Source organism: Mycobacterium sp. ACS1612 (assembly GCF_001667505.1).
Lineage (GTDB): Bacteria > Actinomycetota > Actinomycetes > Mycobacteriales > Mycobacteriaceae > Mycobacterium.
This window is the reverse complement of the sequence record NZ_LZHZ01000051.1, coordinates 57,672-171,753: the sequence shown is the minus strand read 5'-3', so window position 1 is coordinate 171,753 and position 114,082 is coordinate 57,672. Positions and strand designations below refer to the sequence as shown.

Annotated in this window: 109 protein-coding genes and 3 pseudogenes (2 of these 112 only partly in view); 53 read left to right on the top strand and 59 right to left on the bottom strand. The window is 66.4% G+C overall.

Translation table 11 applies throughout. The features are described 5' to 3' along the window. The 4 genes from bphC to A5724_RS20800 all read left to right on the top strand — a co-directional run. Positions 1 to 563, top strand: partial view of a biphenyl-2,3-diol 1,2-dioxygenase gene (gene bphC / locus A5724_RS20815; RefSeq protein ID WP_067806389.1) — the 3' portion only. The gene continues 346 nt to the left of window position 1, outside the view; only the last 563 of its 909 coding nucleotides appear in the window; its start codon lies beyond the left edge, outside the window; its stop codon occupies positions 561 to 563. Continuing rightward, positions 560 to 2,029, top strand: coding sequence for an FAD-dependent oxidoreductase (locus A5724_RS20810; protein WP_067806380.1), 1,470 nt, complete (start codon positions 560 to 562; stop codon positions 2,027 to 2,029). Before bphC ends, A5724_RS20810 begins: the two co-directional genes overlap by 4 nt. A 153-nt stretch (positions 2,030 to 2,182) precedes the next feature. Further along, a complete protein-coding gene (locus A5724_RS20805; protein ID WP_067806548.1) occupies positions 2,183 to 3,022 on the top strand; it encodes an IclR family transcriptional regulator in 840 nt (279 codons plus the stop codon). A gap of 8 nt (positions 3,023 to 3,030) precedes the next feature. Beyond that, positions 3,031 to 3,957, top strand: coding sequence for an alpha/beta hydrolase (locus A5724_RS20800; RefSeq protein ID WP_067806546.1), 927 nt, complete (start codon positions 3,031 to 3,033; stop codon positions 3,955 to 3,957). On the opposite strand, the gene A5724_RS20795 is transcribed toward A5724_RS20800, so the two are convergent. Beyond that, positions 3,934 to 5,172 carry an NADH:flavin oxidoreductase gene (locus tag A5724_RS20795; protein ID WP_067806377.1) on the bottom strand — a complete coding sequence of 413 codons (1,239 nt, stop codon included), beginning with the start codon at positions 5,170 to 5,172 and terminating at the stop codon, positions 3,934 to 3,936. The two genes, A5724_RS20800 and A5724_RS20795, sit on opposite strands and share 24 nt — an antisense overlap. A 99-nt stretch (positions 5,173 to 5,271) precedes the next feature. On the opposite strand from A5724_RS20795, the gene A5724_RS34695 reads away from it, so the two are divergent. Together A5724_RS34695 and A5724_RS34690 are read left to right on the top strand one after the other, a co-directional pair. Next, complete coding sequence (locus tag A5724_RS34695) at positions 5,272 to 5,619, top strand: hypothetical protein (protein ID WP_067806374.1); 348 nt, start codon at positions 5,272 to 5,274, stop codon at positions 5,617 to 5,619. Then, on the top strand, positions 5,612 to 6,238 hold the full coding sequence (locus A5724_RS34690; RefSeq protein WP_067806371.1) for a Dabb family protein: 627 nt from the start codon (positions 5,612 to 5,614) through the stop codon (positions 6,236 to 6,238). The genes A5724_RS34695 and A5724_RS34690 overlap by 8 nt, the downstream gene beginning before the upstream one ends. On the opposite strand, the gene A5724_RS20780 is transcribed toward A5724_RS34690, so the two are convergent. Next, entirely contained in the window at positions 6,235 to 7,122 is an 888-nt protein-coding gene (locus A5724_RS20780) for an SDR family NAD(P)-dependent oxidoreductase (RefSeq protein WP_067806369.1), read from the bottom strand. The genes A5724_RS34690 and A5724_RS20780 overlap by 4 nt on opposite strands. After that, a complete protein-coding gene (locus tag A5724_RS20775) occupies positions 7,119 to 9,002 on the bottom strand; it encodes an NAD(P)/FAD-dependent oxidoreductase (RefSeq protein WP_067806362.1) in 1,884 nt (627 codons plus the stop codon). Before A5724_RS20775 ends, A5724_RS20780 begins: the two co-directional genes overlap by 4 nt. Before the next feature lie 101 nt (positions 9,003 to 9,103). Here A5724_RS20775 and A5724_RS20770 point away from each other — a divergent pair, with 101 nt between their 5' ends. The 6 genes from A5724_RS20770 (at position 9,104) to A5724_RS20745 (ending at position 15,333) form a co-directional block, all read left to right on the top strand. Further along, complete coding sequence (locus A5724_RS20770; protein WP_067806360.1) at positions 9,104 to 10,261, top strand: acyl-CoA dehydrogenase family protein; 1,158 nt, start codon at positions 9,104 to 9,106, stop codon at positions 10,259 to 10,261. Between the two features lie 11 nt (positions 10,262 to 10,272). After that, positions 10,273 to 11,832, top strand: a complete 1,560-nt coding sequence (locus A5724_RS20765) for an acyl-CoA synthetase (protein ID WP_067806545.1) — start codon at positions 10,273 to 10,275, stop codon at positions 11,830 to 11,832. A gap of 48 nt (positions 11,833 to 11,880) precedes the next feature. Further along, a complete protein-coding gene (locus A5724_RS20760) occupies positions 11,881 to 12,378 on the top strand; it encodes a polyketide cyclase (RefSeq protein WP_067806355.1) in 498 nt (165 codons plus the stop codon). Then, entirely contained in the window at positions 12,375 to 13,235 is an 861-nt protein-coding gene (locus A5724_RS20755) for an SDR family oxidoreductase (RefSeq protein WP_067806353.1), read from the top strand. The genes A5724_RS20760 and A5724_RS20755 overlap by 4 nt, the downstream gene beginning before the upstream one ends. Continuing rightward, the gene (locus A5724_RS20750) at positions 13,232 to 14,167 is read left to right on the top strand and encodes an alpha/beta hydrolase (protein WP_067806350.1); all 936 of its coding nucleotides are present in this window, start codon (positions 13,232 to 13,234) and stop codon (positions 14,165 to 14,167) included. The genes A5724_RS20755 and A5724_RS20750 overlap by 4 nt, the downstream gene beginning before the upstream one ends. A gap of 89 nt (positions 14,168 to 14,256) precedes the next feature. Next, entirely contained in the window at positions 14,257 to 15,333 is a 1,077-nt protein-coding gene (locus tag A5724_RS20745; RefSeq protein ID WP_067806347.1) for a hypothetical protein, read from the top strand. 3 nt (positions 15,334 to 15,336) lie between these two features. On the opposite strand, the gene A5724_RS20740 is transcribed toward A5724_RS20745, so the two are convergent. From A5724_RS20740 to A5724_RS20730, 3 genes are read right to left on the bottom strand one after another with little or no spacing between them, the layout of a single operon-like run. Beyond that, entirely contained in the window at positions 15,337 to 16,134 is a 798-nt protein-coding gene (locus A5724_RS20740; protein WP_067806344.1) for an SDR family NAD(P)-dependent oxidoreductase, read from the bottom strand. A 10-nt stretch (positions 16,135 to 16,144) separates the two neighbouring features. Continuing rightward, positions 16,145 to 16,435 carry a ferredoxin gene (locus A5724_RS20735; RefSeq protein ID WP_067806341.1) on the bottom strand — a complete coding sequence of 97 codons (291 nt, stop codon included), beginning with the start codon at positions 16,433 to 16,435 and terminating at the stop codon, positions 16,145 to 16,147. Next, positions 16,435 to 17,574 carry a Rieske 2Fe-2S domain-containing protein gene (locus A5724_RS20730; RefSeq protein WP_067806340.1) on the bottom strand — a complete coding sequence of 380 codons (1,140 nt, stop codon included), beginning with the start codon at positions 17,572 to 17,574 and terminating at the stop codon, positions 16,435 to 16,437. The genes A5724_RS20735 and A5724_RS20730 overlap by 1 nt, the downstream gene beginning before the upstream one ends. A gap of 102 nt (positions 17,575 to 17,676) precedes the next feature. On the opposite strand from A5724_RS20730, the gene A5724_RS20725 reads away from it, so the two are divergent. Next, entirely contained in the window at positions 17,677 to 19,380 is a 1,704-nt protein-coding gene (locus tag A5724_RS20725; RefSeq protein ID WP_067806336.1) for a 3-ketosteroid-delta-1-dehydrogenase, read from the top strand. On the opposite strand, the gene A5724_RS20720 is transcribed toward A5724_RS20725, so the two are convergent. Continuing rightward, positions 19,381 to 20,055, bottom strand: coding sequence for a PadR family transcriptional regulator (locus A5724_RS20720; RefSeq protein WP_067806333.1), 675 nt, complete (start codon positions 20,053 to 20,055; stop codon positions 19,381 to 19,383). Between the two features lie 99 nt (positions 20,056 to 20,154). Between A5724_RS20720 and A5724_RS20715 the strand changes: the two genes are divergently transcribed. The 5 genes from A5724_RS20715 to A5724_RS20695 are packed head-to-tail and all read left to right on the top strand — an operon-like array spanning position 20,155 to position 24,623. Beyond that, a complete protein-coding gene (locus A5724_RS20715) occupies positions 20,155 to 20,646 on the top strand; it encodes a flavin reductase family protein (protein WP_067806330.1) in 492 nt (163 codons plus the stop codon). Next, positions 20,643 to 21,215, top strand: a complete 573-nt coding sequence (locus tag A5724_RS20710; RefSeq protein ID WP_067806327.1) for a PaaI family thioesterase — start codon at positions 20,643 to 20,645, stop codon at positions 21,213 to 21,215. The genes A5724_RS20715 and A5724_RS20710 overlap by 4 nt, the downstream gene beginning before the upstream one ends. Continuing rightward, positions 21,212 to 22,750: an FAD-binding protein gene (locus A5724_RS20705; protein WP_067806324.1), complete on the top strand. Its 1,539-nt coding sequence runs from the start codon at positions 21,212 to 21,214 to the stop codon at positions 22,748 to 22,750. Before A5724_RS20710 ends, A5724_RS20705 begins: the two co-directional genes overlap by 4 nt. Positions 22,751 to 22,762: 12 nt before the next feature. Then, entirely contained in the window at positions 22,763 to 23,569 is an 807-nt protein-coding gene (locus tag A5724_RS20700) for an SDR family NAD(P)-dependent oxidoreductase (RefSeq protein WP_067806321.1), read from the top strand. 10 nt (positions 23,570 to 23,579) lie between these two features. Next, a complete protein-coding gene (locus A5724_RS20695) occupies positions 23,580 to 24,623 on the top strand; it encodes a dihydrodipicolinate reductase (protein ID WP_067806318.1) in 1,044 nt (347 codons plus the stop codon). On the opposite strand, the gene A5724_RS20690 is transcribed toward A5724_RS20695, so the two are convergent. The 11 genes from A5724_RS20690 to A5724_RS20640 all read right to left on the bottom strand — a co-directional run bounded on the left by A5724_RS20690 (position 24,624) and on the right by A5724_RS20640 (position 33,090). Next, positions 24,624 to 25,247 carry a maleylpyruvate isomerase family mycothiol-dependent enzyme gene (locus A5724_RS20690; protein ID WP_067806315.1) on the bottom strand — a complete coding sequence of 208 codons (624 nt, stop codon included), beginning with the start codon at positions 25,245 to 25,247 and terminating at the stop codon, positions 24,624 to 24,626. After that, the gene (locus A5724_RS20685) at positions 25,244 to 25,720 is read right to left on the bottom strand and encodes an SRPBCC family protein (RefSeq protein WP_067806311.1); all 477 of its coding nucleotides are present in this window, start codon (positions 25,718 to 25,720) and stop codon (positions 25,244 to 25,246) included. The genes A5724_RS20690 and A5724_RS20685 overlap by 4 nt, the downstream gene beginning before the upstream one ends. Next, the gene (locus A5724_RS20680; protein ID WP_067806308.1) at positions 25,717 to 26,040 is read right to left on the bottom strand and encodes a helix-turn-helix transcriptional regulator; all 324 of its coding nucleotides are present in this window, start codon (positions 26,038 to 26,040) and stop codon (positions 25,717 to 25,719) included. Before A5724_RS20680 ends, A5724_RS20685 begins: the two co-directional genes overlap by 4 nt. Positions 26,041 to 26,080: 40 nt before the next feature. After that, positions 26,081 to 26,392, bottom strand: coding sequence for an STAS domain-containing protein (locus A5724_RS20675; RefSeq protein ID WP_067806305.1), 312 nt, complete (start codon positions 26,390 to 26,392; stop codon positions 26,081 to 26,083). Then, on the bottom strand, positions 26,392 to 28,899 hold the full coding sequence (locus tag A5724_RS20670; protein WP_067806303.1) for a SpoIIE family protein phosphatase: 2,508 nt from the start codon (positions 28,897 to 28,899) through the stop codon (positions 26,392 to 26,394). Before A5724_RS20670 ends, A5724_RS20675 begins: the two co-directional genes overlap by 1 nt. Before the next feature lie 119 nt (positions 28,900 to 29,018). Then, on the bottom strand, positions 29,019 to 29,855 hold the full coding sequence (locus A5724_RS20665) for a DegV family protein (RefSeq protein ID WP_067806290.1): 837 nt from the start codon (positions 29,853 to 29,855) through the stop codon (positions 29,019 to 29,021). Next, a complete protein-coding gene (gene octT / locus A5724_RS20660; protein ID WP_067806287.1) occupies positions 29,846 to 30,574 on the bottom strand; it encodes a diglucosylglycerate octanoyltransferase in 729 nt (242 codons plus the stop codon). Before octT ends, A5724_RS20665 begins: the two co-directional genes overlap by 10 nt. Beyond that, entirely contained in the window at positions 30,564 to 31,232 is a 669-nt protein-coding gene (gene gpgP / locus A5724_RS20655; protein WP_067806281.1) for a glucosyl-3-phosphoglycerate phosphatase, read from the bottom strand. The genes octT and gpgP overlap by 11 nt, the downstream gene beginning before the upstream one ends. Continuing rightward, positions 31,229 to 31,597, bottom strand: a complete 369-nt coding sequence (rsfS, locus tag A5724_RS20650) for a ribosome silencing factor (RefSeq protein ID WP_067806278.1) — start codon at positions 31,595 to 31,597, stop codon at positions 31,229 to 31,231. The genes gpgP and rsfS overlap by 4 nt, the downstream gene beginning before the upstream one ends. Further along, positions 31,594 to 32,232, bottom strand: a complete 639-nt coding sequence (nadD, locus tag A5724_RS20645) for a nicotinate-nucleotide adenylyltransferase (protein WP_082965163.1) — start codon at positions 32,230 to 32,232, stop codon at positions 31,594 to 31,596. Before nadD ends, rsfS begins: the two co-directional genes overlap by 4 nt. Before the next feature lie 108 nt (positions 32,233 to 32,340). Further along, complete coding sequence (locus A5724_RS20640) at positions 32,341 to 33,090, bottom strand: GntR family transcriptional regulator (RefSeq protein WP_067806270.1); 750 nt, start codon at positions 33,088 to 33,090, stop codon at positions 32,341 to 32,343. A 141-nt stretch (positions 33,091 to 33,231) separates the two neighbouring features. Here A5724_RS20640 and A5724_RS20635 point away from each other — a divergent pair, with 141 nt between their 5' ends. Genes A5724_RS20635 through A5724_RS20620 form a run of 4 tightly spaced genes read left to right on the top strand, consistent with a single transcriptional unit; the run spans position 33,232 to position 38,793 of the window. Beyond that, complete coding sequence (locus tag A5724_RS20635; protein WP_067806268.1) at positions 33,232 to 34,734, top strand: amino acid permease; 1,503 nt, start codon at positions 33,232 to 33,234, stop codon at positions 34,732 to 34,734. Positions 34,735 to 34,736: 2 nt separating this feature from the next. After that, positions 34,737 to 36,176, top strand: coding sequence for an FGGY family carbohydrate kinase (locus tag A5724_RS20630; RefSeq protein WP_067806266.1), 1,440 nt, complete (start codon positions 34,737 to 34,739; stop codon positions 36,174 to 36,176). Then, the gene (locus tag A5724_RS20625) at positions 36,173 to 37,561 is read left to right on the top strand and encodes an NAD(P)/FAD-dependent oxidoreductase (RefSeq protein WP_067806264.1); all 1,389 of its coding nucleotides are present in this window, start codon (positions 36,173 to 36,175) and stop codon (positions 37,559 to 37,561) included. The genes A5724_RS20630 and A5724_RS20625 overlap by 4 nt, the downstream gene beginning before the upstream one ends. Continuing rightward, positions 37,558 to 38,793 carry an NAD(P)/FAD-dependent oxidoreductase gene (locus A5724_RS20620; protein ID WP_067806261.1) on the top strand — a complete coding sequence of 412 codons (1,236 nt, stop codon included), beginning with the start codon at positions 37,558 to 37,560 and terminating at the stop codon, positions 38,791 to 38,793. Before A5724_RS20625 ends, A5724_RS20620 begins: the two co-directional genes overlap by 4 nt. Here the strand turns inward: A5724_RS20620 and A5724_RS20615 are convergent. The 3 genes from A5724_RS20615 to A5724_RS20605 are packed head-to-tail and all read right to left on the bottom strand — an operon-like array spanning position 38,790 to position 42,391. After that, positions 38,790 to 40,235 carry a VWA domain-containing protein gene (locus tag A5724_RS20615; protein ID WP_067806259.1) on the bottom strand — a complete coding sequence of 482 codons (1,446 nt, stop codon included), beginning with the start codon at positions 40,233 to 40,235 and terminating at the stop codon, positions 38,790 to 38,792. The genes A5724_RS20620 and A5724_RS20615 overlap by 4 nt on opposite strands. Next, on the bottom strand, positions 40,235 to 41,134 hold the full coding sequence (locus A5724_RS20610; RefSeq protein ID WP_067806256.1) for a MoxR family ATPase: 900 nt from the start codon (positions 41,132 to 41,134) through the stop codon (positions 40,235 to 40,237). Before A5724_RS20610 ends, A5724_RS20615 begins: the two co-directional genes overlap by 1 nt. A gap of 9 nt (positions 41,135 to 41,143) precedes the next feature. Next, positions 41,144 to 42,391 carry a glutamate-5-semialdehyde dehydrogenase gene (locus A5724_RS20605; protein ID WP_067806254.1) on the bottom strand — a complete coding sequence of 416 codons (1,248 nt, stop codon included), beginning with the start codon at positions 42,389 to 42,391 and terminating at the stop codon, positions 41,144 to 41,146. A 75-nt stretch (positions 42,392 to 42,466) separates the two neighbouring features. Here A5724_RS20605 and A5724_RS20600 point away from each other — a divergent pair, with 75 nt between their 5' ends. The 6 genes and pseudogenes from A5724_RS20600 (at position 42,467) to A5724_RS20575 (ending at position 46,223) form a co-directional block, all read left to right on the top strand. Next, positions 42,467 to 43,339 carry a ribokinase gene (locus tag A5724_RS20600; RefSeq protein ID WP_067806250.1) on the top strand — a complete coding sequence of 291 codons (873 nt, stop codon included), beginning with the start codon at positions 42,467 to 42,469 and terminating at the stop codon, positions 43,337 to 43,339. Next, on the top strand, positions 43,336 to 44,157 hold the full coding sequence (locus tag A5724_RS20595; protein WP_067806247.1) for an enoyl-CoA hydratase/isomerase family protein: 822 nt from the start codon (positions 43,336 to 43,338) through the stop codon (positions 44,155 to 44,157). The genes A5724_RS20600 and A5724_RS20595 overlap by 4 nt, the downstream gene beginning before the upstream one ends. Before the next feature lie 91 nt (positions 44,158 to 44,248). Beyond that, positions 44,249 to 44,554 carry a helix-turn-helix transcriptional regulator gene (locus A5724_RS20590; protein WP_067806244.1) on the top strand — a complete coding sequence of 102 codons (306 nt, stop codon included), beginning with the start codon at positions 44,249 to 44,251 and terminating at the stop codon, positions 44,552 to 44,554. Further along, positions 44,551 to 45,156 (top strand): cation transporter, encoded by a 606-nt coding sequence (locus A5724_RS20585; protein WP_156752379.1) that lies wholly within the window; start codon positions 44,551 to 44,553, stop codon positions 45,154 to 45,156. Before A5724_RS20590 ends, A5724_RS20585 begins: the two co-directional genes overlap by 4 nt. Beyond that, positions 45,144 to 45,673 (top strand): annotated as a pseudogene (locus A5724_RS20580) (isoprenylcysteine carboxylmethyltransferase family protein). Before A5724_RS20585 ends, A5724_RS20580 begins: the two are co-directional and overlap by 13 nt. A 10-nt stretch (positions 45,674 to 45,683) precedes the next feature. Beyond that, positions 45,684 to 46,223, top strand: coding sequence for a YbhB/YbcL family Raf kinase inhibitor-like protein (locus A5724_RS20575; protein WP_067806238.1), 540 nt, complete (start codon positions 45,684 to 45,686; stop codon positions 46,221 to 46,223). A 142-nt stretch (positions 46,224 to 46,365) separates the two neighbouring features. Here the strand turns inward: A5724_RS20575 and A5724_RS20570 are convergent, their stop codons facing one another. Continuing rightward, the gene (locus A5724_RS20570; protein WP_067806235.1) at positions 46,366 to 48,408 is read right to left on the bottom strand and encodes an NAD(+) synthase; all 2,043 of its coding nucleotides are present in this window, start codon (positions 48,406 to 48,408) and stop codon (positions 46,366 to 46,368) included. Positions 48,409 to 48,451: 43 nt separating this feature from the next. Between A5724_RS20570 and A5724_RS20565 the strand changes: the two genes are divergently transcribed. The 6 genes from A5724_RS20565 (at position 48,452) to A5724_RS20540 (ending at position 54,055) form a co-directional block, all read left to right on the top strand. After that, a complete protein-coding gene (locus A5724_RS20565; protein WP_067806232.1) occupies positions 48,452 to 48,991 on the top strand; it encodes a cysteine hydrolase family protein in 540 nt (179 codons plus the stop codon). A gap of 34 nt (positions 48,992 to 49,025) precedes the next feature. Beyond that, positions 49,026 to 51,446: a molybdopterin oxidoreductase family protein gene (locus A5724_RS20560; protein ID WP_067806229.1), complete on the top strand. Its 2,421-nt coding sequence runs from the start codon at positions 49,026 to 49,028 to the stop codon at positions 51,444 to 51,446. A gap of 1 nt (position 51,447) precedes the next feature. Further along, a complete protein-coding gene (locus A5724_RS20555) occupies positions 51,448 to 51,927 on the top strand; it encodes a hypothetical protein (protein WP_067806226.1) in 480 nt (159 codons plus the stop codon). Between the two features lie 100 nt (positions 51,928 to 52,027). After that, the gene (locus A5724_RS20550) at positions 52,028 to 52,534 is read left to right on the top strand and encodes an Hsp20/alpha crystallin family protein (protein ID WP_067806541.1); all 507 of its coding nucleotides are present in this window, start codon (positions 52,028 to 52,030) and stop codon (positions 52,532 to 52,534) included. 24 nt (positions 52,535 to 52,558) lie between these two features. After that, positions 52,559 to 53,395, top strand: coding sequence for an NAD-dependent protein deacetylase (locus A5724_RS20545; protein ID WP_067806223.1), 837 nt, complete (start codon positions 52,559 to 52,561; stop codon positions 53,393 to 53,395). Continuing rightward, complete coding sequence (locus tag A5724_RS20540; RefSeq protein ID WP_067806220.1) at positions 53,396 to 54,055, top strand: hypothetical protein; 660 nt, start codon at positions 53,396 to 53,398, stop codon at positions 54,053 to 54,055. Here the strand turns inward: A5724_RS20540 and proB are convergent. The 12 genes from proB to A5724_RS20480 form a co-directional block, all read right to left on the bottom strand. After that, on the bottom strand, positions 54,052 to 55,152 hold the full coding sequence (proB, locus tag A5724_RS20535; protein WP_067806216.1) for a glutamate 5-kinase: 1,101 nt from the start codon (positions 55,150 to 55,152) through the stop codon (positions 54,052 to 54,054). The genes A5724_RS20540 and proB overlap by 4 nt on opposite strands. Then, on the bottom strand, positions 55,149 to 56,621 hold the full coding sequence (obgE, locus tag A5724_RS20530; RefSeq protein WP_067806213.1) for a GTPase ObgE: 1,473 nt from the start codon (positions 56,619 to 56,621) through the stop codon (positions 55,149 to 55,151). Before obgE ends, proB begins: the two co-directional genes overlap by 4 nt. Before the next feature lie 83 nt (positions 56,622 to 56,704). Continuing rightward, the gene (rpmA, locus tag A5724_RS20525; protein ID WP_067806211.1) at positions 56,705 to 56,971 is read right to left on the bottom strand and encodes a 50S ribosomal protein L27; all 267 of its coding nucleotides are present in this window, start codon (positions 56,969 to 56,971) and stop codon (positions 56,705 to 56,707) included. A gap of 46 nt (positions 56,972 to 57,017) precedes the next feature. After that, positions 57,018 to 57,329 carry a 50S ribosomal protein L21 gene (gene rplU, locus A5724_RS20520; RefSeq protein WP_067806208.1) on the bottom strand — a complete coding sequence of 104 codons (312 nt, stop codon included), beginning with the start codon at positions 57,327 to 57,329 and terminating at the stop codon, positions 57,018 to 57,020. A gap of 151 nt (positions 57,330 to 57,480) precedes the next feature. Further along, entirely contained in the window at positions 57,481 to 60,120 is a 2,640-nt protein-coding gene (locus A5724_RS20515; RefSeq protein WP_369830651.1) for an Rne/Rng family ribonuclease, read from the bottom strand. Between the two features lie 345 nt (positions 60,121 to 60,465). Further along, positions 60,466 to 60,876, bottom strand: a complete 411-nt coding sequence (ndk, locus tag A5724_RS20510) for a nucleoside-diphosphate kinase (protein WP_067806196.1) — start codon at positions 60,874 to 60,876, stop codon at positions 60,466 to 60,468. A gap of 10 nt (positions 60,877 to 60,886) precedes the next feature. Then, complete coding sequence (locus A5724_RS20505) at positions 60,887 to 61,270, bottom strand: DUF4233 domain-containing protein (RefSeq protein WP_067806193.1); 384 nt, start codon at positions 61,268 to 61,270, stop codon at positions 60,887 to 60,889. After that, positions 61,267 to 62,673 (bottom strand): folylpolyglutamate synthase/dihydrofolate synthase family protein, encoded by a 1,407-nt coding sequence (locus A5724_RS20500; protein WP_067806190.1) that lies wholly within the window; start codon positions 62,671 to 62,673, stop codon positions 61,267 to 61,269. Before A5724_RS20500 ends, A5724_RS20505 begins: the two co-directional genes overlap by 4 nt. 25 nt (positions 62,674 to 62,698) lie before the next feature. Then, positions 62,699 to 65,359, bottom strand: a complete 2,661-nt coding sequence (locus A5724_RS20495; protein WP_067806187.1) for a valine--tRNA ligase — start codon at positions 65,357 to 65,359, stop codon at positions 62,699 to 62,701. Positions 65,360 to 65,451: 92 nt separating this feature from the next. Continuing rightward, positions 65,452 to 66,054 (bottom strand): DUF937 domain-containing protein, encoded by a 603-nt coding sequence (locus A5724_RS20490; RefSeq protein WP_067806184.1) that lies wholly within the window; start codon positions 66,052 to 66,054, stop codon positions 65,452 to 65,454. Between the two features lie 84 nt (positions 66,055 to 66,138). Further along, a complete protein-coding gene (locus A5724_RS20485) occupies positions 66,139 to 67,395 on the bottom strand; it encodes a trans-acting enoyl reductase family protein (protein ID WP_067806181.1) in 1,257 nt (418 codons plus the stop codon). Between the two features lie 11 nt (positions 67,396 to 67,406). Further along, positions 67,407 to 69,374 (bottom strand): alpha/beta fold hydrolase, encoded by a 1,968-nt coding sequence (locus A5724_RS20480; RefSeq protein ID WP_197518731.1) that lies wholly within the window; start codon positions 69,372 to 69,374, stop codon positions 67,407 to 67,409. A gap of 65 nt (positions 69,375 to 69,439) precedes the next feature. Here A5724_RS20480 and A5724_RS20475 point away from each other — a divergent pair, with 65 nt between their 5' ends. Genes A5724_RS20475 through A5724_RS20460 form a run of 4 tightly spaced genes read left to right on the top strand, consistent with a single transcriptional unit; the run spans position 69,440 to position 72,110 of the window. Further along, positions 69,440 to 69,829, top strand: coding sequence for a helix-turn-helix domain-containing protein (locus A5724_RS20475; RefSeq protein ID WP_067806175.1), 390 nt, complete (start codon positions 69,440 to 69,442; stop codon positions 69,827 to 69,829). Then, a complete protein-coding gene (locus A5724_RS20470; protein ID WP_067806172.1) occupies positions 69,826 to 70,356 on the top strand; it encodes a PaaI family thioesterase in 531 nt (176 codons plus the stop codon). The genes A5724_RS20475 and A5724_RS20470 overlap by 4 nt, the downstream gene beginning before the upstream one ends. An 18-nt stretch (positions 70,357 to 70,374) precedes the next feature. Next, positions 70,375 to 71,547: an FAD-dependent oxidoreductase gene (locus tag A5724_RS20465; RefSeq protein WP_067806169.1), complete on the top strand. Its 1,173-nt coding sequence runs from the start codon at positions 70,375 to 70,377 to the stop codon at positions 71,545 to 71,547. Beyond that, entirely contained in the window at positions 71,544 to 72,110 is a 567-nt protein-coding gene (locus A5724_RS20460) for a VOC family protein (RefSeq protein WP_067806166.1), read from the top strand. The genes A5724_RS20465 and A5724_RS20460 overlap by 4 nt, the downstream gene beginning before the upstream one ends. Here the strand turns inward: A5724_RS20460 and A5724_RS20455 are convergent. From A5724_RS20455 to A5724_RS20440, 4 genes are read right to left on the bottom strand one after another with little or no spacing between them, the layout of a single operon-like run. Further along, positions 72,103 to 72,555, bottom strand: a complete 453-nt coding sequence (locus tag A5724_RS20455) for a cupin domain-containing protein (protein ID WP_067806164.1) — start codon at positions 72,553 to 72,555, stop codon at positions 72,103 to 72,105. The two genes, A5724_RS20460 and A5724_RS20455, sit on opposite strands and share 8 nt — an antisense overlap. Further along, positions 72,552 to 73,451: an alpha/beta hydrolase gene (locus A5724_RS20450; RefSeq protein WP_067806161.1), complete on the bottom strand. Its 900-nt coding sequence runs from the start codon at positions 73,449 to 73,451 to the stop codon at positions 72,552 to 72,554. Before A5724_RS20450 ends, A5724_RS20455 begins: the two co-directional genes overlap by 4 nt. Before the next feature lie 18 nt (positions 73,452 to 73,469). Beyond that, the gene (locus A5724_RS20445; RefSeq protein ID WP_067806158.1) at positions 73,470 to 74,978 is read right to left on the bottom strand and encodes a GMC family oxidoreductase; all 1,509 of its coding nucleotides are present in this window, start codon (positions 74,976 to 74,978) and stop codon (positions 73,470 to 73,472) included. Further along, entirely contained in the window at positions 74,975 to 75,580 is a 606-nt protein-coding gene (locus A5724_RS20440) for an isochorismatase family protein (RefSeq protein ID WP_067806539.1), read from the bottom strand. The genes A5724_RS20445 and A5724_RS20440 overlap by 4 nt, the downstream gene beginning before the upstream one ends. Before the next feature lie 128 nt (positions 75,581 to 75,708). On the opposite strand from A5724_RS20440, the gene A5724_RS20435 reads away from it, so the two are divergent. Continuing rightward, positions 75,709 to 76,848, top strand: coding sequence for a GAF domain-containing sensor histidine kinase (locus A5724_RS20435; protein ID WP_067806155.1), 1,140 nt, complete (start codon positions 75,709 to 75,711; stop codon positions 76,846 to 76,848). 12 nt (positions 76,849 to 76,860) lie between these two features. Here A5724_RS20435 and A5724_RS20430 read toward each other — a convergent pair whose 3' ends face one another. Together A5724_RS20430 and A5724_RS20425 are read right to left on the bottom strand one after the other, a co-directional pair. Beyond that, complete coding sequence (locus A5724_RS20430) at positions 76,861 to 77,328, bottom strand: MarR family winged helix-turn-helix transcriptional regulator (RefSeq protein ID WP_197518730.1); 468 nt, start codon at positions 77,326 to 77,328, stop codon at positions 76,861 to 76,863. A gap of 141 nt (positions 77,329 to 77,469) precedes the next feature. After that, positions 77,470 to 78,873 (bottom strand): FAD-binding oxidoreductase, encoded by a 1,404-nt coding sequence (locus tag A5724_RS20425; RefSeq protein WP_067806152.1) that lies wholly within the window; start codon positions 78,871 to 78,873, stop codon positions 77,470 to 77,472. A gap of 246 nt (positions 78,874 to 79,119) precedes the next feature. Between A5724_RS20425 and A5724_RS20420 the strand changes: the two genes are divergently transcribed. Next, entirely contained in the window at positions 79,120 to 80,082 is a 963-nt protein-coding gene (locus A5724_RS20420; RefSeq protein ID WP_067806149.1) for an alpha/beta hydrolase, read from the top strand. A 179-nt stretch (positions 80,083 to 80,261) separates the two neighbouring features. Here the strand turns inward: A5724_RS20420 and A5724_RS35185 are convergent. From A5724_RS35185 to A5724_RS20390, 6 genes and pseudogenes are all read right to left on the bottom strand, one after another. Beyond that, positions 80,262 to 80,483: pseudogene (locus A5724_RS35185) on the bottom strand (transglycosylase family protein); the annotation flags it as partial. A gap of 304 nt (positions 80,484 to 80,787) precedes the next feature. Then, a pseudogene (locus A5724_RS20410) lies at positions 80,788 to 81,012 on the bottom strand (transglycosylase family protein); the annotation flags it as partial. Positions 81,013 to 82,098: 1,086 nt separating this feature from the next. Then, positions 82,099 to 82,689, bottom strand: a complete 591-nt coding sequence (gene mobA, locus A5724_RS20405; RefSeq protein WP_197518729.1) for a molybdenum cofactor guanylyltransferase — start codon at positions 82,687 to 82,689, stop codon at positions 82,099 to 82,101. Positions 82,690 to 82,699: 10 nt separating this feature from the next. Beyond that, positions 82,700 to 83,809, bottom strand: coding sequence for a 2-oxoacid:ferredoxin oxidoreductase subunit beta (locus tag A5724_RS20400; RefSeq protein WP_067806140.1), 1,110 nt, complete (start codon positions 83,807 to 83,809; stop codon positions 82,700 to 82,702). Then, positions 83,806 to 85,743 (bottom strand): 2-oxoacid:acceptor oxidoreductase subunit alpha, encoded by a 1,938-nt coding sequence (locus A5724_RS20395; protein ID WP_067806139.1) that lies wholly within the window; start codon positions 85,741 to 85,743, stop codon positions 83,806 to 83,808. Before A5724_RS20395 ends, A5724_RS20400 begins: the two co-directional genes overlap by 4 nt. Positions 85,744 to 86,023: 280 nt before the next feature. Further along, positions 86,024 to 87,028: a LacI family DNA-binding transcriptional regulator gene (locus A5724_RS20390; RefSeq protein WP_067806136.1), complete on the bottom strand. Its 1,005-nt coding sequence runs from the start codon at positions 87,026 to 87,028 to the stop codon at positions 86,024 to 86,026. Between the two features lie 94 nt (positions 87,029 to 87,122). On the opposite strand from A5724_RS20390, the gene A5724_RS20385 reads away from it, so the two are divergent. From A5724_RS20385 to A5724_RS20370, 4 genes are read left to right on the top strand one after another with little or no spacing between them, the layout of a single operon-like run. After that, positions 87,123 to 88,286 (top strand): phytanoyl-CoA dioxygenase family protein, encoded by a 1,164-nt coding sequence (locus A5724_RS20385; protein ID WP_067806133.1) that lies wholly within the window; start codon positions 87,123 to 87,125, stop codon positions 88,284 to 88,286. Then, entirely contained in the window at positions 88,283 to 89,290 is a 1,008-nt protein-coding gene (locus tag A5724_RS20380; protein WP_067806130.1) for a Gfo/Idh/MocA family oxidoreductase, read from the top strand. The genes A5724_RS20385 and A5724_RS20380 overlap by 4 nt, the downstream gene beginning before the upstream one ends. After that, positions 89,287 to 90,168 carry a sugar phosphate isomerase/epimerase gene (locus A5724_RS20375; protein ID WP_067806128.1) on the top strand — a complete coding sequence of 294 codons (882 nt, stop codon included), beginning with the start codon at positions 89,287 to 89,289 and terminating at the stop codon, positions 90,166 to 90,168. Before A5724_RS20380 ends, A5724_RS20375 begins: the two co-directional genes overlap by 4 nt. Continuing rightward, positions 90,165 to 91,127, top strand: a complete 963-nt coding sequence (locus tag A5724_RS20370; protein WP_067806125.1) for a Gfo/Idh/MocA family protein — start codon at positions 90,165 to 90,167, stop codon at positions 91,125 to 91,127. Before A5724_RS20375 ends, A5724_RS20370 begins: the two co-directional genes overlap by 4 nt. On the opposite strand, the gene A5724_RS20365 is transcribed toward A5724_RS20370, so the two are convergent. Both A5724_RS20365 and A5724_RS20360 read right to left on the bottom strand, forming a co-directional pair. After that, on the bottom strand, positions 91,124 to 91,315 hold the full coding sequence (locus A5724_RS20365) for a hypothetical protein (protein WP_156752378.1): 192 nt from the start codon (positions 91,313 to 91,315) through the stop codon (positions 91,124 to 91,126). The two genes, A5724_RS20370 and A5724_RS20365, sit on opposite strands and share 4 nt — an antisense overlap. Positions 91,316 to 91,463: 148 nt before the next feature. After that, positions 91,464 to 92,210: a FadR/GntR family transcriptional regulator gene (locus A5724_RS20360; protein ID WP_197518728.1), complete on the bottom strand. Its 747-nt coding sequence runs from the start codon at positions 92,208 to 92,210 to the stop codon at positions 91,464 to 91,466. 58 nt (positions 92,211 to 92,268) lie between these two features. On the opposite strand from A5724_RS20360, the gene A5724_RS34950 reads away from it, so the two are divergent. From A5724_RS34950 to A5724_RS20340, 4 genes are read left to right on the top strand one after another with little or no spacing between them, the layout of a single operon-like run. After that, positions 92,269 to 92,769 carry a CoA transferase gene (locus tag A5724_RS34950; protein ID WP_082965166.1) on the top strand — a complete coding sequence of 167 codons (501 nt, stop codon included), beginning with the start codon at positions 92,269 to 92,271 and terminating at the stop codon, positions 92,767 to 92,769. Next, the gene (locus tag A5724_RS20350) at positions 92,766 to 94,244 is read left to right on the top strand and encodes an FAD-binding oxidoreductase (protein ID WP_082965161.1); all 1,479 of its coding nucleotides are present in this window, start codon (positions 92,766 to 92,768) and stop codon (positions 94,242 to 94,244) included. The genes A5724_RS34950 and A5724_RS20350 overlap by 4 nt, the downstream gene beginning before the upstream one ends. Further along, positions 94,225 to 95,427, top strand: coding sequence for an FAD-binding oxidoreductase (locus tag A5724_RS20345; RefSeq protein ID WP_067806116.1), 1,203 nt, complete (start codon positions 94,225 to 94,227; stop codon positions 95,425 to 95,427). Before A5724_RS20350 ends, A5724_RS20345 begins: the two co-directional genes overlap by 20 nt. 27 nt (positions 95,428 to 95,454) lie before the next feature. Beyond that, positions 95,455 to 96,789: a (Fe-S)-binding protein gene (locus A5724_RS20340; protein WP_067806113.1), complete on the top strand. Its 1,335-nt coding sequence runs from the start codon at positions 95,455 to 95,457 to the stop codon at positions 96,787 to 96,789. Here A5724_RS20340 and A5724_RS20335 read toward each other — a convergent pair. The 7 genes from A5724_RS20335 to A5724_RS20305 form a co-directional block, all read right to left on the bottom strand. Next, positions 96,767 to 97,741, bottom strand: coding sequence for an NmrA family NAD(P)-binding protein (locus A5724_RS20335; RefSeq protein WP_067806522.1), 975 nt, complete (start codon positions 97,739 to 97,741; stop codon positions 96,767 to 96,769). The two genes, A5724_RS20340 and A5724_RS20335, sit on opposite strands and share 23 nt — an antisense overlap. A 56-nt stretch (positions 97,742 to 97,797) precedes the next feature. Continuing rightward, entirely contained in the window at positions 97,798 to 98,742 is a 945-nt protein-coding gene (locus tag A5724_RS20330) for an NADP-dependent oxidoreductase (protein WP_067806111.1), read from the bottom strand. A 253-nt stretch (positions 98,743 to 98,995) separates the two neighbouring features. Continuing rightward, entirely contained in the window at positions 98,996 to 99,490 is a 495-nt protein-coding gene (locus A5724_RS20325) for a MarR family winged helix-turn-helix transcriptional regulator (protein WP_067806519.1), read from the bottom strand. A 47-nt stretch (positions 99,491 to 99,537) separates the two neighbouring features. Next, the gene (locus tag A5724_RS20320) at positions 99,538 to 101,133 is read right to left on the bottom strand and encodes a GMC oxidoreductase (RefSeq protein ID WP_156752377.1); all 1,596 of its coding nucleotides are present in this window, start codon (positions 101,131 to 101,133) and stop codon (positions 99,538 to 99,540) included. Then, positions 101,127 to 101,816: a hypothetical protein gene (locus A5724_RS33850; protein ID WP_156752376.1), complete on the bottom strand. Its 690-nt coding sequence runs from the start codon at positions 101,814 to 101,816 to the stop codon at positions 101,127 to 101,129. The genes A5724_RS20320 and A5724_RS33850 overlap by 7 nt, the downstream gene beginning before the upstream one ends. Next, the gene (locus A5724_RS20310; protein WP_082965158.1) at positions 101,816 to 102,895 is read right to left on the bottom strand and encodes a hypothetical protein; all 1,080 of its coding nucleotides are present in this window, start codon (positions 102,893 to 102,895) and stop codon (positions 101,816 to 101,818) included. Before A5724_RS20310 ends, A5724_RS33850 begins: the two co-directional genes overlap by 1 nt. A 31-nt stretch (positions 102,896 to 102,926) precedes the next feature. Beyond that, positions 102,927 to 105,569, bottom strand: a complete 2,643-nt coding sequence (locus tag A5724_RS20305; RefSeq protein ID WP_067806104.1) for a LuxR family transcriptional regulator — start codon at positions 105,567 to 105,569, stop codon at positions 102,927 to 102,929. 195 nt (positions 105,570 to 105,764) lie between these two features. Between A5724_RS20305 and A5724_RS20300 the strand changes: the two genes are divergently transcribed. Next, positions 105,765 to 107,150: a YncE family protein gene (locus tag A5724_RS20300; protein WP_067806101.1), complete on the top strand. Its 1,386-nt coding sequence runs from the start codon at positions 105,765 to 105,767 to the stop codon at positions 107,148 to 107,150. A 210-nt stretch (positions 107,151 to 107,360) separates the two neighbouring features. On the opposite strand, the gene A5724_RS20295 is transcribed toward A5724_RS20300, so the two are convergent. Genes A5724_RS20295 through A5724_RS20285 form a run of 3 tightly spaced genes read right to left on the bottom strand, consistent with a single transcriptional unit; the run spans position 107,361 to position 110,233 of the window. Continuing rightward, positions 107,361 to 108,185 (bottom strand): ATP-binding cassette domain-containing protein, encoded by an 825-nt coding sequence (locus A5724_RS20295; RefSeq protein ID WP_067806098.1) that lies wholly within the window; start codon positions 108,183 to 108,185, stop codon positions 107,361 to 107,363. 3 nt (positions 108,186 to 108,188) lie between these two features. After that, on the bottom strand, positions 108,189 to 109,247 hold the full coding sequence (locus A5724_RS20290; RefSeq protein ID WP_067806095.1) for an ABC transporter permease: 1,059 nt from the start codon (positions 109,245 to 109,247) through the stop codon (positions 108,189 to 108,191). Then, entirely contained in the window at positions 109,247 to 110,233 is a 987-nt protein-coding gene (locus tag A5724_RS20285) for a substrate-binding domain-containing protein (RefSeq protein ID WP_067806090.1), read from the bottom strand. Before A5724_RS20285 ends, A5724_RS20290 begins: the two co-directional genes overlap by 1 nt. Positions 110,234 to 110,384: 151 nt before the next feature. On the opposite strand from A5724_RS20285, the gene A5724_RS20280 reads away from it, so the two are divergent. Further along, positions 110,385 to 111,161 carry a TIM barrel protein gene (locus tag A5724_RS20280; RefSeq protein WP_067806088.1) on the top strand — a complete coding sequence of 259 codons (777 nt, stop codon included), beginning with the start codon at positions 110,385 to 110,387 and terminating at the stop codon, positions 111,159 to 111,161. A gap of 19 nt (positions 111,162 to 111,180) precedes the next feature. On the opposite strand, the gene A5724_RS20275 is transcribed toward A5724_RS20280, so the two are convergent. Beyond that, entirely contained in the window at positions 111,181 to 111,912 is a 732-nt protein-coding gene (locus A5724_RS20275; protein ID WP_067806085.1) for a GntR family transcriptional regulator, read from the bottom strand. Between the two features lie 154 nt (positions 111,913 to 112,066). Here A5724_RS20275 and iolC point away from each other — a divergent pair, with 154 nt between their 5' ends. The 3 genes in view from iolC to iolB are tightly spaced (at most 2 nt apart) and all read left to right on the top strand, a layout consistent with a single transcriptional unit that may run on beyond the window. After that, on the top strand, positions 112,067 to 113,035 hold the full coding sequence (gene iolC, locus A5724_RS20270; protein ID WP_067806083.1) for a 5-dehydro-2-deoxygluconokinase: 969 nt from the start codon (positions 112,067 to 112,069) through the stop codon (positions 113,033 to 113,035). Continuing rightward, complete coding sequence (locus tag A5724_RS20265) at positions 113,028 to 113,909, top strand: aldolase (protein WP_067806080.1); 882 nt, start codon at positions 113,028 to 113,030, stop codon at positions 113,907 to 113,909. The genes iolC and A5724_RS20265 overlap by 8 nt, the downstream gene beginning before the upstream one ends. A 2-nt stretch (positions 113,910 to 113,911) precedes the next feature. Next, positions 113,912 to 114,082, top strand: partial view of a 5-deoxy-glucuronate isomerase gene (gene iolB / locus A5724_RS20260; protein WP_067806078.1) — the start only. The gene runs 690 nt beyond the window's last position; only the first 171 of its 861 coding nucleotides appear in the window; its start codon is at positions 113,912 to 113,914; its stop codon lies beyond the right edge, outside the window.

Here is a 114,082-nt window from a genome sequence, read left to right as displayed (position 1 = left end):
CTGAGATCTTCCACGGCGCTGTTTTGGATCACAGCCCGGTGGTGACTCCGTTCGGCGCCAAATTCGTGACGGGCGCGCAGGGTCTAGGCCACGTCGTGCTGCCTGCCCTCGATGTGCCGAGCCTTTTCCAGTTCTACACCGAGGTACTGGGTTTCGTGTCCCGCGGCGCGTTCCGGGTGCCCACTCCGCCGGAGTTCGGCCCGCTGCGCGTCCGCTTCCTCGGCCTCAACCAACGCCACCACAGCCTGGCCATCTGCCCGGCGATGACACTGCGCGATCCCGGGCTCATTCATTTGATGGTCGAGGTAGACAGCCTGGACGCTGTCGGGCAGGCGCTGGACCGGGTCAGCAAGGACGGCTTCCAGTTGTCCTCCACCCTGGGCAGGCACACCAACGACAAGATGGTGTCGTTCTACGTGCGCGCACCGGGCGACTGGGACATCGAGTTCGGCACCGACGGGATGCTGGTCGACGAAACGTATTACACCGCTGAGGAAATCACCGCCGACAGCTATTGGGGGCACGCGTGGGTATCCGACCTTCCGGCGGCCATGCGGCCATGACCCCGGACGCCGACGTCATCCCTGTCCCCGCGTCGTCGATCAGCGACTGGGACGACGAAGCCGATGTCGTGATCGCCGGCTACGGCATTGCAGGCGCTGCGGCCGCAGTGGAGGCCGCCCGCGACGGCGCCGACGTTATGGTGCTCGAACGCACCGGTTCCTGGGGCGGGGCCGCAGCGATGGCGGGCGGCTTCATCTACCTCGGCGGCGGCACTTCGATTCAGAGGGCCTGCGGCTTCGCCGATTCCGTGGAGAACATGACCGCGTTCCTCACTGCGGCGATGGGACCGGGTGCGGATGAGAATCGCATCGCCGATTACTGCGAGGGCAGCGTCGAACATTTCGAGTGGTTGGTCGGGTGTGGTGTGCCCTTCAAGCCGGAGTTCTGGGGTGAGCCGGGTTGGGAGCCCCCCGCCGATCAAGGGCTGATGTTCACCGGCGGCGAGAACGCGTTTCCGTACAACACGATTGCCGAACCCGCTCCGCGCGGCCACATCCCGCAGATGTCCGATAAGCGTGCAGGCGAGAAAAGCGGCGGCTTCATGCTGATGAAGCCCCTCGTCGAAACCGGGGCCGCCGCCGGTGTGCGGTCCCAGTACGACACCCGGGTGGCATCCCTGGTCGTCGAGGCCGACGGCCGCGTGACCGGCCTGATCGCCAAGCAATACGGCAAATCCTTCGCGATCCGCGCACGCCGCGGCGTCGTCCTTGCGGCAGGCAGCTTCGCCTACAACGAGGCGATGGTCGCGCAGTATGCGCCGCGCATCGCCGGACGACCGGCCGCATCGATCGAACAACACGACGGTCACGGGATCCGGATGGCGCAGGCACTGGGCGCAGACCTCGCCCACATGGACGCCACCGAAGTCGCGTTTCTGATCGATCCTCAGCAGACGGTGCGCGGCATTCTCGTCAACGGGCGCGGTCAGCGCTACGTCCCCGAGGACATGTACTCCGGCCGGATCGGGCAACTGACGCTCTATCACCAGGACGACACCGCATTCCTGATCATCGATGGTGACGCCCAGGAGGAGGCGATGGCCGCCACGTCCGCAACGCCGTTCCTCAAACGGCCTGCGACGTGGGTGTCTGAAACCGTCGCCGAACTCGAGCACGAGATCGGACTTCCGGCCGGCTCGCTGCAGGCCACCGTCAGCGCCTACAACGATGCCGCTGCCCGCGGCGAGGATCCACTGTGGCACAAGAAACCAGAGTGGTTGCGCCCCATCGGTTCTCCCGTTGGAGCCATCGACTTGCGGGGGAGCTGCGGAGGCTTCACCCTCGGCGGCCTACAGACCTCGCTCGACGGCGAAGTGCTGCACGTCAGCGGAGAGCCGATCCCCGGCCTGTTTGCGGCGGGCCGCACCACCGCAGGCCTGGCGGCATGGGGCTACGCGAGCGGCATCTCCCTCGGCGACGGCAGCTTCTACGGTCGCCGCGCCGGTCGCAGCGCCGCCAAAGGCTGACCCTCCCCTAGCTCTTCCCAGCTCAGCGCTGTGCTTCGACGTGCGCTGTGCCAATTTGTCGTGTCTGTGTGACATGACCCACATACTGTGCTACAAATAGCTATATTACTAATAGGCATATGCCTTGTAGAAGCCCCGTCGCAAGGAGGCGTCCTGACCGTGACCGTCGAATCCCCCACTCCGAGTGCCGTCATCGACCGGGTGTCGCTGGTGTTGGACGCCTTCGATGGCCCTGGTCGGCTGACTCTCGCGCAGATTGTGCGGAGGACCGGCCTACCCCGCTCATCCGCGCATCGCATGCTCGAGCGGCTGGTGCAGCTGCGCTGGCTGCGCCGTAGCGGCCGCGACTACGAACTCGGCATGCGGCTTGTGGAGCTCGGATCGCTGGCGGTGCACCAGGACCGGCTGCACCGCGCGGCGACCCCGCTTCTGCACGACCTGCACCGGGCTACCGGGCTCGTCGTCCATCTGGCCGTGCTGGACGGCGCCGACGTCGTATACCTGGAGAAGATCGGCGACCGGATGGCCACCGCGATTCCCACCCGCGTCGGAGGACGTCAGCCGGCTCACTGCACTGCCGTCGGCAAGGCGATGTTGGCCTACTCCGAAGACGCCGACATCGTCGCTCTGGCGACACGTAAGACGAAGTACTCGATCGGCACCCCTGCACAGCTGGGCGCTGAGCTGGCCAAGGTTCGGGCGCGCGGCGTGGCGTTCGAGCGCGAGGAGTCCATACCCGGATTTGGTTGTGTCGCAGCGCCGATCGGTGGACCGGGCGAAGCGGTTGCCGCAGTGTCGGTGTGCGGGCCGATGAGTCGGATGACGTTTGATCAGCGTCTGGCCGCACCCGTACGGATGACGGCGATGGGAGTGTGGCGCAACGTCGAAGACGGGTCGCCACGGGTGGCGCCGACACTGCAGCAAGTACGTCCGTTGCGTGGCGGACCCGCAGAGCGCCCGGTCCGTGATTCGGCTGCGTTGCAATACGCGTGATTCACGACGTGAGCTTGGACCCGCAGATCGCCGACCTCATCGAAACGCTGGATGCCGGGTTCCCGCCGGTGCACACCATGACGGGCGCCGAGGCAAGAGCGACGATCCGCTCGCGGTTCGTCGCACCGAGCCAACCCGAACGCGTCGCGGACGTGCGCGACGAGTCGGTGCCGGGTCCAGGGGGCGATATCCCGGTGCGGGTGTATCGCCCCGCATCGGATGTGGCGGCACTGCCGGTGCTGGTGTACGCGCACGGCGGCGGCTTCGTGTTCTGCGATCTCGACAGCCACGACGGCCTGTGCCGGGCCATCGCCAATCTGATTCCCGCCGTAATTGTTTCCGTCGACTACCGACTGGCACCGGAACATCGATGGCCGGCCGCGGCGGAAGACGTCTTCACCGTCACCCGATGGGTGACGCACAGCGCGGACACCTTCGGCGGGGATCCGCGGCGCGTCGCGGTGGGTGGTGACAGCGCGGGCGGCAACCTGGCGGCCGTCACCGCGCTGATGGTGCGAGACCGCGGCGGTCCCCCACTCGCCGGGCAACTGCTGCTCTATCCGGTGATCGCCGCCGACTTCGACACCGACTCCTACCACAGGTTCGGGGAGGGCTTCTACAACCCGAAGCCGGCGCTGCAGTGGTATTGGGATCAATACGTGCCGTCACAACAGGATCGCAGAAACCCGTATGCCTCACCGCTTCGCGCCGACCTGGCCGGGCTGCCGCCTGCCGTTGTGGTGATCGCCGGCCATGATCCGCTGCGCGACGAAGGCCTCGCGTACACCGACGCCCTCACTGCGGCGGGTGTGTCGACCGCACGCTGCCACTACGAAGGCGGTGTGCACGGCTTCATGACGATGCCGACACTCGACATCGCCCATCACGCCCGAAGGCGGGCCTGCGACGAATTAGCCCAACTGCTCTACGGATAGGGCCGACACACCATGCGGCACGGCCGGGCCGTACCGCTGAGCGGGGTCGAGCACACAGTGCGTCCGTCCGAAGACTGTGACCATGCATTTGTTGTTGTGGTTGCAGCGGCTTCGAGTGCCGGGATCGGCGACCATCTTGTTCACCAGATCCGGCTCCCGCAGTAGTGCACGTCCCATGGCCACCAAGTCGAAGCCCTCAGTCAGTCCCGTCTGCAGATGCTCGCGGTTGGTGACGCCGCCCAGCAGAATCAACTTGGTGTTGGCGACGACGGGGACGAACTGCCTTGCCGCGTCCAACATGTAGAGGTCGCGGTACGGATAGCTTCCCATCACGCGCTTGCCGGCCAGCCGGACGCCAGGGCGCAGCGCCGGCGGCATCACGGTTGCGAATTCCTTGACCGGCACATCACCGCGAAACAAGTACATGGGCTTGTAAACCGATGAGCCCTGCGTCAATTCGAGCGCATCCAGGGTGCCGTCGGTGTCAGGCAACTGCGCGGTGCGCAACGCCTCGTCAATCCAGATCCCGCCTGGCAGCCCGTCGTCCATGTTGAGCTTCGCGATGACCGCGATCTGCGTGCCGACGACCTCACGCACGCGGTCGGCGATCTCACGCACGAGTCGTGACCGATTATCGATCGATCCACCGTAGCCGTCCTTGCGGCGGTTGATGAGCGGGCTCAGGAAGGAGCTCGGCAGGTACAGATGGCCGAAATGCAGTTCGACAGCGTCGAATCCGGCGTCGACGGCGACCTGCGCAGCGCTGCCGAACTGCTCGATGACCGCGTAAATCTCATCAGGGCTGATCTCCCGGCAATATGCGAACGACGTCGGGTTGATGAACCGGCTGGGGGCGACGGCGGTGACACGGGTCAACTTCTTGGGCGCCACCACTCCGGCATGTCCCAGTTGAGCGGAGATCGCCGCGCCCGCTTCATGGACGGCGTCGGTGAGCCTCCGCAGACCCGGCAACGCGCCACGGCTCATCACGATCTGCCCCGGCGCGCTGGCCCCCTCGCGCGAGACGCAGCAGTACGCCACCGTGGTCATACCCACTCCGCCTGCGGCGAAGGCGCGGTGGAACTCGATCAAGTCGTCGGTGACGAACCCATCAGGCGAGCGTCCCTCCGACGTCGCGGCCTTGATCACGCAATTGCGCAAGGTAAGTGGGCCGAGTTGGACAGGACCGAAGGGGTCCTGCGACGCTGCGCGCATCCCCACAGCGTCACCCGAGCGGGCCCCAGGCCCAAGGCGTCCTCCCAATGGCCGGGAAGGCCGGTCCGCCACGCTCGACCGCGTCTCTACCCTCGGCTCATGGCTGAGGGTGCGGTATTCGTGGTCGACCGGGTGGTGACCCGGCCGGGGTGCGCCAGGGCGTTTGTCGACACCTATCTCAGCGATTACGCCCCTGGCGCGCGCGCTCGCGGCATGACGCTTCGAGACGTGTTGGTCAGCCCACCGATCTGGTTCGACGATCGGTCGAACACGGTGACCATCATCTGGTCACTGCCGAGCGCGCAGGCGTGGTGGGAGATGACGTGGCAGGGTCGCCCCGACCCCACGCTCGGATCGTGGTGGGACGGCATCGGCGAACTCGTGTCCGACCGCACCCGCAGCGTGGCCGCCGCTGCTGACGACGTCGAGAAGCTGTGCGATGTATAGCGTCACCCGGCTGCTCGACGTCGCGGAGGTCGACCGTGACCGGGTGCTCACCACGGCGCGGGCCGCGGCCGCAGGCACCGGAGCGCGACACCAGCTCGTCGCGCCAACGCTGCCGGGTGTCCGCAACGGCGGCGACATCCTGGTGCACCTGCGCTTCAACGGCGAAGAGCAATGGCGGTCCGTCGAAACAGCTTTCGCCGCGATGCTGACCGATCCCTCGATCACCCGTGTCAACGGAGCCTCTTATTCGGGCACCGCTTCTTGTAGCGGCAACCAGGCTGGCCGCGTCTATCGGTCGCTGCTATTGCGGGTGGATCCCGCTGCCGACACGGACACCGTCGGTCGTTTCGAGGACGAATTGCGGCTGATGCCGCGGTACGTGAACACCATCACCGCCTGGCAGTTGAGCCGGGTCGTCGACCCGGTGGGAACGACACCGTGGACACACGTCTTCGAGCAGGAGTTCACCGACGTCGGTGGGCTGATGGGCCCCTACCTCATGCACCCGATCCACTGGGCGGTGATCGACCGCTGGTTCGACCCCGAATGTCCCGATGTCATCGTTCGCGATCGGGTCTGCCATAGCTTCTGCCATTGCGAGACACCGGTTCTGCGCTAGATTCCGCCGGGCAGGATGTTCGGGTTCGCCGTCGGCGGCGGTTCCAGCGGCGGTAGCACCGAAGAACCGTCGAGACTGTGCACAGGCAGGTTCTGTGACCATGGATAGTGCAGGCTGAACGCCACCAGGCCGGTGCGCTCGGCGGCCGGAAGGTGACACATCGCCAGCACCGTCTCCGCCAGATACTCGACGGGCTCGGTCGGAAAAGTGTCCGGGATCAGTTGAGATGCGCCGGGAGTGCGGACGGCGGTGGACGGACCGACACAGTTGACGGCGATGTTTGCGTCCAGCAACTCGGCGGCCACCCCCTGGGTGAACCGATGCAGTGCGGCCTTCATCGACGCATACACCACATCGCCGGACGACTTGTTGTACTCGCGGTACGGACGCACCGGCGCGATGCCGGTCACGGACCCGATGTTGACGATCCACCCGGCGCCCTCTTCACGCATGTGCGGCAACGCTGCTCGGGTGAGCACGAACGGCGTGCGCAGGTAATGCTCGACTGTGCGGTCGAACGTGTCCATCGACATGTCCTCCACAAGGCGGTAATCCGCGAATCCTGCATTGTTGACCAGCACGTCGATCCGACCGGTGCGGTCGAGCACCTCATCCACCAGCCGGTCACGTTGGTCGGTGTCCTCCAGATCTGCAGCCACAGCGAACGCCGTCCCCCCGGCGCTCTCGATCAGTTCGACGGTTTCACCGATGGTGCCCGGAATCGCCAGCGCTGACCCCGCCCGGACAGATGGCGACGGTTCGAAGGCACGTGCGGTCACGACCACCATCGCGCCCTCGGCGGCGAATCGCTGCGCGATCGCCCGCCCGATGCCCCGGCTGCTTCCCGTCACCAAAGCCGTTTTGCCGGCCAACTTTTTACTCATCGCAGGAGGAAGTGTTCTTCGATCGGTGCGCGATGCTGCCGCCACATGTCCACCAACCGGTATGGGGTGGCGACCACCACGCGGCCTGAACCGGAGCGGTAGTAAGTGTGCGCATTCGGTGTGTGACACCACACCGTGCCCGCCATCGCCTCATCGATGCCGGCCACATAGTCGTCGTAGGCCTGCTGCGTCACTTCAATCGTCGTGGCCCCGCACAGCGCCATCAGCTGCAGGCACTCGATGACGTAGTGGGCCATGACTTCCATCGAAAAGTTCGCTCCGGCACCGTGTCCGGGGCTGTAGTTGGGCGCCGAGTTGATGAACAGGTTCGGAAATCCGGGTACCGTGCCGCCGCGGTAAGACCGCGGGTTGTTTCCCCACTCCTCGGACAGCTTCTTGTCACTGCGGCCGCGAATGTCCACCGTCGAGAGGAAGTCAAGGTGGTATCCGGTGGCGTAGATGATGACGTCGAGATCGAGTTGTCTGCCGTCGGCGGTGACGATGCCGTCGGCGTTGACCGCGGCGGGTTCGCTGGCCTCCACATCGACGTGCTCTCGCGTCAGGGCGGCATAGTAGCCGCCGGGATCGCGGATGATGCGCTTGCCGTATGGCGCGAAGTCCGGGGTCACCTTCTTCGCCAATTCCGTTCCTGCACCGAATGTTCGGTCGATGTAGTCCAGACACATCTGCAGCAGCACGTCATTGGCCGCTGAGATCGACAGGTGGTCCTTCGCCCATTCGGGGTCCCGCAGGATGATCGGATAGTTGTTGTCTGCGGTCCCCCAATAGGACTTCAGCCGGTGCCAGTTGGCGTAATACGGCAGGTGCCTGCCCAGATAGCGACGGTGCTCAGGCACGTCATCGGTGAGCCGCTTACGCGGCGCGACCCAGTGCGGTTGGCGCTGGAACACCGTCAGGTGCTCGACCTCGTCGACGCAAGCGTCGACGATCTGCACAGCGGTGCAGCCCGCCCCGATGATCGCGACTCGTTTACCGGCGAGGTCCACGGACGGATCCCATCGCGCCGAGTGCATGCTGATGCCCGTGAATGTGTCCCGGCCGGGCAGCTCCGGCCAGCGCGGCCGGTTGAGGTAACCGGCCGCCGTGACGACGACGCTCGCGTAGCTGACGTCGCGGTTGCCGTCACCGTCCACCGAGTGGATCTGCCACTGCCTGCGGTCCTCGTCCCACCACAGGGCCTCGACCTCGGTGCGGAACCGGGTGTGTTCGCGCAGTCCGTGTTTATCGGCCAGCGCCACCAGATACGCCTGGTACTCCGCGCCCTGCGGGTAGTAGCTGGACCAGTCCGGGTTCACCTCGCGGGACAGCGAGTAATAGGCCGATGGGGTGTCCACGCCGATGCCGGGGTAGACAGTGGTCAACCAGGTGCCGCCGACTTCGGTATTCCGATCGAAGATCTCATAAGCGACGCCGGCGTCCGCCGCCGCCAGCGCAGTGATGGTGCCTGCGAGGCCGGCTCCGACGATGGCGATGTTCACGGTGTCGGGGATGGGCACCGTGCGCGGCAATGTCGGCTGCGACAGGTGAAAGCCGCCCTGCTCGAGCAGCAGGTCGACGTGCTCGTCGTCGACGTCTGAGCCCAGTACGACCGGCAGCAACCGGACGAACAATTCGCGGTTGTCGGCCGCGCCGGCATCCTGAGGCGTGCGTAGCGCCTCGATGACCGCGGCCGTGAGCGCCTCCGCCGTGTCAGGGTCGGTGACGGCTGCACGCTCCGGCGGGTCCGGCACATAGGAAATCGCGGGGCTGAACCGATCGATCACCGAGGCATCACCAGTCAACTGCGCCAACACCGCAACGAGCACACCGGGATCGGCATCGTGCAGATGGGCCCGCAGCTCATCAGGATCGGTCGTCACGACAAGCGAGTATCGGACAGCGCGCGTCGGTCATCGTCGGGGTTGTCTACTGAGCGGGACACGTGTCCTTTCGGCCCCGCACGGGTGCCTACGCTTCGGTCATGCACCGGGTGCACTACGACTCAGACCACCGTGCGTTCGCCGAGCTGGCAGGAGATTTCGCGGTCAAGGAGATCGCGCCGTACATTGCCGACTGGGAGGGGGACGGCATCATTCCGCGGGAGACCTTTTCCAACGCCGGTGCCGTTGGGTTGCTCGGCTTTGCCGCAGACGAACGCTTCGGCGGCGTCGGCGCCCGCGATTTCCGTTACAACCAGGCCCTGATCGAGGCGTTCATGGACGCGGACTGCGGTGCGGTCGGCTTGAGTTTCGCTGTCCACAACGACATTTGCCTGCCATACCTGGCCGATTTGACCTCACCCGAACAGCAAGAACGCTGGCTGCCCGGCTTCGTGCGCGGCGAGCTGATCGCAGCCATCGGCATGACCGAACCCGGTGCGGGATCCGACGTAGCCGGCATCCGCACGGCCGCCGTCGACGCCGGCGACCATTTCGTGGTCAACGGCGCGAAGACGTTCATCACCAACGGGCAGAACGCCGATCTGGTGATCACCGCGGTCCGGACATCGCCCGACCGGCACTGCGGCCTTACCCTGATGGTGCTCGAACGCGGCATGCCCGGGTTCGAACGCGGCCGCAATCTCGACAAGCTGGGGCTGCGCTGCCAGGACACCTCCGAGCTGGTGTTCACGGATGTGAAGGTGCCGAAGGCCAACGTGTTGGGCGACGTCGGCCGCGGCTTCGACTACATGATGAAAAACCTTGCGCAGGAACGGATGCAGATCGCCGTGGGCAGCCTCGGACGTGCCCGTGCGGCCCTGGGCTGGACCGTCGACCACGTGCGCGAGCGCACCGCGTTCGGTAAGCCCATCGGTTCCCTGCAGAACACCCGATTCGTGCTCGCCGACGTGGCCACCGAGGTGTCGGTCGCCGAAGCCTTCATCGATCGCTGCGTCATCGAACTCAACGCCGGACGGCTATCACCCGCCGACGCCGCGAAAGCCAAGCTGTGGGCGACCGAAATGGAATTCCGTTGCCTCGATTCGTGTCAACAGTTGTTTGGCGGCTACGGCTACATGCGGGAGTATCCGATCGCACGCTCGGCGATCGATGCCCGCGTCACCCGGGTCTACGGGGGCACCTCGGAGATCATGCGCGAGATCATCGGGCGGGACCTCGACCTCGCGCCGAATCGGTGAAGGACGACGATATGCAGGTGCGCAGCCACTCACTGGGTGACATTCCCCGACGCTCCGCACGTCGATGTCCCGACAAGATCGCGATCGTCGACGGCGACCTTACGCTGACGTTCGCCGAATTCGACGACCTCGTCGATCGCGCCGCGGCAGCGTTGCGGGACAACGGGTTTTCGCCCGGTGATCGACTCGCCCTGCTGGCACGCAACTGCTGGCAGTACGCGGTGCTGGCGTTCGCCACTGCCAGGGCGGCGGTGGTTTTGGTGCCGATCAACTTCATGCTGACTTCCGGGGAGATCGCGTACATACTGGCGCACAGCGGGGTTCGCGGTTTGATCGCCGAGCACGATCTGATCACCACGGCCGAGGAGGCGATGACCAGCAACGCAACGGTTCTGACCAAGGTTGCACTGATCTCTGACGGGCAGCGGGCACCGGATGACTGGAACGATTTCGCGGACTGGCTCTCCACCACGACGCCCCCGCCGGACGTCGACGTCGCCGATGACCAGTTGCTGCGGCTGATGTACACGAGCGGCACGGAGTCTCGTCCGAAGGGCGTGATGCACTCCAGCCGCAGTCTGATGTCCAATTACGTGAGCACGATCGTGGCAGGCGCGATGTCGGCCGACGACGTCGAGATCCACTCGATGCCGCTCTACCATTGTGCGCAGCTGGACAACTTCCTGGCTACCGACGTCTATCTCGGCGCGACCAGCATCATCGTTGCGCGTCCCGATCCCGACGTGATCCTGCGTGGCATCGAGACGCATCAGGTGACCAACTACTTTGCGCCGCCGACGATCTGGATTGCTCTGCTTCGCTCGCCGGTGTTCGATCAGGTCGACCTGGGCAGCCTGCGGAAGGGGTATTACGGCGCCTCCGCAATGCCCACCGAGGTTCTGCACGAGATCCGTGACCGGCTCCCCGGTCTACAGTTGTGGAACTTCTACGGACAGACCGAGATGGCCCCGCTGGCAAGCGTGCTCGGTCCGAACGAGCAGCGCGACCATGCCGGCGCGGCGGGACGGCCCGCCATCAACGTCGAAACCGTCATTCTCGACGAGGACGGTACGCCTGTCGTTAATGGCACCGTCGGCGAGATCGCGCACCGCGGCCCGCACCTGATGCTGGGTTACCTCGACGACCCCATGCGCACCGCCGAAGCGTTTCGTGGCGGCTGGTTTCACTCTGGAGATCTCGGCTATTACGACGAGTTCGGACTGCTGCACGTGGTGGACCGCAAGAAGGACATGATCAAAACCGGGGGCGAGAACGTCGCAAGCCGCGAGGTCGAAGAGGTCCTCTACCAGCACACCGCGGTGCAGGAAGTCGCGGTTTTCGGTGTCCCCCACCCGGTCTGGGTGGAGGCCGTGGTGGCGGCGGTGGTCACACGCGACGGCGCCTGCCCGACCGCCGACGAGTTGATCGCCCATTGCCGCGGCCACCTGGCCGGCTACAAAACACCCAAGCGGGTGTTCTTCGTCGAAACACTGCCGAAGAACCCGAGCGGCAAATTGCTGAAACGCGACCTGCGGACCCGGTTCGGCACCGAACAGAACATGTTCCACTGACCGGGCACCGCTACGCCGGGTAACACCGCACGGCGGTTGACTCGATGTATGAGCCACGAGATCACGCTGCCCGAGATCCAGGAGTTCATTGCGGGCTTCTGGTACCACTACGACCAGGGCCACTTCGCCGAGTTGGCGGTGCGCATCGGCGACGAGATGGCCTACCTCAGCCGTTCGGTCTCCGGCGACTGCCCTTTCGAGGAGTTGCTCGCCGCCGAATTGAACGGCGGCGCGGAAACGCTGGCGTGGCTCACCCGACACCGCAACGAAAACCCTTATCCGTTGCGCCATCACGCGACCAACATCTTCCGCACCGGTGTCGACGGGGAGGTCACCAAGGCCCGCTTCTACCTGTACGTCAACCAAGTCACCAACAACATCCCGTTCGACGTATCGAGTGGTGTCGTCGACGTCGGCATCCGGCGGGCGGAACACGGCCTGGTGTTCACATCGATGACGGTGCTGCTCGACGCCGAGGATTCGGTTCCGTTCGCCGAATACAGCGCCGCGAAGAACGCGGCCGCGCCGAGTTCTTCGAGCGAATGAACGCCCGCGACACCTTCGGCGGCGGCATCGCCGTCATCACCGGCGCCGGTGACGGCATCGGGGCCGGGTTGGCCCGGCACGCCAGCGCGCTGGGCATGACGGTCGTGCTCGCCGATATCGACGCGGACGCGGTCGCGGAGTTGCGTGATGAATTGCAAAGCGCGGGCGGCTGCGCCGTGGACGCCGTGTGCGATGTCCGAGATGCCGGAGCAGTGGCCGACCTCGCCGCCTTCGTCCATCGCGAGGTCGGTGGGGTCCGGCTGCTTGTCAACAATGCCGGTGTCGAGCAGTTCGGATACCTGTGGGACACGCCCGTCGAGAATTGGCACCGCGTTGTCGACATCAACGTCAGCGGCGTCTTCCACGGCATCCGCGCGTTCCTGCCGGGGATGATCGAGGCGGGCACGCCGGCTTGGGTGTGGAATCTCTCGTCGATCGGCGGCGTCGCCGTGGTGCCGCTGCAGGCGCCGTACATCATGAGCAAGCACGCTGTCCTCGCGCTCACCGAGTGTCTGCACCTCGAGATCCAGCATGCCGGGCACCGGCACATTCACGTGCAGGCCGTGCTGCCGGGCGCAGTGGTGTCCAACATCTTCGAAGCCGCGGGCGGCGTCAGCGACGGCGACACCGCTGCCGCCGAGTCCCAGCGCGAGGCCATGCTCGACATCAAAGCAGCCGCGATGGACCCCCTCGCCGCCGCCGAGGTTGTCTTCGAGCAGGCCGCCGAAGGGCGGTTCTACCTGTTGACCCAGCCGGAGTATGTCGGATCAGCGATGGTTGAGCGCGCCGAAGTCCTTGCCTCCCAACGGCCTCCGGCGTTACGGACCGGCCGCCGGTTCGAACCGGCCGACCAATGAGCCTCGACCCCGACGCCGCCGCGCGCGTCGGGTCCTTCGGGGTCGTCCCCCCGATGCGACAGCGCGGGCTCGCGGCGGTGCGGCAGGCGATCGAAACCGCTCCCCTGCCTGACACGATGCCCGTGATGGCCGTCGTCGAGGACTGCGCGGCGCCAGGCCCGACGGGACCCATTCCATTGCGCATCTACCGCCCCACCGCACAGGCCAAGGCCCCTGTGCTGCTCTACTTCCACGGCGGCGGGATGGTTCTGGGCTCCAACCACTCATTCGAGCCACTCGCCCGGACACTGGCGGCGCTCTCCAACGCCACCGTGGTGTCCGTCGATTACCGACTCGCACCGGAGAATCCGCCGCCCGCACAGTTCGACGACGCCTACTCGGCGACCGCGTGGGTCGCGGACAATGCCGGCCGGATCGGCGTCGACCCCGGCAGGTTGGCGGTCGTCGGCGACAGCGCGGGCGGCTCGCTGGCAGCGGCGGTGGCGTTGGCCGCCCGCGACCACGACGGGCCGGACATCTGCTGTCAGGTGCTGATGTACCCCGGCCTGGATCGCGACATGGCCGCGCCGTCGATGACGGCGATGGCCGATGCACCGATGCTCTCCGTCGACGACATCATCTACATGCACGACCTCGCCGACAGCGGCGCGGGCGCGCCGCACGACCCCTACCGGGTGCCCGCCTACGCCACCGATCTGACCGGGCTGCCACCGGCGATCGTCGTCACCGGCGAATGCGACCCGATCCGCGACTGGGGTGAGCGCTACGCGACACGACTGCGCGACGCACGGGTGCAGACCACCCTCACCCGTTACCCCGGCATGTACCACGGTTTCCTGATGCGCTCCGACGCCACCGCACGGGGCAGGCTGGCCATCGCCGAGGTGTGCGGGCTTCTTCGGGCGAAATTCGACCATCCGCTGCCGTTTTAGCGTCCCGATCACCGGACACGGTGGGCGCAGGAGCAACGGACGCGCACCACAATCGGAGCAACCGGACCTGTGGAGTAAGGAGACGATTGATGCTCACCGACGAGCGGCGCATGGAGCTTTCCGACGTGTTGCGGCCCGCCGCGCCGCCGCGGGAAATCGACGACGTCTACACCGAAGACCAAGAGCAGCGACTGCTCGAAGTCGTCCGCACTCAGGGCCCGTGGAAGCTGATCATCGCCCAGCACTTCGCGTCGGCCGAAGAGTTGATGGCGACGATGAGCGGCATGTTCCCCGACGGATTCGAGCCCTCGCTGGATCTGTTCCTCACCCCGACCTTCCGCGGGTATCTCGCCAACTACGGCGCCGTGCTCTACCCCGAACTGCACGACGTGTTCTACAACGAATCGTTTTTGAACATGGCCAAGAGTTACTGGGGCGCCCAGTACGCCAAGCCGGAACTGATGCTGTTCAACATCAACGGCCCGTGCGCCAACCGCGACCCCGGCCATCTCGACTCGCCGAGCTTCCGCGGCGTGCGCCACGAGAACGCACCGACCTGGCTGTGCAGCGTGATGGGCAAATCCGGCTTGTTCAACGATTACCTGATCAAGATGGCGCAGGTGATCACCTGGTTCTCACTCGACGAGGGCAGCGGTTTCACCTACTGGCCTGACGGGCCGCTGAAGGCCCCCCAGCGCATCCTGCCGCCGATCAACAACCGCGGCGTAGTGGTGCAGAACGAAATGATGGTGCACCGCGGTGAAGCGAACGGCCCACTGGATCAACAGGTTCCGGCGGGCCTGCGCTTCGACACGGTGTTCACCGGCGACCCCGCCGACCGTGATCACTGGCTGCTCAAGAACGGCGACGACGTGATCGCACGCCATCACACCGACGAACTGCGTTTCCTGGTGCACTGGTCGGCCGAGGTGTTCGCCGATCTCGACGAGCTGAAGAAGAACATGGACGGCACCGACGACCTGACGATCGAACGGGCCATCGAGACGATGGTCGACGATGTCAACTCCAAGGGACTGAAGCTTGCGATGCCCAGTGACCCGCTGCATGACGCCGAGTTCATCGGGGCCCTCAACGCCGCGTACGACCTCGGCGGCCCGGCCCTGTATCCACAGGAGGCTCCGCTCAGCGCCTTCCAGCTGACCTGACCGTCACCGCACGACCACCGAACTCGGCGTCCGCGGCGCGCCCAGCATCTCCCGGTGCGACGGAGGTTGCCGACCCTGCTCATCGGTGATGCCGTAGCGCAGCGCCAGCTCTGCCCCGATCACGGTATGACCGGACAGTTCGGCGAGACCGGGATCGTGGTACAACGCGTTGATCAAATGCCCTGTGAAACCCGGGGTCTCGGCGTGCTTGGCGGTCTCGGCGAGCGCGTCAGGATGGCCGGCGAACGCGCTGCGAAACCGTTCGGTCAGCAGGATGCCCATCCAGATCGACACGGTGGCGACGCCGGTGCCGCGGAAGTCAACCGCCATGTCGGCGGCCATCTTGTCCACGCCCGCCTTCTGGGCGCCATAGGCGGGACCGTGCATGTAACAGACCGATCCAGGCGAGGAGGTGAACGCGATCAGGCCGCGGTCCTGGCGCACCAGCAGTGGCGCGGCGTGCCATGCCGCCACGTAGGCGGACCGCAGCCCGACGTCGAGCACATCGGCCAGTTCGATCGGCTTGCGCCAGAACGGTTTTGGATTCGTCAGATCGTCGTGGATGGCCGCGGCGTTGTTCACCAACAGATCGAGCCGGCCGCTTTCTGCTTCGATTCGCTCGAACAGCCCGCCAACCGCACGGTCGTCGGTGTGGTCGACTTGCACCGCGATTCCGCCGTCGCCAGGGTCAGTCACTGTTCTGCCGGTCAGATAAACCAGCCAGCCGTCGGCGACCAGCGCCGCGGCGATGCCGCGTCCCGCGCCCCGGCTCGCGCCGGTCACCACCGCAACACGTGTCACGGGTTCGAAGCTACGTTGTCACCGCGGCGGTCTCATCCGCTACCGGTAATTCGCCGTGACGGACGGCGCCGAGGATCGACTCTCTCAGCGCCGAGCAGCCCAGGAACAGACCCCGCGCCGAATGCGCCGCGAGGTCATTCGCCTCGCGACGTTCCAGGCAGCGCCCAGACGCCTCGGCGGTCCATTGCACGCTGGTCTGGTTCCAGCTGCTCTTGCGCACCAGTACACATGCTCCGCAGCGGTGGCATGCCACGGGCACCATCGGGCGGTCTGCGTACCGATTGTCGGGCCGGACGGTCATCAGGTGGTTCCCGCAGCCGTCCTCGCGGCAAGGTTCGCGTTGACCACCTTCATCCATTCTTCGTTCGGGCTGGTGGTGTCGAGTTCATACTCGAAACGATCCACCATGTCCGGCGCCACATCCGCGGCGTCGACGTAGAACTGCTGATACCAACGCCGGAGCTGATAGACGGGCCCATCCTCCTCGCACAGCAGCGGATTGTCGATGCGCGCCTTGTTCTTCCATATCTCGACGTCCTGCTCGAAGCCCATCTTGACGAAATCACCGAGACCGATCGCGGTATCCATCGCGAGGTCCTCCGGCAACGCCGCCGACTTCTTGACGATGATGCCATATTGCAACACAAAGGAATTCGCGTCGATCGGATAATGGCAGTTGATCAGGATGGTCTTGTGATCGACGTCCTCGTAGTGGTAGGTCAGGTCGTCGATCATGAATGACGGCCCGAAATACGATGCCACCGACGTGGTTCCCAGCATCCGCGTCGCCCCGGGCTCGCCGATGTCGGGCCGACCCGCGCTGTTCATGTACTGGGTTGCGACCTGGCCTTCGAAGATGTTCTTGAAGTGCGTCGGCAGCGATCCGTGAATGTAGAAGAAGTGCGCCATGTCGACGACGTTGTCGATGATCTCGCGACAGTTGGTGTTGACGACGGTGGTGTACCAGTGCCAGTCGGTCCACTCGTCGCTGGTCGCGCCCTCGATCCGCGGAATGGTGACATCCGGCGGCGGTGGCTTGCGCTCGGGGTCGTTCCACACGAACAACATCCCGTCCTGTTCGAGCGTGGTCCACGTCGCAGTGCGGGCCAGTTTCGGTACCCGTTTGCTATAGGGCACCTTCTTGCAGCGACCGTCACCGCCCCAGCGCCAGTCGTGGAACGGGCAGGCGATTTCGTCGCCCTTGACCTCCCCCTGGGTCAAGTCGCCGCCCATGTGCCTGCAATAGCCGTCGAGGACGTTGATCCTGCCGTCCCCGCTTCGAAAAACCACCAGCTTCGTCCCGAACGCGTGAATCGCGTGCGGCCTGCCGTCACCGAAATCCCTGATGAGTCCTAAACAGTGCCAGCCTCGGGCGAATCTCGCCGGAGCAGCGTCGGCTTCGATATGCCGAATTTCGTCGATACCTGACTGCAACGTCATGACCTTGGTTCTACAACCGTGGCACCGGCTTTGGGGGCGATCGTCCCGCTGGCAGGGAAAAAGCCACCGCATGGCCGATCTTGCGACCTACTGTCGAAACCCGTGACGACTGCTCAACCCACCGCCATCCCCGCCGACTCACCCGTCGGCGACGCCACGGTCGATTTGCTCGTCGTCGGCTCTGGCACAGGCATGGCTGCGGCACTGGCGGCCGCCGAACGGGGCTTGTCGGTGCTGATCGTCGAGAAATCGTCGTACGTCGGCGGGTCAACCGCCCGGTCCGGGGGCGCATTGTGGCTGCCCGCGACTCCGATTCTCGAGGAACGCGGCGCAGGCGACACGCTGGCCCACGCGACCACCTACCTCGAGTCCGTCGTCGGCACCACGGCGCCACCGCAGCGCTCCGCAGCGTTCCTGACGCATCTCGCCGAGACGGTCGCGATGCTGACCCGCACGACACCGATGCGTTTCATGTGGGCGCGGGACTACTCCGACTATCACCCCGAACAGCCAGGCGGGACCGCCGCCGGACGCACCTGCGAGTGCAGGCCGTTCAACACATCGGTGCTCGGACAATACCGATCGAAGCTGCGTCCCGGCGTGATGAAGGCATCGATCCCGATGCCGACGACCGGAGCGGACTACCGGTGGATGAACTTGATGGCCCGGGTCCCGCGCAAAGGTCTTCCGCTCATCGCAAAGCGGTTGGGCCAGGGCGTCGGCGGCCTGCTGCTGGGCAGGCGCTATGCCGCAGGCGGTCAGGCGCTCGCCGCAGGCATGTTCGCGGGCGTGCTGCGGGCAGGCATTCCGATATGGACTGATTCGGCACTGATGCGCTTGACCTCTGCGGGCGCCAAGGTCACCGGGGCAGTCGTCGCTGCGGGCGGGCGGGAAATCACCGTGACCGCCCGACGGGGGGTTGTGCTGGCCGCGGGCGGTTTCGACCACAGCATGGACATGCGATGGAAATTTCAGTCCGAATCGCTGGCCAAGCACATGAGTCTGGGTGCCGAGACAAATACCGGTGACGCGATCCGAACGGCCCAAGAGGCTGGTGCCGCAATCGATCTCATGGACCAGGCGTGGTGGTTCCCTGCGGTGGCACCCCTGCCTGGCGGAGCGCCCGTGGTCATGCTGGCCGAGCGGTCGCTGCCCGGCTCATTGATCGTCGACCAGCACGGCAAGCGGTTCGTGAACGAGGCAACCGACTACATGTCGTTCGGGCAGCGGCTGTTGGAGCTGGAGCGCTCAGGCACTCCGGTGGAAACGATGTGGATCGTCTTCGACCAGAAGTATCGCAACAGCTATGTCTTCGGTGCCGAACTCTTTCCGCGTATGCGCATCCCCCCGGCGTGGTACGACGCGGGCATCGCTGGCCACTCGGACAACATTGCGGGCCTGGGGCGCCTGATCGGTGTTCCTGCCGAGCAATTCGCCGCCACCGTGGCCCGCTTCAACGAAATGTCCTGTGCGGGAGAGGATTCCGATTTCCAACGGGGGCAAAGTGCTTATGATCGTTACTACGGCGACCCGACCGTGACGCCGAACCCGAATCTGCGCGCCGTCGACCAGGGACCGTTCTACGCGGTGAAGATGGTGCTCAGCGACCTCGGCACCTGCGGCGGTCTGCGCGCCGACGAGCGCGCCAGGGTGCTGCGCGAGGACGGCACCGCGATCGACGGCCTGTACGCGATCGGCAACACCGCAGCCAACGCATTCGGGGCCACCTATCCCGGTGCGGGCGCGACCATCGCACAGGGTTTGGTGTTCGGCTACATTGCGGCGCTCGACGCGGCCGGGAGATAATCAGTCGGAATCGTCGGCGTCGGCCTTCTTCTCGATTTCGTACCAGTATTCCGGTGCTGGCCAAGGGATCTTGGCCGGCCCACCGTCACCAGCGTGTGGGAAGGTGGCCTCCGCCTCGTCGAGTTCCTTGATCATCTTCAACGTCAGTTCACGCTCGTTGGCGTAATAGCGCTCCGCCCACTGCAACGCGACTCGCGCATATGCCCACGACGGGTCCGCGCCGGCCCACTTCGCGTCCTTGGCCGCGTTGCGATGCATCTCGTCGGCGTACGCGAGGTGTTCCTGCAAGATCTCTTTCAGCCTGGCCGGATTGGTGAGATGTCCGAAAGTCACTCGTAGCAGCGGGGTGTGCTTGAGCACGGGCGGATCAAGCGGCGCCTCGTTCGCCCACCGCGTCACGGCGTCGAGACCCGCGTCGGTGATCTTGTACAGCCTGCGATTACGGGTGCCAGCGCTGTTCTCGACCCGCGACGTCACCAATCCGAGTTGCTCCAGCTTCTTCAGCTCCGAGTAGATCTGGCTGTACGCCGGACTCCCGTAGAAGAACCGCATGCTCCAGTCGATCCACTTGCGGATGTCGTAGCCGGACAGCTCGTACTCGTACGAAAGCATGCCCAACAGCGCCCAACTGGTCGCCGCCAAGTTCGGCTTGCCCGGTTGATCGCCGTCCGCCACTTCGTCAGATTAACAACACAGGCCACAGCCGATTCGTCACTCACCGCTGGTTGGGACGCGGTGTTGTCCTCGCTCCGCACCGCATTGCACGCTGCAAGGATGACCAGTGCCAGACTCGACGCACCCGATCCGGCGACGATGCGGACCGTGCTGGGGCATTTCTGCACCGGCGTAGCCGTGATCACCGGGCACAACGGCGAGCGCCCGCTGGGTTTCGCCTGCCAGTCGGTGACGTCGGTGTCGCTCGATCCGCCGTATGTGTCATTCTGCCCGGCGCACACGTCGTCCAGTTGGCCGGCGATACGCGCGAGTGGGCGGCTGTGCATCAACATCCTTTCCGACGATCAGTACGCGGTGTGCGCACAGTTCGGCGCCGGCGGTGCTGACAAGTTCGCCGGCATCCACTGGAGGCAGGGCGACAATGGCGCGCCGGTGCTGGACGGGGCGCTCGCGACGATCGAAGCCGATCTCGAGTTCGAACACACAGCAGGTGACCACACGATCGTCGTCGCGCACGTCACCGGTCTGCATGCATTCGAGGGCCGCCGTCCGCTGTTGTTCTACCGCGGCGGCTACGGGCGATTCGCGTGAGCACCCACCAACTCGCCGCATCGGTGCGACGTTTGATAGAGGCCACCATCCGGACCGAGGTGGATCCGAGGACCGTTGCAGCGGTGAAGGACAAGGTCGACTGGGCCACAGCGCAATTGAGCGACGCACTGATGCCCGGGTCGTTTGGAGTGCAATCCTCACCCGACGGGCAATCCATCGCATGGGGCAATGTCGTCGTCGGCCTGCGCAATCCGGTCGCGCCACCCTTGACGATTCGTCACGACGCCGACGGCGTGGTGTCCAGCGAGTTCGCGCTCGGCGCCGCCTACGAAGGTCCGCCTGGGCACGTCCACGGCGGGATTTGCGCTTTGATCCTCGACCACGTCCTCGGTGCGACCGCCCATCTGCCGGGCAAGCCCGCGTACACAGGCACGCTGACGCTGCGCTATCTACGCGGCACACCGCTTGGACAACCGCTGCGCGCGGAGGCCCACGTCGACCGGGTCGACGGATCGAAGATATTCGCCGTGGGGCATATCGCTGACGAGAACGGCGTCACCGTTCAAGCTGAGGGCGTGTTCATCCATCCGAAGGAAGCCAGGCGGTGACGACCTGGGACGACGATACCGACGTGATCGTTGCCGGATCCGGTGGCGGGCTGGTCGGCGCCTACACGGCCGCCCGCGAGGGACTGTCCGTCATGGTGATGGAGGCGAGCGTCCAGTTCGGCGGCACCACCGCTTACTCGGGCGGCGGCGGGATGTGGTTTCCCTGCAACCCGGCGCTGCGCCGGGCGGGCAGCGACGACACCCTCGACGACGCGTTCGCGTACTTCCACGCCGCAGTCGGCGATCGCACCCCGATCGAACTGCAACGCGCTTACGTCTACGGCGGTGCCGACCTCATCGCCTACCTCGAAGCCGACGACCATTTCGAGTTCGACGTCCTGCCATGGCCGGACTACTACGGCCGATTGCCGCACGCGCGCCTCGACGGGATGCGGCACACGGTCTGCAGACCCTTTCGCGCCGAAGCCCTCGGCGACTTGGCCGACCGGATCCGCGGCCCGCTGGACACCGAACGGCTAGGCACCCCACGGCCGAAGTACCTCAGCGGCGGGCGGGCACTGATCGGTCGCCTGCTGTCCGCGATCACGTCCTATCCGCACGCCTCGGTGCACCTGAACAGCCCGCTGGTCGAGTTGGTGACCATCGACGGCCGTGTCGAAGGCGCCGTCGTCGAGCAGGACGGCCGCCGCCGCGCGATCCGCGCCCGCCGCGGGGTCCTGCTGGCGACAGGCGGTTTCGAGAACAATCCCACGTTGCGTGAGCGGTTCGGCGTCCCCGGCGACGCCAGAGACACGATGGGTGCGCCTGCCAATCTGGGGCTGGCGCTTCAGGCAGGCATCGCCGTGGGGGCGGCAACCGATCTGATGGACCAGGCGTGGTGGTCACCGGGATTGCACCACCCCGACGGACGGTCGGCGTTCGCGCTGTGGTTCACCGGCGGCATCTTCGTCGACCAGGACGGCAGGCGGTTCGTCAACGAATCCGCCCCCTACGACCGGATCGGCAAGGCCATCATCAGCCAGTTAGCAAGCGGCGCAATGACTATGCCGTTCTGGATGGTCTACGACGATCGTGACGGCGCCGTCCCGCCTGTGCAGGCCACCAACGTGTCGATGGTCGAGCCGCACCGCTACGTCGAGGCGGGCCTGTGGCACACCGCGGACACGCTGTGTGAGCTTGCGGCCGAGATCGGGGTGGACGCCGACAATCTGGTGCGGACGGTAAAGCGGTTCAACGAATTCGTCGCCGCCGGGGTCGATGACGACTTCGGCCGCGGCGACGAGGCCTACGACCGGGCGTTCTCGGGTGGCCTGCCTCCGATGGTGCCCATCGACACCGCGCCCTACCACGCCGCCGCGTTCGGGCTGTCCGACCTCGGCACCAAGGGCGGACTGGTCACCGACAGCCGTGCCCGCGTGCAGGACACCGACGGAAACCCGATCCGCGGGCTGTACGCCGCGGGCAACACCATGGCTGCAGTCACCGGAACCGTCTATCCCGGCGGCGGCATCCCGATCGGCGCGTCGATGTTGTTCAGCCACTTGGCCGCACTCGACATGGCAACTGGAATCTGAGAGGAACTGACTATGGCATCGCTCGAGCGATTCTCGGACCGTCGCGTCCTGGTCACCGGCGGTGGATCGGGCATCGGGCAGGCGACCGTGCTGCGGATACTCGACGAGGGCGGGCAGGTGGTGGCCGCCGATATCAGCGAGGCCGGGCTCAAAGACACCGTCGCCAAGGCACAACGCCACGGCGAAAGACTGAGCACCGTGGTCGTCGACGTCGCCAGCGAGCAGTCCGTCACCGAGGGGGTGGCCGAGGCGGTGCGCCGACTCGGCGGCCTGGACGCCCTCGTCAACGCCGCGGGCATACTTCGTTCGGCGCATTTCCTGGACACCAGCCTGGCCGACTTCGAGCAGGTGCTGCGGATCAACCTCATCGGTACGTTCCTGGTGATCCGCGCCGCGCTGCCCGCCCTGCGGGAAGGCAACGATCCCGCGGTGGTCAACTTCAGTTCGACCTCGGCGGCGTTCGCGCACCCGTACATGTCGGCATACGCCGCATCCAAGGCGGGCGTCCAGGCGATGACGCACGCGTTGGCGCTGGAGTTCGTTAAAGACCGGATAAGGTTCAATTCGGTTCAGCCGGGCTCGATTTCGTCGGGTATGACCGACGGCACCGGGGAGTCCAAGCAGAGCATCGGACCGGGATTGCCTGCCGACGCGGACTTCTCACTCATGGGCAAGATCATGTCGCTGCTTCCCGTCGAGGGCGGCGGGATGTTCGCCAAACCGGATGCCGTCGCTGCCGTCGTCGCGATGTTGGCCTCGTCGGACGCCTATTTTGTCACCGGAACCGAGGTCCGTGTCGACGGCGGCACCCACATGTAAATTGCTGCCAATGAGCAAACCTCTCCGCGTCATCCAGTGGACCACCGGCAACATCGGACGACGCTCGCTACACGCGATCATCGGGCGCGACGACATGGAACTGGTCGGCGTGTACGCGCACGGGGCCGACAAGGTGGGCGTCGACGCCGCGGAGTTGTCCGGTTGGCCGGAGCCCACCGGCGTCACCGCCACCAACGACATCGACGCGCTGCTGGCTCTGCGGCCCGACGCGTGTTGTTACAACCCGCTGTGGCCGAACATCGACGAGTTGGCCCGATTGCTCGAATCCGGCGTCAATGTGTGCTCGAGCGCGGCGTGGATCACCGGCGGCAAGCAGTCACCGGAAGACCTGGATCGCATCCGAAAAGCTTGCGAGAAAGGCAATTCCACGATCTTCGGCAGCGGCGCCCATCCGGGGATGACCAACCTGGTCGGAATGGTGCTGAGCGGGTCGTGCGAGCGGGTCGACGAGATCCGCATCACCGAGTCGGTGGACTGCTCGACCTATGAATCGGCGGGCACGCAGACGGCGATGGGCTTCTCGCAGGATCCCGACACCCCCGGACTCGCCGAGAGCGTGCGGCGCGAAAGCGAGGTGTTCGCCGAGTCGGCGGCGATGATGGCCGACGCGATCGGCGCCCGACTCGACAGGATGACGTTCGACGTCACCTTCACGGCCGCGACAGGCGACACCGACCTCGGCTTCATGCAGATTCCGAACGGCACCGTGGCCGGCGTGATGGGTTACCACCGCGGCTGGGTCGGTGACCGCAACGTGGTCAGCGTGGGCTTCAACTGGACCATGGGCGACCACGTCACGCCGCCGAAACCGCTGGAGCACGGCCACGTGGTCCAGGTGTTCGGGCTGCCCAACATGCGCACCGTGCTGCACTGCCTGCCGCCGAAGGACTGGACCGAACCCGGCTTCATGGGACTGGGCATGATCTACACCGCCCTGCCGGTGACCAACGCGGTGCCCGCCGTCGTCGCGGCGCCGCCGGGGATCGTCACGCTCAAGGACCTGCCGCCGATCACCGGTCGCTTCATGGGCTAGCTAAAACCGTTGGGCCAGTTTGGCTTTGCCCGGGCCGTCCAGATCGTCCAGGGCGGCGCGGCGGCCGGCCATCGCCATCAGCACCGCTTCGCCGCTGCCCCGCACGTCCGGGCCCTTGCCGTACGCCCAGTCGACATCGGTGGCGACCAGACGCACCCCGCGAGCCCGCACGGCCCCCAGAAGACGCGGCGACCACGCGGTGAAATCGAGTGCGATGCGCAGTGATTCGGCGGGGATAACACGTGGCATCCCGAGGGGTCTGCGGATGTCCTGCTGGTGGATCATCCCGTCGGTCAGTGCGATCCTGCCGCCGAAACCCGCCGTCAACCCGTGCGGAACGGCGTACCGGCGCATCAGCGCGGTCAACTCTTCCGGCGCGGCGTTCGCATATTCCGCGACCAGGATCGCGTTGGCTCCGCCGCGGGTCAGCAGCCCCTTGGCCATTCGGCGTACAAGCTGTCCGCGGCTCAGCGGGTCAAAGCCGATGACGTGCGCGACGACATCACGGACCCGCCAGCGCTCGCACAGCGTCGGGCTGTCCCACTGCTGCGGCGTCAGGCTCTCCAAAAGCGTTGCGAACTCGTCACGCTCGGCACGCGCCCGCTGCATGACGTCCGAGGTCATCGGCCGAACAGGCCGGCATAGCGGCCCAGGTACAGCGGCCAGCCCGCGTCCCCGTCGACGCCTGCCTTTACGGACTGCCACCCGTCGCCGTGCCGTTCGATGTGCCGGTGTTCCAGTTCGACGCGGGTGCGCTGGTCGCTCTCGGCGGTGAACCGGACCTCGACCTCACTGGTCCGGCTCAGGTCGGTCTCCACCCGCCACGTGGGCCCGATGTCCCAGGTGAACACGACGCGGTTCGGCGGTTCGAACACGACGATGCGGGCCCACTTGCACAGGCTGCCGTCCTCGCCGCGGTCGTAGATGTGCCCGCCGACGCGGGGCTCGAACACCGTCTCGGCGATGGGCACGCTCAGCAGGTTGTGCTCGCGCGGCTTGAAGTCACCGAATCGCTCGGTGAACACGCCGAACGCCCGCTCGATCGGGGCGTCGACGACCACGTGATGACGGACGGTCAGCGGCTGTGCTCGTGTCACGGTTCGTCTCCTTCCAGATGTTCGACGGTGTGTTTGAAGCCCGCCAGTGCCTGCGCCCAGAACCGGTCGAGGTCGGCCCGCAGCGACTCCAGCCCGGACGGGTCCAGTTGATAGACGCGACGCGTGCCGACGGCGTGGTCGCGCACCAACCCCGCGCACTTCAGCACCTTGAGATGCTGCGATACCGCGGGCCTGCTCACCGGCAGGTGTCTCGAGAGGTCACCAACGGCCATCGGGCCGTGCGCGAGGTGTTCCACGATCGACCGCCTGGTGCGGTCGGCCAGCGCCACCCAGGCGTCGGCCTCTTGGTAAGTGGACACGAACGGTAAGTTACTACTTACCGTTCGTGGTGGCAACCGGTCAGCGCGGCGGCGAGTCGATGGTGAGCAGTTCGGAAAGACCGCTGATGGCCAGTCCGCGCATCAGCAACGGGTTGGCGATGAGACGAATGCGGTCGGCCTGGCTGTACAACACGTTGATGGCTGCGCTGTCCAGGTATTCGATCGCTGCCAGGTCGACCGTCAACGGCACACCGCCCGCGGCGGCCTCGGCTGCCGAACTCGTGAGCGCCTGCTTGAACGCATCGATATTGCTCAGGTCGATTTCCCCTGCGGCCCTGAGGATCATGTTCCCGCCGTGATGGCTGGTGTCGAGGGTCAGTGATGTCGGCACTATGCGATCCTGGCGGTCAGGTGCACGGTGGTGCCGTCGGCGTCGGATTTGATGGCGACCTCCTCCATGAGGCCACGCATCAGCGCGATGCCTCGTCCGCGTGTCGAATGGGCAACCAGCTCAGGCGTTTTCCACGAGCCGGTGTCGGCGATGGTCAAGTGGACCCGGTCGGCCATCGAGGTCGCGTTCATCCGGATGGTGCCGCCGGGGCTGTCGCGGTGACCGTGTTCGATCGAGTTGGCGACGGCCTCCCCAGCCGCGACCAGCAGGTCCATGCTGCGGTCCGGAGGCACCTTGGCCTCTGTCAGCCAGCGTCGCAGAGCCGCGCGCACGGGCGCGAGTTGGCTTGTCCGCGCCGGGAATTCGAGGTCCAGCGGGCCGGGTTGGCGGTAGAGCAGGACCACCACGTCGTCCTGATAGCCCTCACTGGGCGCGACCCCGGACATGATCTGGTTGGCCAGCTCATCCAGCGTCGCGGTCCGGCCGTCGCGAACCACCTCGGCGACGCGCGAGATTCCGGCGTCGACCCCTGCTCTGCGGCGTTCGACGAGCCCGTCGGTGTACAGCAGCAGGGTCGCGTGCGGCGGGATGGTGACGCGGGCTTCGGGGCGCGACCAATTCGGGCGCACGCCAAGGGCAATGGTGTGCCCGTCCTCGAGCATCCGGGTGGTGCCGTCGGACTCGACGATGATCGGCGGCGGGTGCCCGGCGCTGGAGTACACCAACTCACCGGTATCCGGATCGAGCACCGCGCAGACGACAGTGGTGCATCGGGCGCCGGGCAACCGGGCGGCGAAGCGGTCCATTCCCGTCAATGCGGCGCCCGGGCTCGGATCACCGAACAGCAGGGCCCGGCAGGCGCTGCGCACCTGCCCCATCACGGTGGCCGCCGCCAGGCCGTGACCGACACAATCGCCGACGATCAGCGCGATGCGCCCGTCCTCGAGGTCGACGATGTCGTACCAGTCACCGCCCACCTGGAGAGGACGGCTGGCCGCCTGATAGCGCGCCGCGAACCCGCCGGGTGGCTGCGCCGGGCCGAGGATGGCGTGCTGCAGGGCCAGCGCGGTCTCGCGCTGCTTGTCGACCTGGTGGACCCGCTGCAGACCCTGGCCGAGGCGCCCGGCCAACACCGTCAGCAGTGTCTGATCTTCGAGGGTGAACGGGCGCTGCTCGGCCAGGTCGATCCAAACCACCAGCACGCCCTCTGGATGTGCCAGTGCAATGCCGGCGGCCCCGGACGTCGAGACGTAGGGGCTGAGGTGGTCACCTTCGCGGATCTCGTCGAGCGAGCGCCGTGTCTGCGCAGGCAAGTCGGCCCAGTTCACGTCTTCGCCGACCGAAACGACATGCGGCGTGCCGTCGGACGTCTCGCCGGGGTTTCGGAAGGTGACGGCCAGTACTCGACGGGCCCGCCAGAGCCGCCGCAGTTCTTCGGCCGCCGCGTGTACCGCCTCCTCGACGGTGTCGGCTTGGGTCAGTTCCTGGTTCAGCGCATGCTCGCGACCGGCCGCCAGCGCCAGGGCGATCGCGGCGTGCCTGGCGAAATCGTTGACCAGATCCAGATAGTCGTTGCCGAATGGCGCCTGGTGGGGTTGGCGGGCGACGGCGATGACGCCGAGCGCGGTGCCGTCGGCGATCAGCGGGATGACGATGGCCGAGCGCTGGCCGACATCGGTGAACCCCTCGATCGGGTACTCGAAGGAGTCCGTGATCAGCGGCAGACCCCGCCGCGCGACACCACCGGTGGTGGAGCCGTCCATCGGCACCTGCTGGCCGATCACCTGCGAGGAGTATCGGCCCGCCGTCGCGGCAACGACCAGGGTGTCGACGTGGTCTGCGGGCAGGTCGGGTTCCTTCGGCACCAGCAGAATGGCCTGCTCGGCGTCGGCCAGTTCGAGCGCCCGATTGACGATGAGTTGTAGTGGCCCGGTCTGCGGATCGCCGGACAGCAGCGCGGTGGTGATCTCGCGACTGGCGCTGGTCCACTTGGCCGCTTCCCGTTCGCGCTGGAACAGTCGCGCGTTGTCGATGGCGGCCGCGGCGGCGGTCGCCAGGGCCCGCACGGCGCCCTCATGGGCGTCGGAGAACGCCCGGCCGGGCCGGTCGTCGGCGAGGTAGAGAGTGCCAAAGTCGGCTCCGCGCACCGTGATCGGTATTCCGAGCAGTGCCCGCAGCGGCGGGGTGCCTGCGTCGGTATGTGCACTCACATCGTCGAGGCGCAGGCCGTCGCCCACCGTCAGCTGACCGAGGCGACGGGCCGTCTCGTCGTCGATACCCGCATGCACACCGGAGACCAACGAGCCGTCGGCCGCGCGTATCCCCAGCGCCCCGTAACGGGCACCGGTCAGGTCGATCGCCGCGTTGACGATGCGCTTCAACGTCACATCGAGGTCCAGATCGGAACCGATCTCGACGATGGCCCGCACCAGTTGCTCCAACTGTTCGCGGGCGGCCCTCAACTCATCGAGTTGGTACTGCTCGCCGCGGTCGGCCTCGCTGTCCACAAAACTCCATCATCGTTGCTGGGCCCCGGTGGTGCAGGCGATTGCGTTCAAGCCTTCGCCCGCCCCGACATTCTGACCCGACAGGTTAAGTACCCACCAAGGCGCCTGCCCACCCAGATCTAGTCGGCCAACTGCACAGCGACGCCGACGGCGCCGCCCCCGACGTGGACCGCCAACACCGGGCCCATGTCGGTGACCACCAGCGACTCGAGCTGGGGCAACCGCGTCGTCAGCGCGGCACCGAGCTCGTCGGCGGCGTCGTGATTGTCGACGTGATGTACCGCGACGGCGGCCTGGCGCTCCCCGACAGCCTCCGCGACCCGATCGATCATCGCGGCGTGCGCCTTGGTCACGGTGCGGATCCGCTGATCGAGCACCAGACGTCCGTCGACGTCCAGACACAGCAGCGGTTTCAGCGACAACGCGGTGCCCAATCGCGATGCACCCTTGCTGATCCTGCCGCTGCGCCGCAGATTGTCCAGCCGGTGCACCACGACGAACACGTGTCCGCGGGACTGCGCCGAACGGGCGGCGGCTTCAACGGCATCGAGGTCGGCGCCGTTGCCTGCCGCGCGCGCCGCCGCCATCGCGACGAAGCCGACGCCCATCGCCGCCGACCGCGAGTTGACCACCCGCACCTTCGCACCGAAGTCGCGTGCGGTCTGCACCGCCGAACTGAACGTAGAAGACAGCGCGGCGGAAAGGTGAACGGCCACAACGCCGTCGCCCCCGCTGTCGGTCAGCGCGTGCCGGTAGACATCGGCGAGTTCGGCGGGCGTGGCACCCGCCGTCGTGACGCGCGGCCGGTCGTGAATGTCGTAGGGCACGTCGTCGATGCCGTCGCGCAGATCGGTTTGGTCGATCAGGACGTGTAACGGCACCTGCCGGATGTCGAACTGCTTGAGCTCATCTGGGCCCAGGCGGCATGACGAGTCGGTGACGACGATTACGGACATGAGACGCCGGCTTCGGCAAGCGCTTTCACCATCAGCTCGGCAACCCGCTGGTGTGCCTCGAAATTCCAGTGGATCCCGTCGGGGTTGCCGCGGCCGCTCATGACTTCGTCCTCGACGGCGGCTTTGAGGTCGACGAGCGGAATGTCATGCTGCCCGGCCCATTCGGTGATCGCCCTCGCAGTGCCTTCGCGGCCGTGGTGCGCCCTGCCGTAGGTGTCTGCGATGTGCACCGAAGGCAGCGATGCGACCACTGGGATGCCGGGCCGGTTGAAATCGATTGCGCCGCGGGTCATCTCCAGATACTCCATCGAGACATGCGGCGGCAGGGCGGCACGCGAGATCGGGGACAGCCGCGGCTGCACCCAACCGTAGCCGTCGCGCACCCACCGCCGCAGCCACGCGGGCCGGACATAGCGGATCATCTCGCGCAGCGCGGTGGGCAGCGGCGAGGGCAGCGAATCCATGCCGCCGGTCGCGAATATCACGGCACCCGCCCGCGGCAATGCCGCCCACGCGCGAGGATCCTGGGTGGCCGCCCACCAGACGTCGCGGCAGGTCCAGCCGATCCGTCCGATCACCTCGACATCCCAACCCAGTTGAGCGGCAACGATATTCGGCCAGATCCGCGGATCGTCGGCGGGCAGACCGCCGGCCGGTCCGTAGTAGGACAGCGAATCGCAGAAGACGAGTAGTGTTCGGCGGCTTTCGTCAGAGGACATCGTTGGCAACCTGTGCCGAGGCGTTCCAGACATCGAGTCGCCAGCGGATGTCACGCGCCTCGGCGTTGATCGCCGAGTGTCCGGACAGCTGCACCCAACTGGCGTTGCCCATCCCGCCCAGCGCGGGCCAATTGTCGACGGGCAGATCGAGCAGCGCGGCGGTCAACGCGGCGATCAGGCCACCGTGCGCGACGAGCACCACCGGACGCTCGGGATCGTCGACACCCCACTCGGTCTGCTCGGCGACCAGTTCGGTCACCAGCGGCATGCTGCGGGCGGCGACGTCGACGCGACTCTCACCGCCATGCGGCGCCCAGCGGGCGTCGTCACGCCACGCCAGCCGCGCACCGGGGGCCGCGGCGTCGACCTCGAGATGGGTCATCCCCTGCCAGTCGCCGAGATGCGTTTCGCGCAACCGGGTGTCGACGAGTACCGGCTGTCCGGACCGCTCCCCCAGCGCGACCGCGGTGTCCAGCGCCCGCCGCAGATCCGACGAGATGATCACCAGCGGTTGACGTTTCGCGAGCACTTCGGCGGCGGCGACGGCTTGGTCGCGGCCCAGATCGGACAGGTCGGTGTCGAGCTGGCCCTGCATCCGGCTGCTCGCGTTGTATCCCGTCTGACCGTGCCGCAGCATCACCAGCCGACGCACCCTCATGACGTCGCGTCCAGATCGACTGGCACCAGCGGGCAGTCACGCCACAGCCGGTCGAGCGCATAGAAATCGCGTTCGTCCTGATGCTGGATGTGCACCACGATGTCGACGTAGTCGAGCAGCGTCCACCGGCCTTCGCGGGTGCCTTCACGACGGGCCGGCTTGTAGCCCGCGAGGCGCATCTTCTCCTCGACCTCGTCGACGATCGCGTTGACCTGTCGCTCGTTGGAGGCCGACGCGATGACGAAGCAATCGGTGATCACCAGTTGACCGGACACGTCGATGACGACGACGTCCTGCGCGAGTTTGGCCGCGGCCGCCCGCGCCGCCACGCTCGCCATCTTCACGGCTTCGTCGGAGGCGCTCACGAGTTCCCGTCCTTCGTCACGGCCGGTTGCCCGGCGTAGAGCTTGCGTTTGGCCACGTACTGCACGACGCCGTCGGGCACCAGGTACCAGATCGGCCTGCCCTCTTCGGCGCGCTTGCGGCAATCGGTCGACGAGATCGCCAAAGCGGGCACTTCGACCAGGCTCAGCGCGTCGGCGGGCAGTTCCGCGAGCGCCGCCGAGATGTGTTTGCCGTCCAATTCATACCCCGGCCTGCTGACTCCGACGAACTTCGCGATCGAGAACATCTCCTCCCAGTTCTGCCACGACAGGATCGAGGCCAACGCGTCGGCGCCGGTGATGAAGTACAGGTCGGCCTCGGGGTTGAGCGCCCGCAGATCACGCAGCGTGTCCTTGGTGTAGGTGGGGCCGCCACGGTCGATGTCGACCCTGCTGACCGAAAACCGCGGATTGGACGCGGTCGCGATGACCGTCATCAGGTAGCGGTCCTCCGCGGCGGTGACGAAGCGGTGGTGCTTCTGCCAGGGCTGGCCGGTCGGCACGAACACCACCTCGTCGAGCTCGAAAAGGTCGGCCACCTCACTGGCCGCCACGAGGTGGCCGTTGTGGATGGGATCGAAGGTCCCACCCATCACCCCGAGCCGCCGTGAATTCATAAAGAGCCAGCTTACGGGAGTGCTCCGTGCGGCTCTCCGCGCGCCGAGATCGAGGTATCGGCGGATTCCTCTCGCCCTTTCGCGCCTATTTGCCGGTTTCGCCGCAGATCAGACCGGCGAGAGCCGGTGTGAGCCCAGCAGTTCGGACACCTCGAACGACGCCCGATCAGCGCGGTAGACGTCGCGGGCGTACTCCACGCACCGCCCGGAGGCGTCCTCGGTGCGTCGGGTAAGCAGCGTGCCCGCCGATCCGGCGCGCACACCGAGCTGCGAGCTGGACGCGTCGTCGAGGACGATCGATTCCAGCACCGCCGTCGAGCGGGCCAGATCGATGCCGTACCGGTTGCGCAGCACCGCCCACAGCGATCCGTCGTCGGAGACGTCGAGGATGCCCGGGGTCAGATCCGCGGGTAGGAACGTGGTCTCCAGGGCGAACGGCACATCGTCGACCGTGCGCAGCCGGTGGAAGACGTTCACCATCGCGTGCTCCTCGAGCGCCAAGGCGATCCGCACCGCGGGTGTCGCATGTTGATGCTCGGCCCACAACAGGCGAGCGGCGGGCCGATGACCGAGACGCGACACCTCCTCGGAGAAGCTGCCGATGTGAAAGCGGACGCGCGGCTCGGCGACGAACGTACCGCGGGGCGGCTTGCGGTAGACCACCCCTTCGCTTTCCAACAATGACAGCGCCTGGCGCGCGGTCATCCGGCTGACCCCATGCGCTTCGGCCAATTCGCGTTCGGACGGCAACAAAGTATGCGGTCCGAGCTGCTCAGTGGCTATGCGGTCACGCACCAGGGCGGCGATCGCGATGTAGCGCGGCGTCGCCGGAGGCCCGTGTCGTGCGGCGCGAGGCATGCTTTGCAGCTTAACCGGACCCGCCAACCAACTGGTCTAGGCCATGCCCGTTGTGAACACCTTGTGACCGGGGTTGACGATGGCCTGGGTCACACCCGATACTACGGTTCAACCACATGGTCTATACCACCGGGAGGAACGATGACCGGTCCGAATTCGTCGCCGCGGAGCGACGCCGCTGACCTGGCCAAGTTCGGCTACGAAGAATCCTTGGAGCGGCGCACCGGCAAGTTCGCCTCGTTCGCGGTGGCGTTCGCCTTCGTCTCGATCGCGACGGGCATCTTCACCACGTACGGATCGGTGCTGAACTCGTCGGGCCCGGCGGGCATCTGGACCTGGCCGATCGCCGTGATCGGACAACTCGCCGTCGCTTTCGTGCTCGGCGCCCTCGCCGCCCGCATCCCGGTGACCGGCTACCACTACCAGTGGATGTCGCGGTTGGCGAACCCGGTGCTGGGCTGGATCCTCGGCTGGATCTCGTTCACGTTCCTGGCCATCGTGGTGGTCGCGGTCGACTACACCATCGCCTCGACGATCCTGCCGGTGCTGCTGAACTATCAGGGCACCGCGACGATCGCCTGGCTGGTGACCGCGCTCGTGCTGGTGATCCAGGCGGCGTTGGTGGCGTTTTCGACGCCGTGGGCGGAGCGAGTCAACAACGCCTTCGTCTCGCTCGAACTCATCGGAATGGTGACCCTGACGGTGCTGCTGCTCGTCGTCGCCGCGGTGCGCGGCGACATGGATTTCTCGAATCTGTTCAGCAAGGGCGCCGTGCCCGCCGAAGGCTATTGGAGCTTCGGCGATCTGACCACCGCGGGCCCGTGGATGCTGGGCTTCCTGCTCGGCGCCTTCACGATTGTGGGTTTCGAGTCCGCGGCGAATCTCGCTGAGGAGACCAACGATCCGGAACGCGTTGTGCCGCGGGCGATGTGGCAGGCAGTGCTGGCGTCGGGTGTGCTCGGTTTCCTCTTCATTGTCGCGGTGACGCTGGCCGCGGGCGACCCGGTTGCCCTGGCCCAATCCGGCACGCCGATCGCCGACGTCATCGACAAGACACTGGGTTCGGCCGTCGCGACGCTTCTGCTGCTGATGGTGGTGCTGGCGATCTTCGCCTGCGGGCTGGTGATCATGATCACCGGCGTCCGCCTCACCTGGGCGATGTCGCGGGACCAACGCTTCCCCGGCTGGCAACAATGGAACCAGATCTCGCCGAAGTTCCTCACGCCGCTGAAGGCCACGGCGCTGTATGTCGTTCTCGCCGAACTGATTTTGGCTATCTTCTCGCACTCCGAGACGGCGTTGTTCACGTTGTTCGGTGCGGCTACACTGCTGCCCGCCGTCATGTACGCATCGACGGTGGCGCTGTACCTGATCAAGCGCAAGTCGCTGCCGGTCAGCGATAAGTTCAACCTCGGCGCCTGGGAGATTCCGGTGCTGGTGGTGGCCGTCGTGTGGCTGTTGTTCGAACTCGCGCTGTTCCGGGACGCGAGTTTCAAACAGGCGTGGGCGTACGTCATCGTGATGGTGGTCATCGGCGCGCTCTATCTCGGGTATCTGTTGGTCAGCCGAGGCAGGAAGGGGCTGTCCATGCCGGATATGCATTCGATCGACGCCGAACTCGAGGCGCAGGCCGCGAAGGATTGACCATGCCGCACTTCCTGGCGATCGACCAGGGCACCTCGGGCACGAAGGCCATCGTGGTCGACGACGCCGGACGGATCGTCTCGATCGCCGAAGTCGCGGTGCGACCGGATTATCTGGCGGGCGGCGGAGTCGAGCAGGACCCGGAGGCGTTGTTCGACTCCGTCGTCACCGCTGGGCGAAAAGCGCTGACAGAGGCCGGTGTTCCGGTCGCCGCGGTGGCCCTCGCGAATCAGGGCGAGACGGTACTGGCCTGGGATCGCGCCACCGGGCGTCCGCTCACCCCGGCCGTCGTGTGGCAGGACCGGCGCGCCGAGTCGGTCTGCACGCCGTTGGCCGTGTCGGCGGACACCGTCGCACAGCGCACCGGACTGGTGCTCGACCCGTATTTCTCCGCGCCCAAGATGGCGTGGATACGGGCGAACATGGCCACCGACGGCGTGGTGACCACCACCGACACGTGGCTGGTGCACCGACTCTGTGGCGCGTTCGTCACCGACGCGTCGACGGCCAGCAGGTCGCTGTTGACGACGCTGGACACCGTCTCGTGGGACGACGAGCTGCTCGGCTTGTTCGGGCTGACCGGCGAGGCGCTGCCCGAAATCGTCGGCTGCGACCAGATCGTCGGCAGCACAGAGGTTTTCGGGCCTTCGATTCCGGTTGCGGGGCTCATCGTCGACCAGCAGGCGGCGCTGCTTGCGGAGAGTTGCCTGGAACCCGGTCAGGCCAAGTGCACGTTCGGGACCGGCGCCTTCCTGCTGGCCCAACTCGGCGGGAAGCCTGCCCGGTCGGCATCGGGGCTGACCACCTCGGTGGCGTGGCGGCTACGCGACCTCACGTCGTATTGCGTCGACGGCCAGGTCTACACGGCGGCGTCCGCGGTGCGGTGGGCCGTCGACCTCGGCCTGCTGGCCGGTGCCGACGAAATCGATTCCACGGCAGCCGATTCCAGTGACGGGGTGACGTGTGTGCCCGCGCTGGCCGGCCTGGCCGCACCGTGGTGGGACTCGGCGGCCAGCGCATCCTTCACCGGGATGACGCTGAGCAGCAAGCGGGGACACCTGGTTCGCGCGCTGATGGAGGGCATTGCCGCGCAGGTGGCCGCGTTGGTCAACCTGGTCACCACCGACACGGGGCAGCCGCTGAGCCGGCTTCGGGTCGACGGTGGGCTGACCCGCTCCGCGGTGCTGATGCAGGCGCAGGCCGACCTGGCGCGGATTCCCGTCGACGTCTACCCGTCGCTGCACGCCACCGCACTGGGCGCCGCCGCGTGCGCGCGGTTGGCCCTTGACCCGGGCCTGGCCGTGGCGGACGCCGTCGGTACGTGGACGCCACAGCACTCCTACGAACCCGAGTGGTCGGCCGAGCGCGCCGCCGAATTCCTGGCGCACTGGACGCGGGCGGCCGAATCGGTTTTGGCGCAGAAGGAAACAACGACCCTATGAGCACTCCCGGCGTCTCCGACGTGGTGGTGGTTGGCGGCGGAATCGTGGGTTGCGCGATTGCCCGCGCCGTGGCAGGCACAACGCTGTCGGTGACGCTGCTGGAAGCGCGCGCCGATGTCGGCGACGGCACCAGCAAGGCAAACACCGCATTGCTGCACACCGGGTTCGACGCGACGCCCGGCACGCTCGAATCGCGTTTGGTGGCACGCGGATACGACCTGCTGGGCCGCTACGCTGAGCAGACCGGTATCCCGGTCGAGCGCACCGGCGCGGTGCTGGTGGCGTGGACCGACGAGGAACGCGATGTGCTGCCCGCCTTGAAGGACAAGGCCAAACGCAACGGCTACCGCGACTGCGAGATCGTCACCGCAGACGAGGTGTACGGGCGGGTGCCCGACCTCGGCCCCGGCGTGTTGGCGGGGCTGACCGTCCCCGGCGAGTCGATCATCTGCACCTGGACCACGAACCTCGCCCTGGCCACCGATGCGGTGCAACGCGGCGCGCGCCTGTTGCGCAACGCACGGGTGACGGGTGTGGCCGCCCGCGACGGATACACCACGCTGCAGACGACCCGTGGTGAGGCCCACGGTCGATGGGTGATCAATGCGGCGGGCCTGGGTGCCGACCATCTCGACGCGGAGTTCGGGCATCACCGCTTCACCGTGACGCCGCGGCGCGGTGAACTGCTGGTGTTCGACAAACTGAGCAGGCCGATGGTGCCGCTGATCGTATTGGCCGTGCCGTCGTCGCGGGGCAAGGGCGTGCTGGTCAGCCCGACCATCTACGGCAACGTGATGGTGGGGCCGACCTCGGAAAACCTCGAAGACCGCACTGCCACAGGCACTTCCGAAGAAGGGTTCGACTTCCTGCTCAGCAAGGGGCGCGCGCTGATGCCGTCGCTGTTCGACGAGGAGATCACAGCGGCGTATGCCGGGCTGCGGGCGGCGATCGACCGCGACGACTACCTGATCGACGTCGACGCCGCGGCGCGCTACGTGCTGGTCGGTGGGATCCGCTCCACCGGCCTCACGTCGGGCATGGCGATCGCCGAGCATGTGCTCGGCCTGCTCGGCGACGCCGGGCTCGACGTCACCGAGCGTGCGGATCTCCCTGCGCCGCCGCGGATGCCGAACATCGGCGAAGTCGGGGTGCGTCCGTATCAGGACTCCGCGCGCATCGCCGACGACCCCGAATACGGCCGCATCGTCTGCTTCTGCGAACGCGTCAGCGCGGGTGAGATCCGCGACGCGTTCCAATCCCCCATTCCCCCAGCCGATCTAGATGGGCTGCGGCGCCGCACCCGGGTGATGAACGGCCGCTGCCAAGGCTTCTACTGCGGTGCGCGGACAAGTGAACTGCTGGCCACTGGAGGTGACCCCCGATGAGCGATGTTGCGGTCGCGATCGTCGGCGGCGGGCCGTCCGGGCTGACGGCCGCGGCGGCGCTGGCGCCGCACGCCGACGGCGAGGTCCTCGTAATCGAACGCGAAGCAGAAACCGGCGGAATACCGCGCCACAGCGACCATCCCGGCTACGGGATGCGCGATCTGCGGCGCTTCATATCCGGCCCGGCATACGCGCGCAGGCTGACAGGAATGGCCAAGGACGCCGGCGCAGTGCTGGAGACCGAGGCGATGGTCACCGGATGGGCGGGCGAGCGCACGTTGCAAATCACCTCGCCGCGCGGCGTGCGAACCGTCACGGCCGACGCGGTGATCCTGGCCACTGGCGCGCGGGAGCGGCCGCGGCCCGCGCGTCTGGTCCCCGGCGACCGCCCCGACGGGGTGTACACCACCGGTCAGTTGCAGAACCTCGTGCATGTGCACCACGCCAAGGTGGGCACCCGGGCTTTGATCGTCGGCGCCGAACTGGTGAGTTGGTCGGCGGTGTTGACGTTGCGCGACGCCGGCTGCGCCACCGTCGCGATGGTGAGCGCGTACCCGAAGGCCGAGGCCTACACGGCTTTTCGGCTGCCGGGCCGGTTGCTGATGGCCGGGCCGGTGCTCACCTCCAGTCGGCTGGTCGGCATTCACGGTAAGGACCGGGTGCACGGCGCGATCGTCGAGGACGTCGTCACCGGTCAGCGGACCACGATCGCCTGCGACACCGTCGTCTTCACCGGAGACTGGATCCCCGACCACGAACTGGCCCGCACCGGCGGGCTCGCGATGGATGCAGGGACATGCGGCCCGCTCGTGGATGCCGGCCTGCGCACGAGCCACCCGGGGGTGTTCGCGGTCGGCAACCTGCTGCATCCGGTGGACACCGCAGACGGCGCCGCCCTGGATGGGCGCCATGTCGCGACAGCGGTGCGACAATGGCTTCGGCATCGTGACGAGCCCGCCAAGGCTGTCCGGGTGCGCGTCGCCCCACCATTCAGATGGGTTGCGCCACAGCTCGTTTCACCCGACGGCGGCGTCGCCGCGCGTGGCGACCTGTTGTTGTGGACAGACGAGTACCGCAGGTTGCCGAAGCTGGTCGCGGTGCAGGACGGCCGGGTCATCGGGAGCAAACGCACGCCGTGGCCCGCCGCGCCCGGGCGTGTCTACCGGGCGCCGTGGTCGCTGGTGGCCAATGCCGACCACGACGGCGGTGACGTCACGGTGTCCTTCGCTTAGACCGGCAGCAGCGCGTCGATCACCGAGGCCAACTGCTTGGCCGACCGGCACTCGTGCATGGTGATGACGTCCTGGTACCGCGGCACCGCCGAATCGCCGCTGCCCCACAGATGCTTGGGCTCGGGGTTGAGCCAGTGCGCATGCCTGCTGGCGTTGACCATGTGGGCCAGCAGATCGGTCTCCGGGTTGCGGTAGTTGTTGCGCCCGTCGCCGAGCACCAACAACGAACTGCGCGGCGACAACACGTTCGGCCACTTCTCCATGAAGGACACGAACGCGTGACCGTAGTCGGAGTGCCCGTCGCGGGTGTACACCCCCGCCTCGCGGGTGATGCGCTGCACCGCCACGGCCAGATCGGCGTCCGGGCCGAACAACTCGGTGACCTCATCGGTGGTGTCGATGAACGCGAAAACCCGCACCCGCGAGAATTGCTGGCGCAGCGCGTGGACAAGCATCAGCGTGAAATGGCTGAAGCCGGCCACCGATCCCGATACATCGCACAACACCACGAGTTCAGGGCGGGCCGGATGCGGCTTCTTGAGCACGACGTCGATGGGCACGCCGCCGGTAGACATCGACTTGCGCAGCGTCTTGCGCATGTCGATCTCCCCCGCGCGGGCCCGACGCCGCCGTGCGGCCAGCCGGGTCGCCAGAGTACGCGCCAGCGGCTGCACCACCCGACGCATGTTGCGCAGCTGTTCGCCTGAGGCGCGAAGGAATTCGACGTTCTCGGCGAGCTGCGGCACACCGTACATCTGCACATGGTCGCGGCCAAGCTGCTCGGCGGTGCGGCGCTTGGTCTCCGCCTCGACCATCTTGCGCAGCTGCGCGATGCGTTGTGCGGCAAGTGCTTTGGCGATCTGCTCCTGCGACGGCGTCGGCTCGTCGCCGTAGGGTGCCAGCAGGCCCGCGAGCAGCCTGCCCTCGAGGTCGTCCAGGCTCATCGCCTTGAGCGCCTGATACGACGAGTACGACGGGCCTCGGCTGGACTGGTAGCGTCCGTATGCCTCGACGATCTGTGCGATCATCGCCGCCAACCGCTCGTCCATGTTGGCCAGATCGGCGTTCTCGCTGAGGATGTCGACCAGCGCGGCGCGCAGCGCCTCGATGTCCTCCGGCGGCAGGCCCTGGCCGTCGTCTGTATCCTCGTCGTCGTCCTCGAGCACCGTCTTGGCGCCCAACGCCGCAGGGAAGTAAAGGTCGAACACCGCGTCATAGGTGTCGCGGTGGTCGGATCGCCGCAGCACCGCGCACGCGAAGCCCTCGCGCAACGCCTCCCGGTCACCGAGGCCCAGCACGGATAGCACGCGTCCCGCGTCGACGGTCTCCGACGGCCCGACCGAAATCCCTTGTTTGCGTAGCGCTTCGACGAATTCCACCAGGTGGCCGGGGATTCCGTGGGGCGCCAGCGGCTGAGGTGGGCGGACGCGGCGGGCGGCCATCAGTTCAGCCTCAGCTCCCCGGCCGCCTTCACTTGGTCGGACTGGTGTTTGAGCACCACACCCAGCGTTGCCGCGATCACCTCGTCGTCGATGGTGTCCATGCCCAGTGCCAGCACCGTGCGGCCCCAGTCGATGGTCTCGGCCACCGACGGCAGCTTCTTGAGTTGCATGCCGCGCAGCACGCCGATGATCTTGACGAGTTCGGCGGCCAGATGCTCCGGTAACTCGGGCACCCGCGACAGCAGGATGCGGCGCTCGAGGTCGGGATCGGGGAAGTCGATGTGCAGGAACAGGCATCGGCGCTTGAGCGCTTCGGACAGTTCCCGGGTGGCGTTTGAGGTCAGCACCACCAGCGGTGCGCGCTCGGCGGTGATGGTGCCGAGTTCCGGCACGGTGACCGCGAAGTCGGAGAGCACCTCCAGCAGCAGGCCCTCGATCTCGATGTCGGCCTTGTCGGTCTCGTCGATCAGCAGCACGGTGGGCTCCGTGCGCCGGATGGCGGTGAGCAGCGGTCGGGACAGCAGGAACTCCTCGCTGAACACGTCCATCTTGGTCTGGTCCCAGTCGCCGCCGGCCGAGCCGGCAGTCGAACTCTGCCCCGCTTGGATGCGCAGGATCTGCTTGGCGTGGTTCCACTCGTAGAGAGCGCGCGCTTCGTCGACACCCTCGTAGCACTGCAGCCGGACCAGCCCGGAACCGGTGGCCTGCGCGACGGCGCGCGCCAGTTCGGTCTTGCCGACGCCTGCCGGACCCTCGACGAGCAGCGGCTTGCCCAGCCGATCGGCGAGGAAAACCGCTGTGGCGGTGGCGGTGTCGGGCAGATAGCCGGTTTCAGCCAGCCGCCGCGCGACATCGTCGATGTCGGCGAACAGCGGCGCCGGGCGCGCAGGGACGCTCACATGTGCTCCTTAAGCCGGGCGGGTGTGGCCGTCTCCCCACACAATCCACTTGGTTGACGTCAATTCGGGCAGACCCATCGGTCCGCGGGCATGCAGCTTCTGGGTCGAGATGCCGATCTCGGCGCCGAACCCGAACTGCTCACCGTCGGTGAAGGCCGTCGACGCGTTCACCATCACGGCGGCGGCATCGACCCGCTCGCTGAACCGTTGCGCCGCAGCCAGATTGGTCGCGACGATGGCCTCCGTGTGGCCGGTGCCGTACTCGTTGATGTGATCGATCGCGGCGTCCACACCGTCGACCACCGCCAGCGCGATGTCCATCGACAGGAATTCGGCGCGCAGTTCCTCCTCCGACGGATCGGTGTGCACGGTGACATCGGCGTCCTGCAGCGCCTTGGTCAGCCGCGGCACCGCGTGGTCGGCGATGGCCTTGTCGATCAGCAGCGACTCGGCGGCGTTGCAGACACTCACCCGACGGGTCTTGGCGTTCAGCAGAATCCGCTCGGCCACGTCGAGGTCGGCCGATTCGTGAACGTACACATGGCAATTGCCGACGCCGGTCTCGATGGTCGGCACCATCGCGTCGCGCACCACCGCATCGATCAGGCCGGCTCCGCCGCGCGGGATCACCACGTCGACCAGGCCCCGTGCCTGGATCAGATGCGTCACGCTGGTACGGTCTTCGCTCGGAAGCAACTGCACCGCATCGGGGTTGCGGTTCTCCAGCTCCAGCGCATCGCGAAGCGCCTTCACCAGTGCAGCATTCGAGCGCGCCGCCGACGAACTACCGCGCAGCAGCACCGCGTTACCCGACTTCAACGTCAACCCGAACGCGTCGACGGTCACGTTGGGCCTGCCCTCGTAGACGATGCCGACCACGCCCAGCGGCACGCGCTGCTGACGCAGCTGCAGACCGTTGGGCAGGGTGCGGCCGCGCAGCACCTCACCGATCGGATCGGGTAGACCCGCCACCTGACGCAGGCCCGAGGCGATGCCGTCGATTCGATTCGGGTTCAGCGCGAGCCGGTCGAGCATCGCGTCAGGGGTTCCCGCCGCCTTTGCCGCGGCCAGATCCTCGGCGTTGGCGTTCAGGATGGAGCCCGCGTCGCGCAGCAGATTGTCGGCCGCCGCGTGCAACGCGCAATTCTTCGTCTCGGTACTCAGCGTGGCCAACGCGCGGGCGGCGACGCGGGCCCGACGCGCCGCGGCGTGCACCTGCTCACGCAGGTCGGAGACCGCTGGTGCCTGCACACTCATCGACCCAGCGTATCGGACATGCCGGAACCGCTCGACAGGTGTCAGGTCGACCGGGCTGGGCTAGCGTTGAGGCTTATGGTGACGCGGGTCTGTGTCGTGGGCAGTGTCAACGCCGATCTCACCTTCACCGTGGATACGTTGCCGCGCCCGGGCCAGACCGTGCTCGCGTCGTCGCTGTCGCCGGCACCGGGCGGCAAGGGCGGTAACCAAGCGGTCGCGGCGGCGCGAGCGGGCGCGACCGTGCAGCTCGTGGCGGCGCTCGGCGCGGACGCCGCGGCCGACCAGTTGCGCGCCCACCTCCGCGACAACGAGGTGGGGTTGGACGGCGTGATCACCGTGCCGGGTCCGAGCGGGTCTGCGGCGATCATCGTCGACTCGGCGGCCGAGAACATGATCGTGGTGGCGCCCGGCGCCAACGCGCATCTGACAGTGACCTCCCCCGACGCGCGCGCGGTCATCGCCGACAGCGACGTGGTGCTGCTGCAACTGGAGATCCCGATCGCGACGGCCATCGCGGCCGCCGGTGTCGCGCGGGCGGCCGACGCGGTGGTGATGCTCAACGCGTCGCCGGCAGGCGCCCGACCCCACCAGCTGCTGGCGCTGTCCGAACTCGCCGACGTGGTCGTCGTCAACGAGGCCGAGGCGCGTGAATGGCATTGGCCGGTACCGCATTTGGTGATCACCCGCGGCGCGCGCGGGGCCAGCTACCTCGGTGACGACGAGCGGTTCGACGTGCCAACGCCTGCTGTCGAGGCCGTCGACACCACCGGCGCAGGCGACGTGTTCGCCGGCGTGTTGGCCGCCGGATGGCGGGACGGGCACGAGGGTGCGCTGCGCCGGGCCTGCGCGGCAGGCGCCCTCTCGACGCTGGTGCCGGGTGCGGGTGATTGCGCGCCCTACGCGGAGGCCATCGACGACGCAGTAGCCGACAGAGAAAGGCAGTTATGACGTCAACCACGCCGCGTCCACCGGAGGGCGACTGGCTCGGCACGCCGTATCTGCACTTCACCCGCGAGGGGCCGGTCGGGGTGTGCACGCTGGATCGCCCGCAGGCCCGCAACGCGATGACGCCCGCGATGTACTTCGGCATCCGGTACGCCGTCCGGCACGTCGACGCCGATCCCGACCTGGCGGGGCTGCTGATCACCGGCACCGGCGACGTGTTCGCGCCAGGCGGCGACATGGGCGGCGGCGACGGTTCGGACAACTGGCTGACGTTCGGGTCGGCGCTCGGCATGGACGCCACGCCGTTCGAGACGCTGCGGCAGTCGGTGAAGCCGGTGGTGAGTGCGGTCAACGGATTGTGCCAGGGCGGCGGACTGCAGATCGCGCTGTGCAGCGACATGGCCGTGGTCAGCGACCGCGCGACGTTCCGCGTGCCCGAACTGTTCCGCGGCATCGCCGACACCTACTACAGCCAGATGCTGGCCCGGCTGATCGGCCCGGTGCGGACCCGCGACCTGATGTTCACCGGTCGGACGCTGACCGCCGCCGAGGCGCAGGAGTGGGGCATGGTCGCGCGGGTGGTGCCGCACGACTCGCTGCTCGACGAAGCCCGCGAGGTGCTCGGCCAGTGCTGCCGGACGGCGCCCGCGGCGCGCAGCGTGGTGAAGTCCAGCCTCGACAACTACATGGGGTTGTTCGACCGCATCGGCATGCAGGCCAGCTATTCGTCGCCCGAGGCGTTGGAAGGCTTCCGCGCGTTCAAGGAGCGCCGCTCCCCCGACTGGGTGCACCCGGACCTGCGCATCGACGGCCGCCTCTAGAGCGATTTCGGTGTGTCTGGTCGCGCCCAGCGCTACCCATCACACCGAAATCGCCGAGAAATAGTACAGATTTTGCTGTACTATTGGGCTCATGCAGACTGCGACGCGCATCGACGCCCTCGCCCGGTTCGGCTACGCGCTCTCAGACACGACTCGCACCAGAATCTTGCTGACGCTGCGCGACGGTCCCGGCTATCCGTCCGAGTTGGCCGAGCAGATCGGGGTGTCGAGGCAGATCCTGTCCAACCACCTGACCTGTCTGCGTGGCTGCGGGCTGGTGGTGGCCCAGCCTGAGGGACGCCGCACCCGCTACGAGTTGGCCGATTCCCGGATCGTGCACGCGCTCGACGACCTCGTCGGTCTGGTGCTCGCCGTCGACCCGAACTGCTGCTCGTGAGACTCGACGTGCGGCGCGCGACGCTGCGACGGCGGATCCGATTACTGGTCGCTGCCACCATCACCTACAACGTGCTCGAAGCGGTGATCGCGATGGCCGAGGGCACGCGCGTGTCCTCGTCGGCGTTGATCGGATTCGGTCTGGACTCGGTCGTCGAGGTGTCTTCGGCGGCGGCGGTCGCCTGGCAGTTCTCGGCCAAGGACCCCGAGACCCGAGAGAAGGCCGCGTTGCGGTTCATCGCGTTGTCGTTCTTCGCGCTCGCCGCCTACGTCGCCGTCGACGCGGTGCTGACGCTGTTCGGCGTCAGCGAGGCTCGGCCGTCGCTGGTCGGCATCGTTCTCGCTGCGGCCAGCCTGGTCGTCATGCCGGTGCTGTCGTTGGCGCAACGCCGCGCCGGCCAGGAGTTCGGATCGGTGTCGGCAGTTGCGGATTCGAAGCAGACGCTGCTGTGCACCTACCTGTCCGCCATCCTGCTGGCGGGTCTGCTGTTGAACAGCCTGTTCGGCTGGTCGTGGGCCGATCCTGTCGCTGCACTGGGCATCGCCGCGATCGCGGTGCGCGAAGGCATCAACGCGAAACGAGGTGACCCATGCTGCCATTGATCTCGCTACTCCTGTTCGCGGTATTCGCGACGCTCGGATTCGGTTGGCGCAGTTGGGAACAGCGACGCCGCACCGGATCGACGGGCTTCAAGGGTGTCAGCGGCAGCCCGGGCTCGGCTCGGTGGCGCCGGTCACCGCGCTGAGCGCACCGTGGCTCCGGGTGGCAGGCATCGCGATCGCGCTGATCGGCATCGCTGCAACGGTGTACGCGCAATTGGACATGGGCGATTCGTGGCGTATCGGCGTGGATCCCGGCGAGACGACCACGCTGGTGCGCTCCGGTGTGTTCGGTGTGGTGCGCAATCCGATCTTCACCGCGATGATCGTGTTCGGCGCCGGAATCGCTTTGATCACACCGAATCCGGCGGCGATCGCAGGGTTCGTGGTGTTGACGGCGACGATCGAGTTGCAGGTGCGCGTCGTCGAGGAGCCGCACCTGCTGTCCAAGCACGGCGACGCCTACCGCGACTATCTGGCAAACGTCGGCCGCTTCGTTCCCGGGGTTGGCCGCGTCTAGACTGCCGGGCATGCCGTTGCTAGGAAAGCTGCTCCGCCGGTTCCGCGCGAGTGAGGCCCGCAGTCCGCTGTCCAGACCGGAGTATTCCGGTGGCGCCGCGATCGAGGTCACCAGTCCGGCGTTCACCGACGGCGCCGCGATCCCGCAGAAGCACGCGGGAAAAGGCGTCGGTGACAACGTATCCCCGGCGCTGCAGTGGACCGGCGTGCCCGCCGACGCCAAGCAGTTGGTGCTGATCATGGACGATTTGGACGTGCCGATGCCCAAACCGCTGATGCACACCATCGCGGTGCTCGAGCCGGATCTCGGCGGGCTCGCAGAAGGTGAGTTGAAGCCCGGCACCGCCGGCGTGCGACTCGTCAAGGCCTTCGGTGACACTTACGTCGGCCCGCGACCGATTCCCGGTCACGGGCCGCACCACTATCGGTTCTCGGTGTTCGCGCTCGACCATCGGATCGGCGACGACGTCGCCGACCACAACGCATTGCTGTCGGCGATGACGGGTCACGTCGTCGCGCGCGGCGCGCTGACGGGCACCTACGAACGCTGATCGCCGGCGCGCTAGCGTGGGTCAGGTGGCACGCAAGTAGATGAACAGCAAGCAGGAAGCGGGCTGGCTCTGGACGCCGTTGGTCGACAGTCGGAGTGCTTGCGGGTTCGGCACTGGGCTGGGTCGGCTACACCAGAGCGCGTTAGTCCTCGGGCACCTCGCGCTCGATCTCGTCCAGCCAGACGCGGGCCGACATGTCCGACGGCGCCCGCCAGTCACCGCGAGGCGACAGCGATCCGCCGTGCGAGACCTTCGGCCCGTTCGGCAGCGCCGAGCGCTTGAATTGGGAGAACGAGTAGAAGCGCTGCGCGAACACCTGCAGCCAGTGCCGAATCTCCTTCAGCGAGTAGGCCGGTCGCTTCTGGTCGGGAAAACCGACGGGCCAGTCCCCGCGTTCTGCGTCGCTCCAGGCATGCCACGCCAGGAACGCGACCTTCGACGGGCGGAACCCGAACCGCAGCACCTGAAACAGTGAAAAGTCCTGCAGCACATACGGGCCGACCTTGGACTCGCTGCTCTGAATCTCCTCATCCTCGCCCGCCGGGACCAATTCCGGGCTGATCTCGGTGTCGAGGACCGACTGCAGCACGTCGTTGACGGTGTCGTCGAACTGCTTCGACGAAATCACCCAGCGAATCAGGTGCTGGATCAGTGTCTTCGGCACGCCTCCGTTGACGTTGTAGTGCGACATCTGGTCGCCCACACCGTAAGTGGACCAGCCGAGGGCGAGTTCAGACAGGTCGCCGGTGCCGAGCACAATGCCGCCACGCTGGTTGGCGAGCCGGAACAGGTAGTCGGTGCGCAGACCCGCCTGCACATTCTCGAACGTGACGTCGTAGACCTTCTCACCGCGGGCGAACGGATGATCCATCTCCTTGAGCATCAGTTCCGCGGTGGCCTTGATGTCGATGGTCTCGAACGTCACGCCAAGCGCTTCGGCGAGTCGGTTCGCGTTGCTCTTGGTGCGCTCACCCGTGGCGAAGCCCGGCAGCGTGAACGCGAGAATGTCGCTGCGCGGCCTGCCTTCTCGGTCCATCGCGCGGGCAGCGACAATCAACGCGTGGGTGGAGTCCAACCCACCGGACAGCCCGAGCACCACCTTCGGATAGTCCAGTGCCCGCAGCCGTTGTTCCAGACCAGCGACCTGAATGTTGTAGGCCTCGTAGCAATCCTGTTCCAGGCGTTGCGGATCCGCGGGCACGAACGGGAACCGCTCGATCTCCCGGCGCAATCCGATGTCACCGCTGGGCGGGTCGAGCTGGAATTCGATGCGGCGGAACGATTCCGCGGTGATGCCGTGGTGCAGGCGGTTGTCGTCGAAAGTGCCCATCCGAAGCCGCTCCGCGCGCAGTAGTTCCAGGTCGACGTCGGCGACCGAACGCTGATCGCCCAGCGCGAACCGCTCCGACTGGACCAGGCGTACGCCGTTCTCCCATATCATCGTCTGGCCGTCCCACGCCAGGTCGGTGGTCGACTCGCCCTCACCCGCCGCGGCATAGACATAGGCGGCCAGGCACCGCGACGACGCCGACCGCGCCAGCAGGCAACGGTCCTCGGCGCGGCCGATGGTGATCGGGCTGCCGGACAGATTCGCCAACACCGTCGCACCCGCGAGCGCCGCCTGCGCGCTGGGCGGGATCGGCACGAACATGTCCTCGCAGATCTCGACGTGCAGCACGAAGCCGGGTAGGTCGGTCGCGGTGAACAACAGGTCGGGCCCGAACGGCACGTCGGCCTCGCCGATCCTGATCGCGCCGCGCATCACGTCGCCGGCCGCCATCTGGCGTCGCTCGTAGAACTCCCGGTACGTCGGCAGGTACGACTTCGGCACCACGCCGAGGATCCGGCCGCGGTGGATCACCACGGCGGTGTTGTAGATCCGGTGCTGATAGCGCAGCGGCGCGCCGAGGACCAGCACCGGCATCAGTTCGGCCGATGCGACCACGACGTCGAGCAGCGCGTCCTCGACCGCGTCCAGCAGGGCGTCCTGCAGCAATATGTCCTCGATCGAGTAGCCGGACAGCGTCAGCTCAGGAAAGACCGCCAGCGCGACGCTGTCGTCATGGCATGCCCTGGCTACCCGCACGACCGACTCGGCGTTGGCCGCGGGATCGGCGATGCTCGTGTGGTGGGTGCACGCCGCCACTCGCACGAACCCGTGGCGATAAGCCGAATAGAAATCCATGCCTCAATGTTGCCCGAAAACGGATCGGGGTATGCAAAACCCCATGAGTGACGTCGCAGTGCTGGTCATAGACATGTTGAACACGTATGCGCACGAGGACGCCGAGATGCTGGCGGACAATGTGGCCGAGATCGTCGATCCGCTGGCCGGGCTGATTGCGCAGGCCCGCAACCGCGACGACGTCGACCTGGTTTACGTCAACGACAACTTCGGCGACTTCACCGCGGATTTCGACGACATCGCAGAGGCGGCGTGCAACGGAAAGCGCCCCGAGTTGGTGACGCCGATCGCACCCGACGAGGCCAGCAGGCGCCTGCTCAAGGTGCGGCACAGCGCGTTCTACGCCAGCTCACTGGACTATCTACTCGGCCGGTTGGAGACCAAGCGGCTGATCCTGACCGGCCAAGTCACCGAACAGTGCATCCTCTACACCGCGCTCGACGCCTACGTGCGCCATTTCGAGGTCATCGTGGCGCCCGACGCGGTCGCCCACATCGATCCCGAACTCAGCGATGCCGCCCTGACGATGATGAACAAGAACATGCACGCCGAGATCGTGCCCGCTGCGAAGTGCCTGAAGTAGGTTTCGCGCCGCTGCGCGCGGGTAGGCGTTACCCGTGGTCACACGCGACCGGATCGCCGAACCCTGGGGCGGCCGAACGCCGTACGGACGAGGCGAACCGTGGCCGACCCGCGTCGACACCTATCTGACCGACGACGCCGTCGACCAGTGGGTGCAGTCGGCGTCCGTGTTGCATTCGAACGGTGACGGCCTGGACGTCGCGGTGAAAGACGGCCGCATCGTCGGTGTACGCGGACGCGCCGACGACCGGGTGAACCACGGCAGGCTCGATCCGAAGGATCTCTACGGCTGGCAGGCCAACGCCGCGCCCGACCGCCTCAAAGCCCCGATGGTCCGGCGCCAGGGCCAACTCGTCGAAACCGATTGGGACACCGCGATGGACGAGATCGTCCGGCGCAGCAGGACGTTGCTCGACGGGTTCGGGCCCGGTTCGTTCGGCTTCTACACCTCCGGTCAGTTGTTCCTCGAGGAGTACTACACATTGGGCGTCATCGCCCACGGCGCCATCGGCACCAACCACGTCGACGGCAACACCCGCCTGTGCACCGCGACCGCCGCGGAGTCGCTGAAGGAATCATTCGGATGCGACGGGCAACCGGGGTCCTACACCGACGTCGACCACGCCGACGTGATCGCGCTGTACGGCCACAACGTTGCCGAAACCCAAACGGTGCTGTGGATGCGGATGCTGGACCGGTTGGCGGGCCCGAATCCGCCTGCGTTGGTGTGCGTCGACCCGCGGCAGACACCGGTCGCCCGGCACGCCACCGTCCACCTGGCGCCGCTGCCGGGAACCAATGTGGCGTTGATGAACTCGCTGCTGCACGAAATCGTCCGCAACGACTGGATCGATCGCGACTACATAGCCGCGCACGCTGTCGGTTTCGACGAACTACGCAAGCGGGTCGACGAATTCCCACCCGAGCGGGGCGAGGAGATCTGCGGCGTGCCTGCCGGTGAGATTCGCGAGGCGGCGCGGCTCATCGGCACCGCAACCGCGTTGACGTCCACCGTGCTGCAGGGCTTCTACCAATCCAACCAGGCCACCGCGGCGGCGGTGCAGGTCAACAACATTCACATCCTGCGCGGCATGCTCGGCCGCCCCGGATGCGGGGTGCTGCAGATGAACGGTCAGCCCACCGCCGAGAATACGCGAGAATGCGGCGCCGACGGGGATCTCGCCGGCTTTCGCAACTGGTCCAACGACAGCCACATCGCCGAACTCGCCGAACTGTGGAACATCGAGCCCCTGCAGATACCGCACTACGCGCCGCCCACCCATGCGATGCAGATGTTCCGCTACGCCGAGCAGGGCACGCTGCGACTGCTGTGGGTCAGCGCCACCAACCCGGCGGTCTCGCTACCCGAATTGGGCCGCGTGCGAAGCATTCTCGCGCAGGAGCGGTTGTTTTTGGTGGTGCAGGACATCTTCCGGACGGAGACGGCCGAACTCGCGGACGTGGTGCTGCCCGCCGCGGCGTGGGGCGAGAAGACCGGCACGTTCACCAATGCCGACCGCACAGTACACTTGTCGGAGAAGGCGATCGACCCGCCGGGACAGGCCAAGCCGGATCTGGACATCTTCCTCGACTTCGCGCATCGGATGGATTTCCGGGACAAAGACGGCGCGCCCTTGCCGAATTGGAAGGATGCCGAGTCAGCGTTCGAGGCGTGGAAACGATGCAGTGCGGGACGGCCGTGTGACTACACCGGACTGAGCTACGCCAGGCTGCGGGGTTCGGGTGGAATCCAGTGGCCATGCACCGACGAGAATGCCGAAGGCACCGAACGGTTGTACGCCGACGGCACGTTCTGGGCGCGACCCGACTACTGCGAGGCCTACGGCAAAGACCTGATCACCGGGGCCCCACTGGAACCCACGGAGTACCGGGCGATGAACCCCGACGGCAAGGCCATCATCAAAGCCGCCGAATACCTGCCACCGCACGAACAACCGAGCAGCGACCGCCCGTTCGTACTGATCACCGGGCGCACGGTGTACCAGTTTCACACCCGCACCAAAACCGGGCGCGCACCGCAACTGCGCGACGCGGCGCCGGACGTGTGGGTCGAGGTGTCGGACTCCGATGCATCCCGGTTACGGATCCGCGAAGGCGATCTGACCGAGGTGTGCACTGCACGCGGCACGGTGTCAGCCAAGGCGCGGATCAGCGGAATCCGCGAAGGCGTGCTGTTCCTGCCGTTCCACTACGGATATTGGGACAGCCGCGACGACGGTAGCCGTGACCGGGCGGCCAACGAACTGACCATCACCGACTGGGACCCCTGCTCAAAGCAGCCGATCTTCAAAACCGCTGCGGCACAACTACGTCGGGTTGCCGGCGGGTCCGGACCCGCGCCCGCGCCGACGACCGCGGCGTCGAGACCGGTGACCGGCGACGTGCCGGACACCGTCGGCGGTCCGGACGCGGCGGTGACCGAGTGGGAGGGATGAGATGAAGCTCGGACTGGCGCTGGCCGAACTGCACCGGTCGGAGGCGGGCCTGGCCCGGTCGTTGGACGCGATCGCCGCACGGCACCACAACGACCACGGGATCCATCACGTGGCCCGCGATCTGGCCCAGTGGTCCCGCGAGCACGTGGAGTTGATCGCCGACATCGGCAGGCGGTACGGAGTGCGGTTGCGTGCGCACCCGCGGACGACGGCTCTCGCGGAGCCCGTCGCCGAGTGGATCAGCGATCGCCTCGGCCGCAGGCCGGAACCGGCCCTGCTGTTGCTTGCCGACATACGCAGGCTGCACCGGCTTGCCGCGGGCGTGTCTGTGGACTGGGAGCTGTTGGCGCAGGGCGCGCAAGCGGTCAAAGACGACGAACTGCTGGCGCTCACGCAGCGCTGTCATCCGCAGGCGCTGCGCCAGATGCGCTGGGCGAACGCGATGCTGAAGGAGTTGTCGCCGCAGGCCCTCGCGAACTGACGACGTCGGCTTCTGTTGGTCTGGGGTTCGCCTGCGCGCACCGCGCATTTTGATCGGATCGCGCATCGTGAAACCACACCACCCAACTCCGGAGGTCATCATGAACAAGCCTGCTGCTCAACGTCATTCGCGCTCCTTGCTGCCGGAGCTGTCCGGTCTGCTCAACACCCTTCCTTCGTTCGCCAACCTGCGCCCGCTATTGGACGGCCGTGTGTTGCGGATCGAGGACGAGCGCAAGGACGGCGTCTACGAGGTGCGCGCCGAACTTCCCGGCGTCGACCCGGTCGAGGACATCGAGATCACGGTCCACGACGGCAGGCTGACCATCAGGGCCGAGCGCAGACCGACCGGTGAATCCGCCGGTCGCTCGGAAATCTGCTACGGATCCTTCACCCGGACGGTCGCGCTACCTGCGGGCGCCTCCGAAGACGACATCACGGCCAGCTACGACCGGGGCATCCTGACCGTGTCGGTCTCGCTCACCCAGGAGCGCCCGGGCCAGAAGCGGGTCGAGGTCATCGAGACGATCCCCGGCGACGACGACGGGCAGCCTGCGCTGAAGGCCGCCGAACACTCCGAGCACACCGAAGCGCACCAACCCGCCTGAGCCGGATCGCCTAGCCTGGGAGACGTGGAAGCACCGGAACTCGTCGCACTGCTGCGTGGGCGGCGTGTTGCGGTGCTCACCGGCGCGGGAATGTCCACCGACTCCGGCATCCCCGACTACCGGGGCCCGGACTCACCGCCGAGCAATCCGATGACGATCCGCCAGTTCACCTCGGACCGGGCGTTTCGGCAGCGGTACTGGGCGCGCAACCACGTCGGCTGGCGACACATGGACCAGACGCTGCCCAACGCCGGCCACCGCGCGCTGGCCACGCTGGAACGTGCCGGGGTCGTCTCGGGCGTCATCACCCAGAACGTCGACCTGCTGCACACCAAGGCAGGCAGTCGCACGGTGATCAATCTGCACGGCACCTACGCGCAGGTGGTCTGCCTCGATTGCGAGCACAGTATGACGCGCGCCGCGCTCGGGGAGATGCTCGATGCCGCCAACCCCGGCTTCATCGAACGCGCCGAGCAGGTCGGCGGCATCGCGGTCGCACCCGACGCCGACGCGGTGGTGGACGACACCTCGTCGTTTGTGATTGTCGACTGCCCGGTGTGCGGCGGCATGCTCAAGCCCGACATCGTCTACTTCGGCGAGAACGTCCCGAAAGACCGTGTGGGCGAGGCGTATTCGCTTGTCGACGGCGCTGACGCGCTACTGGTCGCCGGCTCGTCGTTGACGGTCTACTCCGGATACCGGTTCGTCCGGCACGCCACGGCGCTCGGCGTGCCGGTCGCGATCATCAACCGCGGCCCCACCCGCGGCGACGCACGGGCGGCGGTGAAGGTCCACAGCGGGTGCTCGGAGATGCTGGCGCTGCTGGCCGACGAACTGCCAACGGTTGCGAGTTCGGCGTAGATGACCGACGACACCAACTGGTTGCAGTCGCTGCTGGAGCGCAAGCGACCCGATCCCGGACCGGTCGTCGGGAGGTGGGCGCTTGGCTTCGGCGACATGGTGGCGGATCACCCGCTGACACCGGACAGACTGCACTGGCTGGTCCGCAAGCTGAACCACTTCGGCGGGGTGGCGATCAGCGAGGACGGCGTGGAATTCGACGGCGACGACGTCAAGTGGTCCGACGTCACCGAGATCCGCACCCGCAGCCTGATCGAGTATCTGTTCACCGGCGGCGTGGACAAGCAAGCAGACAAGCTGCCGCTGCCGTGGTTTCCGTTTCGCGGCAAGGTGATCCAGGCCATCTCGCGAGCGGCCCTGACGCTGTTGCTCGCCGCGGCCAAGCAGCAACTCGAGGCCGGCGCGCTCGAAATCCGGATCCCCGCCGAGGTTTACCACCGCGGCCTGCTCGGCGCCCGTGAGCTGACGCCGGGCATCCTCGCCGCGGTGGTGCTGGCGGATCCGGTTGTGCGTCAGTGTTTCGAGGCGACAGCCGAAGCCCACGGCGTCGCGGTGGGCCCCGCCGGGGACGATGTGATGGCCGATGCCGGCCACCGCGCCGAGCAGATCAAGTCGCTGCTCGCCACGGTGCAGACCAAGATCGACAAGCTGACGCCCTAGACGGCGACCAGATCGTCGGCGTGCACGGCGGGGCGGCGCATGTCGGCGGGCAGATCCGAGGTCGACCGGCCCAGCATGGTGGCCAACTCGTTGTGGTCGTAGGCCACCACCCCACGGGCCACCATGGTCGCATCCTGCGAGCGCAACTCGACGACGTCGCCGCCGTAGAACCGCCCGGACACCGCGGTGATGCCCGCGGGCAGCAGCGAACGGCGTTGCCGCACAACGGCTCGCACCGCGCCGTCGTCCAGCGTCAGCGCGCCCGCCGATTCGGCCGCGTAGCGCACCCAGAACCTGCGCGCTGACATGCGTTCGGCCCGCGGTGCGAACACTGTGCCCACCGATGCGTCGGCCAGCGCGGTCGCCGCGTCCGCCGCGGCGGCCAACAACACCGGCACGCCTGCGTCGGCGGCCAACAGCGCCGACGACAGCTTCGACGCCATCCCGCCGGTGCCGAGATGGCTGCCGCGGCCGGCCACCACACCGTCGAGATCGGCGGGGCCATCGACCTCAGGGATGAAGCGCGCGTTGCCTTTTCGCGGGTCCGAGTCGTAGAGGCCGTCGATGTCGGACAGCAGCACCAGCGCGTCGGCGCCCACCAGATGCGCGACCAACGCCGACAGCCGGTCGTTGTCGCCGAACCGGATCTCGTTGGTGGCCACCGTGTCGTTCTCGTTGACGATCGCGACCGCGTGCAATGCCCGCAAGCGGTCCAGCGTGCGCTGCGCGTTGGTGTGCTGCACCCGCATCGAGATGTCATGCGCGGTCAGCAGCACCTGTCCGACGGTGCGCTGATACCGGGCGAACGCCGCGCTCCACGCGTTCACCAGCGCCACCTGCCCGACGCTGGCCGCGGCCTGCTTGGTGGCCAGATCGGTCGGCCGCTTGGACAGCCGAAGCGGCTCGATGCCTGCCGCGATGGCGCCGGACGACACGATCACCACGTCGGAGCCCGCTTTCATGCGGCCCTCGATCGCGTCGGCCAGCACGGCCAGCCTGCTCGCGTCGAAGACGCCTGCCGGGGTGGTCAGCGCGGTGGTGCCGATCTTGATGACGACGCTGCGCGCGGTGCGGATGGCATCCCGATGCTGGCTCACGAGTCACGGCCGCCTTCTGTGCTCCTCACGTCCGCGTCCTGGCGCCGCCTCTCGCGCCGCGCCGCCTTGCGTTCGGCGGCGCCGACACGGTCCGTCTGCTCCAACCGCGCGTCGGTGCCGCGCCCGGACAGCGTGACATCCACCCCCGCCGGGGTCTGCGGCTCCCAGTCGAACGTCACGTCGCCGATCGTCACCGCGCAGCCCGGCTTGGCGCCGAGACGCAGCAGTTCGTCCTCCACGCCGAGGCGGGCCAACCGGTCACCGAGATAGCCGACGGCCTCGTCGTTGTCGAAATCGGTTTGGTTGATCCAGCGTTCGGGCCGGGTACCGCGCACCACGAAGCCGCCCTGGCCGTCGGGTTCGACGGTGAAACCGCTCTCGTCCACCGGGATTGGTCGGATCACCGGCCGCCGCGGCACGACAGGTGGCTGCGCCGCGCGGTACGCCGCGACCATGTCCCACAGCGCGAAGGTCAACGGCCGCAGGCCTTCTCGGGACACGGTCGACACCTCGTACACCGGCCAGCCGAATCGGCGGGCGATCTCATCGCGGACGAAGTCAGCCAACTCACGCGCGTCGGGCACGTCGATCTTGTTGAGCACCACCGCGCGTGGGCGTTCGGCCAGATCGCCGAGCGTCAGGTCACCCTGCAGCGTCGGGGTGTAGGCGGCCAATTCCGCTTCCAGCGCCTCGATGTCGGACACCGGGTCGCGGCCGGGTTCCATCGTCGCGCAGTCCACCACGTGGACCAGCACCGCGCAGCGTTCGATGTGCCGCAGGAAATCCAGGCCGAGGCCGCGGCCTTCGGACGCGCCGGGAATCAGGCCGGGCACGTCGGCGACGGTGAACGTGTGCTCCCCCGCCGACACCACACCGAGGTTGGGCGTCAGCGTGGTGAACGGATAGTCGGCGATCTTCGGTTTGGCCGCCGAGATCGACGACACCAGCGACGACTTGCCCGCCGACGGGAAGCCGACCAGACCGACGTCAGCGACCGTCTTCAGTTCCAACGTCAGGTCCCGGACCTGGCCCTTCTCGCCGAGCAACGCGAAGCCCGGCGCCTTGCGCGCCCGCGACGCCAACGCGGCGTTGCCGAGGCCGCCGCGGCCACCCGCGGCCGCTTCGAACCGGGTGCCCGCCCCGACCAGGTCTGCGAGCAGTCTGCCGTTCTCGTCGAGCACGACGGTGCCGTCGGGCACCTTCACCTCGAGGTCGGCGCCCGCGGCGCCGTCGCGGTTGCTGCCCGCGCCCTGCTTGCCGGAGGGCGCGACGATGTGCGGGTGGAAATGGAAGTCGAGCAGGGTGTGCACCTGCGGGTCGACGACCAGGATGACGCTGCCGCCGCGGCCGCCGTTACCGCCGTCGGGTCCGCCGAGCGGCTTGAACTTTTCGCGGTGAACCGACGCGCACCCGTTACCCCCGTTACCGGCCCGCGCGTGGATCACGACGCGGTCTACGAACCGGGGCATTGGGCTTCCTTTCCATGTCGAAATCTACGTTTTGCAGAGAAAGTGCGAGAGGCCAGCTGCAAAACGTCGATCTCGACGCGGAACTAGGCCTCCTGAGGCTGCGGTCGCACCACGCTGACGATCTTGCGACCACGCTTGCTGCCGAAGGTGACCGCACCGGGGGCGGTCGCGAACAGCGTGTCGTCGCCGCCACGGCCGACATTCACGCCGGGGTGGAAGTGCGTGCCGCGCTGACGGACGATGATCTCGCCGGCCTTGACGATCTGGCCGCCGAATCGCTTGACGCCGAGCCGCTGGGCGGCTGAGTCGCGACCGTTGCGTGAGCTGGAAGCGCCCTTCTTGTGTGCCATTAGATTGCCCTCCGCCTGTGCTGTCTGTTCTTCGCCTGACGGCTCATCACGCGATGCCGGTGACCTTGAGGACCGTCAGCTGCTGACGGTGACCCTGCCGCTTGTGATAGCCGGTCTTGTTCTTGAACTTGTGAATGCGGATCTTGGGACCCTTGGTGTGCTCGAGCACCTCACCCGTGACGGCGACCTTCTCCAGGTCCCTGGGTGCACTGGTGACCTTCGCGCCATCCACGACGAGCGCGACGGGCAGCGAGACGGATGCGCCGGCCTCGGCGTCGAGCTTCTCGACCTTGACCACGTCACCAACGGCGACCTTGTACTGCTTGCCGCCGGTCTTCACGATTGCGTATGTCGCCATCGTTCCTCTTCGTCTCTGGGCGCGCGGCACCTGCGGTGCGCTCGCGATGCTTGGGTGCGGAACCACGTCGGGCCCGCTGTCGTCGGCGTCAGCCGTAAGACAACTGGTCCAGGGTACGTGAGGCCCGCCTATAGGGTCAAATCACCGCAGGTCAGCCGTCATGGCTGGGCGGACCGGCCGGGCGCACGGCGGCGCGACGCCGGTGGCGGCCGCCGGGGGCGGTCACCGCCACCGCGGCAGGCTGGGCGCGGACGTCGGCGTCGGGGTCCTCGTCAGAATCCTCAGAATCGTCGTCCTCGTCGTCGGCGTCCTCGTCCGAGTCCTCGTCGTACTCGTCGGAGTCGTCGGAGTCGCCGTCGATGACTTCGATGTCGTCGTCGATGTCCTCGTCCTCATCGTCGGCGTCCAGGTCGATCTCGTCGGACTCGTCCTCGTCCTCGTCGTCCGCCGAGTCGTCCTCGTCGTCGAAGTCCTCGTCGTCGAGTTCCTCCTCGTCCTCCGACTCGACGAACGCCTCGCCGATGGTGTCGGGTTCCAGTTCGATGACGTCCTCGGTGGTCGTGGTGTCGTCGGCCTCGCCGTCGGTGTCCTCGTCGTGCTCGTGCTTGCCGTTGGCCGCGGCCATCGCCTTGAACATCGGATGCTCGCCCGCGGGATGCGGCGGCACCTTCGCGACCGCGACGTCGTCCGCCTTGGCGCCCTTCTTGCCGCGCTTGCCGCGCCGATTGCCGGTGTCGGACTTGCGGCCGGTCGCCGACGCGGAATCGACCGGATCACCGTGCAGCAGGATGCCGCGGCCGGCGCACTGCGTGCACTGCGTGGAGAACGCTTCAATCAGCCCGGTGCCCAACCGCTTTCGGGTCAGCTGCACCAGCCCCAGCGACGTCACCTCGGACACCTGGTGGCGGGTGCGGTCACGGGCCAGCGCCTCGGTGAGCCTGCGCAGCACCAGATCTCGGTTCGACTCCAGCACCATGTCGATGAAGTCGATGACCACGATGCCGCCGATGTCGCGCAGCCGCAGTTGGCGCACGATCTCCTCGGCCGCTTCGAGGTTGTTGCGGGTAACGGTCTGCTCCAGGTTGCCGCCGGAACCGGTGAACTTGCCGGTGTTGACGTCGACGACGGTCATCGCCTCAGTGCGGTCGATGACCAGCGTGCCGCCCGAGGGCAACCACACCTTGCGGTCCATCGCCTTGGTCAGCTGCTCATCGATGCGGTGCACCGCGAACACGTCCGGACCGTCGGGGGCAGGCTCGTACTTCGTCAGCCGCGGAACAAGCTCGGGCGCAACGGAATTCACATAGTCGTTGATCGTGGTCCAGGCGTCGTCGCCGGATACGATCAGCCCGGAGAAGTCCTCGTTGAACAGGTCGCGGATCACCTTGACCAGTACGTCGGGCTCTTCGTAGAGCGCGATCGCGGCGCCGGCCTTCTTCTCGGTGGTCTCGGCGGCCTTGGCTTCGATCTCGGCCCAGCGGTTCTGCAGGCGCTCGACGTCGGTGCGGATGTCTTCTTCTTTGACGCCCTCGGACGCGGTGCGGATGATCACGCCCGCGTCGGCAGGCACCACCTCACGCAGGATCTCCTTGAGCCGCTGCCGTTCGGTGTCGGGCAGCTTGCGGCTGATGCCGGTCGAGGATGCACCGGGCACGTAAACCAGGTAGCGGCCGGCCAGCGACACCTGCGTGGTCAGCCGCGCGCCCTTGTGTCCGACCGGATCCTTGCTGACCTGCACCACGACGTAGTCGCCCGGCTTGAGCGCCTGTTCGATCTTGCGGTTCTGCCCACCGAGGCCCGCGGCCTCCCAGTTCACCTCGCCCGCGTAGAGCACGCCGTTGCGGCCGCGGCCGATGTCGACGAACGCCGCCTCCATCGACGGCAGCACGTTCTGCACGATGCCGAGGTAGATGTTGCCGACCAGGCTGGCCGACGCCGCGGAGGTGACGAAATGCTCGACGACGACGCCGTCCTCGAGCACCGCGATCTGGGTGTAGCGAGCGCCTTCGTGCGGCGGTTCGGTGCGGACCTTGTCGCGCACCACCATCGTCCGCTCGACGGCTTCGCGGCGAGCCAGGAACTCGGCTTCGCTCAGGATCGGCGGACGGCGCCGGCCGGCGTCGCGGCCGTCGCGGCGGCGTTGCCGCTTGGCTTCCAGCCGGGTCGACCCGCTGATGCCCTGGATCTCGCCGTTGTCCTTGTCGGATTTGTCCTTGCCGGTCCGCGGCGCACGCTCGTGGACGACGGTGTTGGGCGGATCGTCGGGCGAACCGGCGTCGTCGTTGTCGTCACCGGACCCCGACTTGCGGCGGCGCCGACGCCTGCGCCGGCGGGTCGCGCCCTCGGTGCCGGTGTCGTCGTCGCCGGTGTCCTCGTCGGAATCGTCGCCGGACTCGTCGTCCTTGGCGTCGGCCTGGGTTTCGCCGGAGTCGCTGTCGTCGTCATCGCCGCCCTGCTCGCCGCGACCACGCCCGCGGCCTCGCCGACCACGGCGGCGGCGCCTGCCCGCAGGCCGCTCTCCTTGATCGTCGTCGGCGTCGGCGCCGCCGTCGTCGTCCTCGTCGTCCTCGTCGGCGTCCGAGTCGTAGTCCAGTTCGACGGGCTGCGGCGCCATGAACAGCGGCAGATAGTCGGCGCGCTCAGGCTCGGGGGCGTGGTCGAGAATGAGCCGCGACTCTGGCTCTTCCTCCTCGGCGACCTCTGCCGGTGGCTCCGCGTCGTCGGCCGTGTCGTCGGCAGTTTCGGCGGGCGCGTCGATCAGCGTTACCTGCTGATCCTCGCCGGTCTGAATCTCGTCTGAAAGCTCGTCGGTATCGGCTGAAAAATTCTCACTGTCGGCCACGTATTCTCCTCAAGCCCCCGGGCGCGTCGTGTGTGACGCGGCCACGCGAGGGCTCTCGCTCTTGTCCCCGGGCTAGTGCTCCCGAGCTTGTTATGGTCTCGCCCCGAGGGGTTCCTGTGGGAACCGTCTCGGTGCCGGTCTGAATGATGGCTGGACGGTCGGCGCCGCACCGCGTTCGCGATGGTCGCGCACGTCGAAGTCTTCATTCGGGCATCCACCCCGCTTAACAGGACGGCTACCCGAGGCCAGTATCCCACATCACGCGGGCCAGACCGACCAGGCTGGACCAGCGGGCTATTTGCCAGGGAACCAGAGTTCGATCTCGCGGGCCGCCGACTCCGCCGAATCGGAGCCGTGCACCAGGTTGTCCTGGGTGATAAGTGCCAGGTCACCGCGGATTGTGCCGGGCGCTGCCTTCTCCACCGGGTCGGTGCCGCCGGCAAGTTGGCGGAACGCGGCGATCGCTCGCGGGCCCTCCACGATCGCGGCCACCACCGGCCCCGAGGTGATGAACTCCAGCAGCGAACCGAAGAACGGCTTGTCCTCGTGCTCGGCGTAATGCTTGCGGGCGAGGTCGTCTTCGACGTTCTTGAGTTCCAGCGCCGCGATGCTCAGGCCCTTGCCTTCGATCCGGCGCAGGATCTCGCCGATGAGGCCGCGCTGCACGCCGTCGGGCTTGATCAAAACGAGGGTCCGCTCAGTCACGGCCGACAGCCTAGTCGGACGGTGGCTGCTGGCCCGGAAGCAGGCCACGCTTCTGGCGGCGCAGCACCTCGGCGCGCAGGTATGCGATGAACAACCAGACCGCGGCGAAGATCAGCCCGATGAAGCCGACCGCGCCGTGCAGCAGCCAACCCGCGATCAGCACCACCTGGACACCGACGTTGACCCAGATGGCCCATGGCCTGCCCTGCACCCCGCACAGCAGCACCAGGACCAGCGCGAAGCCGATCAGATAGCCGGCGCTCAGCGGTGTGAGTCCCTGGTCGGCGGCGGCCACCACCGGCAACGCGAGTAGCACCACGATCGCCTCGAGGATCAGGGTGCCCGCCATCACGCCGCGGAAGCTCTTCCACGGGTCCGGTTGTTCGGAACTCATTGCGGGTCCTTCCCGAACAGCGTGCGCGCCGCCCCCGCGGTGACGACGGATCCGGTGATCACCACGCCTGCGCCGCTGAATCCCTCGCCCTCGTTACCGGATTCCTCGACCAGGGCGGTGGCGGTTTCGATCGCGTCGGGCAGCGTGGCCGCGGTGATGACGCGCTCCGTCCCGAACCGTTCCTCGGCCCGCAGCGCCAGCCCTTCGACGTCGAGCGCGCGCGGGGATCCGTTGTGGGTCACCACGATCTGGTCGAAGGCAGGCTCCAGGGCGGCCAGGATGCCGTCGACGTCCTTGTCGGCCATCACCGACACCACGCCGACGAGGTAGCGGAAGTCGAACTCTTCCTGCAGGGCCTGCGCAAGAGCGGTTGCGCCCGCGGGGTTGTGGGCCGCATCGATGAAAACCGTTGGCGCCGTGCGCATCCGTTCCAGTCGGCCGGGGCTGGTGGCGGCCGCGAAACCGGCACGCACCGTGTCGACGTCGAGCTGACGGTCGGCCCCGGCGCCGAAGAACGCCTCGACCGCCGCCAGCGCCACCACCGCGTTGTGGGCCTGGTGTTCACCATGTAGCGGGATGAAGATGTCCGAATAGCGACCACCGAGACCCTGCAATTCCAGCAGTTGACCGCCGACGGCGACCTGCCTGCCGAGCACGGCGAACTCCGAGTCTTCCCGGGCCACCGCCGCGTCGGCTCGAACCGCCTGCGCCAGAAGCACTTCCATCGCCTCAGGCAGCTGCCTGCCGATGACGGCGACGGTGTCGGTGGGCACCAGATCGTCGGCCTGTTTGGTGATGATGCCTGCCTTCTCGCCCGCGATCTGGGCGACGGTGTCGCCGAGATAGTCGGCGTGGTCGAGGCCGATGGGGGTGATCACCGCGACGGGAGCGTTGACGACGTTCGTGGCGTCCCAGCGCCCGCCGAGGCCGACCTCGATGACGGCGACGTCGACAGGCGCGTCGGCGAACGCGGCGAACGCCATCGCGGTGACGACCTCGAACTTGCTCATCGCGGGTCCGCCTGCGGCCTCGGACTGCCGGTCGACCAGTTGGACGAACGGCTCGATCTCCTGGTAGGTCGCGACGTAGGAGGCGGGGCTGATCGGCCTGCCGTCGATCGATATCCGCTCCACGGCGGACTGCAGGTGCGGGCTGGTGGTGCGACCGGTGCGGCGACTGAACGCGGTCAGCAGCGAGTCGACCATCCGCGCCACCGACGTCTTGCCGTTGGTGCCTGCGATGTGAATCGATGGATAGCCGAGCTGCGGTGAGCCGAGCAGTTCCATCAACGCGGAGATCCGGGTGGTGCTCGGTTCGAGTTTCGTTTCCGGCCAACGCTGATCGAGCAGATGCTCGACCTGCAGCAGGGAGGCGATTTCGTCCGGCGTCGGGACGTCGGTCATTGACTGTTGCTCTTCGCGCAAGCGCTCATCGGCCCAGCCCCGCCAGCCTCGCCGTGATGCGGTCGACTTCTTCGCGGGCCACCTGCTGACGGGCGCGGATCTTCTCGACGACATCGGCAGGCGCCTTGGCAAGGAACGCGTCGTTGCCGAGTTTGCCTGTGGTGCCCTTGAGTTCCTTCTCCGCGGCGGCCAGATCCTTCTCGAGGCGGCGCCGTTCGGCGGCGACGTCGACGGTGCCGGAGGTGTCGACCTCGACGACGACGGTGGCCTGCGACAGTCGCACCTCCACTTGCGCCGACGGGCTGAACGAGTCGTCGCTCTCGGTGAGCCACGCCAGAGACCGCACCGCAGGCACCTGCGTGGTGAGGTCGGCGGCCTCGATGCCCGACAATCGGGCGGGAACCCGCTGCCTGTCGTTGAGGCCCTGGTCACTGCGGAACCGCCGGACCTCGGTGATCAGCTTCTGCATATCGGCAACACGTTGTGCGGCAACGGGATCCACCGCGAAGCCGGACGACCGCGGCCAGTCGGCAATCACGATCGATTCCTCGCCCGTCAACGTCTTCCACAACACCTCGGTGACGAACGGCATCACCGGATGCAGCAACTTGAGCAGCGTGTCCAGCACCGTCGCCAGCACCCCTGTCGTGTGTGGGGTGAGCTCGTCTTGTCCCAGTTGGACCTTGGCGAGTTCGACGTACCAGTCGCAGAACTCGTCCCAGGCGAAGTGGTACAGCGCCTCGCAGGCCCGGCTGAACTCGTAGGCGTCGAATGCCGAATCCACCTCGGCGCGAACCTGTTCAAGCCGACCGAGAATCCACCGGTCGGCGTCGGTCAACGCTGCGGTGTCGGGCAGCGGAGCGGGAGCGGCGCCGTTCATCAACGCGAACCGGGTGGCGTTGAAGAGTTTGGTGGCGAAATTGCGTGACGCGCGGGCGTGGTCCTCACCGATGGTCAGGTCGCCGCCAGGGCTGGCGCCGCGGGCCAGCGTGAAGCGCAGCGCGTCGGCGCCGAACTGCTCGACCCAGTCCAGGGGGTCGATGCCGTTGCCGCGCGACTTGCTCATCTTGCGGCCGAATTCGTCGCGAATCAGGCCGTGCAGGAACACGTTTTCGAACGGCACCTGCGGTCCGCGCGCGCCGTCGAGGGTGACGGCGGCGTCGTTGCCGACGAAGGTGCCGAACATCATCATTCGCGCAACCCAGAAGAACAGGATGTCGTATCCGGTGACCAGCACGGAGGTCGGATAGAACTTCGCCAGGTCGGCGGTGTGATCGGGCCAGCCCATGGTGGAGAACGGCCACAGCGCGGACGAGAACCAGGTGTCGAGGACGTCCGCGTCCTGTTCCCAGCCCTCCGGCGGGGTTTCGTCGGGTCCGACGCAGACGGTTTCGCCGTTGGGGCCGTGCCAGATCGGGATGCGGTGCCCCCACCACAGCTGACGTGAAATACACCAGTCGTGCATGTTGTCGACCCAGCCGAACCACCGCGGTTCCAGGCTCGGCGGGTGAATCACGGTGTCGCCGTTACGCACCGCGTCGCCCGCGGCCTTCGCCATCGACTCGACCTTGACCCACCATTGCAGGGACAGCCGCGGTTCGATCGGCTCACCGCTGCGCTCGGAATGGCCGACGCTGTGCAGATACGGCCGCTTTTCGGCGACGATGCGACCCTGCTCGGCCAGCGCCTCGCGGACCTTGACGCGCGCCTCGAAGCGGTCAAGGCCGTCGAATTCGGTTCCGGTGTCGGCGATCCGGCCCTTGGTATCCATGATCGACGGCATCGGCAGCTGGTGGCGTAGCCCGATCTCGAAGTCGTTCGGGTCGTGCGCGGGCGTGACTTTCACTGCGCCGGTACCGAATTCGGGGTCGACGTGGGCGTCTGCGACGATAACGATTTGCCGGTCGATGAATGGGTGGGGCAGCGTCGTGCCGACCAGGTGCCGGTAGCGGTCGTCGTCGGGATGCACGGCGATCGCGGTGTCACCGAGCATCGTCTCGACCCGGGTGGTGGCGACCACGATGTGCGGTTCGCTGTCGTCGAGCGAGCCGTACCGGAACGACACCAGCTCGCCCTCTACGTCTTCGTATTTGACTTCCAGGTCGGAGATCGCCGTCTCCAGGATCGGCGACCAGTTGACCAGGCGCTCGGCCTGATAGATCAGTCCGGCGTCGAACAGCCGCTTGAAGATGGTGCGGACCGCCCGCGACAGGCCGTCGTCCATGGTGAACCGGTCGCGGCTCCAGTCGACTCCGTCGCCGAGCCTGCGCATCTGACCGGCGATGGTGCCGCCGGAGTCTCGCTTCCAGTCCCACACCTTGTCGATGAACAGTTCGCGGCCGAAGTCCTCTTTGGTCTTGCCGTCGACGAGCAGTTGCTTTTCCACCACGCTCTGGGTGGCGATGCCCGCGTGGTCCATGCCGGGCAGCCACAGCACTTCATAGCCCTGCATCCGCTTGCGGCGGGTCAGCACGTCCATCAGCGTGTGGTCCAGCGCATGACCCATGTGCAGGCTGCCGGTGACATTCGGAGGCGGCAGCACGATCGAGTACGCGGGTTTGTCGCTGGACGCGTCGGCCTTGAAGTAGCCGGCGTTGACCCAGCCCTCGTAGATCTGCGACTCCACCGCGCCCGGATCCCACGACTTGGGCAGGGCTTCGGCAGAGGATTGGGAGCTGGCGGTCACCCCGGCAATTCTAGGGAGACAGCGCGAATAGACGTAAAAGGCCCCGACACGCCGCGAAAACGGGGCTCTTTGCGTCTGTTCGCCAGGAAAAACTACTTCTTGTCGCCGCCTAGCAGCCCGCCGAGGATCTCCCCGATCGGGTTGCCCTGATTGCCGCCGCCACCGCCGCCGAGCACGCTGCCGAGGATGCTGCCCAGCGGGTTGTTTCCGCCTCCGCCAGCGCCACCGAGGATGCTGCCCAACACGTCGCCGAGGCCGCCGCCGCCAGCGGACGCCTGCGGTGCTGAGCCCTTGGACAGCTGCTTGCCGAGGTAGGCCAGCACGATCGGCGCGAGGATGGGCAGCAGCTTCTTGATCAGATCGCCGCCGCCTGCGCCCTGGCCCGCCAGCGCGGACGCCACCGCGTTGCTGTCGTTGCCGCCGAAGATCTTCGCGACATACTGGTCGCCTTGTTGCTCGTCGACTGCGTCGACGCTCACCCCGCCGTCGAGCAGGCCGCTGGTGCCCTGCTGCGCGACGGCGGACTCCAGGTCGCTGGAATCAATCTGGTCGGCGTGCACGTTCTCCGCCACACCGCCGACAAGTGCGGGCACCAGCGTGTGAATCGCGTTGTCCACTTCGCCTTCGTCAGCGCCGATCTTGCTCGCAATCTCCGATACCGGGATCTGGGCATACAAATCGTCTAGACCAGCCATCACATGTCCGCCTTCGTCGTTGAAAGTCGCGGTGCCGACACTAGTCGGTGTGATCTTGACTCACAGGCATTCTGCGCGAGCCGATCAATTCAGCCGGGTGGTCTCCAACGACACTCCGGCGCCGGGGAATCGCGCCAGCAGCGCGCCGCCCATCGCGGCGGCCGGGGTCAGCACACCACGCAGTTCCGAGAGCCGGTCGCGGTCCAGCGCGAGCGCCAATCCGCTCTCCCCCAGCAACACCGACGTGGCCTTGTAGCCGGGGTCGCCCCGCTGCGACATGACCGACCGGTAGCGCGCGCCAGTCGTTGTCGTCGTGTAGGTCTCGACCGTGTAGTGACCCTGTTCGCGCGTGCGTTCGCTGGGGCCGGTGCCCGGTTTCGGGGCGATCCGTTCGATCACCCGATTGGGCACCTTGTTGAAGTAGCGTCCGCCCAGCGCCATGGTCGCGGTGTTGCCTACGGTGGCCATCGCGGCGGCCACGGGCGCGGCGATCGACTTGCCGAGGCTCATCTGCTCCGCGTACTCGAACCGCCTGCCGTACGCATAGCCCAGTAATGCGTTGGAGCGCCGAACAATTCGGGTGTTGGCGACGGCCATCGCGAACGCCCCGGTCCAGTAGCCGTCCAGTTCGGGCGCGATCTCCCTGCCGCGCCGCCAGCGCGCGTCGGGCTGCGCGCCGCGTTCCGGTTCCGCGCTACGGTCAGGGGTCAGCGTGTACGGGTCGGTCATCAACCGTCGCGCCTCCGGATCGGAGGACGCCGCGCGCATCAGTTCGATCATCGACGCGACGGTGCTGCCGGACACCCCGCCCGCGAACGAGCGCACCACCATGTTGGTGTCGGTCAACTGACCCGCGTCGTCTTCGGCGGCGCGCCGGTACAACGCGAAGACAGTGAGATCCGAAGGGATGGAATCGAAACCACACGAGTGCACGATCCGGGCGCCGGTGTCGATGGCCTGCTTGTGATGCAGGTCGATGCTTTCCCGGATGAAGAGCGCTTCCCCGGTCAGGTCGGCGTAGTCGGTGCCGGCGGCGGCGCATGCGGCGACCAACGGCAGCCCGTACTTCAGGTAGGGCCCGACGGTGGTCACCACCACCTGGGTCCGTGCGGCCATCACATTCAGCGTCGACGGTTGCGAGGCATCCGCGGAGATCAGCGGCCAGGACTGCGCCTTCTCCCCCAGCGTGTCCCTGACCGCGAGCAATTTGTCGTGCGACCGGCCCGCCAGCGCGATGCGGGCGTCACCTCCCACCCTGGCCAGGTACTCCGCGGTCAGTTTGCCGACGAACCCGGTTGCGCCGAACAGGACGATGTCGAATTCACGCTGCGCTGCCCCCATGTACGGCGACGCTACCCCAGCGCCGCCGGCAATTCGATGTCCTGTCCAAGCACATGACAAGCCAGGAATGCGGTGACCACCTGGTACCACAGCTTCGCGTGCTGCGGGCTGAGCACCCAGTGGTTCTCCGACGGAAAGTAGAGGAACCGGTGCGGGCTGCTGCCGTCGTCGGCGGCGGGCAGCCCGGACTGGGTGAGAAGTTCGAACCACAACCGCAGCGCTTCGCCGATCGGCACCCGGTAGTCCTTGTCGCCGTGGATGACGAGCATCGGCGTGCGAATCTCGCTGACGAAGCGGTGCGGCGAATTACGTCGCGTCATCTCCGGTGTCATCTCACGCGCCCACCAGTACGCGCCGTCGGTGGTCGGCCCGAACTGGTCTAGCGCCCACAGGCTGGCGTGGGAGACGATGGCGTCGAACCGGTCGGTGTGCCCGGCGATCCAGTTGGCCATGTAACCGCCGAACGAGCCACCCATCGCCGCGGTGCGGGTGGCGTCGATCCTGGGATGCGCGCACGCCGCATCCGTTGCCGCCATCAGGTCGGTGTACGGCGCAAAACCCCATGCCCCCCAGCCGCGTTGGATGAAGTCCTGGCCGTAGCCGGTGGACATCGCCGGGTCCGGTAGCAGCACCGCATAGCCCTTGGCCACCAGCAGCCATGGATTCCAGCGCCAGTGCCAGGCATTCCAACTGGCCAGCGGACCGCCGTGCACCCACAGCACCAGCGGCGCCTGCCCATCGCCGTGCGGCAAGGCCAGCCACGACCGCACGGCCTGGCCGTCGTCGGCGGTCGCGGTCACCTCCGTCAGGGTGCCTGGCAGGTCGGGAGCCGCCACGCACGGCAATTCCGTCACGGTGCCGTCGGCGTCGATGCGCACTGGATGCGGGGCCCGCGCATAGGAACTGCGCATCGCATACACGACACCGTTGGGCGCGGTGCGTACGTCGGTGTAGGTGTAGTCGTCGTCGGTGAGCCTGCCGACAGCGCCGCTGGCGGGATCCACCGCGAACACCGGTCCGCGGCCGTTGTCGTCGGCGGTGACGATGAGCGTCGAACCGTCGACCGACCACGTGACCGATGTCGGCCATCGGTCCCATTCCGTGATCTCGACGACCGGTTCATCGAACCGCATGTGGCACAGCGTGATTCGCGGTGCAGTCTGCGGTGTGGAATGCGACTCCCTGGTGAACGCGATCGCGGTGCCGTCCGGGGAGATCGCGGGTGACCCCAGGTCGGCGACGGGGTCGTCGACGATGACGGTGCGCTGTGCCGTGGCCACGTCGATACGGACCAGGGTGCCGCGGATCGCTGCGCCCGGGTCCGGGACATGCCAGGCGGCGACCACGTAACTGCCGTCCGGACTGAGCGCGAAGTCGGCTTCACGCAACGCATCACCGGGCGCTGGCGTCAGGTCGCGCGAGCCGTCGACGTCGAGCAGGTGCGGTTGGTCGGGTCCGAGGTCGTGATCCCAGTACCGCACCGGATAGCCGCTGTGCAGCACCGCCGACACCTTGTTGTCCTTGCGCAGGGCCCGCAACCGCTTGTCCTCGTCGACGCCTTCAGCAGACGGCAGCAGCTTCGCGGCGACTACCGTGGTGGCGGCGACACGCGCGGTTCGCACGCCGTCGACACCTCCCGGCAGCGCCAACACCTCGACGGCTTCACCACCCCCGGCAGGCAATCGCCACAACGATGCCGGCGGCTTGTCGTCGGACTCGGTGGGGCGCGCGGCGAGAAACAGCAGATCGCCATCGGCGGTGAAGACCGGCGACGACTCGCCTTTCGCGCCACGCGTCAACCGCCGGGCCGGTTTACGGCCATTGGGATCCAGTTCCCAGATCGCGGTGATGAATTCGGTGCCGTTGTCGTTCAGTTCGGTGATCGACGTGACGATGCGCGACCCGTCCGGCGACACGGCCAACCCCGATGTACGCGGCAGCGAAAGAAACTCGTCAAGGTCGTCGAACGGTGTGGTCATGACCATTTGTTAGCACATCCCCCAGTAAGTTTGACTTTCAAACTTACGGCTGGCATGCTGGCGGCATGAGCACGGTGGTGCTGAGCGAACTTCCCGGCCGGCCATGTCCGATCGCCGCGGCGCTCGAACTCGTCGGCGAGCGCTGGGCGTTGCTGATCGTCAGGGAGATCGCGTTGGGCGCAACCCACTTCAGCGACATCGTGGCGGGCACGGGGGCACCCCGCGACCGGATCGCCGCCAGGCTCAAAGCGCTCGAGAGCGCCGGCGTCGTCGTCCGGTCGCCCTATCAGAGCGCCCCGACGCGCTACGAATACCGACTCACCGACTCGGGCGATGCCCTGATTCCGGTGCTGGATGCCCTGCTCACGTGGGGCAAGGCGCACGCCGTCTCGGCCGACGACCCCGACCGTCAGCAGAAGTACCACGCATTCCACAAACTGAAGGACTCTCGATGACCGCAGAACTCATAGACCCCGACCTGCGCGCGTACTGGGGTCCTGAACGCTCGCGCAGGGTGACATGGCACTCGCCGGGGCCGAGCACGGCCAAAGGCATGTCGATGGCGGGCATCGACTATCTACGGGCCATGGTCGACGGCGAACTGCCCCCGCCGCCCATCGCCGGACTGATGCAATTCGAACTCGTCGACGTCGCGCCCGGCCGGTCGGTATTCACCTGCCTCGCAGATGAATCCGCATACAACCCGATCGGCACCGTGCACGGCGGTTTGATCTGCACGCTGCTGGATTCGGTGACGGGCTGCGCGGTGCACACCACGCTGCCGCAGGGCAAGGGTTACACCTCGATCGAGATCAAGGTGAACTACCTCAAGGCTGTCCGGGTCGACAGCGGACTACTGACCGCCACCGGCACGGTGGTCAAGTCCGGTTCGCGGGTCGGCTTCGCCGAGGGCGTGGTGACCGACGCCAGCGGCGCCGTGGTCGCGACCGCAACGAGCACGCTGCTCATCTTCGACCTGTAGCCGCGTTACGTTGATGGGATGGCGCAGCAGCACATCCTGATCATCGGGGCGGGCATTACCGGACTGGCGACGGCGGTGGCGTTGCAGCGAAGCGGCCGGCAGGTCAGCGTCGTCGAGGAACGCATCGACACCTCCTCCGGCGCCGGCATCAGCATCTGGCCCAATGCGCTTGCGGCACTTGACGAAATCGGCCTCGGCGACGCGGTCCGGGAGGCGGGTGGCCGGGTGACCGCGGGCGCGCTGCGCTGGCGCGACGGCACCTGGTTGCGTCATCCCGGCAACGAACGTCTGGTCAAGGCGCTGGGCGAACCGTTGGTCTTGATCCGCCGTTCCGCGTTGACCGCCGTGCTCGCCGACGCGCTGGCCGAGGGCACCGTGCACACCGGGCGGTCCGCGCAGGACCTCGTGGCCACTGCCGACGGTGTGCGGGTCAGGCTGACCGACGGGTCCGCCGTGGATGCGACGGCAGTGGTCGGGGCGGACGGCACCCGTTCCGTGGTGGCACGCCATCTCAACGGCGCGCTTTCCGACCGCTATGTCGGATACACGGCGTGGCGGGGTGTGGCCCAGTGTGTGATCGACCCCGAGGTCGCCGGTGAAGTGCTGGGGCCCGGTGTCGAGTTCGGTCTCGTCCCTCTCGGCGCCGATCGCACCTACTGGTTCGCCACCGAGCGGGCGCCGGAAGGCGGCACCTGCCCGCAAGGCGAACTCGACTATCTCAGGGCCCGATTCGGGTGGTGGGCCGATCCCATTCCGGAGGTGCTGGCGACGACCGATTCGGCTTCGGTGCTGCGCAACGACCTCTACGACCGCGACCCTGCCCGGCAGTGGTCCAGGGGCCCGGTGGTGATCGTCGGCGATGCCGCGCACCCGATGCGTCCGCACCTGGGGCAGGGCGGATGCCAGGGATTGGAAGACGCGGCGGTGCTGGCCCGGTTCGTCGACGGTGCCGACGACCTCGCGGCGGCGTTCTCGCGGTTCGTGGCGTTTCGTCGCAAGCGGGTGCGCGCCATCGTGCGGGAATCGAGGCTGATCGGGCAGATCGTCAATCTGCGGCCAGCACTGCTCAGCGGATTCGTCGGCCGCGCGACAAAGCTGGTGCCCGAAGTGGTGATGAGCCGACACCTGGCGACGGTGGCGGCGCGGTCGGCATTCCTGCTGCCCGGTGAGCGCGAAACGGCGTCGAGGTGAACGCCACATTGGGGCCGTTGATCGTGGACGCGGTCGACCCGCGCGTCCTCGAGGCCTTCTGGGCAGCCGCCCTGGGCCAGCCTGCGCAGCGGGCGCTGTTGTCGTTCCGGCCGCAGACGCGTCCCAAGGTCGTGAAAAACCGTGTGCACCTTGATATATACACGCGCTCGATCGAACTGCTCACCGATCTCGGTGCGACGGTGCTGGCCGAGTACCGTCCGGAGCGGGTGACGCTCGCCGATGTCGAGGGCAACGAGTTCTGCGCGTTCTTTGATGCCGGTCTCGACGAGCAGCCACCCGCCCGTGCGTTCGCGGTGTGCACGGACAGCGATCACCCCGAGTTGCTTGCATCGTGGTGGGCGTCGCGGGTCGGCGCGCAGATCCGCAACGGTCTCGACGGCACCCCACGTTGGCTCTACGGCTCAGCCGGCTGGGAGAACCTGATCTGGAAGTTCGTCCGCGTCGCCGACGATCGAGTGGCACCGAATCGTTGGCGGTGGAGCGTCCTGGCGGATCCGGGCGTGCGAGTCGACCCGCAGGGCAACGAATTCGAGGTCAGCTGACGTCGCACCCCGGCGGTATCGGCGCGCTGTCCGAGGTGGGTGCACCCGCCGGATCGACGTAGGTGACGTCGAGAACCAACGGTGTGGGGCCTTCGTTGCGAGCAATGTGGACGTGGTCCGGCCCGGTGGGGTCGGTGATCGCGGCGCCGGGGGGATAGACGCCGTCCTGGCGGCAGTCCGCCCCGTAGTGCGTCAAGGTGCCCGACTTGATCACGCCGTACACCTCCCCACGGTGCGTGTGCCACCCGGTGCTGGCGTTCGGCGCAATGGTGATCTCGGTGACGATGTAGTCCTTGCCGTCGACGGTCTGCTTCGACAGCACGACCGCGTGCACGCCCGCAGGCGGCGCGGCGTGAACGGTCGCGGCCGAGACGACGACGGCCGACAGCGCAAGCGTCACCGATGCGATGCGTCTGGACAGATTCACAAGACTCCCTTCGGTCATGCCCTCAAACTCGTGATGATGAATTCGGCGGCCCGGTCGAGGGCTCGCCGTGCGCTTGTCAGTTGCACAACGTTGAGTTGGAAGACGTGATGCATTCCTTGCCACACTTCGAGTTCCACCGTGCCCCCGGACTTCGCCACCGCGTCCGCGAATCGGCGCGAATCGTCGAGCAGAATCTCGTCTGTGCCCACCTGTATCAGTAGAGGCGGCAGAGACGATGTGGTTCCGAACAGTGGTGAAGCTCGCGGATCTTCCGGCGCTGCTGATCCTAGATAAGACGCCGCCGACGCGCGCAGGTAGGCCGGATCGAGCAGCGGATCCCCGATCGCGTGTTCTTGCACACTGGCACCGCTGAGGCTGAGATCAGTCCACGGCGAAAACGCCACCACAGCAGCTACATTGAGGCCTTCGGTGGCCGCACGGGCCGCAGTCGCAAGCGACAGTCCGCCGCCTGCAGAGTCGCCGACCACGGCGACCGCGTCGTGGCTGTCGACCAGGCGGCCCAGCGTGACCATGGCGAGATCGAGCGCCGCTGGTAACGAAGCCTCGGGAGCCAGCGGATACTCGAGCGCGAACACCGGGACGTGGGCGCGGACGGCGACCTGGCTGACCAGGCCCGCATACGCCGACACGCTGCCCAATCCGTATCCGCCGCCGTGGACGAACATGATGGCCGCGTCCGTGGATGCGCCGTCAGGCCGCACCCAGAGCCCCGGACCGGGATCATCAGACGTCGCGGTCTGCACGGTCGTGCCCGTGGCGACAGGGGTGGCGGCGATGAACTTGTCGTAGACAGTGCGGGACTCACCTTGCTCGGTCGACCAGAAGCGCGCGAACTCGGCCCGCAGAGCGCGCGCCGCGGGTATGTCGGCCTCGTCGATCGGGATGACGGACACTAGCGCTCCCTCACCTGGCTAGGCGCCCACGAGGCGTCTGCTGCAGGCTTCGGCGATCATGACGGTGGTCAGATTCGTGCCGACCGAGACGATGTCGGGCATGATCGACGCGTCCACGACGTGCAGGTTGGTCACGCCGCGCACGGCGCCGGACTCGTCGACGACGGCGCCGGCGTCATCGGCGCCGCCCATCGGTGCCGTCGACGTCGAATGGTGATAGCCGTCGACCGTTGCGATGACCGACTGCTCGACCGCGGCGTCGTCGACCACGTGCTTGCCGGGAGTCATCTCGAAGGCGATCACCTCACGCAGCGGCGCCGTTCTGCCTATCCGCCGCGACATGCGCACCGCCTCCATCATCCGCCGAAGATCACCCGGATCTTCGAACATGTTGTATCGAATCAACGGCGCGACGCGCGGGTCGCGACTGGCGAGCCTAACTGATCCTATCGAATTGGGCAGCGTGACAGAGCAAGCCAGCACCAGCGCTCCCCCGGTCTCGCTCTGCTCGGCGTCGAAGATGTGTGTGCCCGAGATGTGCAGATCCAGCTCACCAGGAGCTGCCTCGGTTGATCGGGTCCAGATGATCGCCCCCGCAACCGGATCCATTGACTTGAACTCCGGCTTGAGCGCGTACACGTTGTAATAGAACGGGTGCTCCCTGAGACGCTCGCCCACAGGCGCATCGACCAGCACGGGGATGTCCAACTCCCGCAGGTGCGACAACGGTCCGATGCCTGAACGCATCAGTATCGCCGGACTACCGAAAGCGCCGGCGGACAGAATCACCTGGCCCGCGGTCAGCGTTTCCCCGCTGACCAACCGCACACCCGTCGCGCGTCGACCCGCGAACGTCACGCGGTCGACCTCGGAGTACCCGCGGATCGTCAGGTTCGGGCGACTGCGCACATCGTCGGTGAGGTAGGCCATGGCCGTGTTGATGCGCTTGCCGTCCACCACATTTCGCGGATAGGGCGAAACACCGTGTTGCTCGGCTCCGTTGAAGTCGCTCACCCGCGCCAATCCGGCGGCCTCGGCAGCGCTGACGAATGCCTGCATCGACGGGGTGTTGTCATCCAGTGTCATCTGGCGAATCGGAAACGGTCCGGAGCGGCCGTGCCACGCGTCGTCACCTGTCGGGGTGTTCTCGAGATCCTTGAAGATCGGAAGAACGTCGTCGAACGTCCAGCCTTCGATGCCGCTGGCGGTCCAGCGCGCAAAATCAGAGGGCCTGGCGCGCATCGCCACCGCGGCATTCACCGCTGAACTTCCGCCGATGACCTTCCCGCGTTTGGCGTGGATGTCATGCCCGAGGCCGAACCGGTCCCGGGTGTGATACCCCCAATCGTGCGCCGCATCGCCACCGACGCGGTTGGCATTCGCGATGACGTCGGGAAACTCCGCGGTGCGGTAAGCCGGGCCTGCCTCGAGCAACACGACTCGCCTGGTCGGGTCCTCGCTCAGTCGGTTCGCGAGCACCGCGCCCGCTGATCCTCCGCCGACGATGAGTACGTCATGTCCCGTCACGAGGTCAGCGCCGCGGCGACCTGGCCCATCAACGTGGCGAATGGCATGTCCAGCGCGGCATAGATGTCGCCGGCCCTGGGATCGGCGTTGTCCGCCATGATCTCGACCATCAGCGTGGCGTAATCGGAGACCTCGATACCCAAGGTGATCAACCGCGCGATCCCGGCCTCGCGTTTGTGTCGCGAGAAGGTACCGCACGCGTCCAGCGCGACGACCGGATGAAATCCGTTCTCGCGCGCGCGGATCGCGGGCAGCGAGGCGCACACTTCGAAGGACAGGCCGGCGATGATCAAGTGGTCACGTCCAGTTCGCTTCACCAGGTCGACGAATCGCTCGTCGTCCCAGGCGTTCACCGTGGACCGGTCCAGGATGTCGTCGCCGAGAACCTGGGCGAGTTCAGGAATCGTCGGTCCCCACATGCTGTCCTTTGCCGTCGTGACGGCGACGATCGGCAGTTCGAGAACCTTGGCCGCCTTGGCCAGCCCCACCACGTTGTGCTTGAGTTCGTCGACGCCGATATCGCGTACGCCGGTGAACAACCCGACCTGGTGGTCGATCAGAAGCACAGCAGTGTTGTCCCGGTCGAACCGCACCCGGTTCATCTGCTCCTCCACATCTCCGGCCGCGAACCAGCCGGATGGTCAGTTATACTGATAGTCAGTAAACATTACTACTTCTGCTGGCGCGGGTTGTCAAGAAACAATGCTGATCAGCGGGTCAGGAACAACCTATGACGGATACACCCAGCGAACTGGCTGACACAGAGGCTTCCTTGAGGCGCATCGCGGTGCTCGTCGCCGATGGCGCCGCACCCGAGAAGTTGTTCGATGCAGTCACCAAGGAGGTGCTTCGACGCTTCGGGTCCGGCACGGCCAGGATGATTCGATTCGAATCCGACGGTACTGCAACAGTTCTGGCGAATGCCGGCACTTCAGGGCCCCACGTCAAAGTCGGCGGGCGATGGGAGAACTATCCGCCGTCGGGGCTCACCGCGACCGTCCGCGCTACCGGCGCGCCCGCCCGCGTCGACGACTACGGCGCCATACCGGGTGGTGAACCCTATCTCCGGGAAGGGTTGCGTAGCAGCGTCGGCATGCCCATCAACGTCAGCGGTCGATTGTGGGGAATGATCGCCGTCGGGGCAGCGCATGGTCCGTTGCCGCCCGACACCGAATGCCGGATGACGCAATTCACCGATCTGCTGTCGACGGCGATTGCCACCGCACAACATCACGCCGAACTGATTGCGTCGCGGACCCGACTTGTCAGTGCCGCAGACGAAGCCCGGCGCCGCATCACTCGCGATCTGCATGACGGCGCGCAGCAGCGCCTCGTCGGGCTTGCGCTGCGGTTGCGTGCCGCAGCCGACTACTGCACCGATCTCGACGACGTGCGCCACAGCTTGCGGACCGCGGCTGCCGACGCCTCCGAGATCACCGAAGAGCTTCGCGAGATGGCAAACGGCATTCATCCCGCAGTCCTGACCCAAGCCGGGCTGGGACCGGCCTTGAGGGGGCTCGGACGTCGGTCCGCGATTCCCACTGAGGTCCGCGTCTCCCTCACCGACCGGTTGCCTGCCGCCACTGAAATCTGTGCTTACTACATCGTCTCGGAACTGCTCACCAACGCGGCAAAGCACGCACACGCGACCGCCATCCAGATCGACGCGCACCTCGAGGGGACTCAGCTACTCGTCTCCATCCGCGACAACGGAATCGGCGGCGCCGACGCCGAGGGCTCGGGCCTCACCGGCGTGCGTGACCGCGTGGCCACCGTCGGCGGCACCTGCCGACTCGAAAGTCCGCCGGGCAGGGGCACCCACTTCGTCTGCCGACTACCGGCAATCGCAGCGCCGCAGCCGTTCTGGTGAACCGACGAGCCGCTACGGCGCGGCGTCCTCCGCCGCCGCCCGCTGGTGGTCGATGACGGTGTTGAAGTTGGCAAGGAACTGGCGGAACTCCGCGGCACCCAAATTGCGCGCATGCCGCCTCATGATGTCGGCCATGATCGAGTCGGCCGCCTCCATCTGCCTGCGTCCCCTGGCGGTCGGCACGACCAGTTTGGCCCGGCGGTCGGCCGGATCAGGCTTACGCCTGACGTAACCCAGGGCCTCGAGATCATCGATGATCACACCGATGACCTGCTTGAGCTGCCCCGACAATCGGGCGACGTCCGTTGCTCGAACCCCCTCGGGCCGAAGGTATGCCAGCACCGCACCGTGTCGTGGCACGATGTCATCGAACCCTGCGCCATGCAGGCGACTGAACAATTCGTCCTGCACGGCGAACAGCAACCGACCGGCCAGCACGCCGATGTCGTTGCCCCTGAAATTCGCCCGATTCGCCACCACGCCTCCACTGTCCCGCGCACGTGGTGAGCAACCCTATCGGGCGGGTGCTCACGGGCGCACAGTTTCACGGCCGATTCCAAGCTTGATGCCCGGTGCTGGCAATCGGTCGCGGAGGCGCGAAAAACCTTCGAACGGTTAGCGCTATCCGGTGATCATGTGGCCCGGCGGAACATTGTGGTTGGCGCGAAACCGGTTGTGCGGGTCGTACTTGGCCTTGGCCGCACGCAGCGCCTGGTACGTCTCGTCAGCGTAGGCGCGGCGGGTGCCCAATATCGTGGCATCGGCCGGGCCAAGGAAACTCGGGTGGGCGCCGTCGTACGCCCACGGTTGCAACGCCTCAACGAGTTCGCGTCCGCAATCCTTGAAGTCGGCAACCTGTTGGCCGGGCGGAACCACGGTCAAGCCGAAGTAGGCGAAGGCGGCGTCGCGCCTGCCGACCGCGTTCGGGACCGGTGAAGGTCGTCCGAAAGCCCCTTGCAGGTGGCGGATGTCGACGATATTCAAGTGCCTGTTGGCGTCCGGGTCGATCATTTCGACGATCGCGTCGACAGTGTCGTCGGTGAGTTCGCGAAGCAGCCCGAATTGTTCGACGGTGGCCCCGGGATCGGTGGGGTCATTGGTGATGGTCGCGAACTGGGTATAGGGAATCTCGGCAACGGTGTCGAGTTCGACCGGCGCCGCGTGACGCAGACGTTCGATCAATCGGTTGCCCTCGTCGGCGTCACCCACGTAGGAGATCCGCACCGACACGGCGAGTTTGCCCTGCATGAACGCCGGAAGATGAGCGAGCGGAGGAAAGTTCAACAGCGCCAACCCGGTGGTGAGCTCGTCGGGCGCGGTCTTCGTCAGCTCAACGTAGGCACGCAAGACCGCAGAGAGATGTTCACCGGCGAAGAACAAGGACCCTGCGTAAAGGTGCGTCTCCGGGAACAGCGCGAACTCCATCGCGGTGACAACGCCGAAGTTGCTCTTTCCTCCGAGTAGCGCGCCGAACAGATCCGCCCCCGATTCCGGGGTCACTTGATGCAACGACCCGTCCGCGGTCACCACCTCGAGCAGTGTGACGTGGTCGGATGCCCAACCGTATTTGCGCCCCATGGTCGAACTAGCTCCGCCGCTCAAGGTGTAACCCACCACGCCGACTCCGGGCGACGAACCGGCCAGCGGCGCCAGCCCATACGCGGCCGCGGCATCCACGAGCTCGCCGAACCGGACCCCCGCCTCGACACGCGCCGTCTTGTTGACGGGGTCGATGTCGATCTTGTTCATCCGCTTCGTCGTGACGAGCAGAGTCCGGGCATCGGTCGACAACGACGGACCGTGCCCGGTGTTGAGCACGGCAATCGTCATGTCCTCACGCGATGCGAACTCCACGGCCCTACTCACGTCTGCGGTGCACTCCGCACCGACCACCATCGAAGGGTGGTGCGCCACCGACTGATTAAAGACCGCCACCTCCTCGGCGTAACCTGCGCTGTCCGCGAGGAAGAGCGGACCCTCCAACGTCTCATCCAGTCGCACATACGCCTCACACCATGAATTCATCGATTGACCTTCCAAGTCGTCAGTTGGTCGCCCGCTCGGGCATCACAACCGGTATAGACGCGCGGCGTGGCAGAACTGATCCACTCTCAAAGGCGATTGCTGTGATGCATTTTCAGTGTGTTTAGTACGCGATCCTTACTACATTAGTGTAGTTATTTGACTATCTTGATCGCTTACTAGTTGAGCCCATGATGGACTACTTGCCTCCGGCGAGGCGTCTTACCTCGCATGAGAAGACAAGGTCCTATGCCGGAGCCACTCGGCGTCGATCCGACGGTACAGGTGATCGCCGACGAGATTGCGCAGCATTTCACGCTGACGAAAGGTGTCGGACATGCCCGTCAGCAGTGGCGCGCACTCACCGCGCCGACGCCAAAAGAGCTGCTGCACATGCGGATCGAAGATCGCACCGTCGGGTTCGGCGCGACAACCGACGTCGGTGTGCGGATCTACTGGCCCCCGATCGAACAACAGACTCACTTGCCGATTGTGGTCTTCTACCACGGCGGCGGTTGGGCCGTCGGCGACCTGGACTCCTACGATGCCATTGCGCGCACCCATGCGTACGCGACCGAGGCCATCGTCGTTTCGGTGGATTACCGGCTCGCTCCCGAACACCCTTTCCCCGCAGGCCTTCGCGACGCGTGGGCCGCATTGCAGTGGGTCGGCGAGCACGCGGCCGAACTCGGCGGTGACCCGACACGCATCGCCGTTGCGGGTGACTCCGCGGGTGGCAACATCGCCGCGGTGATGGCTCAGTGCGCCAGGGACAATCACGGCCCGAGACTGGTGTTTCAGCTCTTGTGGTACCCGGCAACGACCATTGGCTTCACGCTGCCCTCAGTTACCGACAAGGCCGATGCCCCGATCTTGAACGTCGACATGATGACGACATTCCTGCGGTGGTATCAGCCGCCCGGCATCGGCTCGAGCGAGCCACGGGCGTTGCCCGCCACGCTGGCTCCCGCCAACGCCGCGGATTTGTCGCGGCTACCGCTGGCGTACATCGCCACAGCGGAACACGACCCGCTTCGCGATGACGGTGCGCGCTACGCCGACTTACTCAACGCCGCGGGCGTCTGGGTGCAACTGCACAACGCGCCGACACTGACACACGGGTATTTGAACTTCGCCTCTGCCGTGCCCGCGGCTGCCGAGGCGATGAACCGCGGATTGGCGGCGTTGCGATCCGGGCTACACCCCGACTGAGAGGACGCTATCGATCAGGCCCCGAAGGCACCCAGCGGGTTGAGCAGTGCCGCGCACATCTGGCGCGGGTTGATGAAGCCGAGCAGGCCGCTGGTGGGCATCGCGGCGCAACCGGTCTTGGTGACCGGGGCCGACGGCGCGCTGGGCGTCGTCCACACGGCCGGGGTGGCCGCCTGCGCGCCGCACTTGGGCCACGCCTTCAGGCCCTGGGTGCGCAGAACGTTCTCCGCGACCCGGATCTGCTCGGCACGCGATGCCGTGGCCGGACTGCCGACGCCGCCGTTTGAGGACCAGGTTGCCGGCTTGAACTGAAGGCCGCCGTAATGACCATTGCCGGTGTTCGACGACCAGTTACCGCCGGATTCGCACTGGGCGATGGCGTCCCAGTTCACGCTGTCGGCGCTGGCGGTGCTGGTCGCGACGGCCATCGGCACCAGACCGAGCGCTCCTGCGATGGCGGTGGCCGACAAGCCTTTGGTGAAAGCGTTACGAACGTTCATCACTGCGGTCCTTCCCCGACCGTTTGAAACAAGGCCCGCTTGAAAAGCTGTGCTCTCCGACGCGGCTATCCCGTGTTTCGGGTGATCAACATCACGCGTTACTCAAGTGTCGAAAGTTTTAATCGTTACTTAATTGGTGTAAGAGGCTTCTGAGAAAGAAGAGGCGGCGCCGGAAACCCCCGACACCGCCTCGTCCTCGTCTTTACTAGCCGCGCTTGCCGCACACCGGCCAGGCGCCGATGCCCTGCGAGTGCAGCACGTTCTCGGCGACGCGGATCTGCTCCTCGCGGCTGGCGTGTTGCGGCGAGCCCTTGCCGCCGTTGGCATGCCAGGTGCCCATGGTGAACTGCAGGCCGCCGTAGTAGCCGTTACCCGTGGCGATGCCCCAGTTGCCGCCGGACTCGCAGGCCGCGACGGCGTCCCAGTTGACGCCGCTGTCCGCATTGGCAGTGCCGGCCCCCAGCGCGATCGGTGCCACAGCGAGCGCACCGGCAATAGCAGCCAGTCCAAACGTCTTGCGGATGTTCTTCACTTCGATCCTTTCGCCAAGCGCGCGCCATCAACACCCGCGCAGGGACGCGGGCGTGAATGCCTGATTCACAGGCGAGGGAGTTGGGCCGCACCGTCTCGGTCAGGTGCGGCAGCGGGAGGCATGAAGCGCCTCGCCGGACAACAGGCCCGGCGGCTGGGGGAAGCGAGAAACGCTGTCCCAAGTTTTGGTGTCAGCCCCGACTCACACGCAGGTTCTTGGTTTTGAAATTGTTTGCTCCGTTTGAAGCTCTTGGGAACGTACAAAGCCGAAGGCGCAAAGTCATATCCGGTGGCGGTTGTGTCGCGGTTTGATCACGGGAAGATCACGGCCGCTGTTGCCGTGGTCCTTGCAGGTCAACCAAGTGTTTGATGGGGCTGCGGATTCCGCGGTCGTGGCGCGTTGCCGTGACGGGAATCACGGTCATTTTGTGAGCTGGCACACCCGAATTCGGGTTTAGCCGCAGTTGAGACGCTGCTCAGCGACCTCACAGGCGCCGTCTTCTGCCACGTGTTCGCTGACCGGTTGCCGCGATGGTCGCCCCGCGAATGACCCCAAACCCCCTGTCCGTGAGGCGTTTTCGGCGCAACAGCCAGCGACGGGCTCGCCGGCCCCAACTCGGCATTCGACGTCAACTCGTTGTCGGACAGCGTGTTCGGGCGATGCCCGCGAATGATTGACGTAGACCGGCGTCCACGTGATCGGCCTATTGCCGCGCCCGGTCGACCTTGACGTTCTGACACCGCCGCAAGACAGGCGCCTTGTCCGGCCGAGCCATTCGTAACGTGACGTAATTGCGGCTCGTAGCGGTCATCGCATCAGTGAAGCCGTTGCGGCGCACTGGATTACAGCGCAGCCAGCGCTCTCGACGTGGCTGATGACATCGGCCGGTGGGCGCCGTCCAATTACAGCGGAATCTGGAAGAATTGCGTGCACCGAAATTCGACCGGTATAAGTCAATTTCAGAATTCAGAATTTGCGAATTTGCTAGGCAATTCGCGACGGGATGATGGCGGCCAGATCGGCGGCGGTGTTGACGTTGGTGAGCGACGGCTGCTCCGGCATCACGATCCGCTGCGTGTCGACCCGATCCACCAACGCCCGCATGCTGCGCTCCCCCGCTGCGACCAGTTCGTGAATGCGGCCGGCCAGGGAGGTGCGGTAGATCCCGGCGAGGTAGTGGTCGCGGCCGTCCCAGGGCAGCACCACATCGGCGCCGAGACGCACCGCAGGACCGACGAGTTCGTCGATCAGGCCCGCGTCGAGGTGCGGCATGTCCACCGCGCAGACGAAGGCCAGCTCGAGTCCGGCGTCGGCGGCCGCCCGCAGGCCACGCCCGGTCGCGAGCAGCGGCCCGACCCCGCGCGCCTCGTCGCGCAGCACTTGGGCCTCGACGGGCGGCAGTGCCTGCCCCGGCGCCGCCATCACGAACACCGGCGAACAGCGCGTGCACACGACCGACGCCGTGCGCTGCAACAGCGTGCTGCCTTGATACGGGAGACTGGCCTTGTCGCGGCCCATCCGGCGGGATTCCCCGCCGGCCAGAATGATCGATGCAAGCGGCACGGGGGGCGTCACGTCGATGAGATTAGTCGACGGTCCAGGTGTCCTTGCCGCGAAGCAGCGACTGAAGCGCCGCCGTGTCGTGCGGCTTGGCTTCGCGCGCCGACGCGACCTGATTGCGCGCCGCATCGTCGTAGGTCGGCTTGCTCACCTGACGGAAGATGCCCATCACCATGTGCTCGAGGTTCTGCTCGGACAGCCGCGACAGCGCGAACGCGTACGCCGGATCCTCGACATTGGCATTGTGCACGACAATTTCGTCGGCCGACACGTCGGCGGTCTTGGCGACCTCGAGTCCGTAGCCGGACTTCACCACGCAGTAGGCGCCTTCGGCGCCGAACGTGATCGGCTCGCCGTGGCACAGGTTGATGATCCGCTCCTCGGCGCCTTCCTTGCGCAGCGCGTCAAAGGAGCCGTCGTTGAAGATCGGGCAGTCCTGCAGGATCTCGACCAGCGCGGCGCCGCGGGGGGCGGCCGCCGCGCGCAGCACCTCGGACAAGCCCTTGCGGTCGGAATCCAACGCACGGCCAACGAATGTCGCGTCCGCACCGAGGGCCAAGGACACCGGGTTGAACGGATAATCCAGCGAGCCCATCGGCGTGGACTTGGTGATCTTGCCGACCTCGGAGGTCGGCGAATACTGACCCTTCGTCAGCCCATAGATCCGGTTGTTGAACAACAGGATTGTGATGTTGATGTTGCGGCGCAGCGCGTGGATCAGGTGGTTGCCGCCGATCGACAGCGCGTCGCCGTCACCGGTGACGACCCACACCGACAAGTCAGGGCGTGCCAGCGCCAGCCCGGTCGCGATGGTCGGCGCGCGGCCGTGAATCGAGTGGAAGCCGTAGGTCTCCAGGTAATACGGGAACCGGCTGGAGCAGCCGATACCGCTGACGAACGCGATGTTCTCGCGTCGCAGACCCAGTTCCGGCAGAAAGTTACGGATCGTGTTGAGGATGACGTAGTCACCGCAGCCGGGGCACCACCGGACCTCCTGGTCGCTGGTGAAGTCCTTGGCCTTCTGCGGTTCGTCGGTGGTGGGCACCCCGCTGAGCTTCGACAGCGGCGTGACGCCGAGGTCCGATCCAACTAGCTGGTTCGATGCGCGATCCGCTTCGCTTCTCGCTGTTGTCATGCGTTAGCTCCCACGCCAGTCTCTATGGTGGCTGTCGCCAGCCGCGCGAATTTGGCCTTCTCGATTTCCTTGTCGCCCAACGTGCCATCGATCGCGGCGTCGATGATGCCCTCGATCTCGTCGGCCAAAAACGCCATGCCCTCGACCTTGGTCACCGACTGCACGTCGACAAGGAACTTGCCGCGCAGCAGCAGCGCGAGTTGGCCGAGGTTCATTTCCGGCAGCACGACCTTCGGGTACCGGCGCAGCACCTCACCGAGATTCGCCGGGAACGGGTTGAGGTTGCGCAGCTGAGCGTGCGCGACCTTGATGCCCTTGCGCCGGGCCCGACGGCACGCCTCGCCGATCGGGCCGTAGCTGCTGCCCCAACCCACCATCAGCAATTCGGCGTCGCCGGTCGGATCGTCGACCTCGAGATCGGGCACCTTGATGCCGTCGATCTTGGCCTGCCGCAACCGCACCATCAGGTCGTGGTTCTTCGGCTCGTAGGAGATGTTGCCCGAGCCGTTGGCGGCCTCGAGACCTCCGATGCGGTGCTCCAGGCCCGGTGTGCCGGGCACCGCGAACTGGCGTGCCAGGGTTTCCGGGTCGCGGGCGTAGGGCTGGAACGGCTCGCCCGACTTCGCGAAGGTGTGCGCAATGGGCGCATAGCTGCCGACGTCCGGAATGCGCCATGGCTCAGAGCCATTCGCGATCGCACCGTCGGAAAGGATCAGCACCGGCGTGTGGTAGGTGACCGCGATGCGCGCGGCCTCGATCGCGACGTCGAAGCAGTCCGAGGGCGAGCGGGGCGCGATGATCGCCACCGGCGACTCACCGTTGCGACCGAACATCGCCTGCAACAGGTCGGCCTGCTCGGTCTTGGTCGGCAGGCCGGTTGACGGCCCGCCGCGCTGCACGTCGACGACGATCAGCGGAAGCTCTGTCATCACGGCGAGCCCGATGGCCTCCGATTTCAGTGAGATGCCGGGGCCGGAGGTGGTGGTGACACCGAGCGCGCCGCCGTAGGACGCGCCGATGGCCGAGCCGATACCTGCGATCTCGTCTTCGGCCTGGAACGTCAACACATTGAAGTTCTTGTGTCGGGACAGCTCATGCAGGATGTCCGACGCCGGAGTGATCGGGTAGCTGCCCAGCACCAACTGGATGTCGGCCAACTGGCCAGCGGTGATCAAGCCGTAGGCCAGTGCCGTGTTCCCGGAGATCTGGCGGTACTCGCCGGAGGTCAGTTTGGCGGGCGACACCTCGTAGGTACTCGCGAACGCCTCGGTGGTCTCGCCGTAGTTCCAGCCCGCCTTCAGCGCCAGCACGTTGGCCTCGGCGATATCGGGCTTGCGGGAGAACTTCTCGCGGATGAACGCCTCGCTGTGCTCGAGTTCGCGGCCGTACATCCACGACAGCAACCCCAGCGCGAACATGTTCTTGGCGCGTTGACCGTCCTTCTTGGACGCACCGATCGCCTCGACAGCGCCGAGAGTGAGGGTGGTCATTGCGACGGGCTGCACGACGTAATCGGACAACTCGTCGGTCTCCAGCGGGTTGGTCTCGTAGCCGACCTTCGCCAGGTTGCGCTTGGTGAACTCATCGGAATTCGCGATGATCAGGCCGCCGCGCGGCAGATCCGACACGTTGGCCTTCAGCGCAGCGGGGTTCATCGCGACCAGCACGTCGGGACGGTCACCGGCGGTCAGAATGTCGTAGTCGGCAATCTGGATCTGGAACGACGAGACACCGGGCAGCGTGCCCTGCGGGGCACGGATCTCGGCGGGGTAATTCGGTTGCGTCGCAAGGTCATTGCCGAACAGCGCCGCTTCGGAGGTGAACCGGTCACCGGTGAGCTGCATGCCGTCGCCGGAGTCCCCGGCAAAACGAATGACGACCTTCTCGAGCTTGGTGCGCGTCGCTGGATCGGCGCCGTTTCCGTTCGCCCCCACTCGCCTGCCTTCCGGTACCGGTCGGCGAAGTCCTCCGAGTCGCGGTCGAGTCGATGCGACGCCGATGGACTACCACCAAGTTTTTGCTGTCACTGTCAGTACCGATTATTGCACTTCTCTTAGGCATGGCTTCACCCGACGCGCGGGTGTCGCCGGTGTGATCGGACGGTTAACCCCATGCTCAGCGCATGTGTCGGCGGCTTACCCAAGCGGACTCTGTGTTTTCCGTCACGTCTAGGAGAACGGCATTCTCTTAGAAATTGGTTACCGATCAGTAGCGCTAACTCGGCAGGTTGTACGGCGTGATCACCTGGATCGGCACGGGCCTCGACGGCTCGGCGGGCAAAGCGCCGCGTTCGGCGAGGATCAGCCGAATCGCCAGCCGCGCGTCGGCGCGCAGATCGTTGTGCAGCACCGCGGAGAGCCGACCTTCCCGCAGCAGCCGCCGGTTGTCGGCGTCGAGGTCGTGGGCGATGAAGACACGGCAGGTGCGCCCCAAGGCGTCAAAGGCCGCGACCGTGGCCGTGTTACCACCGCCGACCGAGTAGACGGCCTCGACGTCGGGGTGTTGTTGCAGCGCTTCGAGCACCAGCCGCTCGTTGGTGGCGTCGATTCCGTCGCTGTCGCTGACTTCGACGATGCCGCGGCCGGAGGCCCTCAACGCCGAACGGAACCCGACTTCACGCTCGCCCTCGCCACGGAACACCGTGCGGGAGAGCGTGATGAGCACGTCTGAGGATGCCGCGCCGAGCCACTGGTTCATCAGATAGGCCGCGGTCACGCCAGCCCCGTGATTGTCGATGCCGACGTACGCGCAGCGTGAGCTGGCGGGAACGTCGGTGGTGTAGGTGACCACCGGAACGCCGGCGTCGACGAGGCGGTCGATGGCCTCGGCGACTTCCGGGTCGTCCTGCGCCTTGAGCACGACGCCGTGGCTGCCGCGCAGACGGCCGAGCGCGTCGACCATCTGCGCCGTCGATCCCGACTCCCACAGGTGAAACCGGGCCCGCACCATGGCGGGCGCGAACGCCGGGAGTTCGGCTTCCACCGCCGCCCGGAAGGCGTCGGAGAACCGCTGCGGTGTCTGCATCACGACGTCGATCAGGTAGCGCCGGCCGACGAGCCGCAGTTGCGCGCGTTGTTTGTCCAGGTCGGCGATCGCCTGTATGACCTCTGCCCTGGTGTTTTCCCGCACGCCGGGCCGCTCGTTGAGGACGCGGTCGACGGTGGCCTCGCTCAGCCCGGACTGCTGGGCGATCTCGCGGACCTTGTAGCGGTGCGGCACGGCCCTTCCTTCCCTCGCAAAAGGAGATTCTGAGGGGTTTTTGATGGATTTTTGGCGTTGATTGGGGTCGAGCTCACAGCAAGACTATCGAACCATGACGGCCACCGTGCGCACGACACCCAGGGCGTGGATCGACGAGGCTGACCTGCGCCTCGACGACTTTCGCGCGCAGGTGTCGCGCAGTGTCGACCTCGACGAGTACCCGCTCGCGTCTGACGTCAGAAGCAACGTGCTGTGCTATTCGCCGGGCGCGGTCGCCGCCGCCGACCGCAGGACGCTGCAGTCGGAACTCATCCACGCGCTGACCGACGGCCCGGGGGTGGTGGTCTTCGAGGCCGCGTTCGACGGCGATGTCGTCGACCGGGCCAGCGACGCGTTCTTCGCGATCATCGACGCCCAGCGCGCCGCGGGCACCGCGGCCGGTGACCACTTCGGCAAGCCCGGTGCCAACGACCGTATCTGGAACGCTGCCCAGAAGCTGGCGCTGCACGACCCGCAGGTGTTCGCCGCGTACTACGCGAACGACGCCCTTGCCCTCGTGTCGCAGGCATGGCTGGGCCCGCGGTATCAGGTGACCTCGCAGGTAAATGTGGTGAATCCTGGCGGCGTTCAACAGGTTCCGCATCGTGACTACCATCTGGGTTTCGTCCCCGACGAGCACCTCGCCGCCTATCCCGCCCATTTGCACCACGCCTCGCCGGTGTTGACGTTGCAGGGTGCGGTGGCCCATTGCGACATGCCGGTCGAAAGTGGCCCCACGATGTTGCTGCCGTTCTCCCAGCAGTTCGCGGGCGGCTACCTCGCGTTCAACCGCCCCGAGTTCATCGACTTCTTCGCCGAGCACCACGTGCAGGTACCGCTCGCGAAGGGGGACGCGGTGTTCTTCAACCCCGCGCTGTATCACGGTGCGGGCTCGAATGTGTCGAGCAGCATCCGACGCATCGCCAACCTGCTGCAGATCTCGTCGCCGTTCGGTCGCGCGATGGAGGCGCTGGACCGCACCGCGATGGTGCGGGCGATCTATCCGGCCCTGCGCGCCATGAAGTCGGCGGGCCGCCCCGAGCGTGACCTGCTCAACGCCGTCGTCGCGACCGCCGAGGGCTACGCGTTTCCCACCAACCTCGACAGCGATCAGCCGATCGGCAGCCTGGCACCACCAAGTCAGGTGGACACCGTGCTGGCCGCGTTGGCCGACGACCTCACCCCAGAACAACTCGACGTCGCACTGCGCGACCAAGACGATCGGAGAAAACCGTGACCGCACTCGGGGTAATCGGGTTGGGCCGCATCGGCGCGTTCCACACCGAGACACTCTCCGGCCTGGAAGGAGTCGACCGGCTTGTGGTCGCCGACGAACGGGCCGACGTAGTCGCCGCAGTAGCCGCGAAACACGGTGCCACACCCGCAGATTCCGTAGAGGAGCTGTTGTCGTCGGGCATCGACGGTGTGGTCGTTTCGGCGGCGACGCCTGCGCACGCCGAGCTGACGCTGGCCGCCGTCCACCGCGGGCTGCCCACCTTCTGCGAGAAACCGATAGCCGCGACCGCCGCGGAGAGTGCGCGAATCGCCGAGGTGATCGCCAAATCCGGGGTGCCGGTGCAGGTGGGTTATCAGCGACGGTTCGACACCGCGTTCGCCGCCGCCAAGCGCGCGGTCGACGACGGCTCGCTCGGCCTGCTGCACACCGTCCGCAGCACCACGATGGATCCCGCTCCCCCGCCGATGGAGTACATCGCAGGCTCGGGCGGCATCTTCCGCGACTGCGCCGTACACGATTTCGACGTGCTGCGGTGGATCACCGGACAGCAGGCGGTCGAGGTGTACGCGACCGGCAGCGTGCAGGGCGACCCGCGGTTCACCGAGTACGGCGACGTCGACACCGCCGCCGTGGTGGTCAAGTTCGACCAGGGCACCATCGGACTGGTGTCCGCGGCGCGGTACAACGGTCGCGGCTACGACTGCCGCCTGGAGGTACACGGATTTCATGACACCGTCGTCGCCGGATGGGATCAGGGCGCACCCGTGCGAAATATGGACCCGGACAACGAGTTCCCGGCCGGCCCGGCGCACCACTTCTTCATGGACCGCTTCACCGACGCATTCCGCGCCGAGCTGAGCGCGTTCGTCGATGTGGTCAACGGCACCGCAGCGCCTGCCTGCACAGTGGCCGACGCGGTCGAGGTCGCATGGTTGGCGGAGGCCGCGACGGAGTCGTTGCGGCGCGGTGTCCCGGTTCGGATCGAGGATGTGAGGTCGAAGTGAACAACGTGAAGATCGCGGGAGCGCCGATTTCCTGGGGTGTGTGCGAGGTGCCGGGCTGGGGCCATCAGCTTGAGGCGCAGCGCGTGCTCGCCGAGATGCGTGAGCTTGGTTTGACCGCAACAGAACTGGGGCCAGACGGCTTCCTGCCGTCCAATCCGCCGGAGCTCACGGCGCTGCTGCAGTCCTATGGGCTCAGTTGTGTCGGCGTGTTCGTCCCCGTCCTGCTGCACAACGCGGGCCACGATCCGCTGCTCGACATCGCCGGTCCCCTCGACTCGTTACTGGCCTGCGACGCCGACGTCCTGGTGCTGGCGGCGGCCACCGGCACCGACGGGTACGACTCGCGCCCGACGCTCGACGACGCCCAATGGGCAACGCTGCTGGGCAATCTCGACCGGCTTGCGGCGGCAGCGGCCGACAGGGGTGTCGTCGCTGTACTGCACCCGCACGTCGGGACGATGGTGGAGACGCGAAGCGACGTCGACCGCGTGTTGGCAGGCTCGCAGATCAAGCTGTGCCTGGACACCGGGCACCTGCTGATCGGCGGCACCGACCCGCTGCAACTGGCCCGCGAAGTGCCCGGCCGCATCGCGCATGCGCACCTCAAGGACGTCGACGCCGCGTTGGCCGCCCGCGTGCAGGGCGGTGAGCTCACCTACACCGAAGCCGTCCGCAGCGGGATGTACACACCGCTCGGCCACGGCGACGTCGATATCGCCGGCATCGTCACGTCGTTGCGCAGCAACGGCTTCGACGGATGGTTCGTGATGGAACAGGACACCATTCTCGCCGCAGAACCCGTCGATGAAGGACCGGTACGCGATGTGCGGACCAGCGTGGCGTACCTGAACGACGTCTGTCGGTCCGTCCCGGCATGACCGTACGAATTGGGGTGCTCGGCGCGTCGCGCATCGCCGAACTGGCGATCGTCGGCCCCGCGCACGAATTGGGACACCGATTGGTTGCCGTCGCGGCACGCGATCCGCACCGAGCGCAGATGTTCGCCGAAAAGCATGGTGTGGAACGGGTTTTGCCGTCCTACGACGCGGTGGTCAACGACCCCGAGGTCGACGTCATCTACAACCCGCTGGCCAATTCGCTGCATGCACCGTGGAATCTGGCGGCGGTGGCGGCGGGTAAACCGGTGCTGACCGAGAAGCCGTTCGCACGTGACCGGGCGGAGGCGCAGCGCGTCGCCGCGGCCGCCGACGCCGCGGGAGTGACTGTGATGGAGGGCTTTCACTACCTGTTCCATCCGGTGACCCGGCGCGCACTGGAGTTGGCGGGCGACGGCACGCTCGGCGAGTTGGTGCATGTCGAGGTGCGGATGGCGATGCCTGCCCCAGAGGACGACGACCCGCGCTGGTCATTGGAATTGGCGGGCGGCGCGTTGATGGATCTCGGGTGCTACGGCATGCATGTCATGCGCCGACTCGGACATCCGTCGGTGGTGCGCGCCCACGCCGAGCAGCGCACCCCTGGAATCGACGCGTGGTGTGACGTCGAGCTGGCGTTCCCCGACGGCGCAACGGGCCTGAGCGCGAACTCGATGGTCGCCCACGACTACACATTCACGCTTCGCATCGTCGGGACGCGCGGCGATGTGTTGGCGCACAACTTCATCCGACCGCACGTCGACGACCGACTCACGATCAACACCCCCGCAGGCACGACGGTCGAGCGGCTGGGCACCCGCCCGTCGTACACCTACCAACTCGAGGCATTCGCCAACCACGTGGAGCACGGTGCGCCGCTACCGATCGACACCGCCGACGCGGTTGAGAACATGGCATACGTCGATGCGGCGTATCGAGCGGCGGGCATGTCGCCGCGCTAGGAATCACCGAAAGGCGGTACAGAACCCTGGATGATCGTTTCGTCTCCCGCCGAGTTGCACAGTCCGTACTTCGCGATGGCGTTGGTGAGGAAGTACCGGCTGAGCGGTGCCAGCGCCAAAGCCCACATCGGTGAGTAGCCGTAGTTGGCGCCGGCCACTGACGAGTCGACGAAATCGCCGGCGCCCATCCACGCCATGCTCCCACGCGGAGGCGTGGCCACTCATACGTCGGATTCCTCTGGGGCCAGCAGCGATGGTCTGTCCATCGGCACGCTAGACCCAATTTTCAATCCGCGGATAAGAGCTTCCGGCACACACCGAGCAGATCGGCAGGCGTCAGTCGTCAGATGACTTCGGATAGGTGTGGTGCAGGTGGTCGCGCAACGCTGCGGCGGCAGCCGCACCGTCACCAGCCGCAATGGCGTCCAGTATTCGACGATGCTGCACTTGAAGGTCCTTCGACACGTCCTGCCACGGCCCGAGTTGCCGCATCGCGGACAGCCGGTGCCGCTCTACCGTGTCGCGCAACGCGCCGGTGAGGTAGGCGATGAGACGATTTCCGCTGGCCTGCGAAATTCTGGTGTGGTACAGCGAGTCGAGGGCGTTGAACTGCAGAATGTCGACGCCCGGTTTTTCCATCGCGTCCAGCAGTTTGCACAACTCGGCGATGTCATCGACTGTCGCCGACGACGCTGCTTCACGAACCGCCCACTCTTCGACGATGAGGCGGGTTTGCACGACTTCCACCTCGGAAAAGTTGCTCAACCCGATGTGAAGCCGAAGCATGCTGGTCAACGCGTCCGACGGTTCAGTCGCCAGTACCTTGGTCGACTCCGGGCCCGAGGTGACCGGCTCGGCAATGATGCCGAGCGCCTCCAGGGAGTGCAGTGCCTCGCGGACCGATGGCCGGCTGACGCCCAACAACTGGCTCAGCTGCCGTTCACTGGGGAGGCGGTCACCGCGGTGCAGTCCGCCTTGCCGGATGCGCTGCTCGATCTGATCGATCACAAGCTCGTGGACGCGGGCACGCCGAACTTTGGACCATCCAGTGGTTTGCGCACCCGAATCCTCTTGCACCGTCACACGAAGAAATTTAGCGTGTAAGACCGCGGGTGATGGTCTTACCAACAAAGGGGCGACGATGGCATCATCAACATCGGACCGCGTCGAGTGGGCCGGTGAGCGGGGAGAAAGCCTGAGTGATGTCCGAGTCCTGGACCTCAGCCGAATACTGGCGGGGCCGTCCCCGACCATGTTGCTCGGCGACTTGGGTGCCGACGTGATCAAGGTGGAACGCGACACCGGCGACGACACCCGCTCGTGGGGACCGCCGTCTGCCCAGGGTGAAGCGACGTACTTCTGGAGCGTGAACCGCAACAAGTGCTCTGTGGTGTTGGATCTGCAGAATCCTGACGACGCCGTCGCCGCCGCCGCACTCGCGGCATCCGCCGACTCGATCCACGAAGCCTTAGCGCTCGCAGAGCAACTCGGTCTCGCACCGCAGCTTGTTGTCGGAGAAGGCGATCGGGCCATCCCACAGGTGACGAGTCCGCTCAAGCTCTCGGCCACACCCGTGACTTATCGCTTGCCGCCACCGGCGCTGCCCAATCGCACTGCCACACAGGAGGTTCAGACGATATGACACCCACCGTGGTGGCGCCCGCCAGTAAACGCGACGCATTCCTCGACACTTTGCAGAAGCGACTCCGCCCGGATGCGGTCATCGTCGACCAGACAGCCCTTCGCACGTACGAGTGCGACGGCCTCACCGGATTCCGTGTGGTACCAAGCGCAGTCGTTCTTGCGGATTCAACCGACGACGTTCGCCAAGCGGTGCTGACCTGTATCGAGTTCGGGGTGCCCTACGTGGCGCGAGGCGCAGGCACGGGATTGTCCGGCGGCGCGATGCCGATCGAGCACGGCATCGTGGTCTCGCTGCAACGCATGCGCCGCATCGTCGACATCGATCCGGTCAATCTCCGCGCGACGGTCGAACCGGGCGTCACGAACATCGACATCTCCAAGGCGGCTGCGCCCTACGGTCTACATTTCGCCCCTGATCCGTCGAGCCAGCAAGTGTGCACCGTCGGCGGCAACGTCGCCGAGAATTCAGGGGGTGCGCACTGCCTGAAGTACGGCTTCACCGTGAACCATGTGCTCGAGCTCGAAGTGGTGCTGCCGGACGGGGAGGTGGTGCGTGTTGGCGGAGTCAACCGCGAGCAGGTCGGTTACGACCTTCTTGCTGCATTCGTGGGCTCCGAAGGCACTTTGGGCATTGTCACCCAGATCGTTGTTCGACTCGTTCGAAATCCTGCCAGTGTGCACACTCTGTGCGCGGACTTCCCGTCGATCACTGCCGCATGCGAGGCCGTCACCCGGATCATCGCCGCAGGCATTGTGCCTGCGGCGATCGAGATGATGGACAGCATCGCGATCGAAGCATCGGAAAAGGCGGTGGGGGCCGGGTACAGCCTGGACACCGCTGCTGCGCTGATTGTGGAGAATGACGGTCCCGCCGCCGAATCGATACTCGAGTTCGAGGCTGTCGAACAGATTTGTCTAGACACCGGGTCGACAAAGATCCGCATCGCCGCGGACGCGGCCGAGCGAGCCATCATCTGGCGTGGACGCAAGGCCGCGTTCGCGGCAGTGGGGCGCATCAGTCCCGATTACATCGTTCAAGACGGCGTTGTCCCGCGCACGCGACTCGGTGAAATCCTCTCGCGGATAGCAGAAATGGCAGCCGAATCCGGTCTTCGTGTCGCCAACGTTTTTCACGCCGGCGACGGCAATCTGCACCCACTGGTGCTCTACAGCGAGGCGGACGGACAGCTGGAACAAGCCGAAGAGCTGTCTCGCAAGATCGCCGAGTTGTGCGTACAGATGAACGGATCGCTGTCCGGCGAGCACGGTATCGGCATCGACAAGGCCTGTTCGATGCCGAAGATGTTCTCTGCGGCGGACCTGAAGGCGATGTGGTGCCTTCGTCAAGCCCTCGACCCCAGCGGCTTGTGCAACCCCGGAAAACTCCTGCCAACGCCCCGGTTGTGCGGGGAGAAACCGGGAATCTATGTTCCTCACCCGCTGGAGGTCACCGGTGACATCGAACGATTCTAGTGTCCAGCATGCTTCGCACTCGGATTGGAATCCGGAGACCGTTGACGAGGCGGCCGAGTGCCTGCGCAGTGCGGCGCACGATCGCGCCACCATCGACATCGCCGGCGCTGGCACCGCGCAGAATTGGGGCGGCAACACCGATCCCAATACCGTGATCCACACTGGCAGAATCGATTCCATCCTCAGTTACGAACCCGCCGATATGACGATCCAGGTCGGTGCGGGTATGCGCGTCGCCGACCTCCAGGCAGTAGTGGCCGAGCACAATCAGCGCCTCGCCATCGACGCGGCACGTATTCATCGGGGTGCGACCGTCGGCGGCCTCCTCGCCACAGCCGATCAGGGCCCTTCTCAGCTGGCGTTCGGCGGGCCCCGCGATCTCGTCATCGGCGCCGGCCTCGCGTTCGTCGACGGCCACGTCGCGCGCTCCGGAGGAAACGTCATCAAAAACGTCGCCGGGTACGACCTCGCCCGGTTGGTGTCCGGATCACTCGGCACCTTGGCGCTCATCACACACGCCACATTCCGCTTACACCCCATCCCGGCGGCGACCGGGACGATGACCATGGAACTGGATATCGATGACGCGACGGCCTGCGCTCGCCGCATCGCCGAGGCCGCTCTGAATCCCGTCGCTGCCGAGTGGATCAACGGCCTGCTGCTGATCCGTTTTGAAGGCACCGGCAATGGTGTGCAGGAACGCCTCGACGCAGCCATGCGCATCGCCGACCGCCCATGCGACGCATTCACTGCCGACGAAGCTGCCCAAGTCTGGCTACGACATGCATTGGGCAAACCTGACAGCGGTGAAGATGCGTGCACAACGGAAATGCGTGCCCTCGCGCGACCAACAGATGTTCCTGCCCTCGTGCAGGACGCCGATCGGATCGGTTCCGAGCAGCAGGCCACCTGCTCCGTCGCCGCGTCGGTTCTCACTGGACGAGTCGACCTGACGGTGGATGCGCCAGTGCTGTCCCGTCATGCCGACGTTATTTCTCAATGGCGTCAGTCAGTCGAAAGACTCGGCGGGTCAACGGTTCTCCGTGATCATCCCAGAGAGTTGAACGACATGGTCGCCGCGTGGGGGTCGCCGCCGTCGGCGGTCGCTGCCATGCGCGCGATCAAGACCGCTTATGACCCAAACCATCTGCTTGGACGCGGACGTTTCCATCCGTGGTTCTGATGGACGATTGAAGGAGTCTGACTTCACATGGCGAGTTCGTTCGACGATCACCATCCGCCTAAACCCGAATTGCTGTCGGAATGCGTACATTGCGGGTTCTGCTTGCCGACATGCCCCACCTACCAATTGTGGGGTGAGGAAATGGACTCCCCAAGGGGACGCATTCACTTGATGAACCTCGCGACCGACGGTCAGATACCCATCGACAGCAGTTTCGCCAAGCATTTCGACACGTGTCTGGGATGCATGGCCTGCGTTTCGTCCTGCCCCTCCGGTGTGCAGTATGACCAACTGCTGGAGGCGGTCCGACCTCAGATCGAACGGGCGGTGCCCCGTAGCGTGACCGACCGACTGTTCCGCGCATTGATCTTCTTCGTGTTCCCTTACCCCGCCCGACTTCGCGTGATTGCGCTGGGCGCCTGGCTATATCAGCGATCGGGTGCGCGGTGGTTGCTCCACAAGAGCGGCGTGATGCGCTTGTTGCCGGCGCGGCTTTGCGCATTGGAGGCGCTGATGCCGCGGGTGGCCCTGCGAAACATCGTCACTCGCCACCGAGGGGTTCGCCGACCAGTCGGCAAGCCGCGACGGCGGGTAGCCCTGGTCACCGGCTGTGTCCAGCAGGTGTTCTTCGCTCAGGTGAACGAGGCAACCGTACGGGTGCTGCTGGCCGAAGGCTGTGAAGTCATCACGCCAAAGCAGGAATGTTGTGGCGCACTGAGCGTCCATTCCGGCCGTGAGGACGAAGGGCTTGCGCGGGCGCGCAAGATGATCGAGTCGTTCGAGGACTCTGATGTCGACGACATCGTGGTCAATGTCGCGGGCTGTGGGTCGACGCTCAAGGAGTACGGCCAGCTCTTGGCCGATGATCGCGAATATACCGAGCGCGCCGCAAGGTTCAGCGAAAAAGTTCGCGATATCAGTGAGGTGCTGGCCGGCTTGACTCCGCAAACGGCCCGGCACCCGATCCCCGCCCGCATCGCGTACCACGACGCCTGCCACCTCGCGCACGGCCAACAGATCCGCCAACAGCCCCGCAACGTCTTGCGGACCATCCCCCGGCTGGAGCTTTTAGAAGTACCGGAATCCGAATTGTGCTGCGGCTCAGCGGGAACCTACAACATGGTCCAGCCGGAGGCGGGCGATGAACTCGGCAAGCGAAAAGCCACCAACATTCTCTCCACTGGGCCCGATGCGGTGACGACCGGCAACCCCGGCTGCCTGCTTCAGATTGCCCGCTACCTGGATGGTGTGCCGCTGTTTCACCCCGTTGAACTCATCGATTTCTCCATTCGCGGCGTCAATCCGGTGACGAGTGGGCAGCAAACTGGCCGATGGAGAACTAAATCGGCTCAGGCGGTGTGAACGCGGCGCGCGCAAGCCACTCGCGAAACGACTGCAGTTCCGGATTGAGCTCGCGCACCGCGGCCAGATCCCTGTCCCCAGCGAAGCGTGCCGAGTTCTGCGTGTAGTACTGGAACATGTTGCCCATCTCGACAGCCCCCGGGAACCCCTGCGCGCGAAAAGCATCCCAGCTCACCGGACGGTACGTGACAGTCTCACCAAAGGCCTCGCTGAACGCCGACGCGTACTCATCGCCGGTCAGGTGATCGCCCGCAATGCTGACCGTCTGGCCGATGAACGGTGCCCCTCGTTTGAAGATGCCCAGCGCGGTTTTACCGATGTCGGCGACGGCGATCCCTGACAGGGACTGGTCGGCCATCGGCAGCGTCAGTACCAGCGAGCCGTCGTCGACCCGCATCGGGCCTACGCCGCGCAGGAAGCTCTCGAAAAAGAACGTCGTGCGCAGGAAAGTTGTCGGGACGTCATAGTCGCGAAACAGTGCATCTGCCTCGGCCTTGGCGTCGAAGTGCGGAACCTTGTACCGCACTTCGACGGTGGGCACGCCGTCGTCGTCACCGAGGACGTCACGAGTGTCTTCGAGCGTCGACCAGATGACGTGACTGACGCCGGCCTGCCTGGCCGCCAGCGCCGCGTTGTCGGCCTGTCGGAGTTCCATGTCGGCCCTTGTTCCTTCGGCCTCTTCTTCCGCGGAACGTTCGGCCCAGTAGTTGGTGACTACGAACGCACCGTCGGCGCCGTCGAATGCCCTGACCACGCTCGCCCCGTCCTCGAGATCGGCTTCGACGATCTCGGCACCAGCGGCGGCAAGTTCGCGCGCCGTCGCGGACTGTGCACTGCGGGTGAGGACCCGCACCCGGAATTCCGTTGCGGTGTCGTCGAGAATTGCCCGGACCAGGCCGCCGCCTTGCGAACCGGTACCGCCCACTACGGCGATCAGCTTTTTATTGGACATGATCTTCTCCATTCGGTTCAAAAATTGATGTGTCTATTTGCCGTCTCTTCGTGCGACTATCGGTCCGCCGGCTGGAGAATCGTCTTGCCATGCAGGCGCCCAGCGTCGGAATCTCGGTGCACCGCAGCAGCTTCGGCGAGCCGACGGCGATTGACGACTTCAATGCGTAGCTTCCCCTCGTCGACGCGGCGCACCAATCCGGCGAGCTGGTCGGCGTCGCTGCGCACGAATACTCGCTGCGTGCGGACGTTGCGTTCGGGGTTTTCCGGCCCGACGACCATGGTGCCGACGTGGAAGCCGCCGTCGCCGACGACGCCGATCAATGCTTCGGTCTGCTCGTCGGTCGTGGGAACCAAGTTGAGTACGACGTCAAAAGGCGCTCCGTCGACGGTGATCGGGGACTGCGTGTAGTCGATGTAGTCCACAATGCGGTCGGCGCCGTAGTCACGCAGCCGGGCGGCGTCGCGATCCTTTGCCGTTGCGGTGACGACGGCGCCGGCCTGCTTGGCCAACTGAATTGCGTAACCACCCACTGCACCCGAGGCACCGTTGATGAGGATCGATTGGCCCCCGCTGAGCTCGGCGATCTCGAAGAGAGACTGCCACGCAGTCAACCCAGCCTCGGGTAGTGCTGCCGCGTCGGCAAGTTCAACCGACGTCGGCGCGGCGGCCAGTGAATTCGCTGGGGCAAGCGCGTATTCCGCGGCGGCGCCATCGGCATCCAGGGGAAGAAACGCGACAACGGCGTCGCCGACATTCCAGCCCTGCACGCCCTCACCGACCTCGGCGATCGTCCCGGCCACGTCGACACCGGGAATGTGCGGAAAGTTGATCGTGTACACCTGCGCCAAATAGCCGCCACGAATCCCGGCGTCGACCGGGTTGAACGAAGTGGCGGCCACCTGGATGAGTACCTGTCCGGGGCCCGGAACTGGTCGCGGGGCGTCCTCGTACACGAGTACGTCGCTGTCGCCATAACGGTGGTACCGAACAGCCTTCATGATTCCTCCTCAGTCGAATGCTTCGAACGTGAAGCAGTTACCTGCCGTGTAACTGCTCCGACATCGAAGCAATTCCCTGCCGGTAGTGACGCGCGTCACATGTGTGTGCAAGCAGGAAGTCATGCCAGAAGCGATGCAGCGCAAAACGCTGATCGCGTCATCGCCGCTGCGATCCGAGCGTGTCTAGCCGAGGGAGAATTCGTGCGACGCGAGCATCCCCCCGGCGGGTTTCTCCGTCGTCAGGAATGCACGATCAAGCGGCACCGGCGCGTCGCTTGCGCGGCGCCGCCGACCGCGGCGGACGACGCCGCATGTGGTCGCGAGCCTTGGTCATCATGTCGCCGAGGACACGCACGTCATTGCTCGTCAGCGAATCGAAGAGCAATTCGCGCACGACCAGGATGTGGCCGGGCAACACCGCCGCGACGCGGGCGCGACCATCGGGGGTGATCTCGACGAGCGTCGCACGCTGGTCCACGGGGGACGCCGAGCGTGTGATGAGCCCCTGCGCCTCCAACAGTCCCGCCTGATGCGTCAAACCGGATCGGCTGTACACCACACCGTCGGCGAGGTCGGTCATGGTCAGTGGTTCATCAGCGTCGGCCAGCTTGGCCAAGATCTCGAATTGCACATAGCTCAAGCCACCTTCGTCCTGCAACTGCTGGCGCACCGCGTGCTGAAGCAAGCTGACCGCCTCCATCAACGCGAAGTACGTGCGCAACTGAGTGGGATTGAGCGCCTCAGTCATGCCGAACAGCATAGTGCTTCGACCTCGAAGCGCCGGGCGTCTCGCGGCTAGAGCCGTTCGAGAAGCTTCTCGCAACTCCGTTCGGCGATCGCGGCGATGGTCTTCGACGGATTGCGGCCGATGGCGCGCGGAATCACCGCGCCGTCCATCACGAACAGGTTCGGATGGTCGAACACCTCGCAGTCGTGCTTCGTGACGCCGGCACCCCGCGCCGCAGCCATATTGCAGCCGCCGAGCGGATGAGGTGTGACCAGGGTCCGCAGGCGACTCCAGGTCGCCAGCGGAATCGGCTCGCCGTGCGTCGCATACGTCATTGCGACATGGACGTCCTTGAATGCGTCCAGTGCACCGACCGAGCGTTGGGGATTCCAATTCAGCCGCGTCCGCGCCCGCCAGAATCTCAGTGGGCTGCGCAGCGAGAACTCACCGTCCGCGGCATCGATCGACTGCCCGAACCACGGAATCATGCTGCGAAAGTCGGTCAGCTCACTGGCTTTTCGGTACACCCACTTTTTTGGCCAGTGGCTGTTCTCCCATGCTTTCAAGACATGTGCACCGATGTTCGGTAGTCCGCCGTCCTCGATGAAGATTCGGCCGTCGAACCCGATCATGTTGTCGTCTGGCAGATCGACACCGCCGAGGAAGTCGATCGCCCCGCCGATCGTCGGACCCTTGGTGGGCTCGAGCCAGGGGCGGTCTTCGCCCTTCTTGTACCGCGCCAGCGTCAGGAAGTCACCGTTGGGACTCCAGCCACGGCCCAACGACTTCGGCAGGTTCTTCAACGTGCGGAAGCCGTCCCGTGACCGCAGCAGGATCTCGGTCGATCCGATCGATCCCGCCCCCAAAATCACGATCTTTCCGTCGATGTGACGCTTGCGGCGACCCACCCGTTCATTGAAGTCGAGGTAGTGCACACGCCACCCGCCATGTGGCCCGCCCTCGATATGGGTCACGAGTGAAAGCGGGCGGATCTGGGTGTCGTTACGGTTGTCCGTCGCGAACTTCAGGTAGTTCTTGTCGAGCGTCTTCTTGGCGCCGTTCACGCAGCCGATGACACATTCCCCGCAATGCACACACGTATCGGGTGCATAGGTGTGGGGATCGCGCCACGGCTCACCGTTCCGGTCGGCCGCGTGTTCGTCGAACGCAACGGCTAGCGGCAGCGGCTTGTACTTGTCGGGCACACCCAGTGCGATCGCCGCTTGTTGAAGGCGGCTCATCCGCGGATTGTGTTGGCCAGGTGGAATCACTTGCGGCGCCAACACATCGTTGACGAGGCCGTAATAACGCCGCATCTTGTCGGCGGTGATCTGCGACGGCCAGCCACTGTCGAACGCTTCGTCGCGCGCCTCGATGCACACATTCGCGTAGATCAGCGAGCCGCCACCGACCCCTGCGCCTGCGGCCACCACCATTTGGTCGAGAAAGCGGATGTCCAACCATCCATTGAACAAGCCGGGCATCCGACTCGAATAGATGTAATCGCGGGGCCCCTGCGGGGTTTTGCCATGTTTCGTCCAGTCCCGACCCCGTTCCAGCACAACGACTTTGCGCTTCGGGTCGGCCAACCGATATGCCGCGACAGCACCACCGAACCCGCTTCCGATGACAACGACGTCGGCGCGCTCCTCGGTGTTCACCACCGCCGGCCCTTGACGTAGGTGTTCACCAGAGATTTGGCGAAGAACCGATAGAAGGACAACTTGTGCGCACACCTGTCGATCCACCAGAAGTTGCCCAACACCTTCATCGTCAGCAGCTGTCGCACGAACCCCCACAGCGTGATCCGGAGGAGTCCCGCCGCGATGGGTTCGCCGGTGCCGCCGCTCGTCGGGAACAGTTGCACATGAAGCGTCGTGGTGGCCGGCCACACCCGCCAGGGCGGCGACGGTTCGACGTACTTGCGGCCGCGCATCCGGTACTGCCGACCGTCGATGGAAAGCGTGGTGTCGTACACCATTTCGCGCACGCCTTTGCCGTTGCGGATGGCGCGGCGGAACAGGCCGAAATCACCGTCTCCGATCCCGATCAAGTCGCCGCCGAGCACCGGGATCGATCCCGCCGCGCGCCATTCCCCCTTGTGGTTGGGATCTTTGATGAACGCGGGCAGGTTCGGCAGCGTGACGGTGGCGTGCAAACGCATCGCGATTGCGGCGTCGTTCTGATAGCCCTTGACCGGATCGGCGATACCCATGGTGATCATGCCGCTCATCACTTCACTGAACCGCAGTCCTGGCCGGGCCACCCGCAGCTTGCTTCGCACGTCGGCGACCGTCGGCATGAACAGCTGATCCTCGGACTGATCAGGATTCGCTTCCAGCACCATCACTTGCTCAATTCGTCGAGGATGAACGGGAACACGTCGCGATCGGCGTACTGGCCGAGGAAAACGTCGAGATGCCCGTAATCGGCGAACTTCTGCAACGTGTGCCTGCCAGGCTGGTGCCGCTCGAAGTATTCGAACGTGCGGCCCATGCCGACGGGCAGGAAGGTCTGGTTCCTGTCGCCGGTCATGAACACGAATCGGGCGTCGGTCTGCGGCGCGTCGGCGGTGAACAGCGGAGGCAGTTCGTGGTAATTGCCCGTCGACACCATCTCCCCCGCCGCGGACGAGTCCGCGATGTGCCCGTAGTACGACATCGGCACCTGGCCGAACTCGCCCTTGATCCACTCGTGCGTGGCGTCGTTGAGGTTCTCGTGCCGCCACAAAGTCGGGTGTCCGTACCCGTACATGAAGCTGGTGTGGTTGCACACCGCGTTGTCGCATTCGTCATGGGTGGCCTTGACGTACCAGCTGAGAATCTTGGGCAGCAGTCGCGGTGCGTGCAGACCCCACTGCGGATTGATACCGGAGACCTTCTCGGCGTTCAAAAACGCAACGGCCAGCGGCAGTTTCAGCCGCGCCTGCCACGGCATCACCGGGTGCAGCGCCGACGAGTTCGAGATCACCAACGACACGTCGGGAAGCAGGCCTGCGGTGATCGCCATCATGAACGCGCACGACCCCTGGCAATGGATCAGGGCCTTGATCTTGTCGGCGCCGGTCTGCCTGCGGACCTCCTCGACCGCCCTCGGCATGTCGAGCACAGCGGCGTCGTCCAGGGTGTAGTTGATCGCGGGCAGGTCGATGCTGGAGCGCCAGTTGAGCATCCACAGGTCGTACCCGCGCGCCGTGAGCTGCTTCAACAGGTTGTTCGTCGGCGGGTTCCACAGATTGGCACGCGTGCCCGTGCCCGCAACCATCAGCAGCGGCTCGCCGTCACCGCGCAGCCGCTTGAAGTTCAGCGTGAAGCCGTCCCTGGCCGGAAATTCGATGGTCTCGAAACGGTCCTGGTGAATCGGCTCGGTCGGATCGGTGACCGCCCGGACCTGCCCATTGGTCGAAGGGGGCGCTGCAACAGCCATCTGACCTCCTGCCCGTCGCGGTAGTACCGAGCTACAGCGTGCTCGGCGACCGCGAGGATGTCTTGCGTAGTCCGGTACTCGACTTTGCCGACGCGACGACTTCGGCCAGCAGTGTGCGGTCGGCGACGTCGAGCTTGATACACGAGCGGTAGATGTGGCCCTCCACCGTGCGCACCGACACCGACAACCGCTCGGCGATCGCCTTGTTGGTCATCCCTTCGGACACCATGATCGCGATCTCGAGTTCCCTGCCGGTCAGCGGCAACGGGTTGAGCACCTGATCGAGCGCGGGAGTCGAGGCACCGTTCGCGAGTTCGGCGGCGCGCCCCGCCGCCTCGACTTCGCCTTTGCGTTCGTGGCGCGCGGCGAACACCTTGGCCGCCTGCGCGCACGCGTCGGCGGCTGCGCATCTCATGCCCAACTCAACGAGTTCGTCTGCGACGGCGTTCAATCCGTCGGCGTCGGCGGCGGCCAGCGCGCGGCCGTGTGCCAGTGCTGCCCTGCCGGCGACGCAGTCGAGTCCCGCAGTCACCCGCGAGATGGCATCGGCGGCGGTGGCGTCACCGAGACGGACGGCATCGTGCAACGCCTGCAACGCGACGGCAAGCTGGCCGGACCGCTCGGCGATGCGGGCGGCGTCGCGGGCCGCGCTGATCGCACCGGTCATGTTGCGGCCCGCCGCCAGCGTCCATGCGCGGCCGAGAGCGAGCTCAGGAGCGTACAGCTCGGACCGCAAGCCGTGTCGAGATTCGGCACGCGCCAACACTTCTGCCGATCCCGTGGCGTCACCCTGTTGGCCGAGGGCCTGCGCCAGATACATCAGCGCCAGCGGACCCCAGGAGTAACCGGTCTCCGACAACGCCGCCGCGGACTGCCGCAGCAGCGAGGATGCGACGTCGAAGTCACCTGCCGCGATCAGCGTGCGGGCCAGCAGGATCTCACCGATCGCTCGGCCCGGTTGCTGCAACTCGGAGAACTCCATGAAGTGCCGCGCCAGCCGCTGCGCGTGCGGCACGCTCTTGGTCATCAGCAGCGTAGTGATCTCACCGAGCCCGATGGTGAACCGGAGCAGACCCCAGTGCGTTGCCGCCAATCCTCGTTCGGACAGCGGGTCCACGTCGTCGAATCGGCCCAGCCGCGCACTCGACAGGGCGGCGGTCGCGGCCGCCCACGCGACCGCGAGATCTTGGGCGGCAGGCGAATCCAGCACCTCAACAGCAATCTCCGTCGCGCGGCGCGGATCGCCGGCGTTCATCGCAAAGGTGGCCACCAAAGCGTCGATGACCGCGATCGCGGCCGGCTCGGAGATGCGGTCGCGCATCGCGTACAAGAAGTCGGTGGCCGCTTCCGGCTGGTCGAGCATCCAGAACTGGTTGGCCGCCTTCGGCAGCGTCCAGGCCGTCAGGTCCCATTCCGACAGACTGTCCGGATCGACCGGTGCCAGCACGGCATCGGCGTCCGGCCCCCGGCCCAGCCAGGACAGCGCGTGGGCCAGCGGCAGCCGCGCGGTCAGCTTGCCCGAGCGGTCCAGCGCGCTCTCGGCCAGCCGCTCTCCGAGCAGCAGGTCGCCGAGCCGCATCGCTTCCCAGGACGAGGTGACGACGTCGTCGACCGGCGGCGGGGTGTCGCTGTCGATCGCCAACGCCGCCAGCCGCAGCCGGGCACTGACGTGTTCGATCGGCTGCGCCGACAACTGCGCGACCAGCTGGGTGCGCAGCCGCCGGGTCGCGATCTGGCCGAGTGAAGCCCGGACCTGCTCGGCGTACAGCGGGTGCGCGGAATGCACGACGAGGTCGTCGCCGCGCTTGACCACCTCGATCAGCCGCCCGTCCTCGGCTTCTTCCAGTGCCTCCCGGCCCGCCAGTTCGGTCAGATCCCGCAGGCTGAGCGGCTCCTCGACGGCGAGGTAGTTCAGCACGGTCATCACCGACGGCTGCAGCGCCTCCAGATGCCTGCCGATCAATGCCGACAGTTCCGCCGACAGCCCGATATGGCCGCGCAATTGCCAAACCCCGTCGACTTGACGCAATGCGCCCGAGCCAATCGCGCTTTCCGTCAGGTGTCGCAAATACAGTGGATTTCCCTGGCTCGCGGCGAATACCTCGTCGGCACTCGACGTTTCCATCGGGCCACCGAGAACCGCCTCCAGCAAACTCTTCGTCTGTGCAGGATCAAAGGGTTCGATGTCCAGCCGGTCCAGCAGTCGGTCTTTCCACAACGACGTGATCGCATCGGGGGCCTGCTCGCCCGCCCTGACCGTGATGACAAACCGCGCCGACCCGGTCAGCGCCAACTGATGCACCAGAGTCGCCGAGAGATTGTCCAGGTGGTGGGCATCGTCGATGGCTAGCAGGAGCCCCTGTCCGCCCCGTTTCAGCAGCGACGCCCGCGCCGAGCGCAGCAGTGTCGGCGAGTCGCCTACGCCAGCGACGTCGACCAAATGGCTGAAGGCGCCGAACGGGATCTGGCGGGCTGATGCCGTGCCCGCCAGCCATTGCACGGATACACCACCGTGCCGCTGAGCAAAGCGTTCGACGGCGTGTCGCGCGAGCACGGTTTTGCCGACTCCCGCCGAGCCGGCTAACACCGCGCCCAGCCGGTTCTTGCTTTTCAGCGTCGACTCCAAAAGGCCCAGCGATTGCCCGCGCGGAACCGTGCGCCATTCGATGGCCATTCGCGGATCTTATGTCGCAGAACGTGTTTTCTCCTCGCATACGAGCAAACTGTGGCGAACGTCAGTCTCAGCGCTGACCTGCGACGGCCGCGAAACAGGTAGTGCACTACTCGTGATACGGGCCCGCGCGCCTCCCTACTCTGCGGTAGCGGAGCAAACTCTGCGGACTGCCAAGAAGGGATAGGAGATGAACGGTTGGGCGCATCGATTTTCAACGGGCGCGCGGCGGCACTTGCGCTGGCCGGGGGATTAGCGGTCGCGATGTCGGCGCATCCAACCGTCACAGCAGCCAACCGCGGGACCGAGGACATGACGGTGCCCGAGTCGGGAGGTTGGCTCAACGCTTTCTCGGCGGTCCTCGGGGCGCTCGGGCGCAGACCGTTGGCGAGCACCCGCCGGAAGCGGTCGGCGCCCATCCGCCCGGTGACGACGGTTTCCGAGGTGGCCGCGATGGGGCCCGTGCGCGACATCGCGCTGTCGGCCGACGGGCGATACGCGTACGTCGCAGCCTCACGCGACGCCCGCGGCGGCACCGTCAACGTCGTCGACACCGAGACCAATACCGTGGTGCACACATTCGACGAGCTTTCCGACGTCGACCCGAGCGGCCTCGCGGTTACGTCCGATTCGTCACGGCTCTACGTCGCCGACCGCAACGCCGCGGCCATCCGCGTCGTCGACATCGCCGAGGGCAGCGCTACCCGCAACCGGGTGGTGGACTCGCTGCGCCTCGAAGGCTCGCTGCCTGTCGGCTACGGCACACCGACCTCAATCACCCTTTCCCCCACCGGCTCACGGCTCTACGCGCTGATGACCGACCCCGCAGTGCTGATCCTGGATCCCGACGCCCGCGTGTTGGTCGGGGCGGTCTCCGGCGGAGAGTCCGTCGCGATGTTCACCGAAGACGAGCGGGTCTACGTCTGCGCGGGCGATCGACTCGGGCACACCAACGTCACCGCGGGCGTGGTGATCCTGGAGGCCGACACGGGCACCGAACTCGGATCATTCGGGCTCAACGACGCCCCCGCCTTCATTCGCCAACCGATCCTGGCCGGCGGCGGCGGCCGGTTGTACCTCGACGTCGACGATCTCGACGGCCAGTTGGAAGTGGTCGACACCTCGAAGTTGAATGTGGTGGCGCGCATCAGGATTGAAGCATCGGCGGACCGGCAGCTGCGCAGCATCCCGACCGCCGCAGTACTGAGCCCCGACGGTCGATGCCTGTACGTCGCCAACCAGGGGGTGCGGTTGTCCTCCGACGAGGCGACCGAGGTCGGCTGGATATCGGTGATCGACACCGCACGCAACGAAGTCGTCCACGACATCCCGCTGCCCGACGTCGGCGTTGACGAATACCGCGCCGCCAGCCCACAATTCATTACGATCAGCCCGTCAGGTGACCGCTTGGTGGTGGTCAACGAGTACGGGATCGCCTCGGTCATCGACATCGCATCCGGATCGCTGCTCAGCACGGTGCCGCTCGGGAAGTCAACGGATCAGCCGCGGGCGGTCATCGTCAACCCGACGCGCAACGCCGTCTACGTGGGCGGCGACTCCGGCCTGACCGTGATTCCCCTGTAGCCCGCGGCGCGCCGTTCATGCCAGCGCAGACGTAACAACAGCAGGTGACGGTGCGCGCGGAAACCCGCCGACAGCGGGTCACGCCAGGCCGGCGTGTGCGCCTTCGATCCAGGTTCTGTGTGCACGTTCCCATTGTGCCGTGCCCAGCAAGTGTGGGCCGTGCCGCCATGCTGCCGTCGAGGTGAACGATCGCATAACGTTTGTCACGGATCAGGCGCTTTTACCCCGCAATTCGTGCGACAACGCCTCCAATTCGTCGCCGCCTGCCATCTCCTGCGTCAAGTGTTCCAGGCTGATCTCGTCATACGTGCAGTCGAGCTTCTGCCGACCCCGGTTGAGCAGCACGAAATGGTCACCGACCATGTGCGCATGGTGCGGGTTGTGCGTGATGAACACCACACCAAAACCCGCCTCCTTGGCGGCGGTGATGTACTTCAGCACCACACCGGACTGTTTGACGCCCAACGCTGCGGTCGGCTCGTCGAGGATCAACACCCGCGCGCCGAAGAACACTGCGCGAGCGATCGCCACGCACTGGCGTTGACCGCCTGACAAGGAACCGATCGGCACGTCGACGTCGGGCAGATCGATGCCCATCTTCGACAGTTCGCTCAATGTGGTGGCCCGCATCGCGTTGGAGTCCAGTGACCACGGGAAGCGATTCTTGCGGATCTCCTGACCGAGGAAGAAGTTGCGCCACACCGGCATCAGCGGTACTACGGCGAGGTTCTGGTACACCGTCGCAATGCCTTTGGCCAGTGAGTCCTTCGGCGAGTTGAATGTGGTCGGCTCACCGTCGACCAACAGCTCACCCTCGGTCTGGGGATGGTATCCCGCGATGATCTTGATCAGGGTCGACTTGCCCGCGCCGTTGTCGCCGAGGATGCCGGTCACTTCACCGGCGTGTACGCGAAGCGAAATGTCTTTCAGCGCAGTGATGTTGCCGTATGTCTTGCCGACGTTCTTCAGCTCGACCAGCGGCGCCTTGCCACCGGAAGGGGCGTCGTGCACGGGTTTGTCCACTGTTGCAGTCATCAGTTACCTCTTCGCCGCGTAGTTGCGGAAGGCGTTGTTGGCGATCACCGCGAACAGCAGCATGCCGCCGAGGAAGAACTTGAACCAGTCGGGGTTCCAGCCGGCATACACGATGCCCTGGTTCACCATGCCGAAGATGAACGCACCGATCGCGGCACCGATCGCGGTGCCGTAGCCGCCGGTGAGAAGGCAGCCACCGATGACGGCGGCGATGATGTAGAGGAACTCGTTGCCGACGCCCTGGCCGGATTGCACTGTGTTGAAGGCGAACAGCAGGTGCATGCCGACGAACCAGGCCGCGAAGCCGACGAACATGAACAGGCCGATCTTGACCTTGGTCACGGGTACACCGACGGCACGGGCGCTTTCCTGATCGCCGCCGACCGCGAAGATCCAGTTGCCAACGCGCGTCTTGAACAACACGTACGTCGCAATCGCAGTGAACAGCAGCCACCACACCACGGTGATGCGGATGCTCACGCTGCCGATCGAGAACGACGACGAGAACACCGCCTTCGCGGAATCCCAACCCTGCATGTCGGACACGCTCGCGGTCGCGACCTGACCGGAAACCAGTTTGGTCACCGCGAGATTGATGCCGGTGATCATCAAGAACGTGCTCAGCGTGATCAGGAAGCTGGGGATCTTCGTCTTCATCACGAGATAGCCGTTCAAGAACCCGACCGCCAGCGCGAGGACCAACGCCAGTACGGCGCCCACCCACAGGTTCAGTCGCAGGTTGTAGGCGAGCATGGACGCGGCCAGCGAGCTGAAGGTCACCGCCACACCCGAGGACAGGTCGAACTCGCCGCCGATCATCAACAGCGCGACCGCGCAGGCCATGATGCCGATGGTGGAACTGGCGTACAGCACCGTGGCCAGCGCTTCGGGGCTGCGGAACGGCGCGGCGACGACCATGAAGAAGATGAAGATGCCGATCGCTCCGATCAGCGCACCCATCTCCGGTCGAATCAGCAACCGCTGGATGCGGTTTCGCTCCTTTACCCGTTCGTCGTGGACGACCTTCCGTTGCGAGAGGTCGACCTCTGACTGGGTGGTCATTATCGGGTTCCGTTCTTTGCGTACTCGGCGACCGCGTCGATGTTCGACTTCTCGATGAACGCGGGGCCAGTCAGGGTCGGTTGGCCGCCGCCGAGGACGTTTCCGTTGGTCAGGTACAGCCACAGCGAGTCGACCGCGAGGTAGCCCTGCAGGTACGGCTGCTGGTCCACGGCCCACAACACGTCACCGTTCTTGATCGCGTCGACCAGCGCGGCATTGGTGTCGAACGTGCCGATCTTGGCTTTGCTGTTCGCGTTCTTGGCCGACTGCACTGCCGTCAACGCGAACGGCGCGCCGAGCGTCACGATGTAGTCGATGCTCGGATCCTGTTGCAGCTTCGCGGTGATCGTCGACTCGACCGACGGCATGTCCTTGCCGTTGACGTTGAGGTTCTCCGTGGCGGGGAAGGTGCTCTTCAGGCCTGCGCAGCGGGCCTCCAGGTCGACGTGGCCCTGCTCCTGGATCACGCAGATCGCCTTCTTGGCGCCTTCCTTGGTCAGCCGGTCGCCTGCGCTCTGCCCGGCGATGAAGCCGTCCTGACCGAAGTACTCCTTGACCCCCATCGCCTGCCAGTCCTTGAGGCCGGCGTTGAATGCGACGACGGGGATGCCCTTGGCTTCGGCGCCCTGCACGGCCGCGCGCATGGCGTCGGGTTTGGCCAACGTCACGGCGATGCCCTTGACGCCGCTGTCCACCGCCGTCTGGACCAGGTTGGCCTGGTTGGGCGCCTCGGGGTCGTTGGAGTAACGAAGTTCGATGTTGTCCTTCTTCGCGGCCGCTTCTGCACCCTTGCGGATCAGGTCCCAGAACGAGTCGCCGGGCACTTCGTGAGTGACCATCGCGATCGTCATCCGCGGCGTGTCGGCGGTGCCGCCGCCCCCGCCGCTGCCCGACTCCTGGGGCTTGCCCCCGGTGCTCGAACATGACGCGATACCGAGCACGAGGACGCTGGTTCCGGTGATCGCCGCCAGTCGGCTGAACTTCATTGTTTCTCCTCCTCGGGTGCGGCGTGGAACGCCTGCTGGCTCGATGTAATACGGCTCACAGCCGAAAGTCAAGACTTTGTCCTGACATTAGGACTGCACATCAAATGTTAGGGTCGTCGCTGCTGGTCAACACGACGGAGGTGGCAACCCTATGAGCGGCTTCCAGCTCGCGGTGTGCGCGGAGATGGTGTTCACGAACCTTCCGATCATCGACCGTATCCGTCGCATCGACGACATGGGGTTCGCGGTCGAGATCTGGAGCTGGCACGACAAGGATTTGCGTGCGCTGGCCGGTACGGGTGCCCGGTTCTCGTCTATGACGGGGTATCTGCATGGCGACCTCATCGACCCCGCCACCGCCGACGACGTGGTGCGAACCGCCGAGTTGTCCATCAAAGTCGCTGAAAGCCTTGGCGTTTCGCGGCTGAACCTGCATACCGCCGAGCTGGTCGACGGCAAAGCGGCGCGGCCTCGCTATCGCGCCGATGGCCAGATGTGGACTACTGCGTTGCGCACGCTGGAGCGTATCGGCGAGCTCGGTGCCGCGGCCGGTGTGACGTTCTGCCTGGAAAACCTCAACACCATCATCGACCACCCCGGCGTTCCGCTGGCGCGCGCCAAGGACACACTGGCGTTGGTGGAAGGCGTCGGGCATCCCAACGTCAAGATGATGCTTGACCTCTACCACGCACAGATCGGCGAGGGAAACCTGATCGAGCTGGTGCGGCGATGCGGCGACGCTATCGGTGAGATCCAGGTCGCCGATGTGCCGGGCCGTTGCGAACCGGGCACCGGCGAAATCCACTACCCTGCTATCGCGAAGGCGTTGCGCGACATCGGGTTTGCCGGGACGGTCGGGATGGAGGCATGGGCCTCGGGCGACAGCGAGGCAGCGCTGAAAGCCTTCCGTCGCGCGTTCAGTCAATAGCGCGAGCAGACGCAGAACGTCAGCGGTCGACCAGCGTGGTATCGAAGTAGTAGCGCGAGGCCCGATAACAATGCGTGCCGAACTCGACCGCACTGCCGGAATCATCAAAAGCCGTGCGCGACATGGTCAGCAGCGGCGCGTTGGGTTTCTCGTCGAGCAACCGCGCCTCCGAACGCGTCGCGCCTCGCGCACCAATGCGCTGCCGCGCCAGCCGGATGTGCACGCCGCGGGCCCGCAGCGATTGATAGAGCCCGTTGTTCTCCAGCTCCCCCGGTTCCGGTGCGATCTCCACAGGCAGATGGTTCGTCATCACGGCGAGCGGCTCACCGTTGGCGCTCCGCAGCCGGTGGATGGACACCACCTCGCGGTCCTCGGCCAAGTTGAGTTCGCGGGCGACCTCTTCGTCAGCGGGCCCGACCCGGTACTCGAGCAACTGAGTCGTCGGCTCCTGACCCGCGCGCGCCAAATCGTCGAACAGGCTGGTCAACTCGACCCGTCGGTGCACGGGGTTCTGCACCACCTGGGTGCCCACCCCCCGCTTGCGCACCAGCAGTCCTTTGTCGACCAATTCCTGGATCGCACGCCGAGTGGTCGGCCTGGACAAGGTCAGCCGCTTTGCCAGCGCGAGTTCGTTTTCGAAGCGATCGCCCGGCGCGAGTTCGCCGTCACGGATCGCCGCCTCGATGGCTTGAGCGAGCTGATAGTAGAGAGGGACAGGGCTCGACCTGTCGAGCTCCACCGTCAGGGCCACGTCGTCTCCGATCTCGTGTCGGACCAGATGAAGAGTAGCTGCATCCTAACATCGCATGATCGAAAGATAGAATGTCAGGACAAAGTATTGACAGCGCTCCGTGACGCGGGGCACAGTCGTTACCGAACCATCACCCACCCTAGAAGGGCTGACTTTGACTACCCCCCAGCCATTTGACGTCCTTGCCATCGGGCGTAGCGGCGTCGACATCTATCCACTGCAGGTCGGTGTCGGGCTGCAGGATGTCGAGTCGTTCGGCAAGTTTCTGGGCGGCAGCGCCGCCAACGTGGCGGTGGCCGCGGCACGGCTCGGCAACAGCGCAGCACTGATCTCCGGCGCCGGCGACGACCCGTTCGGCGTGTTCGTGCGCGAAGAGTTGGCACGCCTCGGCGTCGACAACCGATACGTGGCGACGCACGCCGAGTACCCGACCCCGGTGACGTTCTGCGAGATCTTCCCGCCTGACAACTTCCCGCTGTACTTCTATCGCAAGCCGAGCGCCCCGGACCTTCAGGTGCGTGCCGACGAGATCGACACCGACGCGGTGCGGAGCGCCCGGCTGTATTGGTCCACGGTGACCGGGCTGTCCGAGGAGCCCAGTCGCAGCGCGCATTTCGCGGCGTGGGAAGCGCGCGAGCGTCGGCCGTTCACCGTGTTGGACCTCGACTACCGGCCGATGTTCTGGGAGACGCCTGCTGCGGCCACCGAACAGGTGCAACGCGCGCTGCAGCACGTGACCGTTGCGGTCGGCAACAGCGAGGAGTGTGAGATCGCCGTCGGTGAACGCGAGCCGCAGAAGGCTGCCGACGCGCTACTGGACCTCGGCGTCGAACTGGCGATCGTCAAACAGGGCCCCCGTGGTGTGCTCGGCAAAACCCGGAACTCGCATGTCGTGGTGGCGCCCACCGAGGTCGAGGTCGTCAACGGGCTGGGCGCCGGTGACGCGTTCGGCGGCAGCCTGTGCCACGGGTTGCTGCACGGCTGGCCGTTGGAGAAGACGTTGCGTTATGCGAACGCTGCAGGCGCCATCGTCGCTTCGCGGTTGGAATGCTCGACGGCCATGCCGACCGCCGCGGAGGTCGCCGAACTCGCCGAAAAGGCCGCGGAGGCCGCCAATGTCTAGCGCTGTGTGCAGCAGCTACACCGAGATCACCGAGGTGCGCGCGCGCGACCCCGAAGCGATCGACCGGGCGTGGCAACACCGTGTCACCCGGCCTGCCGTGCGCGGCAACGGCAGGCTGATGATCGTCGCAGCCGATCACCCCGCGCGCGGTGCACTGTCGGTCGGTTCGCGGCCGACGGCGATGAACAGTCGCACCGACCTGTTGGATCGGTTGCGGGTGGCGCTGGCCGACCCCGGCGTCGACGGCGTGTTGGCGACCGCCGACATCCTCGACGACCTGGTGCTGTTGGGCGCGCTCGAAGACAAGGTGGTGTTTTCGTCGATGAACCGCGGCGGCCTGGCAGGTGCGGTTTTCGAACTCGACGACCGGATGACGGCAACCACCGCCGCCGCCACCGCGGCGATGCGGATGAACGGCGGAAAGATGTTGTGCCGCATTGACCTTAGCGACCCCGGCACGGTCGCCACGCTGGAGTGTTGTGCGCGGGCCGTCGACGAACTCGCGTCGCACAAGCTGATCGCGATGGTCGAACCGTTCATGTCGTCGCGGGTGGACGGCAAGGTGCGCAACGACCTTTCTCCCGATGCGGTGATCAAGTCGGTGCACATCGGTCAGGGGTTGGGCTCGACGTCGGCGTACACCTGGATGAAGCTGCCGGTGGTCGACGAGATGGAACGGGTGATGGAGTCGACGACGCTGCCGACGCTGCTGCTCGGCGGCGACCCGGCCGATCCCGACGAGGCTTTCGCCAGTTGGGAGAAGGCACTCGCGTTGCCCTCGGTGCGTGGCCTGATCGTCGGCCGCACACTGCTCTACCCAGCAGATGACGACGTCAGTTCCGCGGTGGCAACCGCAGTCTCGATGGTGAGGTGAACATGCAGAGCAAGTACTACATTCCGGCTCGGTCCGCGACTCCCCCGTACACCGTCGACGTCACGCCTGAGTCGGCGGGATGGTCGGAGTCCAGCCTTCAGGTCGTCGAACTCGGCGCGGATCTGACCCGCGACACCGGCGGCACGGAGGTGATGATCCTGCCGCTGGCCGGT

Excerpts from the sequence above, each read along its gene's own strand:
- A5724_RS20475 (WP_067806175.1), top strand. The coding sequence starts at position 69,440 with ATGAGCACGGTGGTGCTGAGCGAACTTCCCGGCCGGCCATGTCCGATC.
- A5724_RS20440 (WP_067806539.1), bottom strand. The coding sequence starts at position 75,580 with ATGAACCGGGTGCGGTTCGACCGGGACAACACTGCTGTGCTTCTGATC.
- rpmA (WP_067806211.1), bottom strand. The coding sequence starts at position 56,971 with ATGGCACACAAGAAGGGCGCTTCCAGCTCACGCAACGGTCGCGACTCA.
- A5724_RS20620 (WP_067806261.1), top strand. The coding sequence starts at position 37,558 with ATGAGCGATGTTGCGGTCGCGATCGTCGGCGGCGGGCCGTCCGGGCTG.
- A5724_RS20695 (WP_067806318.1), top strand. The coding sequence starts at position 23,580 with ATGAGCAAACCTCTCCGCGTCATCCAGTGGACCACCGGCAACATCGGA.
- A5724_RS20760 (WP_067806355.1), top strand. The coding sequence starts at position 11,881 with ATGAGCCACGAGATCACGCTGCCCGAGATCCAGGAGTTCATTGCGGGC.
- A5724_RS20555 (WP_067806226.1), top strand. The coding sequence starts at position 51,448 with ATGAAGCTCGGACTGGCGCTGGCCGAACTGCACCGGTCGGAGGCGGGC.
- A5724_RS20540 (WP_067806220.1), top strand. The coding sequence starts at position 53,396 with ATGACCGACGACACCAACTGGTTGCAGTCGCTGCTGGAGCGCAAGCGA.
- A5724_RS20625 (WP_067806264.1), top strand. The coding sequence starts at position 36,173 with ATGAGCACTCCCGGCGTCTCCGACGTGGTGGTGGTTGGCGGCGGAATC.
- A5724_RS20365 (WP_156752378.1), bottom strand. The coding sequence starts at position 91,315 with ATGGGCGCCGGCGATTTCGTCGACTCGTCAGTGGCCGGCGCCAACTAC.
- A5724_RS20265 (WP_067806080.1), top strand. The coding sequence starts at position 113,028 with ATGTCTAGCGCTGTGTGCAGCAGCTACACCGAGATCACCGAGGTGCGC.
- A5724_RS20310 (WP_082965158.1), bottom strand. The coding sequence starts at position 102,895 with ATGGCTGTTGCAGCGCCCCCTTCGACCAATGGGCAGGTCCGGGCGGTC.
- A5724_RS34950 (WP_082965166.1), top strand. The coding sequence starts at position 92,269 with ATGGCATCATCAACATCGGACCGCGTCGAGTGGGCCGGTGAGCGGGGA.
- A5724_RS20400 (WP_067806140.1), bottom strand. The coding sequence starts at position 83,809 with ATGACAACAGCGAGAAGCGAAGCGGATCGCGCATCGAACCAGCTAGTT.
- A5724_RS20795 (WP_067806377.1), bottom strand. The coding sequence starts at position 5,172 with ATGCGCGCAGCGTCGCAGGACCCCTTCGGTCCTGTCCAACTCGGCCCA.
- A5724_RS34690 (WP_067806371.1), top strand. The coding sequence starts at position 5,612 with ATGTATAGCGTCACCCGGCTGCTCGACGTCGCGGAGGTCGACCGTGAC.
- A5724_RS20425 (WP_067806152.1), bottom strand. The coding sequence starts at position 78,873 with ATGAATTCATGGTGTGAGGCGTATGTGCGACTGGATGAGACGTTGGAG.
- A5724_RS20290 (WP_067806095.1), bottom strand. The coding sequence starts at position 109,247 with ATGACCACCCAGTCAGAGGTCGACCTCTCGCAACGGAAGGTCGTCCAC.
- octT (WP_067806287.1), bottom strand. The coding sequence starts at position 30,574 with ATGTCCTCTGACGAAAGCCGCCGAACACTACTCGTCTTCTGCGATTCG.
- A5724_RS20640 (WP_067806270.1), bottom strand. The coding sequence starts at position 33,090 with ATGCCTCGCGCCGCACGACACGGGCCTCCGGCGACGCCGCGCTACATC.
- A5724_RS20665 (WP_067806290.1), bottom strand. The coding sequence starts at position 29,855 with ATGTCCGTAATCGTCGTCACCGACTCGTCATGCCGCCTGGGCCCAGAT.
- A5724_RS20485 (WP_067806181.1), bottom strand. The coding sequence starts at position 67,395 with ATGGGGGCAGCGCAGCGTGAATTCGACATCGTCCTGTTCGGCGCAACC.
- A5724_RS20575 (WP_067806238.1), top strand. The coding sequence starts at position 45,684 with ATGCCGTTGCTAGGAAAGCTGCTCCGCCGGTTCCGCGCGAGTGAGGCC.
- A5724_RS20385 (WP_067806133.1), top strand. The coding sequence starts at position 87,123 with ATGACGGCCACCGTGCGCACGACACCCAGGGCGTGGATCGACGAGGCT.
- obgE (WP_067806213.1), bottom strand. The coding sequence starts at position 56,621 with ATGCCCCGGTTCGTAGACCGCGTCGTGATCCACGCGCGGGCCGGTAAC.
- gpgP (WP_067806281.1), bottom strand. The coding sequence starts at position 31,232 with ATGAGGGTGCGTCGGCTGGTGATGCTGCGGCACGGTCAGACGGGATAC.
- A5724_RS20730 (WP_067806340.1), bottom strand. The coding sequence starts at position 17,574 with ATGACGTTGCAGTCAGGTATCGACGAAATTCGGCATATCGAAGCCGAC.
- A5724_RS20295 (WP_067806098.1), bottom strand. The coding sequence starts at position 108,185 with ATGACTGCAACAGTGGACAAACCCGTGCACGACGCCCCTTCCGGTGGC.
- A5724_RS20635 (WP_067806268.1), top strand. The coding sequence starts at position 33,232 with ATGACCGGTCCGAATTCGTCGCCGCGGAGCGACGCCGCTGACCTGGCC.
- A5724_RS20615 (WP_067806259.1), bottom strand. The coding sequence starts at position 40,235 with ATGGCCGCCCGCCGCGTCCGCCCACCTCAGCCGCTGGCGCCCCACGGA.
- A5724_RS20330 (WP_067806111.1), bottom strand. The coding sequence starts at position 98,742 with ATGAAGGCTGTTCGGTACCACCGTTATGGCGACAGCGACGTACTCGTG.
- A5724_RS20480 (WP_197518731.1), bottom strand. The coding sequence starts at position 69,374 with ATGACCACACCGTTCGACGACCTTGACGAGTTTCTTTCGCTGCCGCGT.
- A5724_RS20565 (WP_067806232.1), top strand. The coding sequence starts at position 48,452 with ATGAGTGACGTCGCAGTGCTGGTCATAGACATGTTGAACACGTATGCG.
- A5724_RS20470 (WP_067806172.1), top strand. The coding sequence starts at position 69,826 with ATGACCGCAGAACTCATAGACCCCGACCTGCGCGCGTACTGGGGTCCT.
- A5724_RS20600 (WP_067806250.1), top strand. The coding sequence starts at position 42,467 with ATGGTGACGCGGGTCTGTGTCGTGGGCAGTGTCAACGCCGATCTCACC.
- A5724_RS20780 (WP_067806369.1), bottom strand. The coding sequence starts at position 7,122 with ATGAGTAAAAAGTTGGCCGGCAAAACGGCTTTGGTGACGGGAAGCAGC.
- rplU (WP_067806208.1), bottom strand. The coding sequence starts at position 57,329 with ATGGCGACATACGCAATCGTGAAGACCGGCGGCAAGCAGTACAAGGTC.
- A5724_RS20500 (WP_067806190.1), bottom strand. The coding sequence starts at position 62,673 with ATGACCGACGTCCCGACGCCGGACGAAATCGCCTCCCTGCTGCAGGTC.
- A5724_RS20770 (WP_067806360.1), top strand. The coding sequence starts at position 9,104 with ATGCACCGGGTGCACTACGACTCAGACCACCGTGCGTTCGCCGAGCTG.
- A5724_RS20350 (WP_082965161.1), top strand. The coding sequence starts at position 92,766 with ATGACACCCACCGTGGTGGCGCCCGCCAGTAAACGCGACGCATTCCTC.
- A5724_RS20285 (WP_067806090.1), bottom strand. The coding sequence starts at position 110,233 with ATGAAGTTCAGCCGACTGGCGGCGATCACCGGAACCAGCGTCCTCGTG.
- A5724_RS20590 (WP_067806244.1), top strand. The coding sequence starts at position 44,249 with ATGCAGACTGCGACGCGCATCGACGCCCTCGCCCGGTTCGGCTACGCG.
- A5724_RS20630 (WP_067806266.1), top strand. The coding sequence starts at position 34,737 with ATGCCGCACTTCCTGGCGATCGACCAGGGCACCTCGGGCACGAAGGCC.
- A5724_RS20595 (WP_067806247.1), top strand. The coding sequence starts at position 43,336 with ATGACGTCAACCACGCCGCGTCCACCGGAGGGCGACTGGCTCGGCACG.
- A5724_RS20435 (WP_067806155.1), top strand. The coding sequence starts at position 75,709 with ATGACGGATACACCCAGCGAACTGGCTGACACAGAGGCTTCCTTGAGG.
- A5724_RS20605 (WP_067806254.1), bottom strand. The coding sequence starts at position 42,391 with ATGAGTGTGCAGGCACCAGCGGTCTCCGACCTGCGTGAGCAGGTGCAC.
- A5724_RS20335 (WP_067806522.1), bottom strand. The coding sequence starts at position 97,741 with ATGTCCAATAAAAAGCTGATCGCCGTAGTGGGCGGTACCGGTTCGCAA.
- nadD (WP_082965163.1), bottom strand. The coding sequence starts at position 32,232 with ATGAATTCACGGCGGCTCGGGGTGATGGGTGGGACCTTCGATCCCATC.
- A5724_RS20340 (WP_067806113.1), top strand. The coding sequence starts at position 95,455 with ATGGCGAGTTCGTTCGACGATCACCATCCGCCTAAACCCGAATTGCTG.
- A5724_RS20765 (WP_067806545.1), top strand. The coding sequence starts at position 10,273 with ATGCAGGTGCGCAGCCACTCACTGGGTGACATTCCCCGACGCTCCGCA.
- A5724_RS20505 (WP_067806193.1), bottom strand. The coding sequence starts at position 61,270 with ATGAGTTCCGAACAACCGGACCCGTGGAAGAGCTTCCGCGGCGTGATG.
- A5724_RS20735 (WP_067806341.1), bottom strand. The coding sequence starts at position 16,435 with ATGACCGTCCGGCCCGACAATCGGTACGCAGACCGCCCGATGGTGCCC.
- A5724_RS20280 (WP_067806088.1), top strand. The coding sequence starts at position 110,385 with ATGAGCGGCTTCCAGCTCGCGGTGTGCGCGGAGATGGTGTTCACGAAC.
- A5724_RS20750 (WP_067806350.1), top strand. The coding sequence starts at position 13,232 with ATGAGCCTCGACCCCGACGCCGCCGCGCGCGTCGGGTCCTTCGGGGTC.
- A5724_RS20465 (WP_067806169.1), top strand. The coding sequence starts at position 70,375 with ATGGCGCAGCAGCACATCCTGATCATCGGGGCGGGCATTACCGGACTG.
- A5724_RS20550 (WP_067806541.1), top strand. The coding sequence starts at position 52,028 with ATGAACAAGCCTGCTGCTCAACGTCATTCGCGCTCCTTGCTGCCGGAG.
- A5724_RS20690 (WP_067806315.1), bottom strand. The coding sequence starts at position 25,247 with ATGACCTCGGACGTCATGCAGCGGGCGCGTGCCGAGCGTGACGAGTTC.
- A5724_RS20700 (WP_067806321.1), top strand. The coding sequence starts at position 22,763 with ATGGCATCGCTCGAGCGATTCTCGGACCGTCGCGTCCTGGTCACCGGC.
- A5724_RS20370 (WP_067806125.1), top strand. The coding sequence starts at position 90,165 with ATGACCGTACGAATTGGGGTGCTCGGCGCGTCGCGCATCGCCGAACTG.
- A5724_RS34695 (WP_067806374.1), top strand. The coding sequence starts at position 5,272 with ATGGCTGAGGGTGCGGTATTCGTGGTCGACCGGGTGGTGACCCGGCCG.
- A5724_RS20570 (WP_067806235.1), bottom strand. The coding sequence starts at position 48,408 with ATGGATTTCTATTCGGCTTATCGCCACGGGTTCGTGCGAGTGGCGGCG.
- A5724_RS20715 (WP_067806330.1), top strand. The coding sequence starts at position 20,155 with ATGACCAGTGCCAGACTCGACGCACCCGATCCGGCGACGATGCGGACC.
- A5724_RS20455 (WP_067806164.1), bottom strand. The coding sequence starts at position 72,555 with ATGACCGAAGGGAGTCTTGTGAATCTGTCCAGACGCATCGCATCGGTG.
- A5724_RS20325 (WP_067806519.1), bottom strand. The coding sequence starts at position 99,490 with ATGACTGAGGCGCTCAATCCCACTCAGTTGCGCACGTACTTCGCGTTG.
- A5724_RS20745 (WP_067806347.1), top strand. The coding sequence starts at position 14,257 with ATGCTCACCGACGAGCGGCGCATGGAGCTTTCCGACGTGTTGCGGCCC.
- A5724_RS20305 (WP_067806104.1), bottom strand. The coding sequence starts at position 105,569 with ATGGCCATCGAATGGCGCACGGTTCCGCGCGGGCAATCGCTGGGCCTT.
- A5724_RS20490 (WP_067806184.1), bottom strand. The coding sequence starts at position 66,054 with ATGGCTGGTCTAGACGATTTGTATGCCCAGATCCCGGTATCGGAGATT.
- A5724_RS20755 (WP_067806353.1), top strand. The coding sequence starts at position 12,375 with ATGAACGCCCGCGACACCTTCGGCGGCGGCATCGCCGTCATCACCGGC.
- A5724_RS20810 (WP_067806380.1), top strand. The coding sequence starts at position 560 with ATGACCCCGGACGCCGACGTCATCCCTGTCCCCGCGTCGTCGATCAGC.
- A5724_RS33850 (WP_156752376.1), bottom strand. The coding sequence starts at position 101,816 with ATGGTGCTGGAAGCGAATCCTGATCAGTCCGAGGATCAGCTGTTCATG.
- A5724_RS20420 (WP_067806149.1), top strand. The coding sequence starts at position 79,120 with ATGCCGGAGCCACTCGGCGTCGATCCGACGGTACAGGTGATCGCCGAC.